Here is a 115,343-nt window from a genome sequence, read left to right on the forward strand (position 1 = left end):
GATCAATGACGGCGATGTAGCAGGCGCCATCAACACCGCGTTTGATTTTACAGGCGTGGATATCCTGTTTGGTTCAGGCGGAGCACCGGAGGGTGTCATTGCTGCGGTAGCGCTGAAAAGCCTAGGCGGTGAAATCCAGGGTAAACTGCTTCCGCAAAATGATGCAGAGCTCGAGCGCTGTAAAAAAATGGGCATAGATGTCAGCAAAGTCCTTCTTATGGAAGATTTCGTGCGCGGTGAAGATGCCATTTTCGCAGCAACCGGCGTAACCGATGGTGAGCTTCTAAAAGGAGTCCAGTTCAAAGGCTCTTACGGATCGACCCACTCAGTGGTAATGCGTGCAAAATCAGGAACAGTCCGCTTCATCGAGGGACAACACAGCCTGAAGAAAAAGCCTCATTTAGTCATGAAATAATAGGGCTCTGTTAAGAGGAGTTTTAATTATAAAACATGTTGATTGAAGTGGAAGGCGCGAAGACTCCTGCGGGATGAAAAGTCATGGGGAGACCCCGCAGGCGCTTCAAGCGCCGAGGAGGCTCCCCGACTGCCCGCGGAAAGCGAAGCGCCTGGAACGAAAATCAACAAACTGATTTTACAGATTCAAAAACCCTTACAAATCAGCTCCCTTTGCCGCACTATGTAGGTAATTGGAGCTGATAAATAAAAAGATTGATTATTTTTCCTGTTTAAGGGTAAAATGAAAATTGTTTTAATACCAGAAAAACAAACCAGTTGTATACCTTCATTAATTCCTTCTTACAACCTTCAAAGGAACTCATTTCTTCTTTTTCCATCCATACGCTGATATTCTTAATACATTTTTTATGGGGGAAATCGAAATATTTTAAGGCGTGGTGACATTATGGAAGTAAATATTTCAAGCTTAGAAAATATGAAATTGAAAGAGCTTTATGAACTCGCAAAGGAGTATAAAGTCTCTTACTACAGCAAATTAACGAAAAAAGAACTTATTTTTGCTATTTTAAAAGCGCGTGCAGAGCAGCAGGGTTACTTTTTCATGGAAGGTGTCCTGGAAATCATCCAATCTGAAGGGTTTGGATTCCTGCGCCCGATCAACTACTCACCAAGCTCTGAGGACATTTATATCTCGGCATCACAGATACGCCGTTTTGATTTAAGGAATGGGGATAAGGTCTCTGGTAAAGTCCGTCCTCCTAAAGAGAATGAACGTTATTTCGGCTTGCTTCAGGTAGAGGCTGTCAATGGTGATGACCCTGAATCGGCGAAAGAGAGGGTTCACTTCCCGGGATTGACGCCGCTGTATCCTGATCGCCAGATGAAACTGGAAACGACGCACAACAAAGTTTCGACCAGGATCATGGATGTCATCGCACCGGTCGGATTTGGCCAGCGTGGCTTGATCGTTGCTCCGCCAAAGGCTGGTAAAACGATGCTGTTAAAAGAAATCGCCAACAGCATTACGACAAACCATCCGGAAGCAGAACTGATCGTGCTGTTGATCGATGAGCGTCCGGAAGAGGTAACTGATATCGAGCGTTCTGTTGCTGGAGATGTGGTCAGCTCCACTTTTGACGAAGTGCCTGAAAACCATATCAAGGTCGCTGAACTTGTGCTTGAGCGTGCTATGCGCCTTGTTGAACACAAGCGTGATGTCATCATCCTGATGGACAGCATCACTCGTCTTGCTCGTGCCTATAACCTTGTCATCCCGCCAAGCGGACGTACATTATCCGGTGGTATTGACCCTGCGGCATTCCACCGTCCGAAGCGCTTTTTTGGTGCTGCCCGTAATATCGAGGAAGGCGGCAGCTTGACAATCCTTGCAACAGCCCTTGTTGATACAGGCTCCCGCATGGATGATGTTATTTATGAAGAGTTCAAGGGAACAGGTAATATGGAACTTCACCTTGATCGTTCACTTGCTGAAAGAAGGATCTTCCCGGCAATCGACATCCGCAGATCCGGAACGCGTAAAGAAGAGCTTCTTATTCCTAAGGATCACCTGGACAAGCTTTGGGCTATCCGTAAATCGATGTCGGATTCACCGGATTTCGCGGAAAAATTCCTGCGTAAGCTAAGATTATCCAAGTCGAACGAAGATTTCTTTGCTGTCCTTGGTGAAGAAATGAAGGGAAATAACAAGCGTTCGTAATTCCAAATTCTGGACGTAAAAACTGACTTGAAATATATAGGTGGACTTGTTATAATGAGGTCAGTGTGTTTTTCCAATAACGGTATAACCGTTGATTATAACTCTGTTTCGGATATGATTCAGGGCGGAAGGAGATGAAAAGAATGAAATCAGGAATTCATCCAAACTACAAAACAGTTAAGGTGACTTGCGCATGCGGTAACGAATTCGAAACTGGTTCTGTAAAGAACGAGATTCGCGTTGAAACTTGCTCTGAGTGCCACCCATTCTATACTGGACGTCAGAAGTTTGCTGAAGCTGGCGGACGTGTTGACCGCTTCAACAAGAAATACGGTCTTAAAAACAACCAGTAATAGTAATATAAGAAACCAAACAGGCAAGAAGCTTTGCGACTTGCCTGTTTTTTATTTTGCTTTTTTTGAGAAATCGGGTACATAAATTTATTTTTGTGAACTTTATTAATGTGTCTGGATTCAGCACTGATTTTTGTTATAATGGAAAAAGCTGAAAAAAGTGTCGAACTTTTAATCAGGCTTTTTTCGTACCTTTATGGCATGAAAAAGCCGTAATTCTACGAAAGCAGCTTTTTGTTTTTTTAAAATATGAGAATTGTCTAGCTCCAGCGCCTAGACCCTCGAGTCGCTTCGGTCCGCTCGATGAAGTCACAGAACGACTTCACCGTCCGGCCCTCCAGCGCTTGTCGGGTCTGCCCAAGGCGCTTACGCTTTTAAATTTTCCATCGAGGAAGGAGAGGCCGACCATGTACGTTATGAAACAAAGCGGTTGGATCGAATTGATCTGCGGCAGCATGTTCTCGGGGAAATCCGAGGAACTAATCCGCCGCGTGCGCAGAACTCAATTCGCCAAGCAAAAGATTGCTGTATTCAAGCCTGCGATTGATAACCGCTACAGCGAAGAATCGGTTGTATCACACAACGGAACTGCAGTTACTGCAAAGCCTATTGCCAACTCTACTGATATTTTCAAGCATATCAACCCTGATATCGATGTCATTGCGATTGATGAAGTGCAATTTTTTGACAATGAAATCCTTCCGGTTGTCCAGCACCTGGCAGACAGCGGCTACCGCGTCATCGTTGCCGGTCTTGACCAGGATTTTCGCGGCGAGCCTTTCGGGCTGATGCCAGCGTTGATGGCTGTTGCTGAAAATGTGACCAAGCTCCAAGCTGTATGTGCAGTCTGCGGATCGCCATCAAGCCGTACACAGCGTTTAATCAACGGCAAGCCAGCCTCTTATGATGATCCAATCATTCTCGTTGGCGCGTCCGAATCATACGAACCGCGATGCAGACATCATCATGAAGTACCTAAATCACCAAACGAGCTGAAAATCGAAAAAACGACGGAAAGCTTAACATAGTGTGTTTGATCCTCCCGGCAGCGGGGGGATTTTTTTAATGAATGGGTCATAATTTCCTTATAATGGATGAACGTGCAATTACGTCACTTATCGGTGCAATTATAACAATTGAGCGTGCAATTATGGCTCTGTACGGTGCAATAATAGCCGCTAAGTAAGAGAATATTTTTTCCAGTAGCTGATTTTGCTAAAAAAGAGACTAATTAGGGCATGGTTGGTACCTCCAGAGGGCAAGATAACGACGGGAGGTGCCATAATTTGAAAAAATTACTTATGTTGCTTGTTTTTGTGGTGGTTATAGTTTCAGGATGTGGCCAGGACAATACGGAATCTGTCTATGATAAAAATGAAGACCAGGCTGGCGTTGACCTGAACAGAGATGATGACGGTGTCCGTGAGGGAGATGGCCCGAATTTCACCAAGGATCGGGATAATGGTATGACGATGACCGACCAGAACCCGAATTTGCTGAACACGGATAACGAAAACCACCATAGTTTTTCCCAGGATGTCCAAAAGGCGAAGGATGTCATTTCTGATGCGGGTTATGAGCCAGGCTCCATCTGGATCAACGGCGGCGAAATGAACGTAACCGCACAGCTTGAAGGACGCGTGACCAGGAAAGACCGTGAAAATGCCCAAAAGACACTGCAGCAAAAGCTGACGAGAGCATTGCCGCGCTATGACATTAATGTTGATATCCAATAGAATTTTGCACTGCAGCAGCATGCTCGTAAAAAGGGCATGCTGTTTCTTTTGGAGCTTACGCATTTATTCTTTAAATAGTCTAACCTTATAAAACATAGATTAGTGTCTAGCTCCGACGCTTTTCGAGGCTGACCGAGGTGCTTACGCTTTTCCAGTCACAATGGCTTTGACTGAGGATGGCAGCTATACTATAATTAGAATGTTATGCTATGTGAATGATCTGACCTGTTGCGGAAATAAACAGGCAAGAATAAATTTAATCCAATTTTCAAGGCAATTAAAATAGAGGTGAATGTCCGTGTTTGATCGTCTTCAAGCAGTTGAGGATCGTTATGAAAGATTGAATGAGCTATTAAGTGACCCGGAAGTTGTCAATGACTCCAAGAAGCTCCGCGAGTATTCTAAGGAGCAGTCGGACATCCAGGAAACGGTCATGGCTTATCGTGAATATAAGGAAGTTAAAGAGCAGTTGACAGATGCGAAAGCGATGCTCGAGGATAAGCTCGATGCAGAGATGCGCGAAATGGTTAAGGAAGAAATCTCTGAGCTTGAACCTCGTATTGAGGAGCTTGAAGATCGCATCAAGATTCTTCTTATCCCTAAAGACCCTAATGATGACAAGAACGTTATCATGGAAATCCGCGGCGCTGCAGGTGGCGATGAAGCTGCGCTGTTTGCCGGTGACCTTTACCGCATGTACAGCCGTTATGCGGAATCACAGGGCTGGAAGACTGAAGTCATCGATGCCAGTACGACTGGTGTGGGCGGCTTCAAGGAAATCATTTTTATGATCAATGGAAATGGCGCTTATTCCAAAATGAAGTTCGAAAATGGTGCACACCGCGTCCAGCGTGTTCCTGAAACAGAATCAGGCGGCCGTATCCATACTTCAACAGCTACTGTTGCATGTCTTCCAGAAGCTGAGGAAGTAGAAATCGAGCTGCATGATAAAGACATCCGCTTTGATGCATTCGCATCCAGTGGCGCAGGCGGACAGTCTGTTAACACAACAATGTCAGCTGTACGTCTGACACATATTCCAACTGGAATCGTCGTATCGTGCCAGGATGAAAAATCACAGCATAAAAACAAAGATAAGGCGATGAAGGTACTTCGTGCCCGCGTCTATGACAAGTTCCAGCAGGAAGCGCAAGCAGAATATGACCAAGTCCGTAAATCTGCTGTAGGTACAGGGGACCGCTCCGAGCGTATTCGTACGTACAACTTCCCGCAAAACCGTGTGACTGACCACCGCATCGGACTGACAATCCAGAAGCTCGACCAGATCCTTCAGGGCAAGATGGATGAAATCATCGAAGCGCTTATCATGGAAGACCAGTCCCAAAGACTTGAGAGTGCGAACAATGACTAATGTGAAAATATTTGAAGCCCTCAATTGGGCTTCTTCTTTTTTAAAAGAACATAAGCGCGAGGAGTTCGCCGGTGAGCTTTTGCTGCGGCACTATTCGGGACTGTCCCGCACTACCATGCTGATGCAGATGCGCGATGAACTGGATGGCGAAGTATGGATCGAATTCGAGGCTGCCGTAAAAAGGCATGCCGCTGGCGAGCCTATTCAATACATCATTGGAAGCGAGGAGTTTTATGGCCGCCGTTTTAACGTGAATGAGCATGTTCTAATTCCCCGTCCGGAGACAGAAGAACTTGTGCATGGCACACTCCAGCGGCTGGACAAGCATTTTTCGGATAAAGATTCTATTGACCTTGTCGACGTCGGCACAGGCAGCGGCGCGATTTCGGTTACCTTGAAGCTGGAAAAACCAGAATTGAAGGTAACAGCGGTTGACCTTTCTGAAGACGCAATCGAGGTGGCAAGCAAAAACGCAAGCAAGCATGGTGCGGATATTGAGTTTTTGCATGGAGACCTGCTCCAGCCGCTGATTCAACAGAGAAAAAAATTGGATGTCGTTATCTCAAATCCTCCTTATATCCCTGTTTCGGACCAGGAATGGATGTCCGATATCGTCACCGAGCATGAACCGCATATGGCACTTTTTGCCGGAAAAGATGGCTTGGATTTGTATCGTCGGTTCATGGAGGAACTTCCGCTGGTTTTAAAAGAAAAAGCGCTCGTTGGCTTTGAAATCGGTGCCGGCCAGGGTGAAGCGGTACGCAGATTACTGGAAAATACCTTCCCGCAAGCCAGGGTAGAGATTGTTTTTGATATCAATGGCAAGGACCGGATGGTGTTTGCCGAGTTGGACTCCTGATAAAAAGGGGTCCAATTTTTTTCAAAATTACTAGTTTAAGAATCTATCAAACTGTCCACACTGTTTACTAGTGAAGGGACGGTGCGAGATATGATAAAGATGAAAAAATCAGCCGCTATTTTATACATATTATTACTATGTGCAGGTACTATTTTAAGTTTATATGCACCAAAGAATGAAGTGACCGCGAAGGAAGCAATGATTATCCCGAATGAGGCGATCCGCCTGAGGATCCTCGCTGACAGCGATCTGGAAAAGGATCAGAACATCAAGCGCCTAATCCGCGACGAAGTGAACAAAGAAATCACGAAATGGGTTCAGGAGCTCACTTCGATCGAAGCAGCGAGGGAAGTCATCAAATCCAAGCTTCCGGAAATCCAGGCAATCGCGGAAAGTGTTGTCGCAGCTGAAGGTGCAAACCAATCTGTAAAAACAGAGTTTGACAAAGTCCAGTTTCCTACTAAATTATATGGACAGTTCCTCTACCCAGCAGGTGAGTACGAAGCAATTCTGATCACGATTGGCGAAGGAGAAGGTGCGAACTGGTGGTGCGTCCTCTATCCGCCGCTATGCTTCCTTGATTTCTCAAACGGAGAAGCAACAAGTGAAGGCTTCGATGAAAATGACAGCAAGGGCGACGTGAAAGTGGAAACAGCTGATGCAGAGCTTGATGATGAAAAGAACGATGGTGAAAAAGACAAGAAAAAAGACAAGAAAAAAGTATATGAAGGCGGCGAAGAAGAGGAAGTGGAGGTATCATTCTTCCTCGTCGAGATTTGGAATAGGATTTTCGGATAAAATAAGCCCCTGCGGCCTGCGCAGGGGCTATTTTTATTAATTATCGGACCAGTTTAGATTGCTTTTTCGCCGATAGAATTAATTCGACCACATTTTGAATTATTTTGGCGAATTTTGAATTAATTCGACCAGATTATCAATTTATTCGACCAGGCCAATATATGCTCACATTTTTTATCGAGTGCTTCTTCACTTAAATATTCTGCGCAAATCTCTCATCCGGAATCTTGTTAAGCATCACATAAAGTGTGACTGGCTCTGATCCTGTGTTTTTATAGGCAAGTTCTTCGGTGCCTCCAAGGTGGACAGTTTCGTTTGCTGCGGCCACGATCTCTTCGCCATCAACAATGAAAGTGCCTTCTCCCTGCATCGTTAAAATGAACACTTCGGTACCTGGATGGGTGTGTTTTGGCAGCTCCTGGCCTGGCATGAAGTTCAACAGGAACACGGTGCTGTCACCTTTTTTGAAAACAATTCTTTTCGTAAAACGTTCTTCGCTGAATTCCTGGTATTGTTTCAAAGATTGTTTTTCCATGATAAAAATTCCTCCTTATTGTCTATTGATCATAATCGGTGCGATCTGGCTCAAACGATCGAATAGCGCTTTGCCGCCCTCGGTGTCAATCAAGCCGGTTTCTGTCAGTGTTTCATGCATCAGCTTAAGCCATGCTTGGGCGCGCACTGGTGTAATTTCGAATGGCATATGCCTGACTCTCATATTAGGTGGTCCAAATTCCTCGCTATACAGTGCACCGCCTCCAGTCAGCTGGGTGAGGAACATCCACTGCTTCCGTTTGATTTCATTGATATCGCCCTCGAACAGTGGACTGAGCTCCTCATTTTCGTATACCTTTGGATAAAATGTATCGACTATCTTGCGGATTGACTCATCTCCGCCGATCTTCTCGTATATTGTTTTGATTTCCATCCCGTTCCCCCTTTTTTGAGAAAGGTTTTCAATTGATTACATTTATTATAACCAGACAAAATAGGTGACATAGTGACTTAAATCACTCACTTATGAATTTTTCACTATAAGAAGCTAGGAAACATTAGCTCGCTTTTAGTATGAAATACTTGGTAGGAGAGGAAATATGCCTGTCAGAATTTCCAAAAATATTACATTCTTCAAACAAGCATATTACATTCCCTTTTTAATAGTTTCAGGTCGGGGGAATTCGGATATTCAAAGTAGTGTAACATCAAAACTTAGATTTCAAGGAGGATGAGTAAAATGGCTAAAAACAATAATAATGATAAGATGTCACGTGAAGAACGAGGACGCATGGGCGGCGAAGCTACAAGTCAAAACCATGGCAGCGAATTCTATCAGGAAATCGGCCGTAAAGGCGGCGAAGCAACTTCGAACAATCACGATCAAGATTTCTATCAGGAAATTGGCCGCAAAGGCGGAGAGGCTACTGCTGAGAGCCATGACAGCGAATTCTACCAGGAAATCGGGAAAAAGGGTGGCGAAGCAACATCAGAAAGCCACGATAAGGACTTCTATCAAGAGATCGGCCGCAAAGGCGGAGAAGCGACCTCTGAAAATCATGACCGAAGCTTCTATGAAGAAATCGGTGAAAAAGGCGGCAATTCCCGCAGTAACAACAACAATAATTAATCAGTTGGCTTAGATACCCGGAATCAAGAGGATGCACGGCAGCTTTCATGTTAAATGGAGGCTGCCGTGTTTCTTTTTATCTTTTAGGTTCTACTTTTTCATGTCTCTCATATTAATTTACTAGAATCTTATTTTGAGGTGATAGAGATGACATGGAAAATCAGGAGTGCGAATCAAGAGGACCTGCCAAAGTTGGAGGCATTTTTAACAGAAGCGGGAGTGAGCCTGGATGGATTGAATGATTCAATCGAGAACTTTTCATTAATGGAGAACCAGGAAGGAGAACTCAAAGCGTGCCTTGGAGTAGAGCCGGTAGGAAATGCAGGATTGCTTCGATCATTTGTCGTGTCCCCGCAGATTGGCCAGCCTGATTTGATGCTCCTGTTTAAACGGGCATTTTTGACAGCGAAAAATCAGGAATTGGAAGAACTGTATCTGGTTACGAACAAGATGAGTGCAGTTTCCTTTTTCTCAAGCCTAGGATTTGAATTGGTTAATCAATCAGAGCTTCCCGATCCTCTTCTTGAAAAAAGGCATTTAAAACAAGTTCTAACTGTGGATAACTCCGCCATTATGAAAATAATTCTGTGAATTGTGGATTAATCCACAAAGTTATCCACGGATCCGTTAAAATTATACACAATTTGTGGATAAAAACTTGAGTTCTGCTAATTCTTCTTTTATACTTTCATAGAAATAGACTAGTATAGCGAGAAATAAAAGGTGGATGTACATGCAAACTCAAATGTGGACAGTGGATAAGACTGTGGATAATTTAAGAACATATCCACAAATCGTTGAAGCTGCACAAAAACTGAAGCAAAATGAAGTAGTCGCTTTTCCGACTGAAACAGTTTATGGCCTTGGCAGCAACGCAAAAAGCGATGAAGCTGTCATGAAAATATTCGAAGCAAAAGGAAGACCTGGGGATAATCCGTTGATAATTCATATAGCAAAACGAGAGCAGATTCATTCGTTCGTAAAAGAAATCCCTGAACAGGCTGCAGTGCTAATGGATGCGTTTTGGCCTGGTCCTTTGACGATCATTCTGGAAAAAAAGGATGGTGCGCTTTCAGAAAAAGCAACTGCTGGATTGTCCACAGTTGCTGTCAGGATGCCCGACCATCCAGTAGCGCTCGCGCTAATTGAAGCATCAGGCTTGCCGCTGGCTGCCCCGAGCGCAAATCTGTCAGGTAAACCAAGCCCTACGACAGCGAATCACGTTGCCGATGATTTAACTGGCCGGATTGCCGGGATAGTTAATGGTGGAGCAACGGGTGTCGGCCTTGAATCGACAGTTGTTGACTGTACCGGCGAGATTCCGGCGATTTTAAGGCCGGGCGGGGTAACGAAGGAACAGCTGGAAGAAATAGTCGGTGAAGTCCTGGTAGACCCGGCTTTGAAGGATTCAGGCCAGGCTCCAAAATCCCCGGGAATGAAATATCGCCACTATGCTCCGAATGCGCCGTTCTATCTTGTTGATGGAACAAAGGAAGAAATCCAGAAGCTTGTGAATGAGAAACGAAGAGAAGGCCTGAGAGTCGGCGTGATGACAACGAAGGAAAACAAGAGTTTTTATGACTCTGACATCGTGATTCCCTGCGGTGAAAGAGCGAAACTGGAAACAGTCGCCGAAGCACTATATGACACACTCCGGGCCTTTAATCAAAAAGACCTCGATATCATTTTCGGCGAAATTTTCCCCGAACACGGTGTAGGCCAGGCCGTCATGAACCGGCTGTCAAAGGCATCCGGACTGCCGATTATTGAAAAATAAGACACGGAGAAAAGCGCTTCAGTTATGGAGCGCTTTTTGTAATGCGAATGTTATTTAGTTTCCTTTTTAGCGGAAAAAAAACCGATTGGGGAGATTTACACCAGTCAGGAAAAGCCCCTCGCTAATCATTCGCAATCTGAAATTCACTGCTTCTAAATCCTTTTGGACGTGCATATGCTGAATTAGCAAGTCCGAGGGGGCGAAGACATGACAGCAATAGCTGGCGAATTATTCACACTGATGTTGATGGCATTCGCGTTGGGAATGGATGCATTTTCCGTAGGTCTCGGAATGGGCATGTTCAGGCTGACGAAAAGGCATATCTTTAAAATTGGCGTCACGATAGGTTTATTCCATGTGTGGATGCCGCTGCTGGGAATGGTGGCAGGGAGATTTTTGTCCGAGCAGTTTGGGGCGATAGCGGGATATATTGGCGGTCTGCTCCTGATTGTGCTGGGAGTCCAGATGATTTGGGCAAGCTTCAAAGATGATGAGACAAGCTTGATCACCCCGGTTGGCAAGGGTTTATTTATTTTTGCCCTCAGCGTCAGCCTTGACAGTTTTTCAGTGGGACTGACTCTCGGAATTTACGGAGCGAGAACGTTGCTTGTGCTAGTCTGTTTCGGTGCAGCTGCAATGGCGCTTACGTGGGCAGGCCTTTTGGTTGGAAAAAGAGTACAGGGATGGCTTGGTACATACAGTGAAGCATTGGGTGGCAGCATTCTGCTTGCATTCGGTCTCAAGTTGCTTCTCCCGCTATAAAACTTTTATTGCACCTGTTCGTCAGGTGTATTTTTTTTACCTAAATGAAAATGCACAAGAATTATCATATAATGAAGAAAAGTTATTCATAGGAGGGACAAGCATGGCGCGCATTTTATTTGTCTGTACCGGAAATACATGCCGCAGCCCGATGGCAGAAGCGATTTTAAAAAGCAAGCAGCTGCCTGGGGTTGAGGTGAAATCAGCTGGAGTGTATGCTCCGAATGGCGCGGAAGCTTCGGTCAACGCGAAGGTTGTGCTCACCGAAAACAATATCAATCATGACCATCGCTCCTCGACACTGACAAGGGAACAGATTGACTGGGCAACCCTGGTCTTGACGATGACACAGAGCCATAAAGGCTTGATCATGAATCAGTATCCGTTCGCGGCTGATAAAACTTTTACATTAAAAGAATTTGCTGATGAACCGGGAAACCTGGATGTAGCAGACCCGTTTGGCGGAAATGAACAAATTTATCGCGAAGCTTTTAAAGAAATTCAAAAAAGTATCGAAAGAATCCTTGAAAAAATCCGATAAAAACCTTGAGGAGTTTTTATTAATTTTTCAGGGGGATTATCAGTGGGGTCTAAACGCAGCTACAAAATGGGATTAAGAAAGAAAATGGTCATGCTGACGACAGTATTGGCGATCATCACGTATTCAACGAGTGCAATTTTTATTTATTTCCTGCAGCCTTATGTACAAAATTTTATCCAGATCAATTCGGTCATCTATACGGCAGCAGTTCTAGCTATGGGGATTTTTTGGTCAGGCCTGCTTGCGTATATGGCTGCCGGGCTGATTATCAAGCCGCTTCAAAAGCTTGAAAAGTCTGCTTTAAAAGCAGCACAAGGTGAGATTGGCGAGGATGCGGAAGTTTCCAAATCGGATGATGAGATCCGCTCTTTAGGATTGGCATTCAATAATATGCTCGCAAACCTGCGCGAAATGGTGAGCCAAATAGATAGTAACTTTAAAGAAACAAACGAGAAAGTCATCCAGATTTCCGGGCAATCTGCTGCAGCCTCTGAGCAGGCGTCCGTCATCTCGACAACCATTAAAGAAATCTCTGCGGGAGCTGACTCCTCAGCATTGTCGACACAGACAACTGCTGAGTCTGTTGATGAAGTCATCCGTATCGCCGAGGATGTCCAGGAAAAAGCGAGAGCATCTGAATCCATCTCTGTGGAAATGGTCAAAGACCTGCAGGAATCGAAAAATGCAATCCACTCACTGATTTCAGGCATTGAAACACTTGCAAACGATAACCGTGAATCTCTTGGCACGGTAAAAAGATTGGAAGAGAACGCTACGAAAGTAGAGCAAATCATCCAGCTTGTTGGCGATATTGCGGCGCAAACGAATTTGCTTGCATTGAACGCTTCAATTGAAGCAGCGCGTGCTGGCGAGCATGGAAAAGGGTTTGCGGTCGTTGCCGAAGAGGTCAGGAAGCTTGCTGACCAGAGTGCTGGTGCTGTCCAGGGAATATCAGAACTGATCCAGAACATCCAGTCTGAAGTCCGAAATGTGGTCGGCCAGATCAGCAGACAGGTAGAAACTGCGAACGGCGAAGCGAAAAAAGGTGAGAAAACGAACCAGGTGATCGACGAAATGACATCGACAATCCATGAGATGGCAGATGTCATCCATGCGATCACAGCGCTAGTCGAAACCCAAATGGAAACAATCGAGCACACATCAACCCAATCGCAGGAAATGGCGGCAATCGCAGAAGAAACCTCAGCTGGAGCACTAAGTGTCGCATCAGCCGCAGAACAGCAGGCAGAAGTCATCGCGAATGTTGAAGATCTGGCGGTTGACCTGAAGACTCAGGCGGAAAAATTAAAAGGTACGATTACGAAATTTTCGTTATAATTTTATGGGACCACAGCTGGGGATGCTGTGGTTTTCTTTTTCTAATTGGAAAAAATCGCGCAAAATTTCCAATTCGCTATAAAAACGAAATTCTCGCTATAAAAATGAAAAAGTCGCTATATAAGATTGAAACTCGCTATATAAATCTAAAAGTCGCTATATAAAATGAAAACTCGCTATAAAATCACTATTTCTTATATAGTTTTTTTTTCCTGCTCCCAATTTAATAGAAAAAATCCGTTTTCTTTATAATTCAGAGCGAATATGAGAAAATAACGATAGATTTTATCGCCCCGCAAGCCGGGAATACATAGGAGGATTTTACAATGAAAGTTGCTATTGCTTCAGACCATGGCGGAGTGAATATCCGTGAAGAAATCAAGAATTTGATGGACGAAATGAATATCCAGTATGAAGATTTTGGCTGCGAATGCGGTACATCTGTTGATTATCCAGACTATGCACTTCCGGTTGCCGAAAAAGTGGCGAACGGAGAGTTTGATAAAGGAATCCTGATTTGCGGAACAGGGATCGGCATGAGCATCGCTGCGAACAAGGTAAAAGGAATCCGCTGCGCGCTTGTGCATGATGTATTCAGCGCTAAGGCAACGCGCCAGCACAATGACAGCAATGTCCTTGCGATGGGTGAACGTGTAATTGGACCTGGATTGGCGAGGGAAATCGCAGCCGTGTGGCTTTCAGAAGAATATGAAGGAGGCCGCCACGAAAACCGAGTAGGCAAGATCAAGGAGTATGAAAATAAATAATCAGGAGCACTCCAAAATTAAAATACCAATGTAATGGAGGCGTTACAACTGTCTATTGAACAATGGAAAGCAGAATTGAACTCCATCCTTACTGAATTTAATGAGCAAGTGCAGCTGAAAAAAGGCCAAGTGCTGGTCGTTGGCTGCAGCACAAGTGAGATCATTGGCAAGCGGATCGGCACAGCGGGTACAGATGAGGTTGCGGAAATGGTGTTCAGCCAGCTTCGCGAACTGAAGGATAAAACGGGTGTCCAGCTGGCCTTCCAGTGCTGTGAGCATTTGAATCGGGCGATTGTCATTGAGCGGGAAACAGCTGAAAAGAAGCAGCTAGAGGAAGTGACGGTCATTCCAGTCAGGAACGCGGGCGGTGCTATGGCATCTTACGCCTACAAAAACCTTGAGGATGCTGTGGTTGTCGAGTTCATCAAGGCTGACGCCGGCATTGATATCGGCGATACGCTGATCGGCATGCAAATGAAGCATGTTGCCGTGCCAATAAGAGTGCAGCAAAAAAGCATCGGTCATGCCCACGTGACACTGGCGAAGACGAGGCCGAAGCTGATTGGCGGTGCCAGGGCGGTTTACGAGCAAACAAAAGAAAATGAGTCTTGTTGACAGGGGAAAGGCAATGAAGGAAAATGCAGGCCTGATAACCAGTTCTACTTTTACCTTCAGCCTTTCCTTTCATTATAATATCGGCTAAAATAAGAATGAATTTTCTAATAACGGAACAAGGGAATACATATAAGAGGGGGAACTTAAGTGAAGAACTTGTCACAGCAGGACAGCCAGCTATACGCTGCAATGCAGGATGAATTGAAACGCCAGCGTACAAAAATCGAATTGATTGCATCAGAGAACTTTGTCAGTGAAGCGGTAATGGAGGCGCAGGGGTCTGTGCTTACGAATAAGTACGCAGAAGGATATCCTGGCCGCCGTTATTATGGCGGATGCGAACATGTCGATGTTGTTGAAAATATTGCACGCGACCGCGCGAAGGAAATTTTCGGCGCGGAGCATGTCAATGTCCAGCCGCACTCAGGTGCGCAAGCTAATATGGCTGTTTATTTCACGATCCTTGAGCAAGGGGATACTGTGCTTGGGATGAATCTTTCACACGGCGGCCACTTGACGCACGGAAGCCCTGTCAACTTCAGCGGCATCCAGTATAACTTCGTTGAGTACGGTGTAGACGAAGATACACATACAATCAACTATGATGTCGTTCTTGAAAAAGCTCGCGAACACAAGCCGAAGCTGATTGTTGCCGGCGCAAGTGCTTACCCGAGAGCGATCGACTTCAAGCGATTCCGTGAAATCGCTGATGAAGTAGGCGCTTACTTGATGGTCGATATGGCGCATATCGCTGGTCTTGTCGCAGCAGGACTGCACCAGAATCCGGTGCCATATGCTGATTTTGTTACAACAACTACTCATAAAACACTTCGCGGCCCGCGCGGCGGCATGATTCTCTGCAAAGAAGAATTCGCGAAGAAAATAGATAAATCCATCTTCCCTGGCATCCAGGGCGGTCCGCTTATGCATGTCATCGCTGCAAAAGCAGTGGCATTCGGCGAAGCGCTAGAGGACTCTTTTAAAGAATACGCACAAAACATTATTTCCAATGCAAATCGCCTTGCTGAAGGCTTGAAGAAGGAAGGCATCGACCTTGTATCGGGCGGTACAGACAATCATTTGCTCTTGGTTGATTTGCGTTCACTTGGCCTGACTGGAAAAGTAGCAGAAAAGGTTCTTGATGATATCGGCATCACCGTCAATAAGAATACGATTCCATTTGATCCGGAAAGTCCATTCGTGACAAGCGGAGTCCGTATCGGAACAGCTGCCGTCACAAGCCGCGGCTTCGGTCATGAGGAAATGGACGAGATCGCTTCAATCATCGCCTTCACATTGAAAAATCACGAAGACGAAGCGAAGCTGGAAGAAGCAAGCAAACGCGTTGAAGACTTAACAAGCAAGTTTGAATTATATCCTGAAAGATAAGTTTTTCACCCAGCGGTCCTCAAACGAATGAGGACCGCTTTTTATAGAAATAAAGTTTGGTTTTAATTTCAATCGGAGAAATGTCTAGCTCCAGCGCCTAGCCAATTTTCATCCTTGATTGTCTTCCTAGAGTATCTTGCGATAAGCGCTAGCTTTGAGCAGCTCGAGACGCTTCAGTCCGCCTGTTGAAGTCAAAGAACGACTTTACCAGTCGGCCCTCCAGCGCTTGTCGGGGCTGACCAAAGCGCTTCCGCTTTTCAATCAAAAATCATTACGCTGTTGCGGTTGCTTGTACAGAAGTTTTTCTGTAAAATTATACGAAGTGTGATTCAACAGATCTTACATAAAACAGACAGGTGTTCACAACTCATTTACCTTTAAAAGGAGCGATACACATGGCAAAAGTATACGTATTTGACCATCCATTGATCCAGCATAAACTTACTTATATCCGCGAAAAAAGCACAGGCACGAAGGAATTCCGCGAGCTTGTCGATGAAGTTGCAACGCTGATGGCGTTCGAAATCACGCGTGACATGCCGCTTGAGGAAATTGAAATTGAAACACCAGTCGAAAAGACAAAATCCAAAGTACTATCAGGCAAAAAGCTAGGCATCATCCCAATCCTGCGTGCAGGTATCGGAATGGTGGATGGCATCCTGAAATTGATTCCAGCAGCGAAGGTCGGCCATATCGGACTTTACCGCGATCCTGAAACATTATTGCCGGTTGAATATTATGTGAAGCTTCCAAGTGACGTCGAAGAGCGCGATTTCATCGTCGTCGATCCAATGCTTGCGACAGGCGGATCGGCCGTCGAAGCGATTAACTCTCTTAAAAAGCGCGGTGCGAAGCACATCAAATTCATGTGTTTAATTGCAGCTCCTGAAGGGGTAGAAACGGTAAAAGAAGCTCACCCTGATGTAGATATCTACATCGCTGCACTCGATGAAAAGCTGAATGACCACGGATACATCGTACCTGGACTAGGAGACGCAGGAGATCGTTTATTCGGGACTAAATAAGGAGTGTTTGCGATGAACAAGCCTATTAAAGTAATGACAATTTTCGGGACACGTCCGGAAGCAATCAAAATGGCACCACTTGTCCTCGAATTACAGAAACACCCTGAACACTTTGAATCAATCGTTACGGTAACCGCCCAGCACCGCCAAATGCTGGATCAGGTTTTGAATATTTTCAATATCACGCCAGACCATGACCTCAACATCATGAAGGATCGCCAAACTTTGATTGATGTAACAACACGAGGTCTGGAAGGCCTGGATAAAGTAATGAAGGAAGTCAAGCCGGATATCGTCCTTGTGCATGGAGATACGACAACTACGTTTGTGGCCAGTCTTGCGGCTTATTACAATCAGATTGTCGTCGGTCATGTCGAGGCGGGATTGAGAACGTGGAATAAATATTCTCCGTTCCCTGAGGAAATGAACCGTCAGCTGACAGGAGTAATGGCAGATCTTCATTTTGCGCCAACTTCTAAATCAGCGGCTAATTTGCTGCGGGAAAACAAATCTGAAGAAAACATCTTCGTAACCGGTAACACGGCAATCGATGCATTGAAGACAACGGTAAAAGAAACCTATCAGCATAAGGTTCTCGATAAGCTGGGCGATGACCGCTTGATCCTGATGACGGCACACCGCCGTGAAAACCTCGGTGAGCCAATGCGCAATATGTTCCGTGCCATCAAAAGAATCGTCGATGATCAGCAAGATGTACAAGTTGTTTACCCTGTTCACTTAAATCCTGTTGTCCGTGAACTGGCAGACGAAGTGCTGGGCAATGACCCTCGCATTCATCTGATCGAGCCTCTTGACGTCATTGACTTCCATAACTTCGCTTCACGCGCGCATCTCATCCTGACTGACTCAGGCGGCGTGCAGGAAGAAGCACCGTCTTTAGGTGTGCCTGTACTCGTTCTTCGCGACACAACCGAGCGTCCGGAAGGCATAGAAGCAGGAACACTGAAGCTCGCTGGGAACGAAGAGCAGCCAATTTACGAAATGGCAACAGAATTGCTGACAGACCAGGAAGCATATGAAAAAATGGCCAAAGCCTCAAATCCGTATGGAGATGGCCGTGCATCAGAACGCATTTGTGAAGCCATCCGTTATTACTTCAAACACACTGAAAATCGTCCTGGACAATATAAATAAGTACCGATTAGACACCTCTTTTTTAAAAAAAGGGGTGTTTTTTAGGTGTATTGTGGCTTTATGCTACTTGATAGATTCTTAACTAAATAAGTTCAGTTGTAACTAAACGTTGATTTTAGATTTTAGTAAAATAAACGGAAAAATTCCGCTTAAATTGAAAACGAACCTTATTTCTATAAAAATAAGGGGTGTTTTTCCGGTTAGCTAATCAAAATCAATTGATTTTGTCTTTTTTTTATTAGTTAACCGTAATACCTCCGCTTATTTCTGCTTCCAAAGCTTCCTCCGTATACAATAGCCGGAAATTCTCCGCTTATGAAATCGCATAAGCACTCCAAAATCAACAATGAGTGAGGACTGAGCCAATTAAAAGTAATAATTGCACGGACATCAGTAATAATTGCACGGATATCAATCATAATTGCACCCTAAACACAATTAATTGCGCGAAAAGACACCTTAATTGCACGATAAATTGGTGGAATTGCACCATCACCCTATTTTTGGAAGTATATAAGCAGCCCCCAATTGAAACGCTAAACGGAAAAAGGGGGATTCCGTCTTGATCAAGCGTTCTCTAATCATTATTTTTCCAATATTGCTGATTCTCGTTGCTTTCGAACCGCAAAAACTGCAGCTTCCGCCGATTCCTCAAGAAGATCCCCAAACGGAAAAAATCGCAATCGTATTAACGAAGCAACAACTCAATGAACATGATATCAACAATCAGCTAAAACCACTCAAGAACACTAAGCTCCGCCGCATCTTTACACATGCGATCAATGGATTCTCTGTTAAAGGGCCAGTGTCTGAGCTGGAGAAGTTAAAAAAATCAAATGACATTCAATTTTTATCCGAAGTGAATACATACAAGGTGGAAAGCTCCGCCCATCTTCCAAACCGCTACAAACCAAGTGATAGTTTTATCGATAATTTTGAACTGATTGGAACAGATGCGGTCCATGGAATTCTTGATGAAAAAGGCAATCGCCTGACAGGAAAGGGTGTCACAATCGGGGTAATCGATACGGGAATAGATTATGACCATCCTGATTTAAGGAGGAGTTTTGCTGGGGGGCATGATCTGGTGGATGGTGATGATGACCCGATGGAAACTAAGGGTGCCGGCTTCCGGAGCACCCTGCACGGCACGCATGTGGCTGGCGTCATCGCGGCAAACGGCAGGATGAGAGGAATTGCTCCCGATGCGAAACTGGTTGCCTACCGTGCGCTTGGTCCGGGTGGAAGTGGTACGACAGAGCAGGTGATTGCTGCTATTGATGAAGCGATAAAGGATAAGGTCGACATCCTGAATCTATCACTCGGAAATGACGTCAATGGCCCGGACTTGCCCATCAGCCTCGCGCTTAACAAGGCGGTGGACGAAGGAATCGTGGCGGTAACTTCCTCTGGGAACTCTGGGCCTAATCGTTGGACAGTAGGATCGCCAGGCACCGCTTCCAAGGCAATCTCGGTTGGCGCGTCAACTCCTCCGATGCAGGTGCCATATCTTAACGCAACAGGAATAACGGATAAAATCAGACTTGAACTTTTACAGGGTTCGGACAATTGGAAAATTACCCAAAGTGAAAACCTTGTATTTGCAGGCCTTGGCACGAAAGAAGAAATGAATGATGTAAGGGACAAGCTTGTTTTAGTAGAACGGGGAAAGCTTACTTTTACCGAAAAAGCGAAGAACGCTTATGAAGCGGGGGCCATAGGGGTAATCATCTATAACAACACGAAGGGAACATTCTTCGGGAATCTGGAAGAAAGCCTGCCGATTCCAGTGGCTGCAATCAGTAAAGAAGCAGGATTGGCACTGAAAAAACAGTTCGATAATAACTCGACGCTGATCCGCATCCATTTAATAGAAGAAAAAGATATACTTGCGGACTTCAGCTCCCGCGGCCCGGTAACGGTCACATGGGAAATCAAGCCGGATATCGTTGCGCCTGGTGTGGCGATCAACAGTACGATACCAGGAGGTTACCTCCCGCTTCAGGGAACAAGCATGGCCGCGCCCCATGTTGCAGGTGCAGCAGCCCTGATCAAGCAGGCTCATCCCGACTGGTCACCAGCTGAGATCAAGGCAGCAATCATGAATACGGCCAAGGATATTACAGATCGAACGGGCAAAAGATACCGGACATTCGAGCAAGGAGCGGGAAGGATCCAGTTAGAGGCAGCGATCAATACCGAAACCCTTGTCAGTCCTGGTTCCCTTCAATTCGGTAAATTCCAGCTTGCCGACAGCATGCATGAGCACAGTGCGAAACTGACTGTTAGAAATACAGGCTCTACTGCTAGGACCTATTCATTTTCCATTCCAAAAAAAGAACAGGGAATAGATTGGGAGCTTCCGATGAGTTTCACTTTGGAACCGAACGAGGCGAAAGACGTAGAGCTCGCGATGAGTGCCAGCCCTTCCTTGCTAAAGGACAAGATCCATGACGGTGCCCTTCTTATAGATGATGGGAAAAATAAAATCAGCATCCCATACCTTTATGTTGTGGAAGAACCTGATTACCCACGGGTGATGGGCTTCGACTTCGCCCCTGCTGATAATGGCGAAGCGTACAGGTATGAAGTCTATTTGCCTGGTGGAGCAGAGGAATTCGGCATCGCACTTTTTGATCCAGATCAATACCGCTTCGTCGGATTCCTTGATTGGGGGAGAAAGCTGGAAAAAGGAATGGTCGGAAAAGAAATACCTATGGAAAAATTGCCGGAGGAAGGGATGTACCTTGCGAAAGTATTTGCCCGAAAGCAGGGCAGGGAGAGCACGATCGATACAATGATTTTTATCAGTAAAAGTGTAAGGGCCGAAGAACACGATTGAACCAGTGCATTATGTAAAAATGCAAGGGGCGGAGAAAGGTGACTCTCTTTCCGGCCCTTTATTATTTTCAATTTAATCCATGCTATCATTTGGAAAAAGTTGAGCTGAAATGCAATCGAAAATTAGTTTTTATAATATAATACTTAGATAGGGTTAATGGTATATATTCACAGTGAAAACTTTGTGAATTTTTTCACCCCAATGGATTGACATTGACTTTTGCCTATTGTATGCTTACAAAGGGCATAAAATGATAAGGTTTTCAATGTTGATATGCAAGCTTTTTTTGTGAAAATATTGTTTTTTCGAAAAATGATTTTTCACCCCCTGAAGCTCCCATTCTCATAAGCGAGGATGCGTTTTTTATGCGCCGAAACAACCGCCACCCTTTACAAGCGATGGCACTCATGTCCGCTATACTATCTCAATTGGTAGGCTCCATTTTAATTGGCATTTTCTCCGGGAGATGGCTTGACCGTACCTTTGGTACAGAGCCACTTTTCTTAATATTCGGATTGCTGATCGGTTTGGCGGCAGGTGTTTATGCCATGCTCCGCCTCATCCAACACTTCTTTTCGGGAGACTAGCCATCTATGGAAATCCAGGACTTGTTTATTCGCCAGCGCAAATACATATTCACCTTGTTGTCTGTATACGTACTCGGGTACGGCTTTACAAGCTATCAATCTGTTTTTGCGGGATTGATCTTTGGTACAAGCCTGAGCCTTTTTAATTTATGGCTGCTTGCGAGGAAAATGAACAACTTCGGGGATTCGGTGGTACAGGGGAAGAAGGTGCGATCGCTCGGCTCAATGTCGAGGCTTGCTACCGGAGCACTTGCTGTAATCGTTGCAATGGAATACCCGGATCACATAAACCTTGTGTTCACAATTTTGGGATTAATGACAGCTTACATTGTCATTATGATAGATTTTTTTGTCCAGTCTTTTCAATCACGTAAATAGCGGGGAAGAGAGGTGAATAATTGATGCATCATGAAGCTCCTTTAGTTCCATTTTTAGGACTTTATTTTAACCTGGCAAACATGCTGATGATTACAGTAGCAAGTGCTATAGTCTTCATCATTGCAGTACTTTCCACTCGTAAGCTTGCGATGAAACCGACAGGAATCCAGAATTTCATGGAATGGATCATGGATTTCGTAAAAGGAATCATCAACAGCACGATGGACTGGAAGGATGGGGGAAGATTCCATGTCCTTGGCATCACATTGCTGATGTATGTGTTTGTTGCCAATATGCTGGGATTGCCGTTCTCTGTCGTAGTCGACAATCAACTTTGGTGGAAATCACCAACAGCCGACCCAGTCATTACACTGACTCTTGCAGTCATGGTGGTAGGACTTTCCCATTATTATGGCGTCAAGCTTAAAGGTACAGCCGAATACGGCAAGGAATTCTTTAAGCCATTTTGGTTCATGTTCCCGATCAAGATCATTGAAGAGTTTGCAAACACGCTCACACTTGGTCTGCGTCTTTACGGTAACATTTACGCGGGTGAGATCCTGTTGGGTCTGCTTGCAGCCGGACTTGCAACTGACGCTGTCAGCACTTTGGCGGCAGCCGTTCCAATGCTTGTATGGCAAGGTTTCTCCGTTTTCGTCGGAGCAATCCAGGCATTTATCTTCACAATGTTAACGATGGTTTATCTCTCCCATAAAGTGAGCCATGACCATTAATATATACCTGTTCATTTAATGGACAAAACTTAAAAAACATTTTTTCATACATTAAAGGAGGAACTTTATAATGGGTCTTTTAGCAGCAGCAATCGCAATTGGTTTAGCAGCACTTGGTGCAGGTATTGGTAACGGTTTGATCGTGTCACGTACAGTAGAAGGTATCGCTCGTCAGCCAGAAGCTCGCGGTATGCTTCAAACTACAATGTTCATCGGGGTTGCATTGGTTGAGGCGATTCCTATCATCGCTGTAGTTATCGCGTTCATGGTTATTGGTGGTTAATCAATTATAAGAATTTAAGATGGCGAAGATCATTCCGCGCGAACCTTCGCCATTCTATTATGTCGGCTTTCTGCCGGTTCAATCCGGCGAGAGGCGACCTGAATTTGAATGTAAGCAATCGTTTGAAATAAAATCGGGCAAGCCCGGGATTTGGAACGGGAAGCCATAGCGTTGGCTTTTAAGCCAGGTGACGCTTGTTGGACCTTTTTAATCATGGTACAACTCTTGAAGGGAGTGAATCGAGGGTGTTAACAATGAATTCTTTAGTATTGGGAGCAACTGCTGAAGCAGGCCACTTGAACACAGGCGATATCTTGTTCCAGCTTGTTATGTTCCTTATTTTGTTAGCATTGCTTAAGAAGTTCGCTTGGGGTCCATTGATGGGCATCATGAAGGAACGTGAAGAGCATATTGCTGGCGAAATCGGAGCGGCTGAAAAAAGCCGTGCTGAAGCACAGAAACTTTTGGAAGAACAGCGTGAAATGCTTAAGCAGGCACGCACAGAAGCACAGGGCCTAATTGAAAACGCAAAGAAACAGGGTGACGTTCAGCGTGATGAAATCATTGCACTGGCACGCACTGAATCTGACAGAATCAAAGAATCTGCGAAGCTTGAAATTGAGCAGCAGAAGGAGCAGGCTGTTGCGGCGATCCGCGAACAAGTTGCTTCACTTTCTGTATTGATTGCTTCTAAAGTGATCGAGAAGGAAATCTCTGCAGCTGACCAGGAAAAGCTCATCAATGAATACATTCAAGAGGCGGGTAATGCCCGATGAGCAACTCGACAGTAGCAAAGCGCTATGCCCTGGCACTTTTTCAACTCGCTTCTGAAAAGCAGGCTCTCCCACAGGTTGAGGAAGAGCTTCGCACAGTAAAAGAAGTTGTTGTGAACAATCCGGAATTGACTGCATTTTTAAAGTCTCCGAAGCTTCCAAACGAGAAGAAGAAAGAGGTTTTGAAAACAGCTTTCGGATCTGTAAGCACGTATGTCCTTAATACACTGATGATTTTGGTTGACCGCCACCGCGAAGACCAGATCGCAGACGTTGCTGACCAGTTCATCGCCCTTGCGAATGATGCAAAAGGCGTGGCTGAAGCAAAGGTTTATAGTGTCCAGCCTTTGACGGCTGAGCAGGCTGAAGCACTTTCAGCTTCGTTCGCGCCGCAGGTTGGCAAACAGGCACTTCAAATTGAAAACATTGTAGATTCCAATTTGCTTGGAGGCGTAAAGCTTCGCATTGGAAACCGCATTTTTGACGGCAGCTTGCGTGGCAAGCTAGACCGCTTAGAACGTAAATTGCTAGGCTAAGATTCGTAGATAGGGGTGAAACTCATGAGCATCAAAGCTGAAGAAATCAGTGCGCTGATAAAATCGCAAATCGAAAATTATCAGTCGGAAATTCAAGTGAGTGATGTGGGTACAGTTATCAGTGTTGGTGACGGTATCGCCCGTGCTCATGGCCTCGACAATGTCATGGCTGGAGAACTTGTTGAATTTTCAAACGGCGTTATGGGTATGGCACAAAACCTGGAAGAAAATAACGTCGGTATCATCATCCTTGGACCTTTCACGGACATCCGCGAAGGTGACGAGGTACGCCGTACGGGCCGCATCATGGAGGTTCCTGTTGGGGAACAGCTTATCGGCCGCGTCGTAAACCCTCTTGGACAGCCAGTGGATGGCATGGGTCCAATCAACACAACAAAAACTCGTCCTATCGAGTACGCTGCACCAGGCGTTATGGACCGTAAATCCGTTCATGAGCCATTGCAGACTGGTATCAAGGCGATCGACGCTCTTGTGCCAATCGGCCGCGGACAGCGTGAATTGATTATCGGTGACCGCCAGACTGGTAAAACATCTGTAGCGATCGATACAATCCTTAACCAAAAAGGCCAGGACATGATCTGTATCTACGTTGCAATCGGACAGAAGGAATCAACTGTACGTAACGCAGTTGAAACTCTCCGTAAGCACGGCGCGTTAGATTACTCTATCGTTGTTACAGCATCTGCTTCACAGCCGGCACCACTTTTATACCTAGCTCCTTACGCTGGTGTAACAATGGGTGAAGAATTCATGTACAATGGCAAGCACGTTCTTGTCGTATATGATGACCTTTCAAAACAAGCGGCAGCATATCGTGAACTTTCCTTGCTACTTCGCCGTCCTCCAGGCCGCGAAGCTTACCCAGGGGATGTATTCTACTTGCACTCACGCTTACTAGAGCGTGCTGCTAAGTTGAGCGACGCTAAAGGCGCAGGTTCAATCACAGCACTTCCGTTCATTGAAACTCAGGCAGGCGACGTTTCTGCTTACATTCCAACGAACGTTATCTCAATCACAGACGGACAGATCTTCTTGCAGTCTGACCTATTCTTCTCTGGCGTACGTCCAGCGATCAACGCAGGTCTTTCTGTATCCCGTGTAGGTGGATCCGCTCAAATCAAAGCGATGAAGAAGGTATCTGGTACACTGCGTCTTGACCTTGCTTCATACCGTGAATTGGAAGCATTCGCACAGTTCGGTTCTGACCTTGACAAAGCGACTCAGGCTAAACTTAACCGCGGTGCACGTACGGTAGAAGTTCTTAAACAAGATCTTAACAAGCCGCTTGCTGTTGAAAAGCAAGTTGCGATCCTATATGCACTGACTCGCGGCTTCCTTGACGATATTCCATTGCAGGATATCCGCCGCTTCGAAGGTGAATTCCTTTCATGGTTAGACCACAACCATACAGATGTGTTAGACCATATCCGTTCAACGAAGGAACTTCCTTCAGACGACGATATGAGTGCTGCAATCAACGCGTTCAAAAAGACGTTTGCAGTTTCTGAGTAACTAGAAAAGCGGAAGCGCCTTGGTCAGCCCCGACAAGCGGTGGAGGACCAGCCGGTGAAGTCGTTCTTTGACTTCATTGGATGGACCGAAGCGACTCGAAGGGCTAGGCGCTGTAGCTGGACAGGTAGAATAAGTAGCAGCGCCAGCATTCCTTTTTAAAAAAGGACCTGGCTCCTGCTTACACTTGGACTAACAATCTTTTGTAAAAGGGTGGTGAGAACCGAAATGGCATCTTTACGCGATATTAAAAACCGTATTACTTCGACTAAAAAGACGAGCCAGATTACCAAGGCAATGGAGATGGTATCCGCAGCTAAATGGAACCGTGGAGTCATGAACGCGAAAGCATTCGTTCCTTACATGGAAAAAATCCAGGAAGTGACTGCCTCAATCGCAATGGGCAGCAAGGATTCCAACCACCCAATGCTGAACAGCCGTCCAGTCAAGAAGACGGGATATCTAGTAATCACATCTGACCGTGGACTTGCAGGGGCATACAACAGTAACGTCCTTCGCCAGGTTTACCAGACGATCCAGCAACGCCATAAATCAAATGATGAGTTTGCGATTATCGCGATCGGGCGTGTCGGCCGTGACTTTTTCCAAAGCCGTGGCATGAACGTTGTCCTTGACATCGTCGGCATTGCAGATCAGCCGTCCTTCGCGGAAATCCAGGATATCGCCAGCAACACTGTTGGCATGTTCTCAGATGGATCATTTGATGAATTATATATTTACTACAGTCATTACGTCAGCGCGATCGCTCAAGAAGTAACTGATAAGAAACTGCTTCCGTTAACGGATATTGGCGGATCTTCAACAAAGCTTACTTCTTATGAATTTGAGCCGAACGCTGAGGAGATCCTGGAAGTTCTCTTGCCTCAATACGCAGAAAGCTTGATTTATGGAGCACTGCTTGACAGTAAAGCAAGTGAACACGCTGCCCGTATGACAGCCATGAGAAACGCAACGGATAACGCAAAAGAGCTGATCAATTCCCTCAGCTTGAGCTACAACCGTGCGCGTCAGGCTGCTATTACCCAGGAAATCACCGAAATCGTCGGTGGAGCTGCAGCGCTCGAATAGATTTTTCAATGAAAATCGGGGATGTGGCTTAATGCTGCATCCCATCATGATGTATATATTTCAACTAGTACGATAGGAGGGAACAAGATGAACAAAGGACGCGTTCTCCAGGTTATGGGTCCGGTTGTTGACGTTAAGTTTGAAAGCGGCAATCTTCCAGAGATCTATAACGCTTTGAAAATTGTAACAAGCGATGCGGATGTGAACATCGAACTAACTCTTGAAGTAGCCCTTCACTTAGGCGATGACACAGTTCGTACAATCGCGATGTCTTCCACAGACGGCCTTAAGCGTGGCGTCGAAGTATTAGATACAGGTGCTCCAATCTCCGTTCCGGTTGGGGACGTAACACTAGGACGTGTATTCAACGTATTGGGTGAGTCAATCGACCTTGACGCTCCAGTTGCTGCTGATGCACGCCGCGATTCAATCCACAGGGAAGCTCCAACATTCGAACAGCTTTCAACTGAGGTTGAAATCCTTGAAACAGGAATCAAGGTAGTTGACCTTCTTGCTCCATATATCAAGGGTGGTAAGATCGGATTGTTCGGTGGTGCCGGTGTAGGTAAAACCGTTCTTATCCAGGAATTGATCAACAACATCGCTCAAGAGCACAGCGGTATCTCCGTATTCGCAGGTGTTGGTGAGCGTACACGTGAAGGTAATGACCTTTACCACGAAATGACTGACTCTGGCGTTATCAAGCAAACAGCGATGGTATTCGGACAGATGAACGAGCCGCCAGGAGCACGTATGCGTGTTGCCCTGACTGGTTTGACAATGGCTGAATATTTCCGTGATGAGCAAGGACAGGACGTTCTTTTCTTCATGGATAACATCTTCCGTTTCACGCAAGCAGGTTCTGAGGTTTCTGCCCTACTTGGCCGTATGCCATCAGCGGTAGGTTACCAGCCGACTCTTGCTACAGAAATGGGTAAATTGCAGGAACGTATCACATCTACTAACGTAGGTTCTGTTACTTCCATCCAGGCGATCTATGTACCTGCCGATGACTACACTGACCCGGCTCCGGCTACAACTTTCGCTCACTTGGATGCAACAACAAACCTTGAGCGTAAGCTATCTGAAATGGGTATCTACCCTGCGGTGGATCCACTTGCTTCGACTTCACGTGCATTGACACCTGAAATCGTTGGCGAAGACCACTATTCAGTAGCTCGTCGCGTACAGCAAACATTACAGCGTTACAGAGAACTTCAGGATATCATCGCGATCCTTGGTATGGATGAGCTATCTGACGAAGATAAGCTAACTGTACACCGCGCTCGCCGTATCCAGTTCTACCTGTCACAAAACTTCCACGTAGCCGAACAGTTCACAGGACAGAAAGGTTCTTACGTGCCAGTTAAAGAAACAGTTAAAGGATTCGCTGAAATCCTTGACGGCAAATATGACCACCTTCCAGAAGATGCATTCCGCCTAGTTGGCCGAATCGAAGAAGTTATCGAGAATGCAAAACGTATGGGTGTAGAGGTCTAATAACGGACCAGGAGGGTAAAAAATGAAGACGATTAAAGTCAGTGTTGTTACTCCCGATGGGCCGGTGTATGAATCAGATGTTGAAATGGTAAGCACAAAAGCGAGCACAGGCGAGCTTGGAATCTTGCCAGGTCACATTCCTATGGTTGCACCGCTACAAATTGGCGCTGTCCGTTTGAAAAATGGCAGCAATAACGAGTTCATTGCAGTCAGCGGCGGCTTCCTCGAGGTCCGTCCTGAGCAGGTAACCATCCTTGCTCAATCTGCAGAACAATCATCTGAAATCGATCTTGAACGTGCACTAAAAGCAAAAGAACGCGCTGAGCAGCGCCTGCATGAAAGAAAGCAGGAGAACGTCGACTTCAAGCGTGCAGAACTTGCCCTGCAGCGTGCGATCAACCGTATTTCAGTTGCAGAACGCAGAATCTAAGATACATCAACACCCTCCGGCGCTGCCGGGGGGTGTTTTTATTTTATAGAAGGTGATGGATTTGCTGAAATCTTATTATGTTGGTGGGTGAACTAGCGAATGTGCTGCGATTTTACGCTGCCAGAAGATTTACAAAACTAGGAGCAGATTCCGTTTCGCTATATAATCAATAAAGTCGCTATATAAATGAAAAACTCGCTATAAAACCGGTAAACTCGCTATATAAATCAAAAATTCGCTATAAAAAATAAGAACTCGCTATAAAAATTATAATCTTGCTATAAAACATTTGGATATCATCAATCAGCCTGGAAAAAATGCAGATAGATCAGGTATGCAATCTAAATCTCGCTTTCGCATCGTAAAAACTCATGTCCAGAGATAAATTCAGCGTCAATCGCTCAATTAATCAGTCACTTTACCACTCAATTCTTAATTAATACCCTCAAATACACCCCGCAATCAAAATTTCCACAATTCCGCCATAAATCAACGCTGTCAAAGAACTTCACAATGTTGACAAACGTCACTGACAACTTAATCCAAATTGTATTTAATATAGAATGTAACCGATTTGTCTGCTGCGTTTTACGGTTAACAAGGATGGTCAGGAGGCTGCACCCTCCAAATTGGCAGGAGTTCGAAATAAGCCTTGTCAAAAGAGTAAGAATATATTGCCTTTATAGCAACTAAGTATGAAAGGGGAACCCTCTTTCCGCCAATACAATAACACTCAATTAGAAGCTATTTCTCTATTGAAAAGGGCTTGGAAGAAGGTTGCCAGATTGTTCAAAGGCTTGTCGACACACTATTGTAACAATGGTATAATTGTTATCGGTTACAAGATTAAAAAGTATGAAAATTTCACAACATTGGAGGGATGGGCATGGAGCAGTTGAATCTATATCAAAATAACTATTTGATAGTCTTTGTGTTCCTATGTCTCGGGGTATTGCTTCCAATCGTAGCCTTGTTTGCGGCTAAGCTTTTGCGGCCGAAATACAAGCAGGACGAGCGGAAATATACCACCTACGAGAGCGGGATGGTACCGTTCAGTGATGCACGGGTCCAGTTTAATGTCCGTTATTATGTTTTTGCTCTTATGTTCGTTATTTTTGATGTAGAAACAGCGTTTTTGTATCCATGGGCTGTCGCCTATGAGAAGCTGGGAATCTTCGCATTGATCGAGATGCTGATTTTCGTTGTTATGCTTCTGATCGGACTCATCTACGCATGGAAAAAGAAGGTGCTAAAATGGATTTAAAGTTGGATGATTTCTCACCTGAAGAAGTGGCAGAACTCCAAAGAAATGTGTTCGTAACAACTCTTGAGCAGGTTAAAGGCTGGGCTCGCAGCAACTCCATGTGGCCAATGACTTTCGGTCTTGCTTGCTGCGCGATTGAAATGATGGCATCCAGTTCGGCTCACTATGACCTGGACCGTTTCGGGACATTCTACCGGAACTCACCTCGTCAGTCCGATGTCATGATCGTTTCAGGCACAGTTACGAAAAAAATGGCTCCGACTGTCCGCAGACTATATGACCAATTGGCAGAACCAAAATGGGTAATCGCCATGGGTTCATGCGCGACAGCAGGCGGTCCATATGTAAAATCATACTCAGTTGTAAAAGGTGTCGATCAGATTGTGCCGGTCGATGTTTACATACCGGGTTGCCCGCCGAATCCAGCAGCATTGATTTACGGGATTAATAAATTGAAAGAGAAAATCCGTTATGAGGCGAAAACCGGGAAGAAGGTGATCTAACCGATGAGCGGGGAAAAGGATTTAGAGCAGATAAAGAGAGAAGCAGCCCAAAAAGCAAAAGAGCTTGCGAAGCAGCGACAGGCTGCTAAACAGGCAGGGGAAGGAAATGACCCGAAAGAGGTTGCCGACAAAGTCGCAGAACCTGAAGTGAAAGAAACAGAGGCGAAGGCAGATGCACCAGCAGGTGACGATGCCGAGCTTGCGAAAAAGAAAGCAGCCGCCGCAGCGAAGGCGAAAGCAGCTGCACTGGCAAAAATGAAAGCGAGTGGCCAGGCTGAAGAACCAGAAGCGAAAGAGGAAGTATCGGCTCCGGTAGAAGGTCAAGATGCTGAATTAGCCAAGAAAAAAGCAGCCGCAGCAGCAAAAGCAAAAGCAGCCGCTCTTGCTAAAATGAAGGCAACTGGCCAGGCAGAGGAAAGCAAGGAAGAATCTGCAGCTCCTGAAACTTCAGCAGGCGACGATGATGACCTTGCGAAAAAGAAAGCCGCAGCCGTAGCGAAAGCGAAGGCAGCAGCGGCAGCAAAAAGGAAGGCTCAAGAGGCAGCTGGAGGAGCAGACGCTTCAGCAGGTGACGATGATGACCTTGCGAAAAAGAAAGCCGCAGCCGTAGCGAAGGCAAAGGCAGCAGCGGCAGCGAAAAGGAAAGCTCAGGAGGCAGGCGGAGGAGCGGACGCTTCAGCAGGCGACGATGATGATTTAGCGAAAAAGAAAGCAGCAGCTGTAGCGAAAGCAAAGGCGGCCGCAGCAGCAAAAGCAAAAGCTGCAGCATCGGGCGGAGGATCCGCTGACGACGAGAAAGCGAAAGCGATTGCCGCAGCCAAGGCAAAAGCCGCAGCTGCAGCGAAGGCGAAGTCAGCAGCAGGCGCAAAAGCAGGAGCAGAAGAGCCTGTTAAAGAGAAAAAGCCATCTCCAAATCAGCCTTACTTAGATAAATATGTAAAAGCGATTACCGACAATCTAGGCGATGATATTTTGGAAGATTCGTATATTAATCCTCTTTCAAAAGATGTCCCAACGCTTGTCGCTAAAAGAGAATCTTATTACCGATTGGCTGAATTCCTGAAGTACAACGAACTATTAGGCTTTGATTATCTATCTGAGATTCACGGCACTGATTTCCAGACACATATGGAAGTGTATGTTCACTTGTACTCATACAAAAACAGGCAGTCCGTTGCATTGAAGGTCAAGCTTGACCGCGACCAGCCGGTTATTGAGTCACTGGCGAACCTGTGGGCAGGAGCGAACTGGCCGGAGTGTGAAACGTATGACTTGCTTGGCATCAAATTCGAAGGCCATCCAAACCTCCATCGCATCATGCTTGGTGAAGACTGGGTAGGCCACCCATTAAGAAAAGACTATGAACCGTATGATGTGGAGGTGTAGCCCGTGATACGCACAGAAGAAATGCTCTTGAACGTGGGCCCGCAGCACCCTAGTACACACGGTGTATTCCGCCTCGTTCTGAAAATTGATGGTGAGATTATCGTTGAAGCGAAGCCGGTCATCGGTTATTTGCACCGCGGGACTGAAAAACTAGCTGAAGACCTGCAATACACACAAATCATTCCGTATACAGACCGGATGGACTACGTATCGGCAATGACGAATAACTATGTAATCGTCCATGCAGTCGAAACGATGATGGGCGTACAGATCCCTGAACGCGCCGAGTACTTAAGGATATTGGCGATGGAATTGAACAGGGTTGCCAGCCACTTGCTGTGGTGGGGAACATTCATCCTCGACTTCGGTGCGACAAGCCCATTGCTATACGCATTCCGTGACCGTGAGATGATCCTTAACCTATTGAATGAATTGTCTGGTGCTCGTCTGACTTTCAACTACATGCGTGTAGGAGGCGTCAAATGGGACGCTCCGGAAGGCTGGATTGAAAAGGTCGCTGAATTTGTCCCTTACCTAAGAGGACAGTTGAAAGGCTACCACCAGCTGGTATCAGGAAACGAGATCTTCCTCAACCGTACAAAAAACATTGGTACATATACAAAGGAAGATGCAATCAATTACTCATTGAGCGGACCGAACCTGCGCTCAACAGGCGTGAAGTGGGATCTGCGCAAGGATGAGCCATATTCAATTTATGACCGCTTCGATTTTGACGTTGTCACTCGCGATGAAGGCGACGCGCTTGCCCGTTACCATGTAAGGATGGGCGAAATCGAAGAATCACTGAAAATCATCGAACAGGCTGTGCAGCAATTCCCGAAAGATGGGGAAATCATAGCCAAGGTTCCAAAAATCATCAAGGCTCCAAAAGGGGAAGCGTTTGTCCGGATCGAAGGCTCACGTGGCGAAATAGGCTGCTATATTTCCAGCGATGGCAAAAAAGAGCCGTACCGTCTCAAATTCAGACGACCGAGCTTCTATAATCTGCAAATCCTCCCTAAACTGCTCGAAGGTGAAAGCATCTCAAATCTGATTGCAATTTTAGGAGCGGTTGATATCGTTCTTGGGGAGGTAGACGGTTAATGGTTCAGAACTTTCTCGAATCTAGCCCGGGCCTTATGAATTTCAGCATCTTCTTTGTCCTGGCTGTCGTCCTGCTGTTAGTAATCCTAGGGTTCGTTACGATGGCGATTCTGGCAGAGAGGAAAGTGCTTGGTTTCATGCAGGGCCGTTATGGTCCATCCCATGTCGGCGGTAAATGGGGGCTGTTGCAATCCGTTGCCGACGTTTTAAAGCTGCTGGTAAAAGAAGACCTGATTCCAAAAGCCGCTGATAAGCCGCTGTTCATTATCGCGCCGGTCATCGCGTTCGCGCCATCCTTCATGGTCATGGCGACGATCCCTTTGACAGATAAACTGCAGTTTGCTGACTTGAATGTAGGATTCCTGTATTATATCGCTATCTCAGGTCTGACCATTGTCGGCATGCTGATGGCAGGCTGGGCTTCAAACAACAAGTACTCATTGCTTGGCGGTATGCGTGCTGCGGCACAGATGATTTCCTATGAAATCCCGCTGGTTATGAGCGTACTTGGAATCGTCCTGCTGACAGGCAGCCTGAATCTTAATGATATTGTTGCAGCACAAGGTGACAGTGGCTGGTTCATCCTATGGCAGCCAATCGCGTTCATCGTGTTCTTCATCGCTGCTACTGCCGAACTGAACAGGGTTCCATTTGACCTTGCAGAAGCGGAAAACGAGCTTGTTGCCGGTTTCCACACAGAGTACTCTGGCTTCCGCTGGGCGATGTTCATGCTCGCTGAATATGTGTATATGTTCGCAATGTCTGCGTTGATCACTGTATTATTCCTTGGAGGCTGGCTTCCGCTGCCGTTCCTTGGCTTCATTCCAGGAGCTGTATGGTTCTCGCTCAAGTTCAGCTTGGTGGTCTATATCCTCATCTGGTTCCGTGCTACGTTCCCGCGTATCCGCGCCGACCAATTGATGGAGTTCGCATGGAAAGTGCTTCTGCCGGTAGCGCTGGCAAACATCTTCCTTACTGCTTTGATTAAAGAATTTTTTCTAAAATAGGAACGGAAGCAGCATTGCTTCCTGCATTAAAGGGGTGAATTACGTGCTAGGATGGACTAAAGGATTAGCTTATACCCTTAAACAATTGACTCGCGAAAAGCTGACTTACGATTATCCAAACGAACCGATTCCGCTTCCTGACAGGTTCCGCGGGATCCAGAAGTTTTATCCTGAAAAATGCATCGTCTGCAACCAGTGTGCCAATATTTGTCCGACAGATTGCATTAACTTGACTGGTAAAAAGCATCCTGATCCAACGAAAAAAGGCAAAATCATTGATACGTATGATATCAACTTCGAACTTTGCATCCTCTGTGACCTGTGCACAGAAGTTTGCCCGACTGAAGCGATCATCATGACGAACAATTTTGAGCTTGCTGAATACAGCCGGGATGATTTATTCAAGAACCTGGAATGGCTTGACGAAAATGATGAGAATATACGGAAGGTGAATAAAGCATGACGTTAACAGGCGAATTCTTTGCGTTTATGTCACTTGCTTTAGTGGCGGTAATCGGCGGCGTGCTTTTATTGAACCTCACCAAGGTCATCCACATGGTCGTAGCGCTCGTCTTTACATTCGTCAGTATTGCAGGTATTTATGTGCTCTTGTCCGCTGAATTCCTGGCGGTCATCCAAGTAATGATTTATTCCGGCGCCATCACGATCATGATGCTGTTCGGGATCATGCTTACCCGCCACCATGGTGATGAAGCAGAACCAAAGGGCGGAATGCTGCGCAAGCTTGCACTGCTGCTAGGAGTCATTGGCTTTGGAGCAGCTGTGTATTTTGGAATTTACGATTTGAATTTCGAAGCAGTACCAAATACGCTGCATGAAAATAACACAGAACAAATCGGGGTATCATTGTTCTCGCAATATATCATCCCGTTTGAGCTGACATCCGTAATCCTGCTTGCTGCGCTCGTCGGCGCAATCGTACTTGCGCGCAAGGATGACGAAAAGGAGGGTGATCAGGAATGAGTTCTGTTCCGGTTTCAGCCTATCTGGCACTTGCACTTATTCTTTTCTGCATCGGACTTTACGGTGCGCTGACAAAGAAGAACACAGTCATTGTGTTGATATCTATCGAATTGATGCTGAATGCGGTCAATATCAATCTGGTAACCTTCAGTAAATACGGAGTTAACCCTTCGATTACTGGCCAGGTTTTCGCGCTGTTCTCGATTGCCGTTGCAGCAGCTGAAGTAGCGGTAGGACTGGCGATCCTGATTTCGCTCTACCGCAACCGCAGAACGGTCAATATCGATGAAATGAATCAATTGAAAAATTAGATTGATGGATTTTTTATAGACGGCATTTGCCGTTAAAAACCAGAAGATTTCTTGTAGCTGGACTGCCCCGTGAAAGACGGGCCTCAATCTGACGGGCGTATATATGATAGATAGCGCGCGTTCAAAAAAGGGGATTGTGATATTAATGGAGAATGCTTGGCTCATTCCGCTGTTCCCGCTTGTATCCTTTCTATTCCTGCTGCTGTTCGGTAAAAAGCTTAAAGAAGCGAGTGCATTCGTTGGGATTCTTGCGACGCTTGCCTCTCTTGTATACTCCATCCTTGTGCTGATCGAGCGCTTATCGGAGTCTACATTCAAAGCTGAAGCCGTATGGCTGACAATCGGGAATCTGGAACTTACTGCGGGCTTTGAAGTAAATCAATTAAACGCATTGATGCTAGTAATCGTGTCACTTGTCAGCTTCCTTGTGCATACCTATTCAAAAGGCTATATGCATGGTGATGAGCGCTTCCCGGTTTTCTATGCTTATCTAGGACTATTTACTTTTGCAATGCTTGGTCTTGTGATCTCGCCGAATCTTTTGCAGACCTATATTTTCTGGGAATTAGTCGGTGTAGGTTCATTCCTGTTGATTGGATTCTATTTTTACAAAGAAAGCGCCAAAGCGGCTGCAAAGAAAGCCTTCATCATGACCCGTATCGGGGATGTCGGGCTGCTGATCGGGATGATTCTCTTATTCTGGCAAACTGGCAGCTTCGAATATGATGAGATTTTCGCAGCAGTAGAAGAAGGTGCGATTTCCGGAACGATGATCACCTTAACTGCGATCCTGATCTTCATCGGCGCGGTTGGTAAATCAGGTCAGTTCCCGCTTCACACATGGCTTCCAGACGCAATGGAAGGCCCGACGCCAGTTTCTGCGTTGATACACGCAGCGACAATGGTTGCGGCCGGTGTATACTTGGTTGCATCGCTGTTCCCGCTATTCAATGCGAGTGAGACAGCTATGCTGACTGTTGCGATCATCGGTGCCTTCACAGCGATTTTTGCGGCAACAATCGGCCTTGTCCAGACTGACATCAAGCGTGTACTTGCATTTTCGACTGTCAGCCAGCTTGGCTATATGATGCTTGCATTAGGTTCAGCCGGTTATGTTGCCGGAGTGTTCCACTTGATGACTCATGCTTTCTTTAAAGCATTGCTTTTCCTTGCAGCAGGTAGTGTCATCCATGCTGTACATACTCAGGATATTGAAAAAATGGGCGGGCTTTGGAAAAAGCTTACGTTCACTGGGCCTTTGTTCCTGATCGGAACACTGGCAATCAGCGGCGTCCCATTGTTCTCAGGCTTTTTCAGTAAAGATGAAATTTTGATCGCTGCATGGGCACATGGAAATTACGGCCTGTTCTGGCTGGCAGTGATCGCGGCGTTCTTCACAGCATTCTACATGTTCCGCCTGTTCTTCATGGTCTTCTCCGGTGAAGCACGAAGTGAAATGAAGAATGTCCATGAATCGCCATCCGTTATGACTCTGCCTATGGTTGTGCTTGCTGTACTGGCTGTCGTAGCTGGTTATGTGAACACACCTTGGTTCGGCGCATTCCTTGGCGACTGGCTCGTTGAAGGGAACGAAGCGCTTGGCCACGGACATATCGAAGGTCCAGGCTGGATCATGATTGTCGCGACAGCTGTTTCCTTGCTCGGCATCCTGCTTGCATGGATGATGTACAGCAAGAAGTCAGTTTCCCGCGACTGGCTGTCCAGCAGAGCGCCAATTGCCTATAATATCGTGAAAAACAAGTATTACATTGATGAACTTTACAATCAGAGCATCGTGTTTGGAGTGAAAGCCATCAGCTTGTTCCTCCGTTTTATCGAGGTCTTCCTTGTTGAGGGACTCGTCAAGCTGACAACAGCAACGGTCCAGGGCCTAGGTAAAACAGGTGCGAAAATCCAGAACGGCCAGGTACAGACATATGGCACGATCGCCTTTGTCGGCCTTGCAGTCCTGATTGTCATCTATGCGCTGACAGGGGGGTACTTATAATGGATTTCAACTATTTTCTTACCTTGCTGGTATTCTCCCCTTTACTAGGAATCCTGCTTTTGGCCTTCATGCCAAAGGCGAATGAATCAGGCATCAAAATGCTTGGCGTATTGGCAACATTGCCGTCATTGATCCTTGCGCTGATCGCATACTTTTCGTATCGCGGAGGCAATGATCTCGCCAATTTTTCGGAAAAATTCCGCTGGATCCAATTCGGCGGCCAGGGTGCTGAGCAGCAGGGCTTGTTCTCGGTAAACTACGAGCTCGGCATCGATGGCTTCGGTTTGATCATGGTGGTTCTCACAGCAGTAATCGCAACACTTGCGGCAGTAGCTTCCTTCCATATCAAAAAAGAATGGAAAGGCTATTACATGCTGTTCTTGCTTCTCGAAATCGGGATGCTGGGGGTTTTCACATCACAAAACTTGATCCTATTCTTCCTTTTCTTCGAAATTACATTGATTCCAATGTTCTTCTTGATTGGAAAATGGGGTTATTACGACAAAGAAAAGGCTGCCTACAGCTTCTTGATTTATAACGGCCTTGGATCGGCTATCCTGCTGATCGTCATCATGGTGCTGTTCTCAAGAACAGGCACTTCCAATATCGAAATGCTGTCAGTCATGATGAACGCAGAAAACGCGCCATTGTTCGCGCCGGTATCAGAGTCCTTGAAAATGGGATTACTGATTGCCTTGCTTGTGGCTTTCGGTGTAAAGCTGCCAATCTTCCCGCTGCACAGCTGGATGCTGCGTGTCCACGTTGAAGCGCCGCCATCCATCGTTATGATCCACTCAGGGATCTTGCTGAAGATCGGTGCATTCGGTCTGATCCGCTTCGGGATGGGAATTTTCCCTGAACAATTCGCGGAATTAGCAGGACTGCTTGCAGTACTGGGTGTCATTAATCTGCTTTACGGAGCTTTCCTTGCTTTTATCCAGACAGATTTCAAAATGGTCCTTGCTTACTCTTCTATTTCCCATATGGGGATCGTTTTAATCGGACTTGGAGCATTTAATGAAGCAGGAATTCAAGGTGCTATTTTCCAGGTCGTATCACACGGCTTGATTTCAGCTCTATTGTTCTTCCTTGTCGGAGTTCTTTATGAGCGCACGCATACGACAACGCTTGCGAACCTTGGCGGCATGGCAAAAGGAATGCCGCTTGCATCAGGATTCCTGCTTGCAGGGGCGATGGCTTCACTTGGACTTCCTGGTATGTCCGGTTTCGTCAGTGAATTCATGGCCTTCCTTGGACTATTCGAGGAAATGCCAATCCTGGCAGCGGTTGGTACAATCGGCATCATCATGACAGCTGTTTACCTGCTGCGCGCAGTGCTCGCCATCACATATGGCAAAGCAGAGCGCGAATTCGTTGGAGTTTCAGATATCCGTTCATTTGAATGGGCTCCAGTTTTGGTGCTCATCGGCTTGATCGTTCTGATCGGTGTATATCCAGCTGTTCTTAGTGAACCGCTTCAGGCAACTTTAGAGACTATCTTGATGGGAATAGGGGGGTGATGAAGGATGGATCTAGATACACTTCTATCATTTGATTGGGGGACGATGACTCCGGAATTCATCATCCTTGGTGTCATTGCAATTTTATCAGTCGCTGATTTATTCATGCCAAAGCATGTCGACCGAAAAGTCCTTGGCTGGGCTGCTTTTGCTGGTGTGGTACTGGCGCTGGTTTCATTAGTATCGCTTATAGGAACCGAAACAACATCAATTTTATATGATACATTCAGATTGGATTCGTTTGCGATCGCCTTCAAGCTGATCCTCCTCCTTGGAGCAGCACTTGTCATGCTTTTGGCAATCGATTACAGAACGAATGACGGACTTGAGGAGTATAAGGGGGAATTTTTCTACCTGTTCCTGACTGCATTGCTTGGTACGATGTTCATGGCATCGAGCGGCGACTTGATCACTCTATTCGTCGGCCTTGAATTGCTGTCCATTCCATCTTATGTCCTTGCGGGGATGCGCAAGCGCAACCTGAAATCGAATGAATCAGCTATGAAATACGTCATAAACGGCGGAATTTCATCGGCGATTACATTGTTTGGTATGAGCTATGTGTTCGGAATCGCAGGAACAACGAATCTAAAGGGAATCGCTCAAGTCTTTAGTGGTCTGAGTGACCCTCAGCACATCTACATTCTTGGACTGGCATTTTTGATGATTTTTGTCGGCTTATCCTTCAAGCTTGCATCCGCACCATTCCACATGTGGGCACCGGATGTCTACGAAGGAGCTCCGACTCCAGTGACTGCGTTCTTGAGCGTCGTCTCGAAAACAGCTGGATTCGTGATTATCCTTCGAATCCTATTATCAATCTTTGGATACATTCCAGTCGCACAGGAAGATGGCCAGCCAATTCCGCTGCTGTTCGCGGTACAGGATTATATCGCATTCCTGGCTGGAGCAACGATGATCATTGGCAATGTGGTCGCCTTAAGACAGCGCAACATCAAGCGCATGTTCGCCTACTCAAGTATCGCGCATGCTGGTTACATCCTCGTTGCGCTGACAGCGATGTCATTCGTGACCTTTGATGCAATCTGGTTCTACATGCTCGCTTACGTACTAATGAATCTTGGTGCATTCGCCGTGATCCAGGTTATCACAATGAAAACTGGCTCAGAAGATATCAGCCACTTTGCCGGCCTTTACCGCCGCTCACCTTTATTGGCTGTCGGAATGGGAATCTTCATCCTGTCACTCGCAGGAATCCCGGGTACTGCAGGCTTCATCGGTAAGCTGAACATCTTCATGGGCGCATTGATGGTGGACCAAGCCCACTATGTACTCGTATCGATCATGATTGCGACAACAGTCGTATCTTATTTCTACTACTTTGGAGTCATGACGCAAATGTTCTTCCGCCCAGCAGCAAGCGACGAAAAAATCCAGCTGCCAGCAGGAACAATCGCTGTCATCCTGATCACTGTAGTCGGAACAATCCTGTTCGGAGTCATGCCAAACCTGGCGATCGACTTCATGAACAGCAACTTTAATCAGTTTGTGGACTTTATGAGATAAACCACTAATCTGGAAGTATCGACAAAGGTACTTATCATGTTTGGGTTTTGGGGAAAATCTAATCATGGAAACAAAGGGGTAAATTCAGCTGGCCTGCAGATTGCAGGCCAGTTTTTTTATGCATTGATTTAGATATGATGAAAGAAAGCCCGAAAAGTAAGGGAAGAGTTAGTTCCGGTCACAAGGATGATAAGTTAAGAGAAGAATTATTTCCGTCACAAGGAAGATGAATTGCGGAAAATAATCTTGAAACTTTCCGGTTTCTGAAACGTCTAAAATAACAGGTAATCATCTAGTTTATGTTAAAATAGACATGGTAAGGGGGGACCGTTAATGATTACAGGTTTTGGCGGCTTTGCGCTGACCAGCATTCTGACACATCTTGTTTTTATCGCCATTTCATGGTGGGCTCTTCAAGCACTCCAATTCGATAAACTGCTTAGGGCAAACCATGTTCTTCAAGCCCGTGTTTTATACATTCTTGCATCCATCGCACTGGGATCCACCGTAAGTAATTTCTTCCTTGATTACCTCCAATGGTCACAGCAGCTTCCGATGATTTTTCAATAAAATTGCTTAATTAAAAGTGATCCGATTATTATTCAAAAAGCTTCGCAGACCATAATTTAATGGGGAGCTAGCAGCGGGTGGCATGGACTTTTAGGCCCATGGCTGTTAATCCTAAACAAATTGGTAAAAAATTAGGTCTTCATACATGTTTCCAAAACATGAAAACTTGAGTATTATTGTTTTTGTGCTTGTTTTTTGCAAAGGCATGTTTATTTTTTCACAAACAAATGAACACCCGGTTAAGTTGGTACATAGAAAGATGTCAAAAAGTGACGAGAATTCCCAAGTATGTGATTCGCTCTCCTGGTAAGAATGGTAATAAGGGGAGAGTGAGAGACATATGAAGAAGATTCCATTTATTTTATCAATTTTTGGCATTATTGGTTTTATTGTGTTCCAAGCTGGGAATAAGACGACTGTAGCTGACGCTGATCATGAAATAAAAACTCTGGCCTCAGTTTTGCAGGACGAAAATATTTTAATCACTGGTTGGTCTATTTATGCTAGGGAAACATTGGTAGAAGAAAATGTCGAAGATTTGGTAAAAGAATTGAAGGTCCAGCTTCCGAATTGGACATGGAAGTCTGGAGATGGAGAGCTTATAGCTGTTTCTAATTCTTCTGAGATTCAGGAAAAGATTAAAATTGTTTCGACGGACACAAATGGGCTGATACATACGTATGTGATGTATGAGGTCAGAGGTCGCTACTGGAATAAAAATACAGAAGCATTTTTAAACAAAAATTTACCAGGCAGAATATTTGACATTTTTCGAGGAAACGCCACAACTTTCTCTTGTATTGAAGGCGAGTTCAGTGATAAGATAAAATCGGCTTTACCTGTTTATAAAACTAAATTGCTAAAGGCTTTTCAAGCTAAGGAAGTCGAAGGAGTGGAAGAGGAATCATTCATATCCACATCCGCTGTTTCGCCTTTGTTCGACAAATCCTTGAGCAATGACCATGAGATGAATATGCAGCTTGGATTACGGAAAACTGATCGATTGGGCGCTAAGACTACCCTCGTAGTTGGCACACCCATCATAACGATTGAATATTAATATAGAGAAATTGGACGCGGAGGGGAATACACTTGGAAAAAATCATCGTCCGCGGCGGACAAAGGCTAAGCGGTTCTGTAAAGGTTGAAGGAGCTAAGAATGCCGTCTTGCCTGTTATCGCTGCAACATTATTAGCAAGTGACGGAAAAAGCGTAATTCGTGATGTGCCAACTCTCTCCGATGTATATACCATCAACGAAGTATTACGTTCTTTAAACGCCGTAGTGGAGTTTGAAAATAACACGATTACAGTAGATGCATCCAGAGAGTTAAAAATAGAAGCACCTTTTGAGTATGTTCGTAAAATGCGTGCTTCTGTATTAGTAATGGGATCCCTGCTTGCCAGGAATGGCCGTGCTCGCGTAGCGTTGCCAGGCGGCTGTGCAATCGGTTCCCGTCCTATCGACCAGCACCTTAAAGGCTTTGAAGCAATGGGTGCGACAGTCAAGGTAGGCAACGGTTTTATTGAAGCCGAGGCAGCCAATGGCCTGCATGGAGCTAAAATATACCTTGATTTCCCTAGCGTTGGCGCTACGGAAAACATCATGATGGCGGCTGTCCTTGCAAAAGGCACAACCATCATCGAAAACGTCGCAAAAGAACCAGAAATCGTCGACCTTGCCAACTTCCTAAACAAAATGGGAGCGAAGGTAAGAGGCGCCGGCACTGGCACCATCAAGATCGAAGGTGTGGAAGTACTATTCGGTGCCGACCACAACATCATTCCTGACCGTATTGAAGCAGGAACCTTCATGGTGGCGTCTGCCATCACTGGCGGCAACGTCCTTGTAAAAGGCGCTGTACCGGAACACCTTTCTTCATTGGTTGCCAAGATGGAAGAAATGGGTGTTACGATCATTGAAGAAGAAGATGGCCTTCGTGTCATCGGGCCTGAAAAATTGAAAGCAGTTGACATCAAGACGATGCCGCACCCTGGCTTCCCGACAGATATGCAATCTCAAATGATGGCATTGCTATTGCGCGCTCAGGGCACAAGCATGATCACTGAGACTGTTTTCGAAAACCGCTTCATGCACGTGGAAGAATTCCGCCGCATGAACGCAAACATCAAAATCGACGGACGTTCTGTCATCATGAACGGACCATCCAATCTTCAGGGAGCAGAAGTGGCAGCAACTGACCTGCGCGCCGCAGCATCACTGATCCTGACTGGTCTTGTAGCAGATGGAGTAACACGCGTAACAGAGCTTTATCACCTGGACCGCGGCTATGTGAACTTCCATCATAAGCTTGCAGCACTTGGTGCAGACATCGAACGCATCAGCGAAGTAGAAGAACAGCCAGTAACAGATAAATTAGTCTCAGACATGAATGCATAAGGTAATTTAGTCTCAGACATGAACGATAATGAATACTACTCAATGAACCGGAGAATTGTGCTTACATGTATAGTTCTGCGGTTTTTTGATTTTTGATCGGTGTTTTTAAAAAAACGGCTGAATTCTTGTTATTAGTCCTGTTGATTTAAAGGGAATTAACCTCTTGTTTTAAAAATATCTGTCCAATTTCGACCGACTTATTATGAACGTCTTAAAGGAAAATATACAAATGATGAGCTTTTTTGAAATTTGTCATAAAAGCTTGTCCGCCTCCATATGAATGGAATGAGACGGTTAACGACCGTGAAATTTCATAATGGAGGCTTTTTCTATGTTAAAAATCAAACCACTCATCGTACTAGCTGCAATTCTATTCGCTGTCACACTCCTGATTCCATCCTTGCTCGTCCTCCCTTTTATGGAAGAAAAGGCAGGCGGAAAGCTTGGAGAAGAGCTGCAAAGTGAAGCGAAGGATGCTGCTGCTGTCCCAACTGCCGATTCCGCAGTAGAGGTAGCTGTTTACAGGACAGCTCTATCCAAGACCGAAAAGCTTCCGCTTGATGAATACTTGATCGGTGTCGTCGCTGCTGAAATGCCCGCCGAGTTCGAGATGGAGGCATTGAAGGCACAGGCACTATCGGCAAGGACATATTATGTAAAACAAATGCTGAGCCCAAATAAGGTAGGCGTACCTGAAGGCGCTCAATTGAATGATACAACCATTCACCAGGTATTTAAAAACAAAGAAGAATTGAAAAAGCAATGGGGCGTCGACTATAAATGGAAGATGAAGAAAATCGCCGAGGCTGTAAAGGCAACTGACGGCCAGGTCCTTACATTTGACGGTGCGCCAATTGATGCGACTTTCTTCTCGACATCGAACGGCTTTACAGAGAACTCAGAGGAATACTGGTCAAACTCCCTGCCATACTTGCGCAGCGTAGAAAGTCCGTGGGATCTGGAGTCACCGAAATTCCGCAACCAGACTGTGATGACCGTGGCAGATGTGGAGGCTAAACTTGGTGTCAAGCTGCCGAATTCTCCGGAGATTGGCAAGGTCATCTCAAGAACATCAGGCAACCGCGTTGCGAAAATCGACATCGGCGGCAAAGTCCTCACGGGTAAAGAAGTCCGTGAAAAACTAGGATTGCGCTCAAGCGACTTCACCTGGGAGCTAAAAGGCAATAACGTCGTCATCACCACCGAAGGCTTCGGCCACGGCGTCGGCATGAGCCAATACGGCGCCAACGGCATGGCCACCGAAGGCAAGAACTATCAAGACATCGTCAAGCACTACTACAAAGGCGTCGAGATCAGCGAAGCAGAGAGCATGCTGACGAAGGTGACGGCGAAGAAATAAGAGCAGGCTGCTTTTGCAAAACCGAATAATGACGAGGCCAGGGCGAAGAGCAGCCCTGGCTTTTTAGCGCGATTGGGGCTGGTGCGCAGGTAACTTCTATTTTTTCGCGGGATTGAAGAATGTTTCAATGTCTGGTGGCATGTGGTAGATGCGGCCTTTTTTGGTTCCGGTGTGGGGGAGGTTCATGGAAGATAACAGGTGACTGGCCGTCTTGGTTGAAATCCCAAAGCAAAACTCTCTGCATGATTGGTTTTTAATATCAGGACTAATTAAGAGGAAGAATTCTTTTAAACTTTTATGGTGAGCTGTTTTGGACTTTTTCCCACATACAGGACAACTCCAGGTCCATTTCTCACGCAGCATTCCATATGAAAAACAGGAGGGGCATTGAATACCTTTTTGAAGATCAGCCGGAGTGAGAGAGTAGGACTTTAAAATATCAGGATGGTGAGGAGTATTTTTCTTTATGAGTAACTTAGACATTTTCTTTAACTCTTTCTCATTAAAGGTAGGATTTGATGTTATTTCATCTATTTGAAGAACTCGACTTAATAAAACATCCCCTTTCACAATCAAGTTGTTTAAGGAACGATCACTTACCTTGATAATAGTAGAGGGATTGCTGATGGCCACGAGATGATAGTTGGGCGGAACGCTGAATTTATGGTTCTTCAGCCATCTTTTCAAATGCCAGGCCTGCATTCTAACCTGGTTAATGGGATTATCATATGATTTTTCTAAACCATCCTTTGTTTGAATCATTTGTTCGGAATGTTTGTCGAAGAAAAGGGTACCGGAATAGGCTTTCGTTTCAATTAAAAGGATATAACGAAGAGTGAGGATGAGGGTATCAATCTGGAAATGCCATTTTTCCTCTTGAAGGCGCAAATCTCGAAAGATATGGAAACCTTTTTCAGGTAAAAAACTTAAACGGTAATCAGTTTGCAGTTCACCTTTGTAACCAGCACGCCAGGCTTTGTAATCTTGTTCAATTATTTGGATCTTTGGATGATTTGGTACGATTCTTTCCATTAATGCCTCGTACATGAGAAGACGAATCGGATAAGTCCTTTCTTTTTCAATCAAATCTGTCACTTCCTTATTAGTTTTGAATACATAATTCTTCTTCTGGATACAAAATACCTACTGATTTACACGTTTAATTAGGAAATTTTTGTGTCGGAATTAACGTATCAAAGGATATTCCCGGTTGGGAGCAATATAATCCCGGTTGCATTGATTATATTGCCGGTTGGAGCGTTTTTATTCCCGGTTAACTTGCATTTATTCCCGGTTGGGATCTTATACCCTCAAACAAGTATATATGCCTCGTATAAAATAAAAAAGCCAGCCTAAATAACAAGGCCAGCCCCTTAAAAACCGTAATTAATAACTATCTAAATACTAAACCCAGCTAAATCCCCCGAACTCTTTCTTCAATACTACGTAAAACCCTCCCCAGCCGCAGGAACTTTCCGCTGAAGCAGGCGTGATGGATGAAGTGTGAGGCCGCTAATACCCCAATTACGTCTTTTATAAAGTCAATCAGTGTGGCTGATCGGTACGGGACGAAGCTTTGATGGACCTCATCAAGCAGGCCGTACAGGATCGCCACGCCCATGAAGGTAAAGCTCATCACCGTTGTGAAGCGCCCGGTCGTTAACGCGGCCACGACGAGCAGCACATACAAAATCCCGAACTCTACGAGATGCAGTGATTCTTTTATAAATCGGTCAACGCCCTGATTGGGCAGCTCGACCAATGCATCTGAAGGATTGCTGGACATAATCCAAATCGCCGCCATATAGAGCAGCGGGAGAATACGTAAAAACCATACTAATAACTTTTTCATCTTAATACCTCGCTTTATAGTAGAAACTCGAACAGAGCACAATAGTAGACCCTGAATAAACTATATCTCAATCCCAAAATACCGCAAAAAACTTTTTTGCATAATTTCCTCACCTTTGTCGAAAAATAAGCAGTAAAAAATTTTTCAACTCTATGTATATATTTTTTCGCTTCTGTTCAAACTGATTGCTGAGGTGATGAAAATGAGAGAGGAAGAAAAAAGATCTTCTCAAGACAAAAGCAAGAACAGCTTTTTCAAGAAGCGGTGGGTGTATCCAACAGTTTATATTGCTAGTGCCGCAATCATTCTAACTGGTGTCCTATGGTATCAAAACAGCGGAACCGATCAGCTGGATCAGTCGGAATACAAAGCGACTGACATGCCTGGTAAAAAGATGAATGACCAGCCAGCAGTTGAAGTGAACCGCGCGATGGAGAACTTTGTAATGCCAGTTGTGAATGAAGATGATGCAGTCGTCCAAATGGGATTCTATGACAATGAAGGCGACGCGGCTGAGCAAGAAGCAGCTCTAGTGTTCTATGATAATACGTACCATCCGAACACTGGACTGGACATTGCTACAAAGGATGGCAAGGAATTTGATGTAATCGCGTCACTAAGCGGTACTGTCACAAATGTCATGGAAGATGCAGTGCTTGGAAACGTCATTGAAATCGAGCATGACAAAGGTATTGTAACACAATATCAGTCAGTGAAAGACTATCAAGTTAAGGTTGGCGACCAGGTTGAGCAAGGACAAGTCATTGCGAAATCCGGAACAAGCCTGATCAATGAGAAGGCTGGCAACCACGTACACTTTGAGATCCGCAAGGACAATGTACCAGTCAATCCGCATGAGTACTTCAATAAGCCTCTAAGCGCATTGCAGGATGCAAATGTGACAGAAGAGAAAGCTTCTTCTGATGCAGATGCAGGCAAGTCTGAAGATGCTGCCGAAGAAGATGTGGAAGGAAGCTCAGAGCAAGATGCTGAAGGTACAACTCCAGCGGAAGACAAGCCTGCTGAGGGCGGCTCTGATAAAAAAGATGAAGATAAGGATGCAGGAGAAGATAAAGACAAAGACTCTTCAACTGACTCTGACACTTCAACCAACTCTTAATAAAATCTAAATTTATGGAACCTGCCTAGCTATAAAGGCGGGTTTTTTTATTGGATTAATCAGAAAAGCTTCCGCTGTATTTTGTGGAAATTTTATGGTGAAAGAGGGAAGTCCTGAAGTTTATCTAATTGGCAATTCTATGGTAAAATCAGACAAGAGGAGGGATACATATGAAACGGGCACTATTTATACTTTTAACGGTCGTAATTGCCGCACTCATTACCGGCTGCAGCAAGGAACCGACTCCCGAAGAAAGGTTTTCCCAGTACGTAAAGCTTTGGAATGAGCAGAAATTTGATGAGATGTACGGATTTTTATCAGAAAAAGCGAAGGATTCCATCTCAAAGGAGGAATTCGTCTCTCGCTATAATAAAATTTATAAAGATTTAGAGATCAATGAGCTGAAGGTGAGCTACAAGCAGCCTGAGGAAGAGCAGGAACACGAAGAGAACGCAGAACTTCCTTTTTCGGCAAAGATGGATAGCGCTGCTGGCCCGATTGAATTCGACCACAATGCTACTCTTGTAAAAGAAGAGCGTGAAAAAGAGGCAAATTGGTATGTTGATTGGAACACGACGTACATTTTCCCAGAACTCGGAGCAGGAGATAAAATCAGCTTCAAAAATGTCCAGGCAGAACGCGGCAGCATCCTTGACCGCGCTGGAAATGGGCTTGCGATCAATGGGACGGCTGTCCAGGTTGGAGTAGTCCCCGGTAAATTGAGCGAGCCAAAAGAGCAGACAATCACCAAGCTTGCGGAGCTGCTCGATATGAAAGAAGAGCAAATCACTAAAGCCATGAACGCAGGGTGGGTAAAACCTGACTTGTTCGTTCCTCTGAAGAAAGTTTCCAAGACAGATAAAGGTCTTCATGAAAAGTTATTTGCGCTCGATGGAGTGACAAGCCAGATGGTCGGGGCTCGCGAGTATCCATATGGAGAGGCTTTGTCCCACTTGATTGGTTATGTCGGCCCAATCCTTGCCGATGACCTTGAAAAGTTGGAGGGAAAAGGGTATACGGCAACCGACCTCATTGGCCGACGCGGCCTTGAACAGGTTCTCGAAGAACAATTAAAAGGAACAAATGGTGTCAGGATTTCAATTGTGAAAGAGGATGGCACCGTCAAGACGCTTGCGGAAAAGCCTGTGGAAAACGGAAAGGATGTCCAGCTGACAATCGATGTTGTAGCACAGCAGCAATTATACGACCAGCTAAAAGGGAAAGCGGGTACGGCATCCGCGATCAATCCGACTACCGGTGAGACGCTGGCATTGGTTAGCGCGCCAGGATTCGATCCGAATGAAATGGCGCTCGGAATCTCGCAAAACAAGCGGAAAGTGCTAGAAGATGACCCACTAAAGCCAACGCTTAATAGATTCAAGCTGACTTATGTACCGGGCTCGGTGATCAAACCAATCACAGCAGCAATCGGACTTGAGAGTGGCAAGCTTCAGCTGGATACCGCTTTTGATATCAATGAGAAACAGTGGCAAAAAGACGCATCATGGGGCAAGTACAAGGTGACAAGATACTCTGATGTAAAAGGCAGCATCAACCTTGAAAAAGCGCTGATCTATTCGGATAACATTTACTTTGCGCGGGCAGCGCTCGGAATGGGCCAGGATACGTTTACAGAAGGATTGAAGAAATTCGGCTTTGAAGACCAGCCGGAATACCTATACCCAATCGAGCCATCGCAAATCGGCAAGATTGACAGTGAAATCAGCCTGGCCGACTCTGCTTACGGACAGGGGCAGGTGGAAATGAATATCCTCCATCTTGCAACGACGTATTCGCCATTCGTGAATAAGGGCAATATGATCAAACCAATTTTGAATATGGAAGATGAGCAGGGACAGGTATGGAAGGAAGGGCTTGTCAGTCCTGAAAATGCAGCGGCTCTGAATGGCATGCTGACAAAAGTCATCACCGATCCAAAAGGAACCGCCCACAATGGCCTGATCGCCAACTATCCGTTAGCCGGTAAAACGGGAACAGCGGAAATCAAAGAGAAACAGGGCGAAAAAGGCAAGGAACTCGGCTGGTTCGTCGCTTATAACCGGCAATCCACCGATATGATCGTCGCGATGATGATTGAGGATTCTGGGTCAAAGGATGTCGTGACACGGGTGAAGGAGTTTTATGAGTTAAGATTGCAAAGTGGAATGTAAGAAGTCCGGCCGAATATGGCCGGGCTTCTTCTATTGTAGGTGAAGAGCGATTATTCTCTAAAAAGCAGATTAACCATTTCGAATTTTCAGCTATTTTGATATAATATTTCGTAAGACGAAAATTAATAGGGGGAATCTAAATGTCTTTACATACATATCCTTATCCTTCCCAGCGGATGGCTTCGGTCGCTCGCAATGGGATGGTTGCTACGTCACAGCCGCTTGCGGCGCAGGCGGGCCTTGATATTTTAAAAAAGGGAGGCAACGCAATCGATGCGGCCATCGCGACAGCGGCATGCCTGACAGTTGTCGAGCCGACTTCCAATGGAATTGGCGGCGACGCGTTCGCGCTTGTCTGGGTAAAAGACAAGCTGTACGGATTGAATGCGAGCGGCCCCGCGCCACAATCGATTTCCATTGAAAAAGTGAAGGAGCTTGGCCATGAAAAAATGCCTTCGCATGGCTGGATTCCGGTCACGGTTCCTGGAGCTCCATCAGCATGGGCGGAGCTGTCGAAAAAATTCGGCCGCCTGCCGCTTACTGAGGTGCTGCAGCCGGCAATTGACTATGCGCGTAATGGATATCCGCTGACTCCTATTCTCGCAAAATACTGGAAGGGTGCTTACAATGCTTACAAGAGCCGCTTCCAGGGCGAGGAATACAAGGAGTGGTTCTCCGTCTTCGCTCCAGATGGAAAGGTACCTGAGGCAGGCGAGATGTGGAAATCGGAGGATCATGCGAATACGCTCCAAGAAATTGCTGAAACGAATGGGGAGAGCTTTTACAGGGGGGCGCTTGCTGATAGAATCGCAGAAGCCTCTGAAAAAGCAGGTGCATTCCTGAGTAAGTCCGATCTCGAAAACTATCATCCTGAATGGGTGGAGCCAATTTCTGTATCATACCGCGGACACGAGGTGTGGGAAATTCCGCCGAATGGACAGGGAATCGTTGCCTTGATGGCATTGAATATTTTAAAAGGCTATGAGTTTACTCATCGTGATGACATCCAGGGTGTGCATCTTCAGCTGGAAGCGATGAAGCAGGCGTTCACTGATGGCAAGGAGTATGTCACCGACCCTAAGACGATGCAGGCGAAGGTAGAAGATCTGCTGTCTGAGAAGTATGGAGAGGATGCACGAGCGAAAATCTCTGATGAAGCGAGAATGCCGGAACCTGGCCAGCTCCCTAAAGGCGGAACAGTCTACTTGTCGACTGCGGATGGAGAAGGAAATATGGTTTCGTTTATCCAGAGCAACTATATGGGCTTCGGTTCAGGAGTAGTCGTTCCGGGAACAGGAATTGGACTGCAAAACCGCGGGCATGACTTCTCTCTAGACCCGAATCATGCGAATGCGCTGGCTCCGGGCAAGAAGACATACCATACGATCATTCCTGGATTCATCACGAAGGATGGCCAGGCTGTCGGTCCATTCGGCGTGATGGGTGGCTATATGCAGCCACAGGGGCATGTCCAGGTGGCGATGAATATGATTGATTACGGGATGAACCCGCAGGCTGCGCTTGATGCGCCTCGCTGGCAGTGGATCGAAGGCAAGCAGATCGAAGTTGAGCACAACTTCCCTAATCATATCGTCAAAGAACTTGCTGCACGAGGGCATCAGATGAAGGTAGCATACGATGGCGGGGGCTTTGGCCGCGGGCAAGTCATCGTCCGCAATCCGGAAACCGGTGTCCTGACCGGCGGTACGGAAATGAGAACCGATGGCGCCATTGCCTGCTGGTAAATTATATTCTAATGAAGGAACACTCAATGGAGAGTGTTCCTTTTACTATTCTGTAAAATCATTACAAACAGAGCAATTCTATGGAAACAAGCTGAAAAATTTTTTTCGACAAAGTCCGTTGCCTTTGACCCCGACAAATCCTTACTGCGACTAACGGATTTACCACGGTCTGAAAAAAATCGACATAGAAAGCGATTACATTTTTTAGAAATAACGTATTGACCTGCCTGGACATTATATGGATAATTAAATTAAATTTTCTAAAGATTTAGTTAAATAAATAATTATTCATTTATATGCAAGTGAACTTTTACATAGGAGGAATCAACTTGATCATTCTAATCGGCCTGCTGGTAATTACCGGCATAAGCCTTTTCATGGGCTTAAGAAAAAACAAATTAATTTACCTGGCAGTTCCGTTCCTGAGCATATTTCTCTACTTCCTCATCCAGATCATCATGGTCCCGGCTCCTTTTTTTGAAACATTGAAATTTATCTTCAGCTTAAGTTAATCCATCCAGATCCCGATTTCGAATTATTAGAATGTATAAATTTTTAACTTATTTTAGTGTCTAGCTACAGCGCCTACCCCCTCGAGACGCTTGTCTAGTTTCGCCTCCTAGAAACTCCGAAACTTCAACTCCGCCGGCAGAAGCAAAAAGCGCTTCTTTGTCGGAGTCTCCAGTTTCTGCGTTTCTGGGCAGTCGGCTATACTTTTCGATTTCGATCCTGCCAATGAAGTCAAAAAACGACTTCACTGTCAGGCCCTCCAGCGCTTGTCGGGGCTGACCAAGGCGCTTCCGCTTTTCTAGTAGGTATCGATCTTGCCTGGCGCAAGGTTCATATAATACAAATCCATAAAAAAGGAGTGGGGCAAGCTTTCTGATTCAATGCTGTGTCTGTCATTCATGAAGGATTATACAAAGGGGATTAGCAAAACCAAAGGGGTGTAAATGTGAAGAAAATTGATAAGTCAGTTGCTGACGCGTATTTCCGTGAAAAAACCCGTAACATGATCATCTATTTCATCGTCTGGTTCCTCGTTTCTTTCGGCACGGTCATGATCGCCGAACCGCTTAGCGAGATTTCAATCGGCGGCTTCCCGTTCCACTATTTCATGGGAGCGCAGGGAGCGATTGTCACGTTCATTATTCTGCTGTTTGTCAATGCAAAGCTTAGCGATGGCATCGATAAGAAGTATGGAATCGATGAGGAGAAGAATGTCCGTTTGAGCGAAGGAAAGAGTCTCGATCATTAGTTTTAGGGGATGGAAAAAAGAAGCTTTTGAATAAGGGGGAGAACTTTGGATACACAATTCTTGGTCTCATTATCTATTATTTTAGCTACATTTGCTTTGTATATCGGAATTGCGGTTTACAATACAGCCAAACAGACATCTGATTTCTACGTTGCCAGCCGCGGTGTACCGCCAGTTTTCAACGGGATGGCGATTGGTGCTGACTGGATGAGTGCCGCTTCCTTCATCGGTCTGGCGGGTACAATCATGCTGCTCGGCTATGATGGTCTTGCTTATATCATGGGCTGGACGGGAGGCTATTTGCTTCTGACTTTCCTGCTTGCGCCACAGCTCAGGAAATACGGGCGCTACACGGTTCCTGAATTTATCGGTGACCGGTTCAACAGTCATACGGCACGTGTTATTGCGGCGATATCAACAATCATCATCAGCTTCACATATTCAATCGGCCAGCTTTCCGGTTCCGGTGTGGTAATCGGGCGACTGTTCGAAATTGACGCGAAGCTCGGCACGATGATCGGTGTGGTCTTGATCGCTACTTATGCTGCCTTTGGTGGTATGAAAGGGATTACGTGGACCCAGGTTGCGCAGTATATCATTTTAATTATTGCCTATTTGATTCCGGTTATTTTCATGTCATTGCAGCTTACGAACAGTGCACTTCCGTGGCTTTCTTATGGTGAACTGGTCGGGAAAATGGGTGAACTCGACCGTGAGCTTGGGATTTCGGAATACTTCGCCCCTTTCACGAATGGAACTAAATGGCAGTTCCTTGCCCTGATGTTTACATTGATGGCCGGTACGGCGGGACTTCCGCACGTCATCGTCCGCTTCTATACTGTATCAACGATGAAGGCTGCCCGCTGGTCAGGTGCATGGGCACTTCTTTTCATCGGCTTGCTTTACTTGTCGGCACCTGCTTATGCGGCTTTCTCACGCTTCATCCTGATGACAAAGGTTGCCGGCAGCAAAATCAGTGAGCTTCCAGCCTGGACGAAATCCTGGGTTGATACTGGCAAGCTGCAAGTTGCCGACGGAAATGGCGATGGCGTACTTCAGTGGAGTGAATTGATTATTTCCAATGATATCGTCGTAATGGCGACTCCGGAAATTGCCAATCTAGGCGTCTTTGTCATTGGCCTGGTTGCTGCCGGTGCGATGGCTGCTGCCCTTTCAACAGCTGGAGGATTGATGATCGCGATTTCTTCTGCTTTTGCCCATGACATCTACTATCGTGTCATGAAGCCGAATGCTACGGAGAAAACTCGCCTGAATGTCGCTCGTATTTCAATTGTTGTAGCAACAGTACTTGCAGGTCTTGTTGCCCTTGACCCACCAGGTGCAATCACGCAAATCGTTGCCTGGGCATTTGCGCTGGCAAGTGGAACGTTCTTCCCGGCATTGATTCTGGGTGTATGGTGGAAGCGTTCAAATTCCCAGGGTGTTATTGCAGGTATGCTCGTCGGTCTTGGCGTGACATTGAGCTATATTTTTGCTGCGAAGTATGGCGGCTTCACGATCCTTGGCATCATCGACACTGGAGCTGGCGTATTCGGCGCTGCGGCTGCAATCCTTGCGAACGTCATTGTATCGCTTGCGACACCAGCACCTTCGCAAAAAATTCAGGAGGAAGTACTCGACCTTCGCTATCCTGAACAGATGACCTATAAGAACGGCGAAGTGTGGATGAATGACGATGCAACAAAATCAGTATAAGGAAATTTGGAAGGCTGTGCAGTTCCACCCCCTATTCCAGGGGGTGGACGAACGCACGGCCCTTTCCCTTGTCGAGGAATGTGAAGCTCTTACCTATGGAAAAAGCGAAATGATGCTCAAGGCGGATACTCCTCGTCAGGGGCTTTTGTTGATTTTACAAGGAAATGCCGAGGTATTCGTGGAAAATGCAGCCGGACAGGAAGAAGTGCTTGAAGTCATCAAAAAAGGTGAAATTGTAGGGTTTTCAAGTCTGGCAGAATTCCTTGGATTTAGTAGTGCCGAGAGAACACAGGCCAATGTCGAGGTAAGGGCTGTTGACGAAGTCCAGGCACTGCTTATTCCTTTTTCTGTACTCGCAAAGAGATGGGATGACCAGGATGTCCATGATTACCTGCTGTCCCAGGTCTCAATCAGATTGAAAGATGTGTACGGATCGCTTGCCGAGCAGGTGAAAATGGCAAAAGGAATAGGTGAGGGTGAGACGATTTTAGCAAGAGTCCAGGATTTGATGAGTGATAAAGTCGCGTCTGTTACTCCTGATACGAGCATTCAGGAAGCTGCCCAGATAATGGTTAAAAGGAAAACCAGTTCTGTGCTGGTGGTCGAGGGTGCTGAGCTGAAGGGAATCATAACAGAACGAGATATCGTCGGGCGGGTCGTTTCAAAAGGGATATCTTTTGACGGACCATCCAGACAGGTGATGACGGAAAAACCTGTGACGATATCAAGGTTCTCCTACTATTACGATGCTTTATCTAAAATGTTGCTGAACGGGATCAAGCATTTACCCGTGGCCGATGGTGGGGGAATTTCGGGTGTCATCACACTGACCGATTTACTCAGGAAAAAGAACGACAGTGTGATAAGGACGATAAAGAAGATAGATGAGGCTGAGGAAACGAGTTTGCCTGAGGTTAAGGCAGCAATCTATGAAATGACCGAAACGCTGCTAAGAGATCGCGTACCAGCAATCGCATTGCTGGACATCATTACAAAGCTTTACGACCGATTGATAGACAGGGCAGTCGAGCTGTCTCTTTCGGCACTCCGCAAGCAAGGACTTGAGCCACCTGCTCCTTTTGCATTTTATTTAATGGGTTCTGCCGGGCGCGGGGAGCAGTTCATGCTCACGGACCAGGACCATTTCCTTGTGTATGGGGATACGAATGATCATGGCTACTTCGAAAAACTGGGGCAAGAAATCACAGCCAGGCTCGAAACTGCAGGATACGCCCGCTGCAAGGGCTTGATGATGTCCAGTGAGGAGCAGTGGAGGGGAAACGTATTGCAGTGGCAGGATCGCGTCAGGACGTGGATGCTGCAGTCAACAAATGAAAACCTTCTATTGGCACATAACTTCTTTTCCTATCGTTTCGTGGCAGGAAGTGAAGCGGTAAACGAAGAGTTCAAAGCAAAAATCGCCGAGCTGCTCGACCGTTCGAAAATCTTTCTGTATCGGATGGTCCAGGGCGAAAAGGAACAGGAAATCCCGACGCTGGATGAACCGATTCGCGCCTTGTTCAAGCTCGGCAGGAAAAGCATCGATATGAAAAAAGAAATCTTGTTTCCCTTCCATCACAGCCTGCAAATCCTATCGCTCTATTACGGTGAAACCCCGGGGACACCACTAGATAAAATCGCTAGCTTAAGAGAGAAGGGGATTTTTACTGAAGGATTCGCGGAAGATTTAAAAGAGGCCTTCAACCATGTCCTGGACCTTTATATCAGGCAAAGATGGGCAAATAAAGGCGGAAGCTCCGTCCTATCCTTCGCCACCATGTCCACCAGACAAAAAGATGAACTCATCCTTAGCCTGCGAACACTCCGCGAACTACAGGGAATGGTATTTGCTAGATTCTCCGTATAATACCGTTCGACAAAAATCAGGTGGTGACAGGCACCTCCCGAAGTTATAGGAATGGTAAAAATCCACGCCAATAATGGATTCGACAAATTTCGGGTGGTGACAGGCACCTTGAAAGAAGGCACTTTGAAAGGAGGCTGGCATGTTTTTTCAACGGAAGGGTATTTCCTGCCCGCTTATGTATGAGAAGATTCCTTTATCGACTAAAATCGATGACTTAACTTTTGTTGTTTTCGACACGGAGACGACGGGATTTCAGGTGGCGAGCAAGGATCGGCTGATTGAAATTGGCGCTGTGCCGGTAAATGGGATGAAGGTGATGGAAAATGATCGTTTTCAGACATATGTTAACCCGGAGCGACAAATTTCTCGGGAAATAATCGAGCTGACTTCGATTACGGATGAAAAAGTTGCCGGCGCACCGCTGGCAACTGAGGCGATACAGAACTTCTTTGACTATGTGGGATCACACGAAGCGGTATGCCTTGTCGGCCACTATGTCGGGTTTGATCATCTTGTGCTGAAAAGCGAGCTGAAGCGTGAAAAACTTGCGCTGAAAAAGCTGTTTACCATCGATACGCTCGACCTGATTGGCTTTATTGCCCCGTCCTATGATATGCGTGATTTAGAGCGATATGCAATGGCATTCGGAACTAGAATTTATGTTCGGCACAGTGCTGTGGGCGATGCATTGACCACTGCGTATCTGTTCACTGAGCTGCTGCAACAGTTTAAAGATCGTGGACATTCTACCTGGGGTGAGCTGATAAAGGCCACCGAAAGTCAGATGAGGTCGATGCAGTTTTAAGTGGAAGCAGTGTATCGGCCAGCGATACGAGTTTGATTAAAATTTGAATAGGAAAAAGGCATATCGCTCGGCGATTCGCGATAGATTCAGTCTTGATCATTTCATATAATGTTGATATTGTAAAAATATGTATTTTGCGCTTTGCAGAAATGTGGTTGCATTCTACTTGTTATGAAAATGGGGGAAATGCATGGATGTCGTGCTGATATTGTTTTTGGTATTTTTGTGGGGTGGACCGATTTTCCGTTTTATAAATATGTACAGGAAGATGAATGAGGAAGAGCGAGCGGAACTCAAAGTCTCATTAAGGAACCCTTTATTTTGCCTGGAGGAAGGATTTAGAGATATAGGTTTTGCCTTGATGTTTTCAGGAATGATTGTTTCTATTCCTATTATTCAGCATACCGGGGCATCTATCTTATTTATTGGCTGGTTTATTGGTGGTCTTGACCTCCTGGACAAAAGTGTTAAACAAAGTGTCGCAGCCATGTCAATATCACTTATTGCTGCTGGTGTTTATTTTCTTATATGGAGATAAGAAAAATGCTTAGAGCAGCTCTAAGCATTTCTTTATTATTGAATATTGATCAATGCGCCATATTTATAAGCAGCAAGCACTTGCTGTCCGGCCAGTTCCTCATACTTCCGTGCGGTCTTATAAGAAACCTTCAACGGAATGGCTTTACCGTCACTCTCAAATTCAACGGTGAAATTATCCGCTGCTCCGGTGATGGTTGCTTCCATGAATTCGATATCGCCAGGTATGATCAGTTGCTGGCCAATCAATACCATGTCCTGCTTCAAACCATTAGCTTGTTTTAATTCTTTCAAGCTGACACCAAATCGCTGGGAGATGTTGAACAGTGTATCGCCAGGGTTAACAACGTATATTGCTTCATTCGTTACGAAGCTATGAGTCGGCACAGAAAGGGTTTGTCCAACATAAATGGAATCGACAACCAATTTGTTTTCTTTCTTCAAATCTGTAACGGTCACTCCGTATTTTTTAGCCAAGGAGAACAAAGTGTCTCCTTTTTTAACAACGTAAATTCCTGCTTCTGTCTCTATAGGAACTTCAATTCGCTGTCCAGTCTTAATCATATCTGAAGTTAGTGAATTCACTTCCTTCAACATATCGACCGATGTATCATATTGCTTGGCCAGGCTGTAAAGCGTATCTCCTTTTTTGACGGTATAAAAGGATCCGACCGCATCTGTTTTCTTTTGTGCAAAGCCTAGCAGCAATCCTGCCGCCACCGATCCGGCTACAGCTGCACCGATCAGTTTTCTGTTTCGTTTCAACGTCACTTTGCGTTTTTGCTCTCTTATTCTCTGTTTTCTAGTCTGTCTGTAGGTAATCAAGTCTTTTTCTCCCCCAATAAAAATAAACTCCTCAACAGGAATTCGAGAAGAAACAGGTTTTTATGTACATATAATTGGGTATATAGGAAAGTTTTTCTTATCTAAAATAGTTGAATTTTTCAAAAAACTTCACGATACCTTGTCCCTATTGCTTTTTTCGTGCATATATCCTCAACCAAGCTAATAAAATGTTACAAACCTGACAAAGAGAGTGTTTGAGGTGAGGAATCGTTTGAACAATATGAGGATTCAGCCGGGGACATGATTAATCTTCGTAATATCCAGAAGGATCACCCTTCTGCCGCAACGGAACTTTTGCGGAAAACAGTATTAGCAGATAGAAGCGAGTCTCATTTCACACTTCTCACATCCAATTTAGGGAGGGCGAGTGGTGTGCACGATTACATCAAAGAGAGAACAATCAAGATTGGAAAGTATATCGTGGAGACGAGAAAAACAGTTCGCGTCATAGCGAAGGAGTTTGGCGTATCCAAAAGTACAGTCCATAAAGACCTGACAGAAAGATTGCCTGAGATCAACCCTGACCTTGCCAATGAAGTAAAAGAAATTCTTGATTATCATAAATCGATCCGCCACTTGAGAGGCGGCGAAGCCACGAAAATGAAATACCGCAAAGAGGAAAGGGAAGAAGAGCCGGTTAAGTGAAAATTGATTGAAACAAACAGATTGGAGGGACCGTAATTCAGCTGTGTGACTATTGCCGAATTAGAAATGAAAAATGCCCAGCTTAGATCCAGTAGAGCCGGGCATCGCCACAGAAGGCGTGTATGATTCTGCTTAATACAAAAGCGGAGGCTGCCGCCTTTTTATTATGCAGAAATGGGGACAGGCATGAACGCATCACACCATGTCCCGTTTGTCTTACCGCAAGCTGGTATTATTCAGCCTTGCTTCCCTTTCCTTCGCGGCTCTTTCTGCTGCTGCCCGTTCTGCTGCCTCTCTTGCTTCTTCTTCCCTTTTGATTTCATTCGCTGCTGCGACGATATCCGGTCCGATTGAAAAAAGCAGCGTTTGCAACTCGGAAATCTCCCTGCTGATGTTATGGATCGCGTTATTAATGTATATCATTTCCTGTGCCTGCCATCCGCTGTTAAGATTCCCCTTGAAGTCCTGCAGCCTGCTTTTGATTTCATTCAATTCCTGTGCGTAATCATTGATTCTATTTGCATGCGAATACGCCTGGCCCACATTAATCTTCATTTGGATCACCTGCTCATTTATTTAGATTCTTTGATTATAGTATGCATTTTGAAAAAATCCCAATAATAACCTGCAAAAAAATGTAAAAAACATTGGAATATTTTTGATGTAATTGGTTTGATATGGATTATGTCGGGGTAAAAAGAACTAGTTTTCTGTATGTGGGTTATTAACTTCATACATTAACACCACTCTTTCCTTACTAGCTAAAAGCAAAAATAGGACTAAAATCCCTATTTTTCCAGTTAAGGGGGTAATTGGTTGAATATAATTCCTGATATTGTAAGATATTTATATATTTAGAGATGCACCCAAGGTTTGATGTAAAATTACACTTTTTGAGATAAAATGGTAAAAAATATTAAGTTTTCACTTTACATACTGTTGAAATACAGATATCTAGGGCTGGGGAGGAATTGAGTTGATTCTCACACTTTTTGACCGGAATCGGGTATTCGATCTCGTTTTGCCTGAACGAGTCACAGGAAGGTACATACTGAATACAGAAGATCAAGAAAACAACCCGGTCGATATGCTGGCTGTGGAAGCGGAAGAAGGCCAGTGGTACCTGAAATCCAACAAACATGCCTATTTAAAGGATAACGCCAACGAAATACAATCAAAGGTCCTCATTGAACCATTCAAAACATATAGTATTCACCGCAGCGATCATCATTCCGCTCTAGTCTATGTCGAGCCGCAAACGGCGGACCGAAATGAATTCACTAAACATATCGTAACTACCAATTCCATTAAAATCGGTCGTTCGCAGGAAAGCCAGATTTGTTTTTCGAACAAACTGGTATCAAGTTCCCACTGCGTCATCGAGTACAGCAGCAATGGCAAAGCTGTCATCAAGGATTTCAACAGTTCCAATGGTACATATGTCAATGGAGAAAGAATCAGGGAAAAGGAACTGGCTGTCGGTGATGTTATTTTCATCATGGGTCTTAAAATCATTTTCAACGGCCGTCTATTATCGCTGAACAATCCGCATAAATCCGTTTTCCTCGACCGGAACGCATTCAATTCATTCATTGCCGAAAAACCTGTAGTCGAAAAAGAACTCAACCTCGATGAAATACATATTGAAGAAGAAAATGATCAACTTTTTTACCGTTCTCCGCGCTTTAAACGTGATATTGAAGAAACGACGATAAAAATCGATCCGCCCCCTCCGCAGCCGAATATTGATGAAACGCCATTGATGCTTTTGCTTGGTCCGTCGATCACGATGGGGATGGCTTCGCTTTTCACCGGTCTTTTGGTCTTGCAAAACGTAATGAGCACTGACGGGGATATTATGAGAGCGATGCCGACGCTGGTGATGTCAATCAGCATGATGATCGGTACTGTACTCTGGCCGATTTTAACAAAAAAATACGAAAAAAAGCGCCGCATCAAGCTTGAGGGCATCCGCCAGGAAAAATATTCGAAATACTTGGCGGAAATGAAGCAAGTGATCGAGGAGGAGTGCAAGCACCAGAGCGAAATCCTGTTCGAAAATCACGTCACCCTTGAAAACTGCCTGACAAGAATCAAGCGCCGCCAGCGCAATCTCTGGGAGCGAGGGATCGGGCAGAATGATTTCCTTAAAGTACGCCTGGGAATTGGAGACCTGCCGCTGAACGCGGAAATCAAATATCCTGAGAAACGCTTCATGCTTGAGGATGACAATCTTCAGGATGAGCTTTATCAAATCGTAGAGAAGCCGCAAATATTAAAGGATGTGCCGGTCACTGTCGACCTGACGGAGGAACGGATCAGCGGAATCATTGGCAGAAGGGAAGAAGTGAAGAGCTTCGTACAGGGACTGATATTCCAGCTGACAGCATTGCATAGCTATGACGAGTTAAAGCTCGTGTTCCTATACGATGAACATGAGCATCATACTTGGAATTTCGTGAAATGGCTTCCGCATGTTTGGGATGATGGCATGACGATCCGTTTCGTTGCCACAGACGCCAATGAAATCAAAGAGCTTTCAGCTTATTTTGAAAAAGAAATCAGTGCGCGCCAGGCTCTTGATGAAGAAGATCTTGCGGAAATTGAACAGCATTATATCGTGTTCTCGATGAGCAAGAGTCTCGCTTCAAAGGCTGAGATGATCAATCAGATTTTAAAAGAAAAGAAGAATATCAGTTTCAGTCTTGTCACTCTCTATGACGAGCTGAAAAACCTGCCAAAGGAATGTACGAATGTCATCGAACTCGACAAGAGTTTTTCGAAAATCTATGACAAGGATGATATTTCCGGGAAATATATAGGGTTCAACGCAGACAGCTATCTGGAAGAAGATGCGGAGGAACTGGCTGTTAAATTAGCCAATATCCAGCTGAATACCTCACAGAAAGCTTATACCCTGCCTGATATGCTGACATTCCTGGAAATGTTTGGCGTGGGTAAAATTGAGCATCTGAATGCGTTGACGAAATGGAAGGAAAACAATCCTGTCCATACGATCCAGACGCAAATCGGTGTCGATACGCAGGGCGATCCGTTCATGATCGATTTGCATGAAAAATACCATGGTCCGCACGGGTTGATTGCCGGGATGACCGGTTCTGGTAAAAGTGAATTCATCATGACGTTCATTTTATCGCTTGCGGTCAATTATCATCCCGACGAAATTGCATTCATCCTGATTGACTATAAGGGAGGCGGCATGGCGAATGCTTTCGAAGACCTGCCGCATCTGGCCGGGACGATCACGAACCTCGATGGAGCTGCCGTCAACCGTTCATTGATTTCAATCCAGAGTGAACTGAAGCGCCGTCAGGCCATTTTTAGCGAAACAAGCCGGGTTGTTGACCAGAGTAATATCGATATTTATAAATATCAAAAGTTATATCGCGAAGGCAGGGTGAAAGAGCCGCTGCAGCATTTGTTCATTATTTCCGACGAGTTTGCCGAGCTTAAGGCACAGCAGCCTGAGTTCATGGAGCAGCTTGTCAGTGCGGCGCGTATCGGCCGAAGCCTTGGCGTCCACCTGATCCTGGCGACACAAAAGCCATCAGGTGTCGTCGACGACCAGATCTGGAGCAACAGTAAATTCCGCATCTCTTTGAAGGTGCAGGAAAAAGCGGACAGTATGGAAGTCATCAAACGTCCTGATGCTGCAGAACTGAAGCAGACCGGACGCTTCTTTCTCCAGGTCGGCTTCAATGAATTATTCGAACTTGGGCAGTCAGCTTGGGCTGGAGCGCCATATTATCCGTCCGACAGAGTCGAAAAGCATAAAGATGACAGTGTCGTTGTGATCGATGATCTCGGCCGCGTCATTAAGAATGCCCGCATTGATAAGCGCAAGTCCACGGTGAAAAATCCGCCGAAGCAAATAGATGAGATTACGGAATACCTGGCGAAGATGGCAGAGCAGGAGAACATCAAGGTCCGCCAGCTATGGCTTGAACCGATTCCTGAGCTCATTTACGTTGATAAATTGAAGAAAAAGTACGACGTTATCCAGCCAGGTTTTGCGTTGAACCCGATCATCGGTGAATATGATGATCCGGCGAACCAGAGGCAAATGGTCATGCGCATGCCGATCACTCAAGAAGGAAACGCGGTGATTTACGGCATTGCGGGCAGCGGAAAGACAACATTCCTGACAACGATGCTGTACTCACTGATGGAGGAACACACGCCGAACGAAGTGAATTTTTACCTGCTTGACTTCGGTTCCGAAACACTTGCCTGGTTCCGTGAAGCGCCGCATGTCGGCGATGTCATGCTTTCGCATGAAAGCGAGAAGATCCACAACCTGTTCAAGCTGCTGACCAGCGAGATTGAACGGAGGAAAAAGCTGCTTTCGAATTATGGCGGCGATTTTATCACCTACAACGAATTGTCGGGCGAGAGCCTGCCATCGATCGTTGTGGCGATTCATAATTACGCGGCGTTCTCTGAGATGTTCGAGGAGCTGGAGGAAGGCATTTCGTTCCTGACGCGTGAAGGCCTGAAATATGGCATTTACTTCATCGTCACCGCAATCAATACGGGAGCGATACGCTACAGGCTGCTGCAGAACTTCAAGCAGATGTATGTGCTCCAGTTGAATGACCAGAGTGAATACTCGGGTGTATTGGGCAATACGGACGGAGTGTATCCATCCAAATCGAAGGGCCGCGGCATTTTCAAGAGTGATACGACATATGAATTCCAGACAGCTCATATCACAAGCGATATAGACAATATGTACAGCTTCATCACCGACTACTGCAAAGGCTTGCGTGAAACCTGGACACAGCCGGCTGCAACGCGCGTGCCGATCCTGCCGGAAAAAGTGGATCTGGACTACTTGAGTGATGAAGCAAGGAATATGAACAGCAATAAAGTGCCAGTCGGCATCGAGAAGAACTCACTGAAAACAGCTTATTTCGATTTCCTTGGCAATTATGTGAATGTCGTGACAGCCACGCAGAATGATCAGTGTTCAGGTTTCATGCAGGGTGCAGCTGAAGTTTTCAACGCTTCTGAAGGCAGGGAGCTGATTGTCATTGACCCTAATGAGCACTTTGCGGCGGGCCGCACGCAGGATTATAAGTACATTTCCGAGGCATCCCAACTTGAAGATACCATTGTCTACCTGTTCAACACGCTCGTGCACCGCAACAATACGACGAAGGATGCTATCGAGGCAGGCGAACAGCCGCCAGTGTTCGGCAACATCACCTGCATCATTGATTCCTTCACTGATCTGATTATGTATCTGTCTCCGGACGGACAGGATAAACTCAAGGTCTTCCTTGAAAAAGGCAATGGCCTCAACGTTAACCTGATCATTTGCGACAGTGCTGACAAACTGAGCTCAATTTCTTTCGAGGCCTGGTTTAAACAGCATGTATCGCTTAGCGATTTTATCTGGTCAGGCAATGGCATCACAGACCAGTACGTCATGAAGCTCGGCAAGGTAACAAACGATATGTACCAGGAAATCCCGCCAGGCTTCGGCTATGTCGTCAAAAAAGGAAAACCAACACTCGTGAAGCTGTTGTCCTCAGTAGAAAGCATGCAAGAGGAGGTAGCGTACCATGGATAAGGTGCTAGTAGAGGTCTTCATCCCAGCCTCTGAAAAATCATACGATGTCTTCCTGCCGCTCGAAAGTAAACTGCACGAAGTCGTCTTCCTGCTCGCCGGTACCATGACCGAACTGTCACAAGGATACTTCTCAGCAACACACGACACCATCCTCTGTGACCGCAAAACCGGCACCATCCTGAACATCAACCAGACAGTCGAAGAAATCGGGTTGATGAACGGCGCGAAGCTGATGTTGATTTAGGCGGGACATACGCGAGACGGGACATGGGGACGGTTCTAGTGTCTCAGAAAGTGCGACGTAGGAACGATGCTCGTCTCACAGAATTTGTATATATGAACTTAGGGGCGGTTATCGAAAACCGGGCCGTCCCTGCTTTTTAAAACGGAAGGTGTGGAGAACTTGAAGAAGTGGATCAAGCTGACTGCGGCAATTTTATTCGTAATCATGGGAGGTGCGGGGTGTATGAGTTCGGAGAGTAAGGTTATTGAGCACGTAGAAGATAAATATAATGAAAAGTTTGAGATTGAAAGTACTGAAGAAGGCAGCGTTATTTTCCCTGAGATGTATGGTAAAGACAAAGTCATGGCTCATCCAGTAGGAAAGCCTGAGCTTGTCTTTCTTGCAGGTGAAAGCAGAAATGAAGATGGTGTATATTATGACACCTACATATTATCTATATGGTCGAACCAGCTTGATCAACTATATCAAGATAAGGTAAGTCAGGCGTTCAACGAAGATGTCGAATTCAAGACAATGCTGTTTGTGGAAGATGAGAAATACTCTGCTGAAAAGAAAGATTCATCTGTCACTGACTTTTTACAAAGAGATAACAATGGTGCGTTGCTTACTTTGAACATTGCCGTAAAGACCGACGGAGAACCGGAAGTGGAGAAATATTTGGAGCCGGTATATGAATTGCTGAACGAGCTTAAGGAATCTAATGCAAAATATTACGGTGTGACTGTCGGTTTTGTGGATAGTTCGGAAAATGTATCTGACTATATGAGGACATCCAATATTAACAATATTGACTGGTCAAACCTGGACGCTAAGGTGTATGGAACTATTATGGTTGATGATTCAATGGAAATTAGCAGTCCTGAGCAGATTAAAGAATATTATCAACCGCTTGAGGGGTGATGATATGTCCCTTGATCAATTAACTGATGAAGAGAAAAATGTCCTGCTGATGTTGTCGTACTATGATTTGCCCAATAATCAGCCTCTTAACGGAAAAAGCATAGAGAGAATTTGGGATTATGCCAAAATGAGTGCTGATAAAAATGAGGAAAGCTATAAACAGCTAGAAGCATTTTTTTCAAGCGATAGTTTTAAAAGTTCAAATCTTCATAGCATAAAATTATCAGGCTACCAGAACCATAACCCAAATGAAGGCAATAATACGAAAGGTGCATCCGACTCCGGCTTTGTTGGATACGCATTTAAAGATCAAAGTGGGAACTCGACTGCTATTTTTCGAGGAAGTGAAGCTATGGGGGATATGGGTCACTTAAGGACGGATTGGACCTCCAACTTTGAAGCTTCAATGGGAGTGGAAATTACGCAACAGAAGGAAGCGAATGCATTCTATCAAAAATACCTTGCGGATACATCAGGTGAAAGGTTGCTGCTTGGCCATTCAAAGGGCGGTAACTTGGCGGATTATGTTTTCATTAATAACCTTGATGATGACACCAAGGCCTATGTAATAAATGCTGCCCCATTATATTGGTGGTCCTTATCAAAAAAGGAACAAGAGGCGTTAATGGGAGATCGGCATGATTTTATCGTGTATTCGTTTGATCCAGTCTCACAGCTTGGCAAAGTGCCATATGTCGATAAGACGGTAGGCCTTAATGAAGATTATGATATTAAGAAGCCGTTTTATCCCCACTCACTGACGAGCAGTGCAGGGTTTGATGAGAATGGAAATTATCGAGTATATGAGAACGGACAATCGTTTGGCAGGTCTGTTCTAAACAATATGATCTTTGAAGATATCTTTTATGGACTTTCTACCTCTACACCAATAAAGGCTTATAAGGCTGCTTACGTTGTCGCCAATGCAGCGAAGTATGTCATGCATTATACGGCAAAAGCAATGACAGCAGCTGCCCATCAAATCCGAGAGCAGACAGTGAAGCTTGTCGTGGGCTTGGCAAAGGCAAAGAGGGAATTTGAGGAGCAAGTAAATTCATTTTTTACAGATCTTATTGCAAAGGCTTCTGTTAAAATTGGCAGTTTTATAGACGGTCTGAACGGCAACAACTTCCCAATCGAACCTTATATAAAAGTAGACATCCCACGGCTGTTCTACTACGCAAACCGTTTGCGCGCCGTGCAGAAGCGTGTTGCCCAGCTGAACGACATGATTGAGGATTTGTACTGGGAAGCTGGGGTTGCCGGGCTGGACAATGTCCTGGCTGCTGATATCAGCACGTCGTTCGATTTTAGGATTCCGGAAAGCATCAATTACCTGAACCGGACTGCGGAACTTTTACAGCAGAATGAAAGGTATCTCGCCGGAAAGGCCGGTTCAATCAGGGGGTAAACAATGGATGCGAAAGTGAGAAGCAAGATTAATAGAATTGCGGCCGAAGCGAACGCCATCGCCCGTGAGCTTGAGGATATCTCGAATGGCCTCAGCCATGAATTCAAGGGGATTGGCTCGGTAAAAGCTGCATCAGGATTGCGGCGTTCTGCGGAGAAATACCGCTATGTAAGCTATAAGTTAAGAAGAATATGACTCTATTAGGCATCACTTGAAAGGAGGTGAAAAGAATGGCAAGATCGATCACGGTTGAACCAGCAAAGCTTGAAACGACTGCTAACAAGATTGACCAGCAGGCAGCTGACTATGAAAGAAACTATAAAGCTCTTTTCAGCGAAGTCGAAGCAATGGCTGCAGCTTGGCAGGGTGCCGACAACCAGGCATACACTGCACAAATCAAAGGCTTCATGGACGACTTCAACAAAATGACTCAGTTGATGAGACAGTATTCAGAGTTCCTGAAAATGAGCGCGAAGACATACCGCGACACTCAGAGCGAAGTCATTAACCAGGCTAAGAGATTGAGCAACTAATCCTTAACATAACCCAGGAGGTGAAATACATTGGCAGGAGATGGAATCAAAATCTCGCTCGGCGAGGTTAGCAAAACGGCGGGCCAAATCCGCAACTTGAACCAGCAATTATCCACTAGATTGGAAGAAATCAAGAAGGACATGAACGCACTATCGTCATCATGGAACTCTGATGCTTCCAACACAATCCGCGGCAACTTCAACTCACTGGCACCACGATTTGAAGAATATCGCCAGGTGGTCGACAGCTACGCCAAGTTCTTGGATAACACTGTCACAAACTACAACACTGCAGAAACAGCGATCAACAACAACGCCAGCTCTTTTAAGTAATCACTTTTTACAGAGGGTAGGGGGCAAGCGGCTGGTGCAGTTTGCCCTTCTGTAAAATAAACCCCTGTGACGTGGCGATGAGCATTCAACGGGGATTATCCATCATCTAACGGGGATTATCCATCATCTAACGGGGATTATCCGTGACTCAAAGGGGATTATCTATCATCCAACGGGGATTAAAATCGGTGCAACGGGGATTAATCGCAGGTGAACGAAGATGAAAAGCGTATCAACGGGGAAGTAACCGTGACCCAGCTGGTGGAATGGGTCCCTTCCTGGGAAAAACGAGTCCACCCGTTGATAAAAGTTCCGCAGCCGTCGATAAAATCGCTTCAACCGTTGATAAAAGTTCCGCAACCGTCGATAAAATTGCTTCAACCGTTGGAAAAAGTTCCGTAATCGTCGATAAAAGTACTTCAACCGTTGATATTAGGATCCCAATCAATAATAAATTGCCTTTTTTTCGAAAAAACCGGAGCAGGCAGGCCAAACCATACATAAATTCAAAAATGGAGTCGAAGCGCAATGATCAAACAGGTGGAATTTAAACTGGAAAGCTACGGAATTTCGAAATTCCTTTATTATCATGCTGCCAGCAAGGCGGATATCGATGGCGGCCAGGTGGAGCTGCTGAGAGCGAGCCGAGTTCCGGGAATCCTGACGTGCAATGCGATTTTAGAGGGTGATAACTGCTTTCTTCGCTATGACATGATTTCCGATAACACGCTGGAGATGCTGAATTCCACGCCGGCGACGAAGGAGCGTCTCTTCAACTGCTTCCTGAATATTGCCGAAACGCTGGTGGATGCCCAAGCGAGCGGCCTTGATATCGAGAATTTTGTATTTAGCCAGCGTGAGATCTTTATTGATAATTTTTCAAACAGATTAGTTTTTATCTACCTTCCCGTAAAAAATAATATTTTTGAAAAGGTATCACTTAAAGGCTTTCTGCGTGAATTGCTGTTTTCGGCTCCTTACGAAGAAACGGATGATGCCGCGTTCTTCATCAAACTGCATAACTACCTGGTACAAACGGAGGACGTAACTCCAGAACATCTGCTGGAAAAAATGAATGAGCTGGCCGGTGAGGAAACGCTCGTACGCCAGCCTTACAAGATGCCGGAAAAATTAAAACAGGCAGAGGCGGCTCCAGCAATCAAAGCGGAGGAAGAGATCCTGACGGAAGAACCAGAGCTTGAAACACCATCCATCAACCCAAATTTCTACAGCCCGGGCAGCGAGGTCCACACCATGAAAACGAGCGTCGACAATGGGGTGCTGACTTCCGAGTATACAAGCCAGAAGAAGGATGTAAAAACAGGCCGCAAGCTTGAAATCGAGGAAGAGGTTAACTATAAGCGAATCACCAGAGCTGAGCTTGGTGAAAATAACGCTTTGTTAAAAGAGGCATCAGCACTCGGCAGCGGTACTTCAATCAACATACAGCCGGCAATAGCCAGCAGCAGTGAACATGAAGACGGAGGCACCACGGTGCTTGGTGTAATGGAGGATGAGGATGAGGATGAGGGGACGACTAATCTTGGACATTCGATTCGCAGACCATTTTTATTGGCTGTTTCGAAGAATGAAAAAATCACGATTGCCAAGGACTTTTTCAAAATCGGCCGAGATCCTATGAGAGCGGACTTTGCCTCGGAAAATAAAGTGATTGGCCGCGTCCATGCCCATGTAATCGTATCGAACGGCGAGTATTTCCTGGAAGACAATCATTCTACCAACGGCAGTTTTGTCAATGGAGTCAAGATTTCGCCAAAAGAGAAAGTCAAAATCAAGCATGAAGATAAAATCAAGCTCGCGAACGAGGAATTCATTTTCAGGCTTTATTGAGATGGATAGGAGGAACAAAGATGGCATTTCAAGTGGCCTATCATACTGACATTGGAATCAAGAAACAAACGAATCAGGATGGCCTGTTGCTGAAAACAGCAAAGACCCCTGAAGGTGAAATCGGCCTGTTTATCATTTGCGATGGCATGGGCGGGCTGTCTCACGGTGAATTGGCAAGTGCCACGGTGATTAGAGGAATGTCTGACTGGTTCGATCAAGATTTGCCAGAATTGCTGGAAGGCGGCATCGCTGAAAAGGAAATTCCCGGCCAGCTTGAGGAACGTATCCGCGAGCTGAACCTGAAAATTCTTGAATATGGCGAGGCTTCGAACATCAAGCTTGGGACAACGATCACAGCTTTGCTGATCCTCCACAAGCAGTATTTTATTCTTCAGATTGGTGACAGCAGGGCATATAGCATTAACGACAAGCTTGTCAAACTGACCGAAGACCAGACACTCGTCGAACGCGAGCTGAAGCGCGGTAATATTACCGCCGAACAGGCGAGGGTTGACCCGAGGCGGAATGTGCTGCTCCAGTGCATTGGTGCAACAAAGGACATCAACGTCGTCATCACGTCAGGCGATGTGGGAAATGGAACGATGTTTATGCTCTGCACCGACGGTTTTTACCATGAAATCAGAGACGAAGAAATGCTCGCGCACTTAAACCCGCAGTCTTTTACAGAAGAAAAACACATGAAAGAAAAGCTCGTTGAACTAGTCGAGCTCGCAAAAGAACGCCAGGAAACGGACAATATCTCGATTTTGCTGGCAAAACGGGACATGGGGAGAGTTCTCGCGTCTCAATAATGTGATTGAAGGACATGGGGAGAGTTCTCGCTTCCCAATAAAAGATTGACGAATCATGAGGAGAGTTCTCATGCCCCAATAATGTGATTGAAGAAACATGGGAACGGCACTTGAGTCTCACTAATCGGGTTTTACTGGAATGAGGAGAAACATCCCTACGTTTCTGGGAGGAATGAAATTGATACAAATTGGCACGATCATTGATGACAGATATGAAATATTGAAGGAGATTGGGCGCGGCGGCATGAGCGTCGTCTACCTCGCGATGGACAACCGGCTGAACAAGTCGCTCGTTGTCAAGGATATCCGCAAGCGCAGCAACAGCAATAATGAGCTGCTGATCAACAGCCTGGTCGTCGAGGCGAACATGCTGAAGAAGCTCGACCACGGTTCACTGCCGAAAATCTATGACATCATCGAGTCCGAGGGCGATATTTATGTAGTGATGGACTATATTGAAGGCGAGTCGCTGAAGGAACGCCTCAAGCGCGACGGCAAAATCCCGGCAAAAGAAGTGATCGAATGGGCGAAACAGCTGAGCGATGTGCTTGGCTACCTGCACACCAGGAAGCCGTATCCAATCATTTACCGCGACATGAAGCCGGATAATGTAATGCTTACGCCGGAAGGCAAAATCAAGCTGATAGATTTCGGGATTGCTCGTGAATTCAAGACCGAGAATCTCTCTGACACTACGAATCTCGGAACGAAGGGGTACGCGGCTCCTGAACAGATTTCTGGCAGGCAGACGGATGCGAAAACGGATATTTATAGCCTGGGGATCACGCTTTACCACCTCGTCACCGGGAAGAGTCTGAGCGAGCCGCCATTTGAGATCAGGCCCATCCGTGAATGGGACCCGACGCTTCCAGAGGGCCTCGAACATATCATCAAAAAATGCACTCAGGCCGAGCCGGCGAATCGTTATCAGAACTGCGAGGAGCTGAGTTATGACCTCGAGCACATCAACAGGCTGACGAAGGGTTACAAGAACATGCTAATCAAAAAACTGGCGATGTTCCTGGTTCCAGCTGTGCTGTTCCTGGCGTTCTCAACAACCTCTGTTCTTGGTTACAAAGGCATGAAAAATGAGCAGTTCCAGGATTATATGAATCTAGTCAATCAGGCGAGCATCGCATTGATGGACGGAGAGCAGACCGAGGCAATCAAGCTGCTCGAGAGCGCAACTCGCGTCGACAACGGACGCCCGGAGGCTTACATCAATCTCCTTGATTTATATATTAATAGAAACCAGACAGACGAAGGACTCGCCAAGCTGGAATCATACATACAGGATGAATACGGTGGAGTCCATGAAAATAATGAAGTTCTTTTTAAAATGGGAATGACCTATTTCGATGTGAAAAGGGATTACAACAACGCGTTGAAATACTTCCAGCAGGTGGATGAAAAAGAATTGCTTGATGCTAAATATTATAAGTCGCTGGCAACGACCATGAGCAGCTTGAACGTCGACTATACGAAGTTCGCAGGAGACCTTCAGGAGTTCCACGAATACAATGATGGCCTTGCCAATGACAGCAAAAAAATCGATAACTATAACTCTCTTGCAAATATTTATATTTCATACAAAAGCCAGATTCCCGGGGCGAACACCCAGGCAATTGAGATTGTACAGAAGGCGAAGGAAGTTCTGGCAAAGCTTGAAAACGAACAGCTTCAATTCAAATACGAAATGGAATTCGAACAGAAGCTAGCCCAGGCCTATTACAGCCGCGGTGTGAATTCCGAGGACAAAGCGAGTGCCCGCGACGATTACGAACAGGCAATCGAACATTACAACAACCTCCTTGATTTGAACGTCGCAGACCAAGAGGACGTCTATGTCAAAATTGGCGTCATCTATCAGGAAATGGGTGAATTCTCCCGTGCAGTCGAGCACTTCCGGAACACGGTGCTGAAAAAATTCCCTGACAGCATCAACGCCAATGTTAAGCTAGGCAATCTCCTCCTGGATATTGAACAAAACAAAGAAGAAGGCAAACGAAACTACGCTGAAGCGAAAAAAGTCTTTGAAAAAGCTGGGACACTGCCAGGTGCCAAAGACGACGAAGGATACAAAAAGCTCACCAGACGAATGGAAAACTTGAATATTCTCTAGGGAAGCAGGGGGCGAGCAAGGATACATCCCATGCTCCCAAGGAAGGCAGTTGAAGAAGATTGGCATACCAGATCATGTTTTACGGCGGTTTGGCAGGAGCGATGATCGCGCTGGTGATTGCGGTTCTGACCTACGTGAAACTTAATATTGCCCAGGTCATTACTGATTTGACGGGCTGGGATTTTCCGGGTGCTGGGAGAAAGGCCCGAAAAACGAAGACCAGCACCCAGGCCGATACAAGCACAAAGCCGACGACAAAGGAAATCCATGTCCGCAAGAATGTCGATAAGGAAGTGGCTGCCGGTGAGTATGTGGAACCAACGGAGAAAATGGCGAGCGGACAGATTGATCCAACAGCTCTTTTGAGTCAGGAGAGCTTCAAGAAGACAGCCTTGCTTAAACAAGAGGGGGTGGAGCCGACGGCATTGCTAGCTCCTGAAGGACTCGAGTCTACGACATTGCTAACACCCGATGGACTCGAGCCTACAGCTTTATTGGAAGAAACTCCAGTGCGAGAACCAGTTGCTGCAACAATTTCATCCAACCAGAGTGTTTCCCATGAGTCTCCAACACAGACAACCATCCTGTCCGATTGGAATGAAACGACCGTCCTGACGGCAGACCCGGACGAAACGACTTTACTTGGTGAAACAACACTATTGGATGACTTCGAGGAAACCACCTTGCTGAATGAAGAGGAACCACGTTTTCAGAAACAAGTGGATATCATGATTGTCCACTCCAATACAATACTTTAAAGGAGAACAAAGATGATGGAACCAAGACGCAAGAAAAAAACGAGCAGGAAATGGGTCATTGCCATACCTGTTATCCTTGTTTTGATCTCGTCCATCCTGGTTTTTAATGGCCGGGTGCTTTCAAACCTATGGGGTGTGAGCAGGAATGTCGAATTCGAAGGCCAGACGTGGAATATGCTTTCGGGTTCTTTCAATCAAAATTGGATGACGAACAAAGAATATATCACTTTTACAGTCGACCTTAGCGATGATTTTGCGAACGCGTCACTGACCCCTCCGGCAGAGCGGCCGTTCAATGTGATGGCTGCGCATGATGGAAATCAGGTCACCGGAATTACATACCAGGAAGTCGGCGGTGATCAATTTGCCGGCAAGTATACGGTGAATGTCCCGTTCAGTGGCGAAGGCCGTCTGGACCTTCAGGTTGAAATGCTGGAAAACGAAGCATGGGGCACAAAGTCTAACGTCCATGCCTTCAGCATTAACAGGGATGCCACAGCTCCGGAAGTCACACTGTCGGGAATCTCTGACGGTGAGCTTTCCACTAAAGAAGTTACGGTCGATGTTGAAGTGACAGAAAAGCATTTTACAAGCAATGATGTTACTGTTACCGCAACTAGGAATGGCAAGGATTACACAAACATGCCTGCATGGAAAAATACGGCTGAAACCTCAAATAACTCGTATTCTTTTTCACAGGAAGGTGAGTACACCCTTACTGTTAAAGCTGAGGACGCAGTTGGCAATGCAAGTCCTGAAAAAACGGTCTCTTTTTCAATCCGCACTAAAGGTCCTGTGCTATCGGTATTACACGGTGCAGAGCAGCTTTCAGGCGAAGAAGTGACGAATGCGAAACAGCTTGACCTTAAATTGACAAGCGGAATTTCGCTCGGCATGGCAACGGTGGCTATTTTTAAAGACGGAAAAGAACTTGAAACAAAGGATATGACGGTGTCTGGCTGGGAAGCGACGCTTAGCTATCCAGTAGCAGCAGATGGTCAATACGAATTCCGGGTATGGGCGAAGGAAAGCCATAGGAATGGGCAGGAATACAACCTCACACCTTTCAAGTTCGTTGCTGACCAGACGTCGCCAACACTGACAATCGATGGTGTGAGTGACGGGAAGGATTATGATGCTGCCAGGGAAATTACAGCAACTGTTGAGGATGCCCACCACAGCACAGCAAGTCTTGAGGTGACGAGGAAGGATATCACTGGAAAAGAAACAACAAGTCCAGTAACTCTCAATAAAGGGAAGGCAACTTTTAAAGCAGAAGAAGACGGCGAATATACGATCACATTGGCAGCAACCGATGGGGCAGGAAATTCTGAGGAAAAATCGCTGCGCTTTAAAATGGACCAGTCAAAGCCGGCGTTCAGTCTTTCTGAAGATGTAAACGGAAAGTATTTCAACACTGACAAGGATTTGACGATTGAGGTGTCTGATATCACGCTCGATCTGACTAAAACAGCGTTGACAGTGAAAAAAGACACTGAGAATTACGTGATTGGATTACTGGAAAAACTTGCGAACCTGTTTAAGGCGCAGGTGGAACATACCTTCACACAAGAAGGGAAATATGAGATCAGCTTGAGTTCTACGGATGGTCTTGGCCATTCAGACTCAATTGAACCTGTGACTTTCACCATCGATAAAACAGCTCCACAGTTAACGGTTGAAAACATCGTGAAAACAGAGGAACAGACAGATGGGCCTCCAAAAGAATCGCGTGATCTGAAAATCAGCGTCAGCGATACGAATATGGACTGGGAGCAAACGAAGATTAATGTGACGAGGAATGACGATGAATTCTTGAACATAACAGGGAAAGATGTGGCAGGCACTCACTCGTTCACCGAGGATGGCAACTATATTGTCAACATCGAGTCCACGGATAAGGCGGGCAATACAACAAAGCATGAAGAAATCAAATTCACGATCGACAACACAAAACCTGAATTGAAGATTTTCGGGGTTGAGCATAACGGACATTATCCTAAGCTTGAAAATCTTGAAATCTCGATCCAGGATTTGACCTTCCTTTTGAGCAAGACGGAACTTGTTGTTAAGAAGGATGGGGAAGACTTTAATCTCGGGGATGGGAAATGGAATGAATCCCTGACTCCTGGCGGTCTGAGAAAAGCGATCCGCAAGCTGAGCTTCACTGAAGAGGGGGATTACGAAATTAGCCTGAAATCAACTGATTTCCTCGGCTTTGAAAATTCCTTGGGACCAGTAAAGTTCACGATTGACTATACAGCTCCAGTAGTCGAAGCAAAAGGTATTGCAGACGGAGCATTTATCCAGAAGGGCAATACGGTAACGATCAAGGTAAAAGAACATAATTTCAAATTCAATGACGTTGATATTGCTGTTGTAAAAGATGGTGAAGCCTACTGGATCGGTGAGTGGGAAAATACCGCGGAAGATTCTGCACTGAGCCATCAGTTCGATGAGGACGGCGATTACGAACTTAGCGTCAAAGCTAAGGATAAAGCTGGAAACGAAGCAGAAGAGCAGAAGCTTCATTTTACAGTCGATAATGTAAAACCTGAAGTCAAGGTCACTGGCGTAACTGACGGCAAGTACTACAATGGCAGCCGTGATGTTAATATCGCAGTCGAAGAACGGAATTTCGCGAATAACAAGGTGGATTTGAAAGTTACGCGCAAGGTTGAAGTGGATGGAGTGAAGATGAACTACTCCATTGGCGAATGGAAAAATGTCGCGAAACGATCAGAATTGGGATATAAATTCGAGAAGGACGGCGATTACGAAATCACTGTAAGCTCGAAGGATGCTGCAGGCAATGAAGCAGCTGAGCAAAAAATTCTTTTCACGATCGACCAGGTAGAACCGGAACTGAGCATCACCGGCGTGGAAGATGACCATAACTACCGGAAAGACAAACCGGTGAATATCAAGATTTCTGACCGCAATGTAGATCTGTCGCAAACGAATTTACGTGTGAGCCGAAATGGCAAGACATACAGCATCGGCGCACCAGAGCTGTCAGGGAAAACGGCTGCAGTCAAGAATTTTACATTCAAGGAAGAAGGCAGCTATGTCATCAATCTAAATACGGCTGATAAGGCAGGCAATAAAAAGAAACATGACCAGATTGCCTTCATTATCGATAAGACGAACCCGGTAGTCAAGATCGATGGGGTTGAAGACAACTCATTCAACCCATCTGGTAAAAATGTAACCATTTCTATTGATGAGCTTAATTTTGCCACAAACAATGTGGATGTCTCAGCAACAAAAGATGGTTCGAACTTCAAAATCGGCACCTGGAAAAACAGCGGCAAGCTTTCGAAGCTGGGCTACAATTTTACCCAGGATGGCTTGTACACAATCCTGGCGACAGCTACGGATAAAGCAGGCAATGGCCCTGTTACGAAGAAAATGACATTCACAGTCGACAAGGTAAAGCCAGCGATTGAAATTAAAGGTGTCGAGAATAATGCTTATTATAATGTTGATAAACCGGTCAGCGTCGCCATCAGGGACGTCAATCTGGATATCAACAAGATCACTGTCACAAGGAATGGAGCTGGATACGGAGTTGGCGGCTTCTCAGTGAGAAATGGCGTCGCATCACTAAGTCATAACTTCAGCAAGGAAGGCGATTATTCAATCCTTGTGGAGGCGACTGACAAGGCGGGCAACAGCTTCAGCAGCACGATGAAATTCACGATCGACAAGACTAAACCGATAATCACGCCGAGATTCAAAGGCGAAAACCGTGTGATCAAGAACGGTGAGTTCATCAATAAAGTGTTCACTCCAGAGTTTGCGCTTGATGAGTCAGAGGACATGATTGTCTCTGCTACATTGAACAATGGTCCGAACCTGGGACGTAATGTTCCGGTTGCTGCCAGAGAAATGAAATACACATACAAGGTCCTGGCCCGCGATAAGGCAGGCAATGAAACATCGCTCGAAATCAGCTTCACACTTGATACAACAAAACCGAAGCTCGATATTTCCGGCGTGCTCGATGGGTTCTTCAACAAAGACATCGCGCCAAAAGTGACGTATTCGGATATTCATTTAGACTCTAGCAAAACATCTGTCACTCTGAACGGCAAGCCATTTAAAAATGGAACGAAGCTCGAGTATGAACAGGATTATATCCTTAAAGCTGTAGTCACAGATTTGGCAGAAAACGTGACAACAAGGACAATCGTCTTTACGATCGACAAAACGTCACCTGTCATCAAGTTCAAAGAGCCAATCTCGAACAAGTACTTCAATACAGACTTGCTGCCACAGCTGCTGATCGAGGATATGAGCGCCTATGACATCATTGCGATGATGCTTGATGGAAAGCCATATGAAGCCGGCGATCACATCAAGGAAGAAGGTAAGCACGTCATGTTCTTCGAGGTAAAAGACAAGGCAGGCAACATCCAGCAGCTGAGCGTGGAGTTCATCATCGACAAAACAGCGCCGAAAGTTGTTGTTGAAGGGGTAAAAGAAAAAGAGAAATACTACGATCCAGTAGAAATCACCATCCGCCTGGATAATCCAAATGACACCCTGAAATCAGTCGAGATTAACGGCGAGCTGTTCAAAGGCGATGTCATCGAAGAAAACGGCTACCAGGTGATCAAAACAAAACTGGCAGAAATCAAGCCATACAAAATCAAAGTAACGGCCTATGACGATGCAGGAAATGAGAAAAGCAAAGTCATTTCATTTGAGATCGTCAAAAAAGGCGCGCTCGTAAAGTTTGTTGAAAACAAACCTCTACTGGGAGGCACACTGGCAGGAGCCATTGGCCTGATCGCGGCTGCAGCAACTGTTTTGGTTCGCAGACGCAAGGTGAAGGTTGAGGAAGAATAAGGTTGATGTGAAAGGCCCGGGAGAGATCTCGGGTTCTTTTATTGGGTAGGCCCTTCTGCTTGGTAACTTATATGTGACAAATTTAAACAAATTGTTGCAAATTTTTTTGTTGGAAGTTACTTATTTAATATTGTTGTGATAAAATAAACAATTAGGGTAGAATATGGTTCGCAGATTGCGGCAGCGTCTGTGTAATCTCGGACATCGCGATCTATTTTTACATAGATGAGGGGTTTCGACAGCTGAGATAACGAGGCTAAATCAGCCGCAGCCAGCGCATTTGTCAAGGAGGAAAAAAGAAGAATGTTTGCTAGGGATATCGGGATTGACCTTGGTACTGCCAATGTGTTGATCCATGTTAAAGGCCGTGGAATTGTCTTGAATGAACCGTCTGTTGTGGCGATTGATAAGAATACGAATAAGGTTTTGGCTGTTGGGGAAGAGGCGCGCCAAATGGTTGGGCGTACACCTGGCAATATCGTAGCGATTCGACCGTTGAAAGATGGAGTAATCGCAGATTTCGATGTAACGGAGTCTATGCTTAAGCATTTCATCAATAAATTGAATGTAAAAGGCTTCCTTTCTAAGCCGCGCATCCTGATTTGCTGCCCGACGAATATTACAAGCGTTGAGCAAAAGGCGATTAAGGAAGCTGCTGAAAAGAGTGGCGGCAAGAAGGTCTATCTTGAAGAAGAGCCAAAGGTTGCGGCAATCGGCGCTGGCATGGATATCTTCCAGCCTAGTGGCAACATGGTTGTGGATATCGGTGGCGGGACGACTGATGTAGCTGTCCTGTCAATGGGCGATATTGTTACATCACAGTCCATTAAAATGGCCGGCGACAAGTTTGACGCTGAAATTTTAAATTACATTAAACGTGAATATAAGCTGTTGATTGGTGAGAGAACAGCTGAAAATATCAAGATTCAAATTGGAACTGTCTTCCCAGGCAGCCGCAGTGAGGAAATGGACATCCGCGGACGCGATATGGTATCCGGACTTCCTCGCACAATTTCCGTTCGCTCTGAGGAGATAGAAAAAGCATTGAGGGAATCAGTCGCTGTAATCGTTCAGGCGGCAAAAACAGTGTTGGAGAAGACTCCACCTGAATTGTCCGCAGATATCATTGACCGCGGCGTCATTTTGACGGGCGGCGGCGCATTGCTTCATGGCATCGATCAACTTATGCAGGAAGAACTAAAGGTGCCGGTTTTAATCGCTGATAATCCAATGGATTGCGTTGCTATAGGTACTGGAATCATGCTAGATAATATCGACCGGATTGCAGGCCGTCGCAGAATCGTATAAAAATAAAATCTGGAATTGCTTCGGTAGTGAATACGAAGGATTCCAGATTTTTTTGCTTTTTCACCAATATTTCTGGAATAAAACCCAAAATCCTACATTTTCCTGCAAATTTTTAATGTTTCTTGCCGATATATTTCTTATAATAGAAAGTAGTGAAAAAATTTCCTGAGAAGTTAGGGATTTTTCCAATAGAGGTGGAAGTATGTTTAAAGGTTTTTACACTGTAGCTTCCGGTATGCTTGCACAGCAGCGCAGGACGGAAATGCTGACAAATAATATGTCTAATGCCAATACGCCGGGGTATAAAGCGGATCAGGCAGGGATGCGGGCTTTCCCCGACATGCTGCTTCAACGCTTTGATAAGCAGCAAATCCCGACTGAAAAGGGCTTGAATTTGCCGTTTGCTAAGGAAATCGGCACAATCAATACAGGGGTTTATATGCAAGAAGCGATTCCGAAATTCATCCAGGGTGATCTGCGAGAAACCGGGCGGAAGACGGATGTTGCCTTGCAAGATATAAATATGCCTGAAAATGGTTCGGTGTTTTTTACAGTGCGCAACACAGATGGCACAGTTCGATATACAAGGAATGGGAATTTCACGATAGATGCGCAGGGTAATTTAACAACAGGGAGCGGCCATTATGTTTTGAATTCAGCTGGCCAGCAAATCCAGCTCTCGAGCGATCGTTTTACAGTAAATGAAGGCGGTGTACTAATCGGCGAAAATGGCGAGGAAGCAACTCTTGGGGTGGCTTATGCGAACAATCCGCTGCGCTTGATTAAAGAAGGAGATGGCCTGTTCCGTACGGAAGATGGCGGCGAACTGCCAACTGCTGTTGGAAATGCAGGCGTCCAATTCAGGATGCAGCAGGGTTTCCTTGAACAATCTAACGTCGATATCAGCAGGACGATGACCGACATGATGTCAGCCTACCGGGCATTCGAAGCGAACCAGAAGATTCTCCAGGCTTATGATAAAAGCATGGATAAGGCTGCGAACGAAATCGGAAGGCTATAATTATTCTGCGTTGAATTTTAGAAGGAAAATCGAAAGAATAAGAATTCTGGATCAAATTTTAAAAGGAATCGCTCACCTATACAGGAAGCGTATTGAGGTATAAAATATGAACAGAACAATGATCACCGCAACCAATACATTATCCCAGCTGCAAAAGCAGATGGACATGATCAGCCACAACCTTGCCAATATCGATACAGCAGGATACAAGCGCCGTGAAGCTTCTTTTACCGACCTGCTTGTTCAGGAATACAGGAATCAGCCGAATAATGCGCTTGAGCCGCAGAACCGGATGACACCATTTAATATCCGTCAGGGTACGGGTGCGAGGCTTGGCCAAATCCAGCTGATCCTGTCACAGGGCAGTTTGAAATCAACTGGACGTGAGCTTGATACGGCATTTACGGCAGAAGGGCAATTTTACAGGGTGATGGTCCAGAATGAAGACGGAAGTTCAGCGATGCGTTTGACACGCAATGGTGCACTCTATCTATCACCGCTGTCTGATAATGAGTCAATGCTTGTCAATAGCGACGGGCATGCGATACTAGATGAGAATAACCAGCCAATTACAATCGCGGGCAAAGTGAAAAATTTCAGGATTAACGAAACGGGCGGTTTTAAGGCTGAAATGTATGATGGGACAAGCGAAGAATTCAATCTTGGTGTAGTATTGGTTGAGAAGCCGCAATTTTTGGAGCAAAAAGGCGGAAATCTGCTTGGATTGCCAGACAACCTGGCTGAACTTGGAGTAGACGAAGGAGACATCCTTACTAATCTGACTGGCCAATTGCGCGATCGTGTATCGATCGAGCAGCGTGTCCTGGAGCAATCGAATGTAGAAATGAGCAAAGAAATGACGGATTTAATCAATGTACAGAGGAGCTATCAGTTCCACTCGAAATCGATTACACTGGCTGATCAAATGCTCGGACTAGTGAATGGAATCCGTTAAGAGGGGAAGAACAATCAATATGGCTTTGAACAAGAATAATCAAGAAGCATTAACGCGTGAAGAAGTGAAAAAAGAGAAGAAGCAAACACGCGAGAAAAAGAAAAGAATCCGGGTTCGCCTTATTCCGATCTGGCTTCGGATTATTATTGTGCTCGTTCTTTTCGCAGCAAGCATTACGCTTGGCGCCATGTTCGGCTACGGTGTCATGGGAAGCGGCAAAGCGAAGGATGTTTTTGAGAAGTCAACCTGGACTCATATTATTGATTTGGTAAATAGAGAATAATTTTTTGAAGGAAGGGAGGTTTCCCTTCCTTTTTAGTTAGGTTTTTTAGTACAATGGTTAGTAAGTATTAGTAGGAGGTACTAAATTATGATGGACATCACTCAAATCAAAGAAATCATCCCGCACCGCTATCCATTTCTGCTTGTTGATAAAATTATTGAAATCGAAGACGGAAAAAGGGCAGTCGGCATTAAAAATGTGACTGCTAATGAGGAGTTCTTCAACGGACATTTCCCAGATTACCCGGTCATGCCAGGAGTGCTGATTGTTGAGGCCTTGGCTCAGGTTGGAGCAGTTGCTGTTTTGAAGCTAGAAGAAAACCGCGGCAAAATCGGCTTTTTCGCTGGTATCGACAACTGCCGTTTTAAAAGGCAGGTAAAACCAGGCGACCAGCTCAGACTGGAAGTAGAGATGATCAAGCTGCGCGGACCGATTGGAAAAGGAAAAGCGGTCGCTACAGTTGATGGCGAATTGGCTTGTGAAGCGGAGATTACATTTGCGATTAAATAGATTTTTGATGGAACCCAATGCGTTGTGTTGGGTTCTTTTTTTACATAATTAGGAAGACGGTGCAATTGTGCGATTTGTTGGTGTAATTAATGGTGATGACGGTGCAATTAATCGTGATATTGGTGCAATTAGGCTGGAGAACGGTGCAATTATCAAGCTGAACTAACAGAATAATACTTCCAGCGAGGCTCTTTTGATGCTCGTCATTTACATAATTAGGAAGACGGTGCAATTAATCGTGATATTGATGCAATTAGGCTGGAGAACGGTGCAATTATCACTCCGAACTAAGAGAATAATTTTTCCAGCACTTAAATTTGGCTCTATTGAACACTATTCTTGTGCAATTTATAGGTTTTTAGCTTCCGGTGTAGTGAATAGCTGAGGAATTACTGGTTTTTTACTCTAAGTTCAGCTTTTTTCGTAAAAAGCAAGCTGGGTTTTGCTTTTTGCTTGGAAGACTGTGTTGCACATACATCGTTTAACCATAAAAATCTTTTCCACACAATTTTTTTACAAAATAATGCAAGTTTTTTTCATTGGTGGGCAATCTAACTGCAGACCCGTGCAACAGGTCTCAAAAATACCTATTAATGAAAGGGGCTTTTACTCATGAAGAAAAAGCTATTAATGTTAATCGGTGGCTCTTTGCTATCGGCTATGTTCCTTGCTGGCTGTGCGAATGACCAGGATCCTCCTGCGGAAGACGATGTGGATATCGAGAATCCGGCAGATGACAATGGCAATGTCGACGATGATGGCATGATTGATGACAACAATGGCAACAACGGAGAAAACAACGACATCAACACCGAAAACGATGGCGACATGATGGAAGACAACAATGAACCTGGCGAAGATGCTGTTGAAGACAACCTTGATATGAACGACGAGGACAATAACGATCAATAATGCAAAAAGGGCAGGTGTGCAAATTCCTGCCCATTTATTTTGGTTTGGAAAGCCAGTTCAATAACCTTGCGAAAAATCCTCCACAAAAAAACTCCAGCTAGTCAGCGGGAGTTTCGTTACACCTTTTTCGGCTGCAAAATCTGCGGTCTTGTGATGATCTTTTCCTTGAATTCTGCAAGCAGTTCTTCGCCTTTATAGCCTTTATCCATTAAATATTCCAGCAATTTTTCCGGGTAATCGCTCTTCGGCTTGGTGAGCTTTCCGGTTAAAAGGATGCTGGCATGCGTACTTAGCTCCTTCACACAGCAAACTTTTGTTAAAAATGCTGCCGGGTCGTTCTCTCGTTTGGTGATGACGACTTGGACGATGATTTCTTTGTCGTTGTCGCATGCATCCTGGAAATAAGGGATGTATTTATGATCGGCAAAAACCTCGACGAGCCAGGTCCCTTTTTCATCCTCTTTATTGATAATCAGGCCGTCTTCCATTTCGATATCCACTAAAGCATCATCATCAGCAAGCTGCATTGAAATCAACTTAAACGTCTTCATGTCAACCACCTCCCGTAATTCTTGTCCAAATTATAACACAGTATGAATCGAAAACGAAAAAAAGCCCATTTGTCGAAAGAAAAATTTCTGAATTGCTAAAATTCATTTTTGAGAGTATCAGGTGTGTGGAAAACTCAAATTTCCAGAGCTAACTTGATGGTTTGACGCAGTTTTTGCAGACAAAAACACGATTTTCGACATTTTACCACAGCTCTAAAAAGGATTATCATCGGGGTATCAAGAAGAAAGGAGATGAAAAGGTGATCAATCAAGTAACGCTAGTCGGCCGGCTGACGAAAGATCCGGAACTCAGGTTTACACCTGACGGCAAAGCGGTGTCGAATATCACGCTTGCGGTAAACCGGCATTATAAAAACGCCAGCGGCGAAATTGAGGCTGATTTTGTCCACTGCATCCTCTGGGGCAAAACGGCAGAAAACACAGCGAATTACTGTAAAAAAGGAGCAGTGCTCGGTGTGACCGGACGAATCCAGACCCGTAATTACGATAACCAGGAAGGCAAACGTGTTTATGTGACAGAAGTGGTTGCTGAGGGAGTGCGATTTTTAAGTTCGAAGCCGGCAGGTACGCGGGAAACTCAGCATACATCGCAGGCCTCCATGCAGCCTCAGCCTGTTCCGATACAAAGGGAGGAGCTTCCATTTGTATAGCGAAACCGATTCAATCGAAAAGCTGCTTGTCAGCTTGATTAAAATGGTTGGAAAAAGCAATGAGAAGGTCGACGAACTCACCAAGCGTGTCCGCCAGCTCGAAATCGCCTCCAAAGAACTGCAGATTAACCGCGTCTACTCCTTCATAGCCGAGCCGCCAAGACCAAATTCCAGCAGAAAAGAATATGTCAGGAAGTAAGTGATTTTTGTAAAGAGAATAGAATTCAACACTAACGAATTTTCCTCGAAAACCCTCACATAGGACCTTTGAGAGAGAAATTCAATAAACGGATCTCCAATAAACCCTCTAATTTTGATGCCGGCTGATTTAGCCGGTCTTTTTGCGTCAAAAGGATTTTCTTTAAAAATCTGTAAGTTTAAAATAGATAGTAAAACCATAATTTGGTTTATATTACATTTTATTATAATCGTATATAATCTTGGGAGATGGTATGCATTTTTTAACGAGAGAGGAAAGTGTGTGTGAAGAAGTTTTTTGCGGGTGTTGGATTTTTGGTTGTCTTGTTTTTGGGATTGCAGCAGGCCGGTGCTGAGACGATTCAGGGTAATATCACGGCTGATACGACATGGACAAAGGAGGGTTCTCCATACAGAGTTGGAATCATTACGATTGATCCTGGAGTGACGTTGACGGTTGAGCCTGGTGTAGAAATCATCAATTCTGGGAGTCCTTCCTGGATTGATGTAAAAGGCAAATTGAATGTTAAGGGTACGTCCGAGGAGAAAGTCATCATTAAGGATGTTCTGCTAAAAGGCTTCGATTTCACAGGCAGTTCTATCAATATTGAACATGCGAATATCAGAAGGACGAACAGAGGCTTTCTCATTACCTCGTTGTACAGGGAAGTCATCCTCCGCAACAATGAGTTTACAGGCGGGGATGTCTCGATCGGATCGCCTACTATGAGCATTCTAATTGAAAATAACCTTTTCCAGGACAATGCGTGGCTTGACTTGAATAATGGATTAGCGAATGTACTGGTCCATCGGAATACTTTTTTTAATAAAGAAGACTATTATCCGTCAATCCGGATGTCTTGCAGCGATCCTAACTGTAAATCTCCTAATATCACAATCTCGGAGAATAACTTCTTCGGCTTTCCATCCTTTTTTATAGAAGTTGAAAAGGGCAGGGGTCTTATATACAACGGAACTAATAATTACTGGAGCACAACCGATACGGCGCAGATGAAGCGGAGAATCCTTGACGGAGCGAGGGACGACCGGCTTTCATCAGCCATCCTCGGTTTCAGCCCGATTGCCTATAAACCTATTAATAACGGGCTGCCATTCGGCAATCTTGAAGCACCGACAGTCCATCAAGTCGGTGATGGGGAAACAATTGTTACCGGTCTGACTGATGGTGATTCCACTGTAAAAATTTTTAAGGATGACGTGTTGGTTGGGGAAGGGCAGTCGAACACAGAGGGAGCTTTCTCTGTAAGTATTCCCCCTCAGCATGGCGGAAGTGTGCTGACGGTTACTTCTGTTGACAGCTATGGCAGGATCAGTCCGGAGACAACCATTATGGTAAGCGATACGTCAGCGCCGGAACCGCCGCAGGTCAATAAGGTGAACGACCAGGCAACGAAGGTTGAAGGCAGTACCGAGCCAGGCGCGGCTGTAATTGTAAAAGTGGCTGGTGCTGAAAAACGGACGACTGCCGACGACAATGGTAATTTTTCCGTAGAGATAAATCCGCAGATAGCGGGAACAGTCATTGAAGTCCAGGCGCTTGATGCTGCTGGCAACCTGAGTGGAATCACAACGGTTACTGTCGTGGATGAGCAGGCGCCTGCCAGACCGGTGGTCACATCTGGTGAAGTGACAGACCAGTCAACATCTTTGCAGGGAACGGCAGAACCTCATTCGAAGGTAAAATTACTGCAGGATGATCAAGTGATTCTTTCTGCGTTTGCAGACAGTAATGGCAACTTTTCAATAACATTTAGTAATCGATTCAAGGGTGATTCCGTCATTAAAATAGTCGCTGAAGATCTTGCCGGGAATGTCAGCGAGCCGGCAATCATTACAGTAAAAGACGTAACTCCGCCTTATGTGGATATCAACAGGTGGGAATATGTCAACGAGAAGTCATCAGAGGTTAAAGGTTTCGCGGAGCCAGGGGCTTTTGTAGAAATTTTGAAAAATGGTACAGCTATCGGATCAGGTACAGCGCTTGCTGACGGAACATTCACGATTTCTATTCCTGTTCAGCCTGGCGGTACCGAGCTGGTCATTAGGGCGACTGATAAAGCAGGGAACTTTGGCAGTGTTAAGGTGAACGTCATTGACTTGCCAGATCCGCTTCCGTTAACGGTCGAGCCTATCAATACGCTTAGCACCATTTTAAAAGGAAAAACAGCTACAAATGTGTTCGTGAACATTGAAATCGATGGTGTACTCCACGTGGTGCAGGCGGATGGGAATGGATATTTTGAATTGAAGATCTCACCGCTAAAAGAAGGGACCTTGGTGTCATTCCTGGCCAATAATGACGAAGGGCACTATAGCGAAGAAGTTGTAGTGTCGGTATCCTGGAAAGCTCCGAGCGGCTGGTATAAGGCTGCAGATGGCTTCTGGTATTTCTACGATCCGGTGACAGGCAGCCTGAAGACTGGCTGGCTGAAATGGAATAACAAATGGTACTATTTCGAAGCAGACGGAAAGATGAAGGTTGGCTGGAAGCAGCTAGGCAGCACCTGGTATTATCTGAACTCAGATGGCACGATGCGTGTCGGCTGGCTCAGCTATGGAGGCAAGTGGTACTACTTCCCTTCGAGCGGGGCGATGCAAACAGGTCTCGCGGCTGTGGGGGGCAAGTGGTATTATTTCAGCAGCGGCGGCATGATGCAGACCGGCTGGCAAAAAATCAATCAAAAATGGTACTACTTCAATTCTGGCGGCGCAGGGCAAATTGGCTGGGTAAAGTTAAGCAGTAAATGGTACTATTTTAACACCAGTGCCATCATGCAAACTGGCTGGCAGAAAATCGGCGGCAAGTGGTACTACTTCAACAGCGGCGGTGCGATGGTAACCAGCTGGAATACGATTGGAAATAAACGATACTACTTCAATTCCAGTGGAGTATGGCTATATTAGAGAGTTATTTTAACCTTGTTCATTCATTGAACAAGGTTTTTTTGTGCGTTTAGAAGGTGATTTGTAAATAAATGGAGAATATCTATACTAAAGAACTATTTTATCTGGAGGGTTATGATGAATAAAAAAATCTTGTTCAGCTTTTTAGGAGTTCTGGTGGTGTTATTGTCGGTGGCAGGTTACAAGCAGGTGATTGAGGCAAAGGAAAAAGAGTTGGATATGCAGTACCTCAACCATATCCCTACAGTGCTTTATGATGATTTGCAATTGGAATTGTATGAATACGGTCAGTGCAAAGAGGATACCAGAGAGGATCGCGAAAAAGAACCGTCTGTGGTAGAACCGAGTTCTTGTGAAACCGTAACGATGGAAGAAGCGCTCGCTGGAAAACAGGCCGATACCTTCGATTCAGGTAAAACACTGACGGTCAAAAGCCGGAAGCCATCCGGCGAATTAGAAGATAACAAAGGGCCTGCAGACGGCGTAAGAAGGACATCCAGCGGTGGATTTACAAAGGATGGTGCCAGCCTTGGACCTGATGATGTAAAAATCACGGATCTGGTATCGGAAGACCAGATCGTAAGTACTGTCGTTCTTCCCGATGCCCCGGGATACTATACAGGCAATATGGATATTAGTACACCATCAGGTACCAAACAATTTGTGTATCATTTTAATTTAAAATAAGGCACTTTTTTCATCCATTGTTGATTTTCGTATAGATGTGTGAATTCTTAAGCGGATAGGCTCCGTCTATTGTATGTGGAGGACCTTTTGAAACTGATATTAAGGGGAGAAATTCCGTCTATTGTACATGGAGAACCCTTTTTATACCGATATAAGCGGAGAGATTCCGGTTAACGTCTATAAAAAGCACAAAATTCATCAATTGGGATGAAATAAACGGAAAAATGACCCTTATTTTTAAGAAAATAAGGGTCGTTTCCAATTTAAGCGGAGTTTGTCTGTTTATTTTTCAAACACTGTGACAGCAATAAATTAATGAGTACCCAGCCCAGCGCTTCCTTTGTTAAAGGGTACGTCCCTTTAATTCTTTAAGGAAATACACAAGATTTTTTAATCGATTTACAGGAAATTGTAAAATTATGGAGTATATTGTAGTGGAAATCAATTAGTAGTCGAAACTGCATTTTAGCCAAATTGGGGGAAAAGCTAATGCTGAATAAAATCTTATCTTGGAAACTAACACCATCTTTATGCCTTGGGATTATGTTCGGATCAATAATTGCTAATATGGGGAATTTTTTTAGTGCGATAATATTTAGTGTTTCTGGATTAATATTTTTGAAGGTAGTGATTGATAGAATAGAAACTCTGAAAGCAGAGTTAAAGAAAAGAGACATTAACCTTTAAATGAGGACGCACCCCATGTTTCCTTCGTTTCGCTAAACAAAAGGAGCAAAGGGTCCGGCCCCTCGCTCCTTCGGCTTATGACAAAAACACCAAATCATGCAATTCATCAGTCGACAGTTCGGTGATCCAGCTGTCGCTCTGGATGATCTGGTCGTTCAGCGACTGCTTTTTCTCGAGCATGGCATCAATTTTTTCCTCCAGCGTGCCGGTGCTGATCAGCTTGTGCACGTGCACGAAGCGGCTCTGGCCGATGCGGTAGGCGCGGTCAGTCGCCTGGTTTTCGACAGCCGGATTCCACCAGCGGTCGTAGTGGACCACATGGTTTGCCGCAGTCAGGTTCAACCCGGTTCCGCCAGCCTTCAGCGACAGCAGGAACACAGGGAATTCGCGGTTCTGGAATTTTGTGATCAATTCATCACGCTTTGTCTTCGGCAGGCTGCCGTTCAGGAACGGAACATCAATGCCGAACTTCTTTTTCAGCGCGGCCTGGATCATTTCACCCATTCCGATATACTGGGTAAAAATGATGCAGCTTTCTTCCTGGTCGAGGACAGCGCTCACCAGTTCGATCATTTTCTCCATCTTCGCGGACCGGTCGATCAGCTGCTTCGGATTTTCCTCTTTCAAATATAGAGCAGGGTGGTTGCACAGCTGCTTCAGCCTGCTTAGCATTTGTAAAATCAGGCCTTTGCGCTCAAAGCTCGATAGTGTTTCGATCTGGGCGAAGGTATCTTTTACAAGCTGCTCATATAATGAAGCCTGCTCCACAGACAGCGGGCAGTATTCCTTCTGTTCAACCTTGTCAGGCAGGTTCAGCGCCACATCTTCATCCTTCTTCGTCCGTCTCAAGAGGAACGGCTTGATCAGCGACTGAAGCTGGCTGATTTTCTCCTTCTTGTCTTCTTTTTCAATCGGCAGGATGAACTGCTTCTGGAACTGTCCGGCGCTGCCAAGATAGCCGCGATTCGTGAAATCAAAAATCGACCACAGCTCAGACAGGCGGTTTTCCATCGGCGTCCCGGTCAGGGCGATATGGTGCTTGCCCTTCAGCTTCCTCACCGCACGCGACTGCTTCGTATCGGCATTCTTGATATTTTGCGCCTCGTCAATCGCGATGCTGCTCCATTCAATGCTTTCAAGATCTTCGAAATCGAGGTGTGTCAGTCCATAAGATGTCAACACGATATCTGAGCCTGTTGCTTCTTCGGCAAAAGCACTGCCCTTCAGGCGGTTCGGCCCATAATGAAGATGGACGCGCAAATCAGGAGCAAAGCGCTCGATCTCTTTCTGCCAGTTTCCGAGAACAGAAGTCGGACAGATGATCAACGCCGGGTGATCATCGTTTTCCTGCTCTTTTACCGACAGGATATAAGAAATCAGCTGAATCGTCTTCCCGAGGCCCATGTCATCGGCAAGCAAGGCGCCAAATCCATACTTCCGCAGGAACAGCAGCCAGTTCATGCCGAGCTTCTGGTACGGACGCAGCTCGCCATGCAATCCAGCTGGAACCGGCATATCCGGGATTTCCTTGGTTTCTGACAGCTGCTTCATCATCTGCTTCCAGTGGCGGTTCAGCTCGATCTGGATTTTAGCGAATGCCCTTGGGTCCTCGAGACCTTCACCGTCTTCTTCCTCATCCGAAAGCTCCTGCTGCAGCAGGTCGCGGATGTGGAGACCTTCCTTATCAGCCTTCTTCATCAAATCCTGGATCTGGCGGATGAATCCATGGTCAAGCTTGATCCAGCGGCCTTTCAGATAGACAAGCCTGCGCTTCTCATTCACAAGGCGCTGGAAATCATCCTCGCTCAGGTCAACACCGTTCATCGAAAAACGCCAGTCGTAATCGAGCATTGCATTCAAGCCGACAAATGAGCGGCGATAGCCAGTCTGGCCCTTCAAACGCGCCTTTACCTTGAGGTTCGCGTTCTTGATCGCTTCCCACCAGGAAGGCAGGAGAATTTCGATGCCGAGTGCAATCAGCGTTTCGCTTGCCTCGGTCAAAAACATCCACGCTTCGTCTTCAGAGAGAGTAGATTTCAGGCGGCCGTCTTCCTCAATCCATGGAAAAATCGCAGCAAGCCGCTTTTCTTCATCCTCAACTTTATCGCTATATAAGTCCCAGCCGGCAGGATAGCTTTCATAATCGCGGGCTTCAATCAGCATAGGCTCTTCTTTTCCGCGCAAAAATAACCCAAGCTTCCAGTCACCAAGATCATCCAGTGGTTCCTCAAGGCGCATTCCAATCGAAAACGGTGCCGGATTTTCCTTAAGGCCAATCCACTCAAGCCAGCGGTCCTCGTCAAAATAAGCAGCCAGCTGTGAAGAGGATAGCTGCTTTTTCCGCAAAACATCAAGCTTGTCGCCAAGCAGATACTTCATCGTCTCATTTTCGTGGAAGTAGGACTCCAGACCATGATGGAACAGATTCGCTACGAAATCACGCACGGCTAGTTGGTCATCATTTACCTTGAGAGTTTCCTCCCAGAATGGCTCATGGAACTCATCAAGCACGCTCACCGGAAGCTTCCAGCGAAAATCCTCGCCATCTAGCTGGGTAAAATCAGGATGCCATTCCTTCGCAAGGATCGCATCATAAATCGCGTGGGCTGTCGACAGGCAGATATCGCCAAGGTCATCCCATTCCCACTCGACAAGCCGATTGAAGCTTTCCTCGCCAAACAACGTCACCAGCTGCCAGGCGCTCAAGGTCACACCCTCGGCAGAACCCCATTTGTCAGCCTCCAGCATCGTTCCATAATAACTCTCCTTATGGCGGAAAAAGAGCAGCTTCTTCCATTCAGAGGTCTTAAGGTCAAAACCATCAAAATCCTCAGCACTTAAAAAATACCGCCCGCCAGCAACAGGCATTACATCTATATGAAACTGCTTAATCTCAAGCATCAAAAGCACCTCCTTGGCGAGACATGGGGACGGTTATCCTGTCTCTTTCTCACATTAAACTGCACCATACGCTTCCTTCGTAAAGGAGCAAAAACTAAGTCCCTATGCTTCCTCCACCTCAATCAACTTGTTCCTTGTACATTCTTCATGGAAAGCCCTCAATCGTTTCGTCCTCACGAGCAGCTTTCCGAAAAATTCTTCCCATTCCGGCACACGTTTCAGTTTTTTATAAACCGTCCGCAACTTTTTGAGCAAGCGTGCGGCCTGCTTGTAGCTGCTGCGGTTTTTCATTTCAACTAAATCGCCGATCATCTGGTGATACAGCGGAATCAGGACTTCAGGAGCTTCTTTCTGTAAAACTTTAATCCGCTCGCTTGAAATCGAATTATATTCAAAGCCGAAGTAGGACTGCAATTCGCCCCATTGTTCGTATTGCTGTTTTTCAAATAAGGAATCTTCATATTCGTAAAAGCTGTATGGCATTGCCTGTGCCAGCGCCCGGTCATACAGCTCGCCGCGGCCGATTTCACGAGTATACGTGCCGACAAGCTTCAAGGCGTAGCGGGTGAATTTTTTACAAGCATAATAATCACTCAGGTGCTTCAGGTAATTCCGCAGCTGCTGGACTAGGTATTCGATGAAAGGACCCATCCGGTTCCATTCGCGCTGCACGCGGAAGCCGTCGAGCCAATAAAACATATATGGAAGCGAACCGATGGAAAGAGAAGTGAATACCTTCAACGCTTCTCCGTCTTGCTTCGCTAAAACAAGCTGATGAATCAATGCGATTTCCTCGACCAGATCCCGCTTATCATCGCCAAACGCCTCCAGACGAGCCCGTTCGGCATCACGCCAGCTGCCATTTTTAAAAAGTTTTTCCCATAACAGCCGATACAAATCAATCCGGTCATAACCAACAGACGCATCGGGCACCGTCAATCCGACTGTTTCATCCTTTAGCCGTTCCAAAAACGTATCAAACGAAAACGGCATTGTCCCATAGGCAAGGCGCTCGACGTATTCCTCTGCATCATTGAACAGATCCTCGAACAGCGGCCGGTAATAACGGTCCATTGTCGGCATATCATCGTGCCCCATTTCGCCGGCCAGTTCAGTGAGCAAATTGAAGGAATGGACACAAGCTGCAATCATATAAAGGTTTTTCCAAACAGCCTCCAGCGGTGCAGAAACCTCAACGCGACGAATATAGGAACGGAACAATCCGGGCAGAACATAGGCTTTAGGTTCGCCCTGGCCTTTGACGATCTCCTCGAAGCTCTCACGAAAGGAAGCGGCCCAGCTATCATAATCATGACCCGTCCGAGTATCCTTTTTAACAAGATCCTTGGCACGCTGCAAGCCCCATTTTTCCGCATTCAGCTGTTCCTTGGCAGGCTTGCGCCAGGCTTCGACCCAGTCAGAGACACTCGCGACATCGCTGTACGCCTGAAAAAACGCAGCCAAACGATGGCGGCAGAAGGAATGAGCAGGGCAGGTACAGCTGCTCTCCTCAGGATCTGACACATTTATGTACACACGAACCGGCGTTACGTCCTGCACCGTCGCCCAGATCGACTTCACCATATACTTCAGATGGTGGACCGTCCCCTGGCGATAGAGCATCAGCCCTTTTTGAACAAGACGCGCGTCCTCCTCGACCTCCGATTTGAGCATCCTATTCAATTTTTCAGCAGCTTCTTTAAAAATCGGTGCCTGGTTATCAGGTATGACAGCCACAGCGATTCCCCCGTTCATGCAGCATCAATTCTTCACTTTTTGCAAAATCCTGTCAGAATTCGACAAGCCTATTGGATAGGCAATGCTAAAATCGTGTCATAAGTAACTTTTAATCCATTCGAAAAAAACATATTCTTCTATTATAACCAAAAATGAGCCATTAGAGGAGAGGTGATGTGGGTTTTTGCAAATTGATGAAACAATGCGGCAGGAATGTTCGTCCAAAGAGTAGATGTCATCCTGATATTATTTTAATAATTGGAATTTTTCATATAGAATAGAAAATACAAAGACTAACCTGGGGGACAAACGATGAATAACCGAGTAGAAGTGTTTCGCGGCTTGTTTAATTATAAATATTTTACATACAAATTAAGGGATTCTGAGTATGTTCCCGGTGTCTGGAAAAATACATTCCTGCTCATCCTGCTAAGCGGCCTGGTATTCGGGATCAGTGCTTATTTCGGGATTGGCTCGGAATATCTGTCAAAAAAATTGACATCGATTTCCCGGGAAGAATACGAGATGCAAAAGCTTCTGTTCATGGCTGGCCAGACAATCCTTGGCATCGTTTTCGGCGCCATCATGATTTTCCTGCCGGCATTATTCTTTTGGACACTGTCCGATGTGGACCTTAAGAAGCTGCTGACAGTCCAATTTTTCGTTCTGCCAATCTTCCTTTTTGAAAAAATAATCGGGATCCCGCTCGCGCTTTCACTTGGCCTGACTCAGGTTTCCTCGCCGTTCGCACTTGGCACGGTTGCACAATACATAACCGGAAATGATTTCGTCATCTATTTCCTGGCTTCTATATCGATTTTTAAAGTATGGGCTATTTTCATAGAATACAAGTATTTGAAAATGCTGACAGGTAAAAACCCGAAGATCGTCCTGCTGATGGTCATTGGCATCAATCTCATCATCTGGCTGTTTGCGGCACTCGTTTCATTCATCCAATTCGATAAGATTCTATAAGGGAGGTGCACCAGTTGAAGAAAAAGACAGCGATTCTACTATCCGCCGGCGCTATTTTTGTGTCCGGAAATCTATATTTGGCTTTGAAGGATGACAGCAAGGCGCTGCGCTCATCGTATATCAATAAATGGGCTGCCGTTGGGAAGGACAACCTTACCGAGACGCTCCACGCATCCGGTGTCATCACCCCTGAGGAAGAGCATCAGGTTTACTATAATGACGAAGATGGCGATTTTAAGGGCTTCCTTGTAAAAGAAGGCGATAAGATCGACAGTGGAACGCCACTGTACGAATACTCTTCAAACAACATCGATGAGGACCTGGCGAGGCTGAAGGCGGAAAAAAGCCAGCTCGTCACCGAAGCTAATTTGATTGATGACCAAATCAAGCAGCTGAACTACTTGCAGAGTGTCTCGGCCTCGACATCATCGGCCAGTACCCCGGTCTTCGGGGACGGCTCCAGCACGAGGGATGATTCGAATGAACTGATGAATGTCTCGCTTGAAAAAGAAATCTATGACAAGCAGCGTGAAAAGGGCCGGGTCGAAGCGGAAATCGAGAAATATGAAGATTTGATTGATTCCTATGATGGCACCGATGAGCTTGGCAAGAACAGTGAAGTATCAGGCACAGTGAAACAGGTCAACTACGAATTGAAAAATCCGATCGTCACCATTATTTCGGACAAGCCGAAGGTAGAAGGCAAGTTCAGTGAGCGCGACTTGAAGGCTGTAGAAGAAGGTATGGAGGTGTACGTGCAATCCGACCTGCTCAAAGGGAAGGTCGAGGGTACATTGACCAAGATTGCCGAATACCCAGAAGCAGATCCATCTGTGGATGCAGAGAGCCACTATCCCTTCGAAATCACGCTTAGTGAAGAAACAGAAGAACAAATTCTAAAAGGCTCGCATGTCGATGTCAGCGTCATCACAGAAAAGGTGCTAAACGCAACAACAGTTCCAGAGAAAGCCATCGAAAAGGGCAAGAAGAACAGCTATATTTACGTCCTGAATGAAAAAGGCATCGTCGAAAAGCGCAAAATTAGCAAAGGCCTGCAGCTAAGCGGCAAAACACAACTCAAAAAAGGCGCCAAACCAGGCGAACTAATCGTCCAGAAACCAGAAAACGTCCAACAAGAAAACAACCCATTCTTCAGCAAACTCAACACCGACTCATTAAAGAAAAAAACCTTCAAAGAAGAAGGCAAACGCAACATCTTCAAACAAATCATGGTCGGGTTCTTTAAATGACAGGTGCCTGTCATCACCCGAAATTCGGCCAAGTGCCTGTCACCACCCGAAATTTGTCGAAAGAACCAGGACTGCGATGAAACAATGAGGAATATAGATTTCAAGAGGAACGTCAACCAGACGTTCCTTTTTGGTGTCTATGGAAAGGTGCCATTCATTCGGACAGGTGCCGACGACAGGTGCCTGTCACCACCCGAATTTTGTCGAAGTAATTTATTTGCTTAAGCAAGCCTTACTTAAAAGGAATTGGCGGAGAAACGGAGAATACTAGATTGATTGCAGATAGATTATTTATGGTGAAGGCAGGGATTGTTTGGTGGGTGCACTTGGGTTTGCGGCGTTTTTGTTCTTTTCTTTGCTCTTATTTATATTGGTGAGGAATAAGGAACTTATTAAAAAAATAAATTTGAAACATAAAGTAATAGTGGTCATTATATTTGTTGTTTTATTGTTTATCTCCACATCGACCATCTACTATGCAGGAAACTGGCTTGCAGAGTTTATTGATCATGAAAATCTTAAATTTGCATTCCGTATTATATGGACACTAATCATCATCTCGATCAGCTCAAGGATTTGGGAATCAATGCTGAGAAAAGTCAGACGTGATTCGGGGATTGTTTAACAGGTGCCTGTCACCACCTGAATTTTGTCGAATGAAGAGGCGAAGGCCCTCCCGCCAGGGAGGGCCTTCGCCTTTTTAATTGGTTTCTGTATATTTGACCAGGCGTCAATCGGTCTTTATGGTGATTGACTCTACTTTCCATACACCTTCTGCTTTCTTATAGGTGACAACCAGGGTTTCGGGTGCTTTGTTCTTGGTTGCCTGTATCTGGGTCAGCTGATATTCATCTTCTGAAATGTGGGCTAGATTATACTCTGTCCCTGGCCAAAAGCTAGGTACTGGATCTATTGGGATAATATAAATTCCGTCTGCTTTTTCACCTAGGCGAAATTTAAAGGTTTTTTCCACCAATTCATAAGACATAAAGTCTAGGAAGAGCTGGTAAAATTCTTCTTTTGTTTTTAAGTCAGGGAACTTCCCGCCAGGCCGGGTATCTGCCTCCTGATAAACGGACTTCCAAATATAATCGTACCTTGCCAGCATTTCTACAGCTGCCTTCTCATCGAGGGCAACCACCGGCTCCATTTTCAACCTGAGTAGATCAAACGTCGGCTCGTATCCCTTTGCTTTTATAATCGCTTCGGCAATCTTGTTAAATTCGCCTACGGTCAGACTTCCTTTACGCTCAACAATTTGATACATACCTTCATCCTGCCAGGTAAGGAAGAGATGCTCTTCTGAAATCTTGTTGATCTTGCCAACCAGGCCATCTGCCAATTCAACAGTGATGTCAGGAACAGGGTATTCAGGTTTTTCCTCTCGCATGATATAGGCAAAATACTCTGCTTCATTCTGTTCCTTCATATACATATGTTCATAAACATCTTCATTCGTGTGAGTATGCTTGAATGCATATCCGTCTGGCACATACGGCGGTACAATCAACTCAGGCTTTTCGTCATCTGGTGCTTCAGCGACTGGCGACTCTTCCTTGGCAGGAGGCGTGTCTCCGAGGTCCTTGGAATAATCTGATTCAATCACCCAATAAATCCCCAAGCTAAAAATAGCCAAAAAGGCCAAACTCAAACCCGCCGGAACCATTCTGCGAATAAATTCACCTCCGGGCTTCCTGCTCTCCGCAAACCGCCTGGATACATTCCGCTTCATTCCCGCATCAAACTCAAAGCCATCCAGTTCATCCTTCAGACCTGATTTCAGTTTCTTCAGCTGATCTTCCATAGTCCACACCCCTTTCTTGTAAAATGGCTTTCAATAATTCTTTGGCGCGTGTCAGTCTTGATTTGACGGTATTAATGTTCAAGTTACATATTGCAGCTACTTCCTTCAATGAACACTCCTGGTAATAATATAAAAAGATAATTTCGCGATATTTTAACGGCAGCTTGAACATTGCATCAACAAGCTCCTGGTTCTCCGCATTCTGGATCAATTGTTTTTCCGGTCCAGCTTCCTGGCCGCCGAGTTTGGACGAGATATAGCCGCTGACAAGAACCTTCCGGTGGTGCCAGCTTTTTAAATAATCCTTGCAATGATTCGAGGCCACCCGGTATAGCCAGGTTTGCAGCTGCGCTTCACCCTCGAAAGTCTCGTATTTCTGAAAGCACTTAAGGAAGATTTCCTGCGCCAGATCTTCCGCCGTCTGCCGGTTCCGCACGTATGAATAGGCAAGGTGAAGCACCTTCGTTCCATACTCATCCATCAGCTCCTCAATCACTTTATCCCTTCGCATTTTTTCACCTCCGTTTTCGTTTTTAAGCTTTAGACGATTCTATTAGGAAAAAAGTTGAGTGGATTTCCCAATAATTAACTCTATATCTATGTGTAAAGTTTACTAGATTGATATTGTATAATTAAGACGAATTTTGTAAAATAAATCATGCATACCACATTCTGGAACAGGATCCATCCTGCTCCTGAGAAAATAACAGATACATAGGAGGGGAAATTTTGAGCAAAAAACTATCGGTCTTATTTCTTGGTTTTGTAATGTTGCTATCAGTGCTCGCGCCTAAGGCGTCGTTTGCTGATACTTCAATTTATGATTTTGTCGTGACGATTGCTGGAAAAGAGTATGTCGTTGCTCCAGATGAAGATTCAATGGAATTCAATGTAGATGACTTCATTTCCGAGGTAGGTCTACAAGAAACGGATAAAGTGGAAAAATTCACTGTATTCACACCAGATGGTGTCGAATCTGTAACATTTGAATTCATGACTTTAAATCCTTTCTTCCCTGACGCTACGATTCAAGTAGCAGACGGCAAAGCAGAGTACGTAGTTTCAGAAGTACTTGGCGATCTTGATAAGCAAAGCGATGGCGTATCAATCCAGCTTCTGCGTCAGCTGATGTACCCTGTAAACTATCAGGCATGGGTAACAGCAACAGCTGATTATGGAAATGGTGATTTTGACGTCCTTGACGTTCTTTTCACTTCCAACGATTCATTGGAAGTTCCTGCATCTAACGCAGTTGAACTAGATGGCATTACGTTGATTACGAACAATGGTCCAGTTACACTTGAAAAAGTAGCTAGCAACCAATTCTATCTTGACCTTGCTGGTAAAGATGGGGATGTTCAAGTAACAGCTGTTGAGTTCTACTCAGACAATGCTAGCACTCTATCAACTTTCTCAAATGATTCAGCTCTTTATAGAGATGAAACAGATATTAAGTTTGTAGATGGCGTAGCAACAATGAATGTTGAAAAATTAAAGCTATCTGAACTTGCTGAGATTATTGGAGAAGGTACAGATTACCTGACGACATTCCAGGAAATGCGATACATGGTCGCAAGCCTTGGACAAGATACTTTCAACGCTTATGTAGCGGATGCGAATGGTTCACAGTCTCCATTCCAGGTTGTTGTGGGAATTGAAGGCTGGACTTATGAAAAAGGCAAATGGTATTACATTGATTTTGAAGGCGAGCATGTAACTGGCTGGCTGGAAGATGGTGGAGACTGGTATTATCTTGACCCTGAAGCTAATGGTGCCATGAAAACTGGCTGGTTGAAGTGGAATGGCGAATGGTATTACCTGAACCTGAGTTCCGGTGTAATGGAGACAGGTTTCGAAAGAATCAAAGGTAAAACCTATTACTTCCATGAAGATGGAGTAATGGCAAAAGGTCTTACTAAAATAGGTTCATACTGGTATTACTTCGATGAAGACACGAAAAATGATAATGAAGGCGCACTAGTTACTGGCTGGAAAAAAGTTAACAACAACTGGTACTTCTTCAATAAGAGCACTGGCGCAGCTGAAACTGGCTGGGAAAAAATCGGCAACAAGTGGTTCTACTTCAATGCTGATGGCGTAATGCAAAGCGGCTGGGAATTCATCAAAGGCAAGTGGTATTTCTTCAACTACAATGGAGAAATGCAAACTGGCTGGTTCAAGCAAGGTACTAAGTGGTACTACCTTGATGCAGTAGATGGTGACATGAAGACAGGCTGGTTGTATAACGGCTATAAGTGGTACTATCTTGATAAAACTGACGGTTTCATGAAAACTGGCTGGGTCAAGGACGGCACCAAGTGGTATTTCCTTGATAACGGCGGAGTGATGAAGTCAGGCTGGATCAAGGATGGCGGAAAGTGGTACTTCCTGAACAAAGGCGGCGACATGAAGACTGGTTGGTTAAAGTACAACTACAAGTGGTACTACCTCGATAACGGCGGAGTCATGAAGACTGGCTGGGTAAAGGTAGGCACTAAGTGGTACTACATGTACAACAGCGGTGTCATGGCAGCCAACACAACAATTGGCGGCTACCGTCTAGGCAGCGATGGTGCCTGGATTAAATAATAAGTAAAGATGCTGGACCGTTCTTGATGGGCGGTTCAGCTTTCATTTTATTTGACACAAAAATGAAAATTTAACCAATTTTACTTTGAGAATTGTCTAGCTCCAGCGCCTAGACCCTCGAGTCGTTTCGGTCCGCCCAATGAAGCCAAAGAGCGACTTCACTGGTCGGCCCTCCAACGCTTGTCGGGGCTGACCAAGGCGCATGCGTTTTTCTTGTAAAAAGAGAAATTTTTCCTTTTTGCTTACAGCCAGAGTGAACATACTCATTACTAGAGGTGGTTATTTATGAAAAAGTGGAAAATCTTCCTTGCAGTCATCTCCGTCATGTTATTGGCTGGAGCAGGAACACTTTATTATCTATTGGAAGTAAAGACATATGAAACGCAAGATGAAGTAGTAAAAGATGTAGTCGCGGAGGAGTATGATATCGCGCTTCCTGGTGAAGAAGGTATTGATGATTCAGCTGCTGAAGAGAGTGGCGAGGACGTAGCTACTAGCGATTCCGCGGGTGAAAATACTTCTGCAGGAAGTGCAACGGAAGAGAGTGAAGAAGGTGATTCTGGGGAAACAACGGTAGCCTCCACCACTGGTTCAACAGCATCTTCAAAAACAAACGCTGGTTCTAAAAGCCAGTCTGCAACAAGCACAGACAAGAAGGTTTCTTCCCAAGCAGGAGCAACCGAAAGCAGTTCCAATAAAGGCAGCAGCAAACCAAAGCCAACTGCTGAGCAGATCGCTGCGAAGTACGAGCCGAGCTTCCTTGAGCTTGAAGCACAGGCAAATGGAAAAATTGATGCTTTGGTAGGACATGCGATCGGTGAATATGTGGCGAAAAAGAAAAATGGAGAGGAAGTATCCTACTTCTACTTCTATTCCAAATACAACACTGCCGGCAAAATCCTCGAACGCAACACAGACGGCGCATTCAACTACGTCTACAAAGCACTCGTAAAAGAACTGAAAGACAACGGCTACAACTCATCAGCCGCACAACAATACAAAACAGCCTACGAAACAGCCAAAAAACAAAGAAGAGCAGCACTCATCAACAAAGCAAAAGCAGCATTATAGGTGCCTGTCACCACCCGAAATATGTCGAATTCAGGCCGGACGCAGTCCGGCCTGTTTTTATTTGTGTTCGGGTGGTGACAGGCACGCCCCGAGCTTTGTCGAAAAATTATTTTTATATTACAAAATGGTGTTTTATTTGTAAATTCCCGGGGGATATATACTAGTCAGATGGATGTTGAATCCAGATAATCAAGACTATCTCCCTAGGTAAATTGATAACTCTTCCAGACGTTGTAACAATACGGTTAAAACCGCCCAGAAAAGGGAAATGCTGACTAATGACACGTCAGGAGAAGCTTGCTATTATATTAAAAAATCCCATCACGAGGAGCGATCTGGATGTTAACGTACAAGAGCCATTATCTTCCGGATGTCATCAAGGGCATTCTGGTAAGTGCTAAATACTCTCTTAAAAATCCATTCAGTGTTCCGGTTTACTGTGGAAGGGGACATTTATTCAAAAAAGATAAAACCGCCAAGGTCATCATCAATGGCCGTCTATCAATTGGCCGCCCGGTTTCGGAACTTAGCGAAGCCAAAGCGGTCATGCGGGTCAGAAAGAATGCTACCCTTGAGATCAACGGCAAGGTGAATCTCGGCCGTGGTGTTGTCGCCATTGTAAACGATGGTGCGAGACTGAAAATCGGCAACAATACCTATGTAGCAGCAGACAGCAAAATCTACGCCAGCCAAGAAATCGTGATCGGTGCAGACTGCGCTCTATCATGGGATTTAACAATTATAGATAGCGATTTCCACGAGCTTGAATATAACGATGTAACACCGCCAATGACCGCTCCAATCCATATAGGCAACCATGTCTGGATAGGATGCAAAGTAACCATCCTTAAAGGAGTAACCATCGGCGACGGAGCGATCATCGCAGCAGGATCGGTTGTAACAAATGATATCCCCCCAGGCTGCCTGGTAGCAGGAAACCCCGCCAGAGTCATCAAGGAAAACGTCAGCTGGGATTAGACAGGTGCCTGTCACCACCCGAAATTTGTCGAAAATGAAAGGCCGGACGCTGTCCGGCCTTGTTTGCTTTTATTCGGTTTATAACAGATAAATCCCTAATTCAGCTATCTGAATCCAAACACCATATACCCCATATACCCAACGAAAAGGATGGAGATAATCAGTATTGGGATGGAAATCATGATTTTCTTCCACATCTTTATAGAATCGAAGCGCTTATATAGCTTGGATTGAAGTAGTAAGATGAGGAAGACAACAGGTATACCAATAAGGATGGCAATCGTATCCACCCTCGTAAATGGATCACTGACATAATGGTCGAAAATGATATTCAACACAAAAAACGTGCAAAACAGGATAAATTGGTAGAAAGAGTAACGGAAATATTCCATGATAGATTCCTCTCTTATGATCTCATACAGCACATTTCGCCACTAACCAATAGATTTCCTCCTATTCTTCATTACCCACCAAATAATCATTTTCTGGATATCCTTCCAATCATTCGGCCTATTTTCACTCTTCAACCCCCGACTTTCAAAAAGAGTACCCGAACGGTGTACATGGAATCTATCAGTCTGTATTTTTAGTAAAATTTACATGTAAACATTTTACAGGCGAAACTGCTAATATAGTAGAATAAGAGGAAAAGAATGTAATAGGGGGAAATTATGAGGAAATTCGTCATATTGTTGGTAGCCTTTGTCATTGCAGCGTCATCCCTGGCCTTGCCAAACGCCAAAGCTTCGGGCACAGAGCCGATTCTAAACGTCAAGCTCAGCTATTATCTGGGTGAACATAAGGAGTTAACACTGAAGGTCAAGGGGAAGTATATATTGGATCAGGCAGCTGATACAGTCCTTTCCGAAGGCAGAATCTATACATTGAAAGCTGCAGGTACCACCGAGGTTCACCTTTATGAGGGATCAAAGAAGCTAGGTTCTGGCAGTGCGCTTGCGCTTGCACCTCTAAAAGCCGGCAGCTTCATCTACCTGAACAACATCGCTTATAACGGCAAGTTCACATTCAGCAATAATAATGGTGTGGTCAAGCCTGTCAACTCGATCTTCATGGAAGACTACATCAAAGGTGTCGTCCCTAAAGAAATGTACGCGAACTGGCATGTGGAAGCGCTAAAGTCACAGGCGGCAGCGGCACGTACATACGCAATCAGGAGGCAGAATTACGAGATTGTAGATGGAACCTCCAACCAGGCGTACGGCGGCTATTTCTGGGCTCAGGAACTTGATCCGACCGGCACGACCTATGCAAATGCTAGGACGGCAGGCCAAGCTACTGCAGGCGAATATATCACATATAACGGCGCGGCAATCGATGCGGTCTACTCTTCTTCAAACGGAGGGCATACTGAATCAAACCTGGATTATTGGGGAACGTCCCAGTATCCATACTTGATTGCGAAGCCTGATGAATTCGATGGTCTGGACGCTAAAATAAACCACACGATCCAGGTACGAGATCAGCAAATCGATGCATCCAGACTGGACCTTGCGAACCCTGAAGCATGGTGGGCCAAAACAATAGAACTGGATAAAGAGTTCACGAACAAAGTGAAAAGCAAGTTCCTTTCTGCCACCAACCCAGAAAACTATAAAATCGTCGACATCGAAAAAATCGATTTCCACACACTAACTTCCGGCGGACGTGTGAAAGCAGGGGACCTGACATTCACTTACTTTGACAAAAATGCTGCAAAGGACGCTGAGGGTAAAATCGTCCTTAAGACTGCAGAAAAGAAAAGCGTCACAGAAGCTGATTTCAGCTACCTGTTCGGCTATAAAATGAAAAACATCTATATCAAAGAAGTCTCCAACGCAAATGGATTCTTCACAATTACAGGTGCGGGCTTCGGCCATGGCGTCGGCATGAGCCAGCATGGTGCACAGAACCGGGCAATGAATGGCCACACATACAAAAATATTCTATCATTCTATTACCCTGGTACTGTTCTTTCAAAACGCTACACAACACTGGCAGACCGCAATTCGATGCTCGCATCTCTAAAAGGCTGGGTCATCGAAAATGGAGTCCGCTCATATTACGATCCAGCAACAAGCACCAAGATTCAATCCGGCTGGAAGCTGATCGACAGCAAATGGTACTACTTCGAGGGTGGCGCAGCCCAAACTGGCTGGGTCTACTATAAGTACAAGTGGTACTTCCTCGACAACAACGGTAAAATGATGACTGGCTGGGCCTATGACACTGGCAAATGGTACTACATGAACTCAGAAGGCATCATGCAGACAGGCTGGATCAAGGACAGCAACAAATGGTACTACATGCAAAAGAGCGGAGCCATGCACAAAGGCTGGCTGACAGACGGCGGAGTCAAGTACTTCATGAAGTCAGACGGCTCAATGGCAACAGGCTGGCTGAAAATCGGCACAAGCTGGTATTACTTCCACAGCTCCGGCGCAATGGATACCGGCTGGCTAAAATGGAACAACCAATGGTACTACATGAATACAGAAGGCATCATGCAGACCGGCTGGGTTAAAGTAGGAACCAAATGGTACTACATGTATTCCAGCGGCGTAATGGCAGCCAACACAACAATCGACGGCTACCGCCTCGGCAGTGACGGTGCGTGGATTCAATAAAAATAAAGCTAAAAAAGAAGGACCGGCGAATTTACGTCGGTCCTTCTTCTTGTTCGACAAAATCCGGGTTGTGCCTGTCACCACCCGATTGCGCATTCTTTCATAAGATGCATTGATACAAAGCCATTCGACAAAATCCGGGTGGTGACAGGCACCTCAAAAAAGTCTGTAAGTAATTTACAATAATATAGTAGAATGATAGGTAGAGATTATTAGAGGAGGAAAATGATGAGGAAATTAGTTGCGGTTGTTGTGTTGTTTATTGCGATATTTGCTCTTTCAGCACCCGGTGTAAAGGCTGAGGGGACAGAACCGATTGTTAAGGTTAAATTATCGCATTTCATTGGCCAAAAAGATCAATTGCCTTTGAGTATTAAAGGAAAATATGTGATTGAGGGTATAGAAGATAGAATTATTCTTTCTGAAGGAAGATCCTATACCATTTCTACCACAGCAGGGGGACCGGTTTGCCTGCTTGAAGGAAGCGCTGAGCTTGCATGCGGGACATCATTAGACTTGAAGCCGGTCACATCAGGAAGTTTCATTTATCTGAACAAAAAAGCCTATAATGGCTTATTTAACTTCACTAGTGAAGCGGGAAAAATAAAGCCAGTCAATTCCATATACATGGAAGACTATGTAAAGGGTGTTGTACCAGAGGAAATGCTTTCATATTGGCACCCGGAAGCACTTAAAGCACAGGCACTAGCCGCTAGAACATATGCAGTAGAGAAAAAGGAGAATATCTTAAGTGATACGACTTCCAAACAAGTATATGGCGGATATCTATGGGCAAAAGAAATCGACAGAGCCGGTTATTATGTGAATTCCAGCGCCGCCGTCGAGGCAACGGCTGGAGAGTATATCACTTTCGGAGGCAAACCGATTGACGCGGTCTACTCCTCTTCAAACGGAGGCCTCACGGAATTGAACTCTAATTATTGGACTACATCAGATCCTTATCCGTATCTTACTGTAAAGCCAGACCCACACGACGGACTGGCAAAGGATGAGTACGTGACGAACTGGAAAGTCCTGCTCCAGAAACAGCAAATAGCAAGCAGTGAATTGGAAAAACCACAGCCAGAAGTATGGTGGGAAACTATCAAGGAAGCAGACGAGCAGTTTGCCAGCAGAGTGAAGGGAAATTTGCTTGCTCAGCAAGGTGAAAACCCTGATAACTTTAAGGTAGTCAGCGTAGAACTATTCAACCTGCACACCTTCACATCAGGCGAACGCTTTACACAAGGCGACCTGCATGTAAAATTCATCCGTAAAAATTCGAAAGATGCAGACGGAAGGTACAATATTGACCTTTTCAGGGGCACAATACCGGCGTGGGAAGCAGCCTATCTGCTTGGCGAGGATGCTGTCGGCATTCCTAAACTAAGAAGCCGCTATGTAAAAGATGTCATCGAAGCAGACGGCGTCTATATCATCACAGGATCAGGCTTCGGCCACGGGGTCGGCATGAGTCAGTATGGCGCACAGAACAGGGCAAGGTATGAAGGGCAGTCATACCGTGAGATTCTCTCGTTCTATTATACTGGCACGGAAATAACCAAAAGCTACACAAAAATGGCAGACCGCAATTCTTATCTTGCCAATGTCAATGGCTGGGTCATCGAAGACGGCATCCGCACTTACTACGACGGAGCCACAAGAGCAAAAGCAACAGGCTGGAAGCAGATCGACAATAACTGGTACTACTTCGAGGAAGGACAGCAGTTCACTGGCTGGCTCTTATGGAACAATAAAAAGTACTATCTAAACAGTGAAGGTATCATGCAGACAGGCTGGCTGGAACTCGACGGGAAAAAATATTACCTGAACCAGGATGGCTCCATGCAAATCGGATGGCTAACACTTGGCGATAAAAAATACTACTTCAACCAGGAAGGCATCATGCAAACCGGCGTGGTTACAATCGATGGCACCCAGTTTACTTTCGGTGAGGACGGTGCTCTTGAAAAACTAGCAGGCTGGATTGTCGAAAACGGCAAACGTTCATATTACGACCCTTCCACTGGCCAAAAAATAAACTCAGGCTGGAAGTTGATCGATAACGCTTGGTATTTCTTCGAAAACGGCGCAGCAAAAACGGGCTGGGTATATTGGAAATACAAATGGTACTATCTGGACGCTGGCACAGGCAAAATGCTGACCGGCTGGATCAATGACGGAAGCAAACGCTATTACCTCAACAGCGAAGGCATCATGCAGACAGGCTGGCTGAAATATAACAATAAGTGGTACTTCCTTGCGAAAAGTGGTGCCATGCATAAGGGCTGGCTTACGGATGGCGGCAAGAAATACTACCTGAAATCAGACGGCATTATGGCCACAGGGTGGATGAAAATCGGCACAAGCTGGTATTACTTCCACAGCTCAGGCGAGATGGACACTGGCTGGCTGAAGTGGAATAACAAATGGTACTACATGAACAGCTACGGAATCATGCAGACCGGATGGGAAAAAGTTGGTACGAAGTGGTATTACCTTGCCTCTGGCGGCGAGATGAAAACAGGCTGGCTGAAAGACGGCACGAAATGGTACTACCTGGATTCAAGCGGCATCATGCAGACAGGCTGGGTAAAGGTCGGAACCAAATGGTACTACCTATACTCCAGTGGCGCCATGGCAGCCAACACAACAATCGGCGGCTACCGCCTCGGCAGTGACGGCGCGTGGATCCTATAAAAAAACAAACGAAAGCTGGATCACAATTAATCGGTGATCCAGCTTTTTCTTTCGACAAAATTCGGGTGGTGCCTGTCACCACCCGAACTGTGGCACTACCCGGACCAGCCCGAACTTTAATTGGGCGCAGTAATGTTTAACTCTAGAGATCATTTCGTCATAGGATATATAGAATTTCCAATCCGGAGGGTTAAATGTTGAAATCATGGGTAAATAAAGATTCAAGTCATTAATAAACCTATAAGAACAATGAATATATATTTATATGGAAAAATATTTACAAATCTACCAATTTAGAATAGAATCGAATTTAGCGGAAAATATGGAGGTAACAAGGATGAATGTCGAATCACAAGGAAATCAGACAATTCAACAAGAGCAGATGTTCCATCTGATCAAAAAGACGTACGAGAGCGGCAACATGGAGAAAATGACAATCAGCGAGCTGATGGAGCAGCTGAAAATAGATTTGCAGGGCGTCCTTGCGAAATAAAAATGGCGGCGGAACATCCGATGCCATTTTTATTTTGTCTTTCTTTATTTGTCAAAATACAACTTCTAGTAATTTATGGTATATACAAAAAATACCTACAAAATTACATAAAATAGGTTTAAATTATAATAAGCAGGGAATATTGTAAAGTTTGTAAAAAAAATGACACATGGCCGCCAAAAATCGCCAATTTCTGTGCTATAATACTGTTTGGATTTTACTTTTCGAATATCGGAGGATTGTACGTTGGAAGAAACAATAAGTTTAAAAGAATTGCTGGATACACTAAAAAAACGTCTATGGCTAATCCTTTCAATCACGTTTGCGGCAGTGCTGGCTAGCGGGATTGTAAGCTACTTCTTTTTAACCCCGATCTATCAGGCTTCGACACAAATTCTAGTCAACCAAAAGCAGAGCGATCAAGCTGTCTATAACCCTAGTGTTGTTCAGACAAATCTTCAGTTGATCAATACATACAACGGAATTATTAAGAGCAATCGAATTCTCGACATTGTCATCAAGGATATGGATCTAAATATGACTGCTGAGCAGTTGAAAGGCAGCATCACAGTCGGAAGTGAATCAGAATCGCAAATTGTCAATATTTCAGTTCAAAATGCGGACAAAGAGCTGGCAGTGGATATTGCCAACACGATTGCGAAAGTGTTCAAGAAAGAAGTTGTCGAAATCATGAATGTCGACAATGTCAGCGTCCTAGCTGAAGCAACCGATGTTCAGACACAATCACCAATCAAGCCGAAACCGCCGCTTAACATCGCAATCGCATTGGTTGTCGGATTGATGGCAGGAGTAGGACTAGCTTTCCTTCTGGAGTATATGGACAATACGGTAAAAAGCGCGCAGGATATTGAAAAACAATTGGGGATGCCTGTTCTGGGCGTCATCTCTGTTATTGATGAAAACCAGATGGCAGCAAGAAAATTAAAACGGGATCAAAGGCAAATGGAGAGAGGTGAGAGCGGTGTTTAAGAAAAATACAAAAGCTTTGGGCAACTCGCAGCGCAGCCTCGTCACATTGCATGATCCTAAATCACCGATTTCAGAACAATACCGGACAATCCGGACGAATATCCAGTTCTCTGCTGTCGACGAAGAAATCAAGACGCTGATGGTCACTTCACCTGGTCCAGCGGAAGGTAAATCAACAACTGTCGCAAACCTGGCTGTCGTGTTCGCGCAGCAGGAAAAAAAGGTGCTGCTCGTCGACACGGATTTAAGGAAGCCAACGGTGCATTATACTTTTAACCTGAACAACACTTACGGACTATCTTCAATTCTATCAAAACAGCGGACACTGGCTGATGCGGTCAATAAAACAGATCAAAACAATTTGTCCATCCTGACAAGCGGCCCAATCCCGCCAAACCCGGCTGAGTTATTAGGTTCACATGCGATGGGGCAATTCCTCGAGGATGCCAAACAGGAATACGATGTAATCCTGTTCGATACACCGCCGGTGCTTGCGGTAACAGATGCACAGATCCTTGCCAACAAATGTGACGGTGCCTTGCTGGTTGTCTACTCCGGTAAGACAGAGATGGAAGAAGCGGCTAAGTCAAAAGAGTTGCTGACAGCAGCAAAAGGTAAGCTACTGGGAACAGTCCTCAACCATAAAAAGCTGCAAAGCTCAGACTATTATTATTACTATGGAAACAAATAACAGTCATTCGACAAGGATTCGACAAAATTCACCTGTTTACCCATAAGGGGTATAAATGGTAATATTAGAAAAGAACTATAAATGTGGCAAAATTTTGGAAGTGAGGGTGCGCAATGATAGATTTACATTGTCATATACTAGCAGGAATAGACGATGGCGCACAAACGATGGCAGAAAGCATCGAAATGGCGCGGGCTGCGGTTAATGAAGGAATCGACACGATCATTGCGACCCCTCACCATAAAAACGGACGCTATGAAAATAGTAAGCAAGACATCATCCAAAAGACGGATGAACTCAATGAAGTGTTGAAAGCGGAGAATATCCCTATGACCATACTCCCTGGCCAGGAACCAGCGATACATGGAGAACTGCTGAAGGGAATCACACTTGGGGAAGTTAGTACGCTGAACAACACACAATACATATTCATCGAGCTGCCGGCCGGCCATGTGCCGCGGTATACCGATAAGCTATTGTATGATCTGCAGATGGAAGGCAAAATCCCGGTCATCGTTCATCCGGAACGGAACCAGGAAATCATCGAGCGTCCGGAGATCCTTTATCAATTGATCAAGAATGGGGCTTTATCGCAAGTAACCGCCTCTAGTATTTGCGGAATATTCGGAAAAAAGATCAAGAGCTTCTCTGAGCAGCTGATCGAAGCCAATCTTGTGCATTTCATAGCTTCAGATGCACACAACACAAATAAACGTGGCTTCCGAATGGCGCACGCTTACGACAGTATCAATACCCTTTATGGTGTGGATATGATGTATTTCTTGAAAGAAAATGCCGAGTTGCTAATCAGTGATCAAAACGTATACAAAGAAGTGCCACAGCGCGTAAAAAAGAAAAAGTTCCTTGGACTCTTCTAATCTCAACTAGGTTCAATATACAACATTGTCAGGAAGAACTGACCGGCGATGCCTCCTACCCGTTACCCATGGAGGCACTCGATCATGCTGTGGGATGCTGGGAAAGCAGTCCTTAGACACGTGAGTTGTCGATAGCATGGTGTGAGGGCGGGTTAGATGCCCATTAATTATTATCAATAAACCTTATAAATATCTAATGAAAATCCATGTCATGACACGTGTGTTTTCATTAGATATTTATTTTATGACCAAAATTATTATTTAGAAATAGCAATTGAATGTAATAGGGGGATATGGATGAGCTACCACAAACGTTTATTATTACTAGCCGGCCTTGATTCACTGATCGTGTTTGCAGCAGTATACATCAGTTATATACCACTGCATCCATCAATTGAAACTTTAATCTTTGAAAATGTTTTTATGAGTGCAATCGTCCTCCTGCTTTGCCACCATGTGTTCGCCTCGATGTTCTTGCTTTACAACAAAGCGTGGGAGTACGCCAGTGTCGGTGAGTTGATCGGAATAACAAAGTCAGTAACTCTTTCAATCCTGATGCTGACCTTATACCAATACATAATGGACTACCATGTGTACGGCCGTGTGCTGTTCAGCGCATGGACACTGCTGATCCTGATGATTGGCGGCAGCCGCTTCTGGTGGCGAATTACTCGGGATAAGTTCCTGAAGCCCGATAAAAACATGACACAGGTACTGATTGTCGGTGCCGGACAAGCAGGCACGCTCGTAGCAAGACAATTGAAGAACAACCGCGAATTAGGATTGATGCCGGCAGCGTTCATTGATGACGATCCAAAGAAGTACAAGCTGCATATCCTTGGTATCCCGGTAGCAGGTACAAGTAAGGATATCGCCGCAGCAGTCGAAAAATACAAAATCGATAAAATCGTCATTGCGATTCCTTCTTTAGAAAAGGAAGAACTGACGAGAATTTTTGAAGAGTGTACAAAGACCAAAATCAAGCCGCAGATCATGCCAAAGATTGAAGATGTCATGCTTGGAAAAGTAGCCGTCAATAGCTTTCGCGATGTAGAAGTAGAAGACTTGTTAGGGCGTGAGCCGATCAAGTTGGATATCGAAGGAATTTCGGAGTATGTCTCTGGTAAAACTGTCCTCGTGACAGGAGCTGGTGGATCAATAGGGTCTGAGATTTGCCGACAGATTTGCAAGTTTGATCCAGGAAAATTAGTGCTTGTTGGACATGGAGAAAACAGCATTTATTCGATTGATATGGAACTAAGGAATAAGTACGGACAGCAAATTGAGATTGAGCCGGTCATCGGGGATGTACAAGACCGGGAGCGGATGTTCGAGATTATGGAAGAGCATGCTCCCGATGTTGTCTATCACGCAGCGGCTCATAAGCATGTACCGTTGATGGAATACAATCCTAGGGAAGCTGTTAAGAATAATGTGTTTGGGACTAAGAATGTTGCTGAGGCTGCGGACACATTTGGTGTTGGGACATTCGTTCTAGTCTCGACTGATAAAGCCGTGAATCCGACGAACGTAATGGGGTCGACAAAGCGGATTGCTGAGATGATAATTCAGAAGCTTGATCAGGAAAGTCAGACGAAGTTTGTCGCAGTACGGTTTGGGAATGTACTTGGCAGTCGGGGGAGTGTTATTCCACTCTTTAAAAAGCAAATCCAGGCAGGCGGACCGGTTACGGTTACCCATCCGGATATGACACGTTATTTTATGACCATTCCCGAGGCGTCAAGGTTGGTTATCCAAGCTGGGTCACTTGCTCGTGGAGGAGAAATCTTTGTGCTGGATATGGGTGAGCCGGTTAAGATTGTAGATCTTGCTAAAAATCTTATAACCCTTTCAGGTTATTCTACTGATGAAATTCCTATTCGTTTTTCTGGGCTGCGTCCTGGGGAGAAGATGTTTGAAGAATTATTGAATGAGAAGGAGATTCATCCTGAGCCAGTGTTTCCTAAGATTTTTATTGGGAAGGCTGTTTTGGAGCAGGAGGAGGAGGTTGAATATCTTCTTCAGCAGTTTGAGAGCTTTAATGCGGTTCAGCTTAAGGAGTATGTGATCAACTTGGCAAATCGTAAGAAGAACCGTGTGTTTTTGGTGGCGAAGTAGGTTAACGGTATAAACACTATATATAATAGAAGGAACTTGGTTTGGTTTTTTGTGGATTGATAGATTTTTCATATGAAAACCTTTCAGTATTCATTGGGGGATACTAAGTTAGAAGGTTTGCTTGTTACTTAGCAGAATTTCAGTTTTGAGATTAGGCGAAAAAGGAGGAGTTTTGATTGAAGAAGGTGCGGAAGGCGATAATCCCTGCTGCGGGATTAGGTACTAGGTTCTTGCCGGCTACTAAGGCGATGCCGAAGGAAATGCTGCCAATTGTTGATAAGCCGACTATCCAGTATATAGTAGAAGAGGCGATTGCTTCTGGTATTGAGGATATTATCATTGTTACTGGTAAGGGAAAGCGAGCGATCGAGGATCATTTTGATTTTGCCCATGAGCTTGAGCAGAATCTATTGGAAAAGGGTAAGTTGGATATCCTTGAAAGAGTCCGGTATTCTACTAATCTGGCGGATATTCATTATATCAGGCAAAAGGAGCCGAAGGGATTGGGGCATGCGGTTTGGTGTGCGCGTAACTTTATTGGGGACGAACCGTTTGCAGTGCTGCTAGGTGATGATATTGTGCAGAGTGAGACGCCGGGCCTTCGTCAGTTGATTGACCAGTATGAGCAGACGCATTCTTCTGTGATTGGTGTGCAAACAGTGGCGGATGAGGAGACACATCGTTATGGAATTGTTGAACCTTCGGTACAGAGTGGAAGAAGGTATCAGGTTGAGAATTTTGTAGAGAAGCCTGCACCTGGGACTGCGCCTTCTAATCTTGCGATTATGGGGAGATATATTCTTACTCCTGAGATTTTTATGTTCCTTGATCAGATGGAGACTGGTGCTGGTGGCGAGATTCAGTTGACGGATGCGATTCAGAAGCTGAATCAGATTCAGCGTGTGTTTGCTTATGATTTTGAGGGCCAGCGATATGATGTTGGTGAGAAGATTGGATTTGTGAAGACCACTGTGGAGTTTGCGCTTCAGAATGAAGAGTTGAGAGCTGATTTGCTTGCTTATCTTGATGAGGTTATGGCTAAGGAAAAAGTTAAATAACAAAACACTTTACCCGGGTTCATATTGAGTATGTCATGGACCTGGGGTGTTTTTTTGAGGTTTGGACTCCTGAGAATTTGCCTAATAAAAATAAGAGAATTCGGTGAGGGAGTGTGATAGTTTGTTTAATTCAAAAGGCTATACATTGGTAGAATTGTTAGCTGTTATTGTGATTATGGGGATATTGGTTGCGAGTGCTGTTCCTGTTTATGGTCATTTCATGGATGAGTATAAAGAAGATTTATGGGAGGTTAATCGGGTTGAGATGGCTAGGTTGTATGGGGAGTATTTGAATATTGAACAAGTTGAGCATAGTTCGGCTGTTTTTACTCAGTTTTCTCACTCTATGCTTGATGGGGATGTCTGTCCGGTTGGTGGAGAGCTTTATTATGTAGATGGCGAAGTTGAGTGTAGTGTGCATGGTGATCATGAAAGCGGAGATGGAGAGGAAGAAACTGATGGTGGTGGGGTTCCTTTTCTTTGAGAATTAGTAGGTGGACTGGCTCACTTTATTGGATGGATGAGGGTCTGGGGTAGAGATGTTCGTATTTATCAGGCCTTACGGCCCTTTAAAATGCAGCTAAGGAGGTGAAGGGGAACTGACTATCGAGCTTAGATAACCTGCTGAAATCCTTGCGGAATAAGGGTTTGAGGCGTTTTTAGTGAGTATTATAGATTGATTGAATGGTATATATAATAGGAAGAAACACGGTTTAGGGTGATAAATCCAAGAATATCTATTTCGTATTTGCTAGGTAGATTGAATAGATATTACGAGGTGGCTATCAGTAGTAGATAACAATTTTAGTGGTTTAGTAGTTGGTTGGAATGGAAGAATAACAGATTCTAATTAAGTCCTAATCTACTAAAAGTTATTAAAAGAAGAATGGATACTAAAAATTAAGCGAGGTAAATGATATGTCATATTTAG

At 45.3% G+C, this 115,343-nt stretch carries 105 protein-coding genes and 1 pseudogene (2 of these 106 running past the window's edge); 93 read left to right on the top strand and 13 right to left on the bottom strand.

Annotated features, from left to right (window positions below):
• The 8 genes from glpX to spoIIR all read left to right on the top strand — a co-directional run.
• Nucleotides 1-415 carry the 3' end of a class II fructose-bisphosphatase gene (glpX, locus tag AB5I83_RS07780; RefSeq protein WP_226086209.1) on the top strand. It extends 548 nt beyond the left edge of the window, so the window shows 415 of its 963 coding nt (coding positions 549-963); its start codon lies beyond the left edge, outside the window; it ends in the stop codon at nt 413-415.
• A gap of 447 nt (nt 416-862) precedes the next feature.
• On the top strand, nt 863-2,134 hold the full coding sequence (gene rho / locus AB5I83_RS07785) for a transcription termination factor Rho (RefSeq protein WP_209437845.1): 1,272 nt from the start codon (nt 863-865) through the stop codon (nt 2,132-2,134).
• Between the two features lie 143 nt (nt 2,135-2,277).
• On the top strand, nt 2,278-2,487 hold the full coding sequence (gene rpmE, locus AB5I83_RS07790) for a 50S ribosomal protein L31 (protein ID WP_041964628.1): 210 nt from the start codon (nt 2,278-2,280) through the stop codon (nt 2,485-2,487).
• A gap of 407 nt (nt 2,488-2,894) precedes the next feature.
• Nucleotides 2,895-3,515: a thymidine kinase gene (locus AB5I83_RS07795; RefSeq protein ID WP_192471835.1), complete on the top strand. Its 621-nt coding sequence runs from the start codon at nt 2,895-2,897 to the stop codon at nt 3,513-3,515.
• Nucleotides 3,516-3,773: 258 nt separating this feature from the next.
• Nucleotides 3,774-4,223 carry a hypothetical protein gene (locus AB5I83_RS07800; RefSeq protein WP_448974276.1) on the top strand — a complete coding sequence of 150 codons (450 nt, stop codon included), beginning with the start codon at nt 3,774-3,776 and terminating at the stop codon, nt 4,221-4,223.
• Nucleotides 4,224-4,521: 298 nt separating this feature from the next.
• A complete protein-coding gene (gene prfA / locus AB5I83_RS07805) occupies nt 4,522-5,595 on the top strand; it encodes a peptide chain release factor 1 (RefSeq protein ID WP_167831090.1) in 1,074 nt (357 codons plus the stop codon).
• A complete protein-coding gene (prmC, locus tag AB5I83_RS07810; protein ID WP_448974278.1) occupies nt 5,588-6,454 on the top strand; it encodes a peptide chain release factor N(5)-glutamine methyltransferase in 867 nt (288 codons plus the stop codon). Before prfA ends, prmC begins: the two co-directional genes overlap by 8 nt.
• A gap of 99 nt (nt 6,455-6,553) precedes the next feature.
• Entirely contained in the window at nt 6,554-7,252 is a 699-nt protein-coding gene (gene spoIIR, locus AB5I83_RS07815) for a stage II sporulation protein R (protein WP_448975253.1), read from the top strand.
• Nucleotides 7,253-7,445: 193 nt separating this feature from the next.
• Here the strand turns inward: spoIIR and AB5I83_RS07820 are convergent, their stop codons facing one another.
• Together AB5I83_RS07820 and AB5I83_RS07825 are read right to left on the bottom strand one after the other, a co-directional pair.
• On the bottom strand, nt 7,446-7,787 hold the full coding sequence (locus AB5I83_RS07820) for a cupin domain-containing protein (protein ID WP_448974280.1): 342 nt from the start codon (nt 7,785-7,787) through the stop codon (nt 7,446-7,448).
• Between the two features lie 15 nt (nt 7,788-7,802).
• Nucleotides 7,803-8,180, bottom strand: a complete 378-nt coding sequence (locus tag AB5I83_RS07825) for a globin domain-containing protein (RefSeq protein ID WP_226086205.1) — start codon at nt 8,178-8,180, stop codon at nt 7,803-7,805.
• A gap of 306 nt (nt 8,181-8,486) precedes the next feature.
• Between AB5I83_RS07825 and AB5I83_RS07830 the strand changes: the two genes are divergently transcribed.
• The 37 genes from AB5I83_RS07830 to spoIID all read left to right on the top strand — a co-directional run bounded on the left by AB5I83_RS07830 (nt 8,487) and on the right by spoIID (nt 44,871).
• Nucleotides 8,487-8,876, top strand: coding sequence for a KGG domain-containing protein (locus AB5I83_RS07830; RefSeq protein ID WP_167831093.1), 390 nt, complete (start codon nt 8,487-8,489; stop codon nt 8,874-8,876).
• A 147-nt stretch (nt 8,877-9,023) separates the two neighbouring features.
• A complete protein-coding gene (locus AB5I83_RS07835) occupies nt 9,024-9,467 on the top strand; it encodes a GNAT family N-acetyltransferase (RefSeq protein WP_448974283.1) in 444 nt (147 codons plus the stop codon).
• Nucleotides 9,468-9,609: 142 nt separating this feature from the next.
• Nucleotides 9,610-10,653, top strand: coding sequence for an L-threonylcarbamoyladenylate synthase (locus AB5I83_RS07840; RefSeq protein ID WP_448974285.1), 1,044 nt, complete (start codon nt 9,610-9,612; stop codon nt 10,651-10,653).
• Between the two features lie 207 nt (nt 10,654-10,860).
• Nucleotides 10,861-11,415 carry a manganese efflux pump MntP gene (locus AB5I83_RS07845; RefSeq protein WP_167831096.1) on the top strand — a complete coding sequence of 185 codons (555 nt, stop codon included), beginning with the start codon at nt 10,861-10,863 and terminating at the stop codon, nt 11,413-11,415.
• 103 nt (nt 11,416-11,518) lie between these two features.
• The gene (locus AB5I83_RS07850; RefSeq protein WP_448974287.1) at nt 11,519-11,956 is read left to right on the top strand and encodes a low molecular weight protein arginine phosphatase; all 438 of its coding nucleotides are present in this window, start codon (nt 11,519-11,521) and stop codon (nt 11,954-11,956) included.
• Nucleotides 11,957-11,998: 42 nt separating this feature from the next.
• Entirely contained in the window at nt 11,999-13,294 is a 1,296-nt protein-coding gene (locus AB5I83_RS07855) for a methyl-accepting chemotaxis protein (RefSeq protein WP_448974289.1), read from the top strand.
• A 326-nt stretch (nt 13,295-13,620) separates the two neighbouring features.
• Nucleotides 13,621-14,061 carry a ribose 5-phosphate isomerase B gene (gene rpiB, locus AB5I83_RS07860; protein ID WP_167831099.1) on the top strand — a complete coding sequence of 147 codons (441 nt, stop codon included), beginning with the start codon at nt 13,621-13,623 and terminating at the stop codon, nt 14,059-14,061.
• A gap of 33 nt (nt 14,062-14,094) precedes the next feature.
• Complete coding sequence (locus AB5I83_RS07865) at nt 14,095-14,676, top strand: TIGR01440 family protein (protein WP_448974291.1); 582 nt, start codon at nt 14,095-14,097, stop codon at nt 14,674-14,676.
• A gap of 147 nt (nt 14,677-14,823) precedes the next feature.
• The gene (locus tag AB5I83_RS07870) at nt 14,824-16,065 is read left to right on the top strand and encodes a serine hydroxymethyltransferase (protein ID WP_448974293.1); all 1,242 of its coding nucleotides are present in this window, start codon (nt 14,824-14,826) and stop codon (nt 16,063-16,065) included.
• A 395-nt stretch (nt 16,066-16,460) separates the two neighbouring features.
• The gene (gene upp / locus AB5I83_RS07875) at nt 16,461-17,090 is read left to right on the top strand and encodes a uracil phosphoribosyltransferase (protein ID WP_041964614.1); all 630 of its coding nucleotides are present in this window, start codon (nt 16,461-16,463) and stop codon (nt 17,088-17,090) included.
• Nucleotides 17,091-17,102: 12 nt separating this feature from the next.
• Entirely contained in the window at nt 17,103-18,245 is a 1,143-nt protein-coding gene (wecB, locus tag AB5I83_RS07880; protein WP_448974296.1) for a non-hydrolyzing UDP-N-acetylglucosamine 2-epimerase, read from the top strand.
• A 562-nt stretch (nt 18,246-18,807) separates the two neighbouring features.
• Entirely contained in the window at nt 18,808-21,087 is a 2,280-nt protein-coding gene (locus AB5I83_RS07885) for a S8 family serine peptidase (RefSeq protein WP_448974298.1), read from the top strand.
• Nucleotides 21,088-21,452: 365 nt separating this feature from the next.
• Complete coding sequence (locus AB5I83_RS07890) at nt 21,453-21,674, top strand: AtpZ/AtpI family protein (protein WP_226642823.1); 222 nt, start codon at nt 21,453-21,455, stop codon at nt 21,672-21,674.
• 6 nt (nt 21,675-21,680) lie between these two features.
• Nucleotides 21,681-22,052 carry an ATP synthase subunit I gene (locus AB5I83_RS07895; protein ID WP_448974300.1) on the top strand — a complete coding sequence of 124 codons (372 nt, stop codon included), beginning with the start codon at nt 21,681-21,683 and terminating at the stop codon, nt 22,050-22,052.
• 23 nt (nt 22,053-22,075) lie between these two features.
• Nucleotides 22,076-22,786, top strand: coding sequence for a F0F1 ATP synthase subunit A (gene atpB, locus AB5I83_RS07900; RefSeq protein ID WP_226643072.1), 711 nt, complete (start codon nt 22,076-22,078; stop codon nt 22,784-22,786).
• 70 nt (nt 22,787-22,856) lie between these two features.
• Nucleotides 22,857-23,069, top strand: coding sequence for a F0F1 ATP synthase subunit C (gene atpE / locus AB5I83_RS07905; protein ID WP_023613579.1), 213 nt, complete (start codon nt 22,857-22,859; stop codon nt 23,067-23,069).
• A gap of 254 nt (nt 23,070-23,323) precedes the next feature.
• A complete protein-coding gene (gene atpF / locus AB5I83_RS07910; protein WP_448974303.1) occupies nt 23,324-23,845 on the top strand; it encodes a F0F1 ATP synthase subunit B in 522 nt (173 codons plus the stop codon).
• The gene (locus tag AB5I83_RS07915) at nt 23,842-24,378 is read left to right on the top strand and encodes a F0F1 ATP synthase subunit delta (RefSeq protein WP_226642828.1); all 537 of its coding nucleotides are present in this window, start codon (nt 23,842-23,844) and stop codon (nt 24,376-24,378) included. Before atpF ends, AB5I83_RS07915 begins: the two co-directional genes overlap by 4 nt.
• Before the next feature lie 24 nt (nt 24,379-24,402).
• Nucleotides 24,403-25,911, top strand: a complete 1,509-nt coding sequence (gene atpA, locus AB5I83_RS07920) for a F0F1 ATP synthase subunit alpha (RefSeq protein WP_167831108.1) — start codon at nt 24,403-24,405, stop codon at nt 25,909-25,911.
• A 225-nt stretch (nt 25,912-26,136) separates the two neighbouring features.
• Nucleotides 26,137-26,997: a F0F1 ATP synthase subunit gamma gene (locus AB5I83_RS07925; protein ID WP_167831109.1), complete on the top strand. Its 861-nt coding sequence runs from the start codon at nt 26,137-26,139 to the stop codon at nt 26,995-26,997.
• Nucleotides 26,998-27,084: 87 nt separating this feature from the next.
• Nucleotides 27,085-28,497 (top strand): F0F1 ATP synthase subunit beta, encoded by a 1,413-nt coding sequence (gene atpD, locus AB5I83_RS07930; protein WP_167831110.1) that lies wholly within the window; start codon nt 27,085-27,087, stop codon nt 28,495-28,497.
• 22 nt (nt 28,498-28,519) lie between these two features.
• Nucleotides 28,520-28,927 (top strand): F0F1 ATP synthase subunit epsilon, encoded by a 408-nt coding sequence (locus AB5I83_RS07935; RefSeq protein WP_214903026.1) that lies wholly within the window; start codon nt 28,520-28,522, stop codon nt 28,925-28,927.
• An 886-nt stretch (nt 28,928-29,813) separates the two neighbouring features.
• Nucleotides 29,814-30,191 carry an NADH-quinone oxidoreductase subunit A gene (locus AB5I83_RS07940; RefSeq protein ID WP_167831111.1) on the top strand — a complete coding sequence of 126 codons (378 nt, stop codon included), beginning with the start codon at nt 29,814-29,816 and terminating at the stop codon, nt 30,189-30,191.
• Nucleotides 30,182-30,694, top strand: coding sequence for a NuoB/complex I 20 kDa subunit family protein (locus AB5I83_RS07945; protein WP_023613587.1), 513 nt, complete (start codon nt 30,182-30,184; stop codon nt 30,692-30,694). Before AB5I83_RS07940 ends, AB5I83_RS07945 begins: the two co-directional genes overlap by 10 nt.
• A 3-nt stretch (nt 30,695-30,697) precedes the next feature.
• Complete coding sequence (locus AB5I83_RS07950; RefSeq protein WP_448974307.1) at nt 30,698-32,080, top strand: NADH-quinone oxidoreductase subunit C; 1,383 nt, start codon at nt 30,698-30,700, stop codon at nt 32,078-32,080.
• A 3-nt stretch (nt 32,081-32,083) separates the two neighbouring features.
• Nucleotides 32,084-33,184 (top strand): NADH-quinone oxidoreductase subunit D, encoded by a 1,101-nt coding sequence (locus AB5I83_RS07955; protein WP_448974309.1) that lies wholly within the window; start codon nt 32,084-32,086, stop codon nt 33,182-33,184.
• Nucleotides 33,184-34,191 carry an NADH-quinone oxidoreductase subunit NuoH gene (nuoH, locus tag AB5I83_RS07960; RefSeq protein ID WP_226086194.1) on the top strand — a complete coding sequence of 336 codons (1,008 nt, stop codon included), beginning with the start codon at nt 33,184-33,186 and terminating at the stop codon, nt 34,189-34,191. The genes AB5I83_RS07955 and nuoH overlap by 1 nt, the downstream gene beginning before the upstream one ends.
• Before the next feature lie 43 nt (nt 34,192-34,234).
• Nucleotides 34,235-34,654: an NADH-quinone oxidoreductase subunit NuoI gene (gene nuoI, locus AB5I83_RS07965; RefSeq protein ID WP_023613591.1), complete on the top strand. Its 420-nt coding sequence runs from the start codon at nt 34,235-34,237 to the stop codon at nt 34,652-34,654.
• On the top strand, nt 34,651-35,175 hold the full coding sequence (locus AB5I83_RS07970) for an NADH-quinone oxidoreductase subunit J (RefSeq protein ID WP_167831114.1): 525 nt from the start codon (nt 34,651-34,653) through the stop codon (nt 35,173-35,175). Before nuoI ends, AB5I83_RS07970 begins: the two co-directional genes overlap by 4 nt.
• A complete protein-coding gene (nuoK, locus tag AB5I83_RS07975) occupies nt 35,172-35,486 on the top strand; it encodes an NADH-quinone oxidoreductase subunit NuoK (RefSeq protein ID WP_023613593.1) in 315 nt (104 codons plus the stop codon). Before AB5I83_RS07970 ends, nuoK begins: the two co-directional genes overlap by 4 nt.
• 145 nt (nt 35,487-35,631) lie before the next feature.
• Nucleotides 35,632-37,494 carry an NADH-quinone oxidoreductase subunit L gene (gene nuoL, locus AB5I83_RS07980; protein ID WP_448974312.1) on the top strand — a complete coding sequence of 621 codons (1,863 nt, stop codon included), beginning with the start codon at nt 35,632-35,634 and terminating at the stop codon, nt 37,492-37,494.
• Nucleotides 37,494-39,014 carry an NADH-quinone oxidoreductase subunit M gene (locus tag AB5I83_RS07985; RefSeq protein ID WP_448974314.1) on the top strand — a complete coding sequence of 507 codons (1,521 nt, stop codon included), beginning with the start codon at nt 37,494-37,496 and terminating at the stop codon, nt 39,012-39,014. Before nuoL ends, AB5I83_RS07985 begins: the two co-directional genes overlap by 1 nt.
• Nucleotides 39,015-39,020: 6 nt before the next feature.
• Nucleotides 39,021-40,541, top strand: a complete 1,521-nt coding sequence (gene nuoN / locus AB5I83_RS07990) for an NADH-quinone oxidoreductase subunit NuoN (protein ID WP_448974316.1) — start codon at nt 39,021-39,023, stop codon at nt 40,539-40,541.
• Nucleotides 40,542-40,874: 333 nt separating this feature from the next.
• Nucleotides 40,875-41,111 carry a DUF1146 family protein gene (locus AB5I83_RS07995; protein WP_102264569.1) on the top strand — a complete coding sequence of 79 codons (237 nt, stop codon included), beginning with the start codon at nt 40,875-40,877 and terminating at the stop codon, nt 41,109-41,111.
• A 340-nt stretch (nt 41,112-41,451) separates the two neighbouring features.
• On the top strand, nt 41,452-42,171 hold the full coding sequence (locus AB5I83_RS08000; protein WP_448974318.1) for a YwmB family TATA-box binding protein: 720 nt from the start codon (nt 41,452-41,454) through the stop codon (nt 42,169-42,171).
• Nucleotides 42,172-42,203: 32 nt separating this feature from the next.
• Nucleotides 42,204-43,511, top strand: a complete 1,308-nt coding sequence (gene murA / locus AB5I83_RS08005) for a UDP-N-acetylglucosamine 1-carboxyvinyltransferase (protein WP_448974320.1) — start codon at nt 42,204-42,206, stop codon at nt 43,509-43,511.
• Nucleotides 43,512-43,842: 331 nt separating this feature from the next.
• Nucleotides 43,843-44,871 (top strand): stage II sporulation protein D, encoded by a 1,029-nt coding sequence (spoIID, locus tag AB5I83_RS08010; protein WP_448974322.1) that lies wholly within the window; start codon nt 43,843-43,845, stop codon nt 44,869-44,871.
• A gap of 96 nt (nt 44,872-44,967) precedes the next feature.
• On the opposite strand, the gene AB5I83_RS08015 is transcribed toward spoIID, so the two are convergent.
• Entirely contained in the window at nt 44,968-45,957 is a 990-nt protein-coding gene (locus AB5I83_RS08015) for a nuclease-related domain-containing protein (RefSeq protein ID WP_448974324.1), read from the bottom strand.
• Nucleotides 45,958-46,285: 328 nt separating this feature from the next.
• Nucleotides 46,286-46,723: a VanZ family protein gene (locus AB5I83_RS08020; protein ID WP_448974325.1), complete on the bottom strand. Its 438-nt coding sequence runs from the start codon at nt 46,721-46,723 to the stop codon at nt 46,286-46,288.
• A gap of 202 nt (nt 46,724-46,925) precedes the next feature.
• On the opposite strand from AB5I83_RS08020, the gene AB5I83_RS08025 reads away from it, so the two are divergent.
• From AB5I83_RS08025 to AB5I83_RS08040, 4 genes are all read left to right on the top strand, one after another.
• Entirely contained in the window at nt 46,926-47,843 is a 918-nt protein-coding gene (locus AB5I83_RS08025; RefSeq protein ID WP_448974327.1) for a peptidoglycan DD-metalloendopeptidase family protein, read from the top strand.
• Between the two features lie 170 nt (nt 47,844-48,013).
• Nucleotides 48,014-50,014 carry a penicillin-binding transpeptidase domain-containing protein gene (locus AB5I83_RS08030; RefSeq protein ID WP_448974329.1) on the top strand — a complete coding sequence of 667 codons (2,001 nt, stop codon included), beginning with the start codon at nt 48,014-48,016 and terminating at the stop codon, nt 50,012-50,014.
• Nucleotides 50,015-50,154: 140 nt separating this feature from the next.
• Nucleotides 50,155-51,759, top strand: coding sequence for a gamma-glutamyltransferase (gene ggt / locus AB5I83_RS08035; RefSeq protein ID WP_448974331.1), 1,605 nt, complete (start codon nt 50,155-50,157; stop codon nt 51,757-51,759).
• A 329-nt stretch (nt 51,760-52,088) separates the two neighbouring features.
• Nucleotides 52,089-52,271 (top strand): hypothetical protein, encoded by a 183-nt coding sequence (locus AB5I83_RS08040; RefSeq protein WP_448974333.1) that lies wholly within the window; start codon nt 52,089-52,091, stop codon nt 52,269-52,271.
• A 60-nt stretch (nt 52,272-52,331) separates the two neighbouring features.
• Here AB5I83_RS08040 and AB5I83_RS08045 read toward each other — a convergent pair whose 3' ends face one another.
• Nucleotides 52,332-52,517, bottom strand: a complete 186-nt coding sequence (locus AB5I83_RS08045) for a hypothetical protein (protein WP_226086183.1) — start codon at nt 52,515-52,517, stop codon at nt 52,332-52,334.
• Nucleotides 52,518-52,714: 197 nt separating this feature from the next.
• Here AB5I83_RS08045 and AB5I83_RS08050 point away from each other — a divergent pair, with 197 nt between their 5' ends.
• The 5 genes from AB5I83_RS08050 to AB5I83_RS08070 all read left to right on the top strand — a co-directional run bounded on the left by AB5I83_RS08050 (nt 52,715) and on the right by AB5I83_RS08070 (nt 57,943).
• On the top strand, nt 52,715-53,017 hold the full coding sequence (locus AB5I83_RS08050; protein ID WP_448974335.1) for a DUF4212 domain-containing protein: 303 nt from the start codon (nt 52,715-52,717) through the stop codon (nt 53,015-53,017).
• A gap of 45 nt (nt 53,018-53,062) precedes the next feature.
• A complete protein-coding gene (locus tag AB5I83_RS08055; protein WP_448974337.1) occupies nt 53,063-54,733 on the top strand; it encodes a sodium:solute symporter family protein in 1,671 nt (556 codons plus the stop codon).
• The gene (locus AB5I83_RS08060) at nt 54,714-56,600 is read left to right on the top strand and encodes a DUF294 nucleotidyltransferase-like domain-containing protein (RefSeq protein WP_448974339.1); all 1,887 of its coding nucleotides are present in this window, start codon (nt 54,714-54,716) and stop codon (nt 56,598-56,600) included. The genes AB5I83_RS08055 and AB5I83_RS08060 overlap by 20 nt, the downstream gene beginning before the upstream one ends.
• Before the next feature lie 139 nt (nt 56,601-56,739).
• Nucleotides 56,740-57,405, top strand: coding sequence for a 3'-5' exonuclease (locus tag AB5I83_RS08065; RefSeq protein WP_448974341.1), 666 nt, complete (start codon nt 56,740-56,742; stop codon nt 57,403-57,405).
• 190 nt (nt 57,406-57,595) lie between these two features.
• A complete protein-coding gene (locus AB5I83_RS08070) occupies nt 57,596-57,943 on the top strand; it encodes a hypothetical protein (RefSeq protein WP_448974343.1) in 348 nt (115 codons plus the stop codon).
• Between the two features lie 35 nt (nt 57,944-57,978).
• On the opposite strand, the gene AB5I83_RS08075 is transcribed toward AB5I83_RS08070, so the two are convergent.
• Entirely contained in the window at nt 57,979-58,767 is a 789-nt protein-coding gene (locus tag AB5I83_RS08075; protein ID WP_448974345.1) for a LysM peptidoglycan-binding domain-containing protein, read from the bottom strand.
• 393 nt (nt 58,768-59,160) lie between these two features.
• On the opposite strand from AB5I83_RS08075, the gene spoIIID reads away from it, so the two are divergent.
• Nucleotides 59,161-59,433: a sporulation transcriptional regulator SpoIIID gene (spoIIID, locus tag AB5I83_RS08080; RefSeq protein ID WP_031307660.1), complete on the top strand. Its 273-nt coding sequence runs from the start codon at nt 59,161-59,163 to the stop codon at nt 59,431-59,433.
• 216 nt (nt 59,434-59,649) lie between these two features.
• On the opposite strand, the gene AB5I83_RS08085 is transcribed toward spoIIID, so the two are convergent.
• A complete protein-coding gene (locus tag AB5I83_RS08085; protein WP_448974347.1) occupies nt 59,650-59,988 on the bottom strand; it encodes a hypothetical protein in 339 nt (112 codons plus the stop codon).
• Nucleotides 59,989-60,409: 421 nt separating this feature from the next.
• On the opposite strand from AB5I83_RS08085, the gene essC reads away from it, so the two are divergent.
• The 18 genes from essC to AB5I83_RS08175 all read left to right on the top strand — a co-directional run bounded on the left by essC (nt 60,410) and on the right by AB5I83_RS08175 (nt 83,836).
• A complete protein-coding gene (gene essC / locus AB5I83_RS08090) occupies nt 60,410-65,029 on the top strand; it encodes a type VII secretion protein EssC (RefSeq protein WP_448974349.1) in 4,620 nt (1,539 codons plus the stop codon).
• On the top strand, nt 65,022-65,273 hold the full coding sequence (locus tag AB5I83_RS08095) for a methyltransferase (RefSeq protein ID WP_448974351.1): 252 nt from the start codon (nt 65,022-65,024) through the stop codon (nt 65,271-65,273). Before essC ends, AB5I83_RS08095 begins: the two co-directional genes overlap by 8 nt.
• Nucleotides 65,274-65,432: 159 nt before the next feature.
• The gene (locus AB5I83_RS08100; RefSeq protein WP_448974353.1) at nt 65,433-66,173 is read left to right on the top strand and encodes a hypothetical protein; all 741 of its coding nucleotides are present in this window, start codon (nt 65,433-65,435) and stop codon (nt 66,171-66,173) included.
• A gap of 4 nt (nt 66,174-66,177) precedes the next feature.
• Nucleotides 66,178-67,584, top strand: a complete 1,407-nt coding sequence (locus tag AB5I83_RS08105; protein ID WP_448974355.1) for an Mbeg1-like protein — start codon at nt 66,178-66,180, stop codon at nt 67,582-67,584.
• Between the two features lie 3 nt (nt 67,585-67,587).
• Nucleotides 67,588-67,779: a hypothetical protein gene (locus tag AB5I83_RS08110; protein WP_167831138.1), complete on the top strand. Its 192-nt coding sequence runs from the start codon at nt 67,588-67,590 to the stop codon at nt 67,777-67,779.
• A 35-nt stretch (nt 67,780-67,814) separates the two neighbouring features.
• Nucleotides 67,815-68,117 carry a WXG100 family type VII secretion target gene (locus AB5I83_RS08115; RefSeq protein WP_041964574.1) on the top strand — a complete coding sequence of 101 codons (303 nt, stop codon included), beginning with the start codon at nt 67,815-67,817 and terminating at the stop codon, nt 68,115-68,117.
• Between the two features lie 30 nt (nt 68,118-68,147).
• A complete protein-coding gene (locus AB5I83_RS08120) occupies nt 68,148-68,450 on the top strand; it encodes a pore-forming ESAT-6 family protein (protein ID WP_102264547.1) in 303 nt (100 codons plus the stop codon).
• A 528-nt stretch (nt 68,451-68,978) separates the two neighbouring features.
• Nucleotides 68,979-70,301: an FHA domain-containing protein gene (locus AB5I83_RS08125; protein ID WP_448974358.1), complete on the top strand. Its 1,323-nt coding sequence runs from the start codon at nt 68,979-68,981 to the stop codon at nt 70,299-70,301.
• Nucleotides 70,302-70,321: 20 nt separating this feature from the next.
• Complete coding sequence (locus AB5I83_RS08130; protein ID WP_448974360.1) at nt 70,322-71,113, top strand: PP2C family protein-serine/threonine phosphatase; 792 nt, start codon at nt 70,322-70,324, stop codon at nt 71,111-71,113.
• A 172-nt stretch (nt 71,114-71,285) separates the two neighbouring features.
• Nucleotides 71,286-73,235, top strand: coding sequence for a protein kinase domain-containing protein (locus AB5I83_RS08135; protein ID WP_448974362.1), 1,950 nt, complete (start codon nt 71,286-71,288; stop codon nt 73,233-73,235).
• Nucleotides 73,236-73,294: 59 nt separating this feature from the next.
• Nucleotides 73,295-73,993 (top strand): hypothetical protein, encoded by a 699-nt coding sequence (locus tag AB5I83_RS08140; RefSeq protein WP_448974364.1) that lies wholly within the window; start codon nt 73,295-73,297, stop codon nt 73,991-73,993.
• 12 nt (nt 73,994-74,005) lie between these two features.
• Nucleotides 74,006-78,847, top strand: coding sequence for an Ig-like domain-containing protein (locus AB5I83_RS08145; protein WP_448974365.1), 4,842 nt, complete (start codon nt 74,006-74,008; stop codon nt 78,845-78,847).
• A 303-nt stretch (nt 78,848-79,150) separates the two neighbouring features.
• Nucleotides 79,151-80,155, top strand: coding sequence for a rod shape-determining protein (gene mreB, locus AB5I83_RS08150; protein ID WP_167831143.1), 1,005 nt, complete (start codon nt 79,151-79,153; stop codon nt 80,153-80,155).
• A gap of 202 nt (nt 80,156-80,357) precedes the next feature.
• Entirely contained in the window at nt 80,358-81,176 is an 819-nt protein-coding gene (locus tag AB5I83_RS08155; RefSeq protein ID WP_448974368.1) for a flagellar hook-basal body protein, read from the top strand.
• 106 nt (nt 81,177-81,282) lie between these two features.
• Complete coding sequence (locus AB5I83_RS08160) at nt 81,283-82,131, top strand: flagellar hook-basal body protein (RefSeq protein WP_448974370.1); 849 nt, start codon at nt 81,283-81,285, stop codon at nt 82,129-82,131.
• Between the two features lie 19 nt (nt 82,132-82,150).
• Nucleotides 82,151-82,414, top strand: coding sequence for a DNA-directed RNA polymerase subunit beta (locus tag AB5I83_RS08165; RefSeq protein ID WP_226086165.1), 264 nt, complete (start codon nt 82,151-82,153; stop codon nt 82,412-82,414).
• Nucleotides 82,415-82,501: 87 nt separating this feature from the next.
• Nucleotides 82,502-82,924, top strand: coding sequence for a 3-hydroxyacyl-ACP dehydratase FabZ (fabZ, locus tag AB5I83_RS08170; RefSeq protein WP_167831147.1), 423 nt, complete (start codon nt 82,502-82,504; stop codon nt 82,922-82,924).
• Nucleotides 82,925-83,536: 612 nt separating this feature from the next.
• Nucleotides 83,537-83,836, top strand: a complete 300-nt coding sequence (locus AB5I83_RS08175) for a hypothetical protein (protein ID WP_448974372.1) — start codon at nt 83,537-83,539, stop codon at nt 83,834-83,836.
• A 116-nt stretch (nt 83,837-83,952) separates the two neighbouring features.
• Here AB5I83_RS08175 and AB5I83_RS08180 read toward each other — a convergent pair whose 3' ends face one another.
• On the bottom strand, nt 83,953-84,387 hold the full coding sequence (locus tag AB5I83_RS08180) for a YwpF-like family protein (RefSeq protein ID WP_448974374.1): 435 nt from the start codon (nt 84,385-84,387) through the stop codon (nt 83,953-83,955).
• 260 nt (nt 84,388-84,647) lie between these two features.
• Here AB5I83_RS08180 and ssb point away from each other — a divergent pair, with 260 nt between their 5' ends.
• The 5 genes from ssb (at nt 84,648) to AB5I83_RS08205 (ending at nt 89,555) form a co-directional block, all read left to right on the top strand.
• A complete protein-coding gene (gene ssb / locus AB5I83_RS08185) occupies nt 84,648-85,058 on the top strand; it encodes a single-stranded DNA-binding protein (RefSeq protein WP_448974376.1) in 411 nt (136 codons plus the stop codon).
• A complete protein-coding gene (locus AB5I83_RS08190) occupies nt 85,051-85,257 on the top strand; it encodes a hypothetical protein (protein ID WP_167830947.1) in 207 nt (68 codons plus the stop codon). The genes ssb and AB5I83_RS08190 overlap by 8 nt, the downstream gene beginning before the upstream one ends.
• A 284-nt stretch (nt 85,258-85,541) precedes the next feature.
• Nucleotides 85,542-88,181 (top strand): Ig-like domain-containing protein, encoded by a 2,640-nt coding sequence (locus AB5I83_RS08195; RefSeq protein ID WP_448974377.1) that lies wholly within the window; start codon nt 85,542-85,544, stop codon nt 88,179-88,181.
• Between the two features lie 114 nt (nt 88,182-88,295).
• Nucleotides 88,296-88,868 (top strand): hypothetical protein, encoded by a 573-nt coding sequence (locus tag AB5I83_RS08200; protein WP_448974379.1) that lies wholly within the window; start codon nt 88,296-88,298, stop codon nt 88,866-88,868.
• Between the two features lie 489 nt (nt 88,869-89,357).
• The gene (locus AB5I83_RS08205; RefSeq protein ID WP_448974381.1) at nt 89,358-89,555 is read left to right on the top strand and encodes a hypothetical protein; all 198 of its coding nucleotides are present in this window, start codon (nt 89,358-89,360) and stop codon (nt 89,553-89,555) included.
• A 75-nt stretch (nt 89,556-89,630) separates the two neighbouring features.
• On the opposite strand, the gene AB5I83_RS08210 is transcribed toward AB5I83_RS08205, so the two are convergent.
• Nucleotides 89,631-92,456, bottom strand: coding sequence for a DEAD/DEAH box helicase (locus tag AB5I83_RS08210; RefSeq protein ID WP_448974383.1), 2,826 nt, complete (start codon nt 92,454-92,456; stop codon nt 89,631-89,633).
• A gap of 102 nt (nt 92,457-92,558) precedes the next feature.
• Nucleotides 92,559-94,193 carry an SWIM zinc finger family protein gene (locus tag AB5I83_RS08215; RefSeq protein WP_448974385.1) on the bottom strand — a complete coding sequence of 545 codons (1,635 nt, stop codon included), beginning with the start codon at nt 94,191-94,193 and terminating at the stop codon, nt 92,559-92,561.
• Between the two features lie 312 nt (nt 94,194-94,505).
• Between AB5I83_RS08215 and AB5I83_RS08220 the strand changes: the two genes are divergently transcribed.
• Together AB5I83_RS08220 and AB5I83_RS08225 are read left to right on the top strand one after the other, a co-directional pair.
• Complete coding sequence (locus tag AB5I83_RS08220) at nt 94,506-95,168, top strand: hypothetical protein (protein WP_448974387.1); 663 nt, start codon at nt 94,506-94,508, stop codon at nt 95,166-95,168.
• 14 nt (nt 95,169-95,182) lie between these two features.
• On the top strand, nt 95,183-96,418 hold the full coding sequence (locus tag AB5I83_RS08225; RefSeq protein ID WP_448974389.1) for an efflux RND transporter periplasmic adaptor subunit: 1,236 nt from the start codon (nt 95,183-95,185) through the stop codon (nt 96,416-96,418).
• Between the two features lie 730 nt (nt 96,419-97,148).
• Here the strand turns inward: AB5I83_RS08225 and AB5I83_RS08230 are convergent.
• Together AB5I83_RS08230 and AB5I83_RS08235 are read right to left on the bottom strand one after the other, a co-directional pair.
• Nucleotides 97,149-98,222 (bottom strand): DUF4367 domain-containing protein, encoded by a 1,074-nt coding sequence (locus tag AB5I83_RS08230; protein ID WP_448974390.1) that lies wholly within the window; start codon nt 98,220-98,222, stop codon nt 97,149-97,151.
• Nucleotides 98,179-98,733, bottom strand: a complete 555-nt coding sequence (locus AB5I83_RS08235; protein ID WP_448974391.1) for a sigma-70 family RNA polymerase sigma factor — start codon at nt 98,731-98,733, stop codon at nt 98,179-98,181. The genes AB5I83_RS08230 and AB5I83_RS08235 overlap by 44 nt, the downstream gene beginning before the upstream one ends.
• Nucleotides 98,734-98,951: 218 nt before the next feature.
• On the opposite strand from AB5I83_RS08235, the gene AB5I83_RS08240 reads away from it, so the two are divergent.
• The 3 genes and pseudogenes from AB5I83_RS08240 to AB5I83_RS08250 form a co-directional block, all read left to right on the top strand.
• The gene (locus tag AB5I83_RS08240) at nt 98,952-100,811 is read left to right on the top strand and encodes a hypothetical protein (RefSeq protein WP_448974393.1); all 1,860 of its coding nucleotides are present in this window, start codon (nt 98,952-98,954) and stop codon (nt 100,809-100,811) included.
• Nucleotides 100,812-101,096: 285 nt separating this feature from the next.
• A complete protein-coding gene (locus AB5I83_RS08245) occupies nt 101,097-101,882 on the top strand; it encodes a hypothetical protein (protein ID WP_448974394.1) in 786 nt (261 codons plus the stop codon).
• Between the two features lie 804 nt (nt 101,883-102,686).
• A pseudogene (locus tag AB5I83_RS08250) lies at nt 102,687-102,839 on the top strand (DapH/DapD/GlmU-related protein); the annotation flags it as partial.
• A gap of 125 nt (nt 102,840-102,964) precedes the next feature.
• On the opposite strand, the gene AB5I83_RS08255 reads toward AB5I83_RS08250, so the two are convergent.
• On the bottom strand, nt 102,965-103,252 hold the full coding sequence (locus AB5I83_RS08255) for a hypothetical protein (RefSeq protein WP_448974396.1): 288 nt from the start codon (nt 103,250-103,252) through the stop codon (nt 102,965-102,967).
• 279 nt (nt 103,253-103,531) lie between these two features.
• Here AB5I83_RS08255 and AB5I83_RS08260 point away from each other — a divergent pair, with 279 nt between their 5' ends.
• From AB5I83_RS08260 to AB5I83_RS08305, 10 genes are all read left to right on the top strand, one after another.
• Nucleotides 103,532-105,484 carry a SpoIID/LytB domain-containing protein gene (locus AB5I83_RS08260; protein WP_448974398.1) on the top strand — a complete coding sequence of 651 codons (1,953 nt, stop codon included), beginning with the start codon at nt 103,532-103,534 and terminating at the stop codon, nt 105,482-105,484.
• Between the two features lie 225 nt (nt 105,485-105,709).
• A complete protein-coding gene (locus tag AB5I83_RS08265; protein WP_448974400.1) occupies nt 105,710-108,184 on the top strand; it encodes a SpoIID/LytB domain-containing protein in 2,475 nt (824 codons plus the stop codon).
• A gap of 337 nt (nt 108,185-108,521) precedes the next feature.
• Complete coding sequence (locus AB5I83_RS08270; RefSeq protein ID WP_448974401.1) at nt 108,522-108,677, top strand: hypothetical protein; 156 nt, start codon at nt 108,522-108,524, stop codon at nt 108,675-108,677.
• 246 nt (nt 108,678-108,923) lie between these two features.
• On the top strand, nt 108,924-109,667 hold the full coding sequence (locus AB5I83_RS08275) for a YveK family protein (RefSeq protein ID WP_448974403.1): 744 nt from the start codon (nt 108,924-108,926) through the stop codon (nt 109,665-109,667).
• Entirely contained in the window at nt 109,660-110,358 is a 699-nt protein-coding gene (locus AB5I83_RS08280) for a CpsD/CapB family tyrosine-protein kinase (protein WP_448974405.1), read from the top strand. Before AB5I83_RS08275 ends, AB5I83_RS08280 begins: the two co-directional genes overlap by 8 nt.
• Nucleotides 110,359-110,471: 113 nt before the next feature.
• Complete coding sequence (locus AB5I83_RS08285; protein WP_448974407.1) at nt 110,472-111,236, top strand: tyrosine-protein phosphatase; 765 nt, start codon at nt 110,472-110,474, stop codon at nt 111,234-111,236.
• 297 nt (nt 111,237-111,533) lie between these two features.
• Entirely contained in the window at nt 111,534-113,354 is a 1,821-nt protein-coding gene (locus AB5I83_RS08290; RefSeq protein ID WP_448974409.1) for a polysaccharide biosynthesis protein, read from the top strand.
• A gap of 176 nt (nt 113,355-113,530) precedes the next feature.
• Nucleotides 113,531-114,412 carry a UTP--glucose-1-phosphate uridylyltransferase GalU gene (galU, locus tag AB5I83_RS08295; RefSeq protein WP_448974411.1) on the top strand — a complete coding sequence of 294 codons (882 nt, stop codon included), beginning with the start codon at nt 113,531-113,533 and terminating at the stop codon, nt 114,410-114,412.
• Nucleotides 114,413-114,533: 121 nt separating this feature from the next.
• A complete protein-coding gene (locus AB5I83_RS08300; protein WP_448974412.1) occupies nt 114,534-114,896 on the top strand; it encodes a pilus assembly FimT family protein in 363 nt (120 codons plus the stop codon).
• A gap of 434 nt (nt 114,897-115,330) precedes the next feature.
• Nucleotides 115,331-115,343, top strand: partial view of a PIG-L deacetylase family protein gene (locus AB5I83_RS08305; RefSeq protein ID WP_448974414.1) — the start only. It continues 668 nt past the right edge of the window; the window shows 13 of its 681 coding nt (coding positions 1-13); it begins with the start codon at nt 115,331-115,333; the stop codon falls past the right edge of the window.

It is taken from the genome of Mesobacillus sp. LC4, from assembly GCF_053543455.1.

What these genes read in the sequence shown, in the direction of transcription:
- rho (WP_209437845.1), top strand. Translation starts at nt 863, where the DNA reads ATGGAAGTAAATATTTCAAGCTTAGAAAATATGAAATTGAAAGAGCTT.
- rpmE (WP_041964628.1), top strand. Translation starts at nt 2,278, where the DNA reads ATGAAATCAGGAATTCATCCAAACTACAAAACAGTTAAGGTGACTTGC.
- AB5I83_RS07795 (WP_192471835.1), top strand. Translation starts at nt 2,895, where the DNA reads ATGTACGTTATGAAACAAAGCGGTTGGATCGAATTGATCTGCGGCAGC.
- prmC (WP_448974278.1), top strand. Translation starts at nt 5,588, where the DNA reads ATGACTAATGTGAAAATATTTGAAGCCCTCAATTGGGCTTCTTCTTTT.
- spoIIR (WP_448975253.1), top strand. Translation starts at nt 6,554, where the DNA reads ATGAAAAAATCAGCCGCTATTTTATACATATTATTACTATGTGCAGGT.
- AB5I83_RS07820 (WP_448974280.1), bottom strand. Translation starts at nt 7,787, where the DNA reads ATGGAAAAACAATCTTTGAAACAATACCAGGAATTCAGCGAAGAACGT.
- AB5I83_RS07825 (WP_226086205.1), bottom strand. Translation starts at nt 8,180, where the DNA reads ATGGAAATCAAAACAATATACGAGAAGATCGGCGGAGATGAGTCAATC.
- AB5I83_RS07830 (WP_167831093.1), top strand. Translation starts at nt 8,487, where the DNA reads ATGGCTAAAAACAATAATAATGATAAGATGTCACGTGAAGAACGAGGA.
- AB5I83_RS07835 (WP_448974283.1), top strand. Translation starts at nt 9,024, where the DNA reads ATGACATGGAAAATCAGGAGTGCGAATCAAGAGGACCTGCCAAAGTTG.
- AB5I83_RS07840 (WP_448974285.1), top strand. Translation starts at nt 9,610, where the DNA reads ATGCAAACTCAAATGTGGACAGTGGATAAGACTGTGGATAATTTAAGA.
- AB5I83_RS07845 (WP_167831096.1), top strand. Translation starts at nt 10,861, where the DNA reads ATGACAGCAATAGCTGGCGAATTATTCACACTGATGTTGATGGCATTC.
- AB5I83_RS07850 (WP_448974287.1), top strand. Translation starts at nt 11,519, where the DNA reads ATGGCGCGCATTTTATTTGTCTGTACCGGAAATACATGCCGCAGCCCG.
- rpiB (WP_167831099.1), top strand. Translation starts at nt 13,621, where the DNA reads ATGAAAGTTGCTATTGCTTCAGACCATGGCGGAGTGAATATCCGTGAA.
- AB5I83_RS07865 (WP_448974291.1), top strand. Translation starts at nt 14,095, where the DNA reads ATGGAGGCGTTACAACTGTCTATTGAACAATGGAAAGCAGAATTGAAC.
- upp (WP_041964614.1), top strand. Translation starts at nt 16,461, where the DNA reads ATGGCAAAAGTATACGTATTTGACCATCCATTGATCCAGCATAAACTT.
- wecB (WP_448974296.1), top strand. Translation starts at nt 17,103, where the DNA reads ATGAACAAGCCTATTAAAGTAATGACAATTTTCGGGACACGTCCGGAA.
- AB5I83_RS07890 (WP_226642823.1), top strand. Translation starts at nt 21,453, where the DNA reads ATGCGCCGAAACAACCGCCACCCTTTACAAGCGATGGCACTCATGTCC.
- AB5I83_RS07895 (WP_448974300.1), top strand. Translation starts at nt 21,681, where the DNA reads ATGGAAATCCAGGACTTGTTTATTCGCCAGCGCAAATACATATTCACC.
- atpB (WP_226643072.1), top strand. Translation starts at nt 22,076, where the DNA reads ATGCATCATGAAGCTCCTTTAGTTCCATTTTTAGGACTTTATTTTAAC.
- atpE (WP_023613579.1), top strand. Translation starts at nt 22,857, where the DNA reads ATGGGTCTTTTAGCAGCAGCAATCGCAATTGGTTTAGCAGCACTTGGT.
- atpF (WP_448974303.1), top strand. Translation starts at nt 23,324, where the DNA reads ATGAATTCTTTAGTATTGGGAGCAACTGCTGAAGCAGGCCACTTGAAC.
- AB5I83_RS07915 (WP_226642828.1), top strand. Translation starts at nt 23,842, where the DNA reads ATGAGCAACTCGACAGTAGCAAAGCGCTATGCCCTGGCACTTTTTCAA.
- atpA (WP_167831108.1), top strand. Translation starts at nt 24,403, where the DNA reads ATGAGCATCAAAGCTGAAGAAATCAGTGCGCTGATAAAATCGCAAATC.
- AB5I83_RS07925 (WP_167831109.1), top strand. Translation starts at nt 26,137, where the DNA reads ATGGCATCTTTACGCGATATTAAAAACCGTATTACTTCGACTAAAAAG.
- atpD (WP_167831110.1), top strand. Translation starts at nt 27,085, where the DNA reads ATGAACAAAGGACGCGTTCTCCAGGTTATGGGTCCGGTTGTTGACGTT.
- AB5I83_RS07935 (WP_214903026.1), top strand. Translation starts at nt 28,520, where the DNA reads ATGAAGACGATTAAAGTCAGTGTTGTTACTCCCGATGGGCCGGTGTAT.
- AB5I83_RS07940 (WP_167831111.1), top strand. Translation starts at nt 29,814, where the DNA reads ATGGAGCAGTTGAATCTATATCAAAATAACTATTTGATAGTCTTTGTG.
- AB5I83_RS07945 (WP_023613587.1), top strand. Translation starts at nt 30,182, where the DNA reads ATGGATTTAAAGTTGGATGATTTCTCACCTGAAGAAGTGGCAGAACTC.
- AB5I83_RS07950 (WP_448974307.1), top strand. Translation starts at nt 30,698, where the DNA reads ATGAGCGGGGAAAAGGATTTAGAGCAGATAAAGAGAGAAGCAGCCCAA.
- nuoH (WP_226086194.1), top strand. Translation starts at nt 33,184, where the DNA reads ATGGTTCAGAACTTTCTCGAATCTAGCCCGGGCCTTATGAATTTCAGC.
- AB5I83_RS07970 (WP_167831114.1), top strand. Translation starts at nt 34,651, where the DNA reads ATGACGTTAACAGGCGAATTCTTTGCGTTTATGTCACTTGCTTTAGTG.
- nuoK (WP_023613593.1), top strand. Translation starts at nt 35,172, where the DNA reads ATGAGTTCTGTTCCGGTTTCAGCCTATCTGGCACTTGCACTTATTCTT.
- nuoL (WP_448974312.1), top strand. Translation starts at nt 35,632, where the DNA reads ATGGAGAATGCTTGGCTCATTCCGCTGTTCCCGCTTGTATCCTTTCTA.
- AB5I83_RS07985 (WP_448974314.1), top strand. Translation starts at nt 37,494, where the DNA reads ATGGATTTCAACTATTTTCTTACCTTGCTGGTATTCTCCCCTTTACTA.
- nuoN (WP_448974316.1), top strand. Translation starts at nt 39,021, where the DNA reads ATGGATCTAGATACACTTCTATCATTTGATTGGGGGACGATGACTCCG.
- AB5I83_RS07995 (WP_102264569.1), top strand. Translation starts at nt 40,875, where the DNA reads ATGATTACAGGTTTTGGCGGCTTTGCGCTGACCAGCATTCTGACACAT.
- AB5I83_RS08000 (WP_448974318.1), top strand. Translation starts at nt 41,452, where the DNA reads ATGAAGAAGATTCCATTTATTTTATCAATTTTTGGCATTATTGGTTTT.
- spoIID (WP_448974322.1), top strand. Translation starts at nt 43,843, where the DNA reads ATGTTAAAAATCAAACCACTCATCGTACTAGCTGCAATTCTATTCGCT.
- AB5I83_RS08020 (WP_448974325.1), bottom strand. Translation starts at nt 46,723, where the DNA reads ATGAAAAAGTTATTAGTATGGTTTTTACGTATTCTCCCGCTGCTCTAT.
- AB5I83_RS08025 (WP_448974327.1), top strand. Translation starts at nt 46,926, where the DNA reads ATGAGAGAGGAAGAAAAAAGATCTTCTCAAGACAAAAGCAAGAACAGC.
- AB5I83_RS08030 (WP_448974329.1), top strand. Translation starts at nt 48,014, where the DNA reads ATGAAACGGGCACTATTTATACTTTTAACGGTCGTAATTGCCGCACTC.
- ggt (WP_448974331.1), top strand. Translation starts at nt 50,155, where the DNA reads ATGTCTTTACATACATATCCTTATCCTTCCCAGCGGATGGCTTCGGTC.
- AB5I83_RS08060 (WP_448974339.1), top strand. Translation starts at nt 54,714, where the DNA reads ATGCAACAAAATCAGTATAAGGAAATTTGGAAGGCTGTGCAGTTCCAC.
- AB5I83_RS08065 (WP_448974341.1), top strand. Translation starts at nt 56,740, where the DNA reads ATGTTTTTTCAACGGAAGGGTATTTCCTGCCCGCTTATGTATGAGAAG.
- AB5I83_RS08070 (WP_448974343.1), top strand. Translation starts at nt 57,596, where the DNA reads ATGGATGTCGTGCTGATATTGTTTTTGGTATTTTTGTGGGGTGGACCG.
- AB5I83_RS08085 (WP_448974347.1), bottom strand. Translation starts at nt 59,988, where the DNA reads ATGAAGATTAATGTGGGCCAGGCGTATTCGCATGCAAATAGAATCAAT.
- AB5I83_RS08095 (WP_448974351.1), top strand. Translation starts at nt 65,022, where the DNA reads ATGGATAAGGTGCTAGTAGAGGTCTTCATCCCAGCCTCTGAAAAATCA.
- AB5I83_RS08105 (WP_448974355.1), top strand. Translation starts at nt 66,178, where the DNA reads ATGTCCCTTGATCAATTAACTGATGAAGAGAAAAATGTCCTGCTGATG.
- AB5I83_RS08110 (WP_167831138.1), top strand. Translation starts at nt 67,588, where the DNA reads ATGGATGCGAAAGTGAGAAGCAAGATTAATAGAATTGCGGCCGAAGCG.
- AB5I83_RS08115 (WP_041964574.1), top strand. Translation starts at nt 67,815, where the DNA reads ATGGCAAGATCGATCACGGTTGAACCAGCAAAGCTTGAAACGACTGCT.
- AB5I83_RS08125 (WP_448974358.1), top strand. Translation starts at nt 68,979, where the DNA reads ATGATCAAACAGGTGGAATTTAAACTGGAAAGCTACGGAATTTCGAAA.
- AB5I83_RS08130 (WP_448974360.1), top strand. Translation starts at nt 70,322, where the DNA reads ATGGCATTTCAAGTGGCCTATCATACTGACATTGGAATCAAGAAACAA.
- AB5I83_RS08135 (WP_448974362.1), top strand. Translation starts at nt 71,286, where the DNA reads ATGAAATTGATACAAATTGGCACGATCATTGATGACAGATATGAAATA.
- AB5I83_RS08145 (WP_448974365.1), top strand. Translation starts at nt 74,006, where the DNA reads ATGATGGAACCAAGACGCAAGAAAAAAACGAGCAGGAAATGGGTCATT.
- mreB (WP_167831143.1), top strand. Translation starts at nt 79,151, where the DNA reads ATGTTTGCTAGGGATATCGGGATTGACCTTGGTACTGCCAATGTGTTG.
- AB5I83_RS08155 (WP_448974368.1), top strand. Translation starts at nt 80,358, where the DNA reads ATGTTTAAAGGTTTTTACACTGTAGCTTCCGGTATGCTTGCACAGCAG.
- AB5I83_RS08160 (WP_448974370.1), top strand. Translation starts at nt 81,283, where the DNA reads ATGAACAGAACAATGATCACCGCAACCAATACATTATCCCAGCTGCAA.
- AB5I83_RS08165 (WP_226086165.1), top strand. Translation starts at nt 82,151, where the DNA reads ATGGCTTTGAACAAGAATAATCAAGAAGCATTAACGCGTGAAGAAGTG.
- fabZ (WP_167831147.1), top strand. Translation starts at nt 82,502, where the DNA reads ATGATGGACATCACTCAAATCAAAGAAATCATCCCGCACCGCTATCCA.
- AB5I83_RS08175 (WP_448974372.1), top strand. Translation starts at nt 83,537, where the DNA reads ATGAAGAAAAAGCTATTAATGTTAATCGGTGGCTCTTTGCTATCGGCT.
- AB5I83_RS08180 (WP_448974374.1), bottom strand. Translation starts at nt 84,387, where the DNA reads ATGAAGACGTTTAAGTTGATTTCAATGCAGCTTGCTGATGATGATGCT.
- AB5I83_RS08200 (WP_448974379.1), top strand. Translation starts at nt 88,296, where the DNA reads ATGATGAATAAAAAAATCTTGTTCAGCTTTTTAGGAGTTCTGGTGGTG.
- AB5I83_RS08205 (WP_448974381.1), top strand. Translation starts at nt 89,358, where the DNA reads ATGCTGAATAAAATCTTATCTTGGAAACTAACACCATCTTTATGCCTT.
- AB5I83_RS08210 (WP_448974383.1), bottom strand. Translation starts at nt 92,456, where the DNA reads ATGCTTGAGATTAAGCAGTTTCATATAGATGTAATGCCTGTTGCTGGC.
- AB5I83_RS08220 (WP_448974387.1), top strand. Translation starts at nt 94,506, where the DNA reads ATGAATAACCGAGTAGAAGTGTTTCGCGGCTTGTTTAATTATAAATAT.
- AB5I83_RS08230 (WP_448974390.1), bottom strand. Translation starts at nt 98,222, where the DNA reads ATGGAAGATCAGCTGAAGAAACTGAAATCAGGTCTGAAGGATGAACTG.
- AB5I83_RS08235 (WP_448974391.1), bottom strand. Translation starts at nt 98,733, where the DNA reads ATGCGAAGGGATAAAGTGATTGAGGAGCTGATGGATGAGTATGGAACG.
- AB5I83_RS08245 (WP_448974394.1), top strand. Translation starts at nt 101,097, where the DNA reads ATGAAAAAGTGGAAAATCTTCCTTGCAGTCATCTCCGTCATGTTATTG.
- AB5I83_RS08255 (WP_448974396.1), bottom strand. Translation starts at nt 103,252, where the DNA reads ATGGAATATTTCCGTTACTCTTTCTACCAATTTATCCTGTTTTGCACG.
- AB5I83_RS08260 (WP_448974398.1), top strand. Translation starts at nt 103,532, where the DNA reads ATGAGGAAATTCGTCATATTGTTGGTAGCCTTTGTCATTGCAGCGTCA.
- AB5I83_RS08265 (WP_448974400.1), top strand. Translation starts at nt 105,710, where the DNA reads ATGATGAGGAAATTAGTTGCGGTTGTTGTGTTGTTTATTGCGATATTT.
- AB5I83_RS08270 (WP_448974401.1), top strand. Translation starts at nt 108,522, where the DNA reads ATGAATGTCGAATCACAAGGAAATCAGACAATTCAACAAGAGCAGATG.
- AB5I83_RS08285 (WP_448974407.1), top strand. Translation starts at nt 110,472, where the DNA reads ATGATAGATTTACATTGTCATATACTAGCAGGAATAGACGATGGCGCA.
- AB5I83_RS08290 (WP_448974409.1), top strand. Translation starts at nt 111,534, where the DNA reads ATGAGCTACCACAAACGTTTATTATTACTAGCCGGCCTTGATTCACTG.